The sequence below is a fragment of the Bradyrhizobium sp. Rc3b genome (assembly GCF_900114915.1).
In the GTDB taxonomy this organism is placed as follows: Bacteria; Pseudomonadota; Alphaproteobacteria; order Rhizobiales; family Xanthobacteraceae; genus Bradyrhizobium.
Genome location: NZ_FOUS01000014.1, coordinates 1 through 113372 on the forward strand (window position 1 = coordinate 1; position 113372 = coordinate 113372).

105 protein-coding genes, 1 tRNA gene and 2 pseudogenes are annotated in these 113372 nt (G+C 65.0%); 57 read left to right on the forward strand and 51 right to left on the reverse strand.

Annotation, left to right across the window (positions count from 1 at the left end; translation table 11 throughout):
* The 3 genes from BM190_RS29115 to BM190_RS29125 all read right to left on the reverse strand — a co-directional run.
* A partial coding sequence (locus BM190_RS29115) for a phosphoenolpyruvate carboxykinase (ATP) (protein ID WP_143109104.1) occupies positions 1 to 402 on the reverse strand: 402 nt, incomplete at its 3' end.
* Between the two features lie 286 nt (positions 403 to 688).
* Positions 689 to 3283, reverse strand: coding sequence for a CHAT domain-containing tetratricopeptide repeat protein (locus tag BM190_RS29120; RefSeq protein WP_092261221.1), 2595 nt, complete (start codon positions 3281 to 3283; stop codon positions 689 to 691).
* A 76-nt stretch (positions 3284 to 3359) separates the two neighbouring features.
* Positions 3360 to 4094 (reverse strand): HugZ family pyridoxamine 5'-phosphate oxidase, encoded by a 735-nt coding sequence (locus BM190_RS29125; protein WP_092261222.1) that lies wholly within the window; start codon positions 4092 to 4094, stop codon positions 3360 to 3362.
* Positions 4095 to 4335: 241 nt separating this feature from the next.
* Between BM190_RS29125 and BM190_RS29130 the strand changes: the two genes are divergently transcribed.
* The 5 genes from BM190_RS29130 to BM190_RS29150 all read left to right on the forward strand — a co-directional run bounded on the left by BM190_RS29130 (position 4336) and on the right by BM190_RS29150 (position 8350).
* Positions 4336 to 5037: a response regulator transcription factor gene (locus tag BM190_RS29130; RefSeq protein WP_008542552.1), complete on the forward strand. Its 702-nt coding sequence runs from the start codon at positions 4336 to 4338 to the stop codon at positions 5035 to 5037.
* Positions 5038 to 5153: 116 nt separating this feature from the next.
* Positions 5154 to 6950, forward strand: a complete 1797-nt coding sequence (locus BM190_RS29135) for a sensor histidine kinase (RefSeq protein WP_018316386.1) — start codon at positions 5154 to 5156, stop codon at positions 6948 to 6950.
* Between the two features lie 26 nt (positions 6951 to 6976).
* Complete coding sequence (locus BM190_RS29140) at positions 6977 to 7501, forward strand: HPr kinase/phosphorylase (protein ID WP_092261393.1); 525 nt, start codon at positions 6977 to 6979, stop codon at positions 7499 to 7501.
* Between the two features lie 133 nt (positions 7502 to 7634).
* On the forward strand, positions 7635 to 8036 hold the full coding sequence (locus tag BM190_RS29145; protein ID WP_007597752.1) for a PTS sugar transporter subunit IIA: 402 nt from the start codon (positions 7635 to 7637) through the stop codon (positions 8034 to 8036).
* Complete coding sequence (locus tag BM190_RS29150; RefSeq protein WP_018316388.1) at positions 8033 to 8350, forward strand: HPr family phosphocarrier protein; 318 nt, start codon at positions 8033 to 8035, stop codon at positions 8348 to 8350. The genes BM190_RS29145 and BM190_RS29150 overlap by 4 nt, the downstream gene beginning before the upstream one ends.
* Positions 8351 to 8462: 112 nt before the next feature.
* On the opposite strand, the gene BM190_RS29155 is transcribed toward BM190_RS29150, so the two are convergent.
* Positions 8463 to 10088 carry a glycosyltransferase family 39 protein gene (locus BM190_RS29155; RefSeq protein ID WP_092261223.1) on the reverse strand — a complete coding sequence of 542 codons (1626 nt, stop codon included), beginning with the start codon at positions 10086 to 10088 and terminating at the stop codon, positions 8463 to 8465.
* A gap of 114 nt (positions 10089 to 10202) precedes the next feature.
* On the opposite strand from BM190_RS29155, the gene lepA reads away from it, so the two are divergent.
* The 4 genes from lepA to BM190_RS29175 all read left to right on the forward strand — a co-directional run bounded on the left by lepA (position 10203) and on the right by BM190_RS29175 (position 14487).
* A complete protein-coding gene (gene lepA, locus BM190_RS29160) occupies positions 10203 to 12014 on the forward strand; it encodes a translation elongation factor 4 (protein ID WP_026201664.1) in 1812 nt (603 codons plus the stop codon).
* 311 nt (positions 12015 to 12325) lie between these two features.
* On the forward strand, positions 12326 to 12568 hold the full coding sequence (locus BM190_RS29165) for a hypothetical protein (RefSeq protein WP_092261224.1): 243 nt from the start codon (positions 12326 to 12328) through the stop codon (positions 12566 to 12568).
* Positions 12569 to 12575: 7 nt separating this feature from the next.
* A complete protein-coding gene (locus tag BM190_RS29170) occupies positions 12576 to 13046 on the forward strand; it encodes a hypothetical protein (RefSeq protein WP_092261225.1) in 471 nt (156 codons plus the stop codon).
* 220 nt (positions 13047 to 13266) lie between these two features.
* Positions 13267 to 14487, forward strand: a complete 1221-nt coding sequence (locus BM190_RS29175) for an MFS transporter (protein WP_092261226.1) — start codon at positions 13267 to 13269, stop codon at positions 14485 to 14487.
* Positions 14488 to 14524: 37 nt separating this feature from the next.
* On the opposite strand, the gene BM190_RS29180 is transcribed toward BM190_RS29175, so the two are convergent.
* Positions 14525 to 15190 (reverse strand): NAD(P)-dependent oxidoreductase, encoded by a 666-nt coding sequence (locus BM190_RS29180; protein WP_092261227.1) that lies wholly within the window; start codon positions 15188 to 15190, stop codon positions 14525 to 14527.
* Between the two features lie 41 nt (positions 15191 to 15231).
* Positions 15232 to 16101 carry an SDR family oxidoreductase gene (locus BM190_RS29185; RefSeq protein ID WP_092261228.1) on the reverse strand — a complete coding sequence of 290 codons (870 nt, stop codon included), beginning with the start codon at positions 16099 to 16101 and terminating at the stop codon, positions 15232 to 15234.
* Between the two features lie 103 nt (positions 16102 to 16204).
* On the opposite strand from BM190_RS29185, the gene BM190_RS29190 reads away from it, so the two are divergent.
* From BM190_RS29190 to BM190_RS29200, 3 genes and pseudogenes are all read left to right on the forward strand, one after another.
* The gene (locus BM190_RS29190; protein WP_092261229.1) at positions 16205 to 17098 is read left to right on the forward strand and encodes a LysR family transcriptional regulator; all 894 of its coding nucleotides are present in this window, start codon (positions 16205 to 16207) and stop codon (positions 17096 to 17098) included.
* Positions 17099 to 17227: 129 nt separating this feature from the next.
* Positions 17228 to 17404 (forward strand): annotated as a pseudogene (locus BM190_RS39825) (acyl-CoA dehydrogenase family protein); the annotation flags it as partial.
* A gap of 366 nt (positions 17405 to 17770) precedes the next feature.
* Positions 17771 to 19429, forward strand: coding sequence for an amidase family protein (locus BM190_RS29200; RefSeq protein ID WP_092261230.1), 1659 nt, complete (start codon positions 17771 to 17773; stop codon positions 19427 to 19429).
* Here the strand turns inward: BM190_RS29200 and BM190_RS29205 are convergent.
* Positions 19401 to 20147, reverse strand: coding sequence for a hypothetical protein (locus BM190_RS29205; RefSeq protein ID WP_092261231.1), 747 nt, complete (start codon positions 20145 to 20147; stop codon positions 19401 to 19403). The two genes, BM190_RS29200 and BM190_RS29205, sit on opposite strands and share 29 nt — an antisense overlap.
* 184 nt (positions 20148 to 20331) lie before the next feature.
* On the opposite strand from BM190_RS29205, the gene BM190_RS29210 reads away from it, so the two are divergent.
* On the forward strand, positions 20332 to 21489 hold the full coding sequence (locus tag BM190_RS29210) for an acyl-CoA dehydrogenase family protein (protein WP_092261232.1): 1158 nt from the start codon (positions 20332 to 20334) through the stop codon (positions 21487 to 21489).
* 172 nt (positions 21490 to 21661) lie between these two features.
* Positions 21662 to 22093, forward strand: coding sequence for a hypothetical protein (locus BM190_RS29215; protein ID WP_092261233.1), 432 nt, complete (start codon positions 21662 to 21664; stop codon positions 22091 to 22093).
* A 36-nt stretch (positions 22094 to 22129) separates the two neighbouring features.
* Here the strand turns inward: BM190_RS29215 and BM190_RS29220 are convergent, their stop codons facing one another.
* A complete protein-coding gene (locus BM190_RS29220; RefSeq protein ID WP_092261234.1) occupies positions 22130 to 24292 on the reverse strand; it encodes a putative bifunctional diguanylate cyclase/phosphodiesterase in 2163 nt (720 codons plus the stop codon).
* Between the two features lie 543 nt (positions 24293 to 24835).
* Here BM190_RS29220 and mepA point away from each other — a divergent pair.
* From mepA to modC, 5 genes are all read left to right on the forward strand, one after another.
* Positions 24836 to 25780, forward strand: coding sequence for a penicillin-insensitive murein endopeptidase (gene mepA / locus BM190_RS29225; RefSeq protein WP_177237361.1), 945 nt, complete (start codon positions 24836 to 24838; stop codon positions 25778 to 25780).
* 191 nt (positions 25781 to 25971) lie between these two features.
* Entirely contained in the window at positions 25972 to 26475 is a 504-nt protein-coding gene (locus BM190_RS29230) for a hypothetical protein (protein WP_177237362.1), read from the forward strand.
* Positions 26476 to 26670: 195 nt separating this feature from the next.
* The gene (modA, locus tag BM190_RS29235; RefSeq protein ID WP_092261237.1) at positions 26671 to 27456 is read left to right on the forward strand and encodes a molybdate ABC transporter substrate-binding protein; all 786 of its coding nucleotides are present in this window, start codon (positions 26671 to 26673) and stop codon (positions 27454 to 27456) included.
* A gap of 13 nt (positions 27457 to 27469) precedes the next feature.
* Positions 27470 to 28165 (forward strand): molybdate ABC transporter permease subunit, encoded by a 696-nt coding sequence (gene modB / locus BM190_RS29240; protein ID WP_092261238.1) that lies wholly within the window; start codon positions 27470 to 27472, stop codon positions 28163 to 28165.
* Between the two features lie 2 nt (positions 28166 to 28167).
* Positions 28168 to 28830: a molybdenum ABC transporter ATP-binding protein gene (gene modC / locus BM190_RS29245; protein ID WP_092261239.1), complete on the forward strand. Its 663-nt coding sequence runs from the start codon at positions 28168 to 28170 to the stop codon at positions 28828 to 28830.
* Between the two features lie 123 nt (positions 28831 to 28953).
* Here modC and BM190_RS29250 read toward each other — a convergent pair whose 3' ends face one another.
* Positions 28954 to 30747, reverse strand: a complete 1794-nt coding sequence (locus BM190_RS29250) for a potassium/proton antiporter (RefSeq protein WP_092261240.1) — start codon at positions 30745 to 30747, stop codon at positions 28954 to 28956.
* Positions 30748 to 31180: 433 nt separating this feature from the next.
* Here BM190_RS29250 and BM190_RS29255 point away from each other — a divergent pair, with 433 nt between their 5' ends.
* The 3 genes from BM190_RS29255 (at position 31181) to radC (ending at position 34304) form a co-directional block, all read left to right on the forward strand.
* Positions 31181 to 32497 carry a mechanosensitive ion channel family protein gene (locus BM190_RS29255; protein ID WP_177237363.1) on the forward strand — a complete coding sequence of 439 codons (1317 nt, stop codon included), beginning with the start codon at positions 31181 to 31183 and terminating at the stop codon, positions 32495 to 32497.
* Between the two features lie 185 nt (positions 32498 to 32682).
* On the forward strand, positions 32683 to 33501 hold the full coding sequence (gene map, locus BM190_RS29260; RefSeq protein WP_018316408.1) for a type I methionyl aminopeptidase: 819 nt from the start codon (positions 32683 to 32685) through the stop codon (positions 33499 to 33501).
* Positions 33502 to 33590: 89 nt separating this feature from the next.
* The gene (gene radC / locus BM190_RS29265) at positions 33591 to 34304 is read left to right on the forward strand and encodes a RadC family protein (protein ID WP_092261242.1); all 714 of its coding nucleotides are present in this window, start codon (positions 33591 to 33593) and stop codon (positions 34302 to 34304) included.
* A gap of 59 nt (positions 34305 to 34363) precedes the next feature.
* On the opposite strand, the gene BM190_RS29270 is transcribed toward radC, so the two are convergent.
* The 8 genes from BM190_RS29270 to BM190_RS29305 form a co-directional block, all read right to left on the reverse strand.
* Positions 34364 to 34669: a YMGG-like glycine zipper-containing protein gene (locus tag BM190_RS29270; protein WP_026201668.1), complete on the reverse strand. Its 306-nt coding sequence runs from the start codon at positions 34667 to 34669 to the stop codon at positions 34364 to 34366.
* Positions 34670 to 34753: 84 nt separating this feature from the next.
* Positions 34754 to 35074, reverse strand: coding sequence for a hypothetical protein (locus BM190_RS29275; RefSeq protein WP_092261243.1), 321 nt, complete (start codon positions 35072 to 35074; stop codon positions 34754 to 34756).
* Between the two features lie 129 nt (positions 35075 to 35203).
* Entirely contained in the window at positions 35204 to 35578 is a 375-nt protein-coding gene (locus BM190_RS29280; RefSeq protein ID WP_092261244.1) for a hypothetical protein, read from the reverse strand.
* Positions 35579 to 35680: 102 nt separating this feature from the next.
* The gene (locus tag BM190_RS29285) at positions 35681 to 36373 is read right to left on the reverse strand and encodes an AprI/Inh family metalloprotease inhibitor (protein ID WP_092261245.1); all 693 of its coding nucleotides are present in this window, start codon (positions 36371 to 36373) and stop codon (positions 35681 to 35683) included.
* Positions 36373 to 37362 carry a 2-hydroxyacid dehydrogenase gene (locus BM190_RS29290; protein ID WP_092261246.1) on the reverse strand — a complete coding sequence of 330 codons (990 nt, stop codon included), beginning with the start codon at positions 37360 to 37362 and terminating at the stop codon, positions 36373 to 36375. Before BM190_RS29290 ends, BM190_RS29285 begins: the two co-directional genes overlap by 1 nt.
* Entirely contained in the window at positions 37362 to 38180 is an 819-nt protein-coding gene (locus BM190_RS29295) for an ABC transporter permease (protein WP_092261247.1), read from the reverse strand. Before BM190_RS29295 ends, BM190_RS29290 begins: the two co-directional genes overlap by 1 nt.
* A complete protein-coding gene (locus BM190_RS29300; protein WP_018316417.1) occupies positions 38177 to 38992 on the reverse strand; it encodes an ABC transporter ATP-binding protein in 816 nt (271 codons plus the stop codon). The genes BM190_RS29295 and BM190_RS29300 overlap by 4 nt, the downstream gene beginning before the upstream one ends.
* Before the next feature lie 10 nt (positions 38993 to 39002).
* Entirely contained in the window at positions 39003 to 40025 is a 1023-nt protein-coding gene (locus tag BM190_RS29305) for an ABC transporter substrate-binding protein (protein ID WP_092261248.1), read from the reverse strand.
* Positions 40026 to 40189: 164 nt separating this feature from the next.
* On the opposite strand from BM190_RS29305, the gene BM190_RS29310 reads away from it, so the two are divergent.
* From BM190_RS29310 to BM190_RS29325, 4 genes are all read left to right on the forward strand, one after another.
* Positions 40190 to 40996, forward strand: a complete 807-nt coding sequence (locus BM190_RS29310) for a creatininase family protein (RefSeq protein ID WP_092261249.1) — start codon at positions 40190 to 40192, stop codon at positions 40994 to 40996.
* Between the two features lie 140 nt (positions 40997 to 41136).
* Positions 41137 to 41400 carry a hypothetical protein gene (locus tag BM190_RS29315; RefSeq protein ID WP_028143817.1) on the forward strand — a complete coding sequence of 88 codons (264 nt, stop codon included), beginning with the start codon at positions 41137 to 41139 and terminating at the stop codon, positions 41398 to 41400.
* Between the two features lie 208 nt (positions 41401 to 41608).
* On the forward strand, positions 41609 to 42559 hold the full coding sequence (locus tag BM190_RS29320) for a DUF1194 domain-containing protein (RefSeq protein ID WP_244550762.1): 951 nt from the start codon (positions 41609 to 41611) through the stop codon (positions 42557 to 42559).
* 364 nt (positions 42560 to 42923) lie between these two features.
* Entirely contained in the window at positions 42924 to 44894 is a 1971-nt protein-coding gene (locus BM190_RS29325) for a carbohydrate porin (RefSeq protein ID WP_092261251.1), read from the forward strand.
* Positions 44895 to 44998: 104 nt separating this feature from the next.
* Here the strand turns inward: BM190_RS29325 and BM190_RS29330 are convergent, their stop codons facing one another.
* A complete protein-coding gene (locus BM190_RS29330; protein WP_092261252.1) occupies positions 44999 to 47074 on the reverse strand; it encodes a methyl-accepting chemotaxis protein in 2076 nt (691 codons plus the stop codon).
* A 242-nt stretch (positions 47075 to 47316) separates the two neighbouring features.
* Here BM190_RS29330 and BM190_RS29335 point away from each other — a divergent pair, with 242 nt between their 5' ends.
* Positions 47317 to 48612, forward strand: coding sequence for a hemolysin family protein (locus BM190_RS29335; protein ID WP_092261253.1), 1296 nt, complete (start codon positions 47317 to 47319; stop codon positions 48610 to 48612).
* 30 nt (positions 48613 to 48642) lie between these two features.
* On the opposite strand, the gene BM190_RS29340 is transcribed toward BM190_RS29335, so the two are convergent.
* The 3 genes from BM190_RS29340 to BM190_RS29350 all read right to left on the reverse strand — a co-directional run bounded on the left by BM190_RS29340 (position 48643) and on the right by BM190_RS29350 (position 51854).
* Entirely contained in the window at positions 48643 to 48882 is a 240-nt protein-coding gene (locus BM190_RS29340; protein ID WP_018316424.1) for a PilZ domain-containing protein, read from the reverse strand.
* A 103-nt stretch (positions 48883 to 48985) separates the two neighbouring features.
* Positions 48986 to 50698, reverse strand: a complete 1713-nt coding sequence (locus BM190_RS29345) for an FMN-binding glutamate synthase family protein (protein WP_177237365.1) — start codon at positions 50696 to 50698, stop codon at positions 48986 to 48988.
* 382 nt (positions 50699 to 51080) lie between these two features.
* Positions 51081 to 51854 carry a ferredoxin--NADP reductase gene (locus BM190_RS29350; protein ID WP_092261254.1) on the reverse strand — a complete coding sequence of 258 codons (774 nt, stop codon included), beginning with the start codon at positions 51852 to 51854 and terminating at the stop codon, positions 51081 to 51083.
* A gap of 384 nt (positions 51855 to 52238) precedes the next feature.
* On the opposite strand from BM190_RS29350, the gene BM190_RS29355 reads away from it, so the two are divergent.
* Positions 52239 to 53042, forward strand: a complete 804-nt coding sequence (locus BM190_RS29355) for an ATP-grasp domain-containing protein (RefSeq protein ID WP_092261255.1) — start codon at positions 52239 to 52241, stop codon at positions 53040 to 53042.
* 201 nt (positions 53043 to 53243) lie between these two features.
* On the opposite strand, the gene BM190_RS29360 is transcribed toward BM190_RS29355, so the two are convergent.
* Together BM190_RS29360 and BM190_RS29365 are read right to left on the reverse strand one after the other, a co-directional pair.
* Positions 53244 to 54185, reverse strand: coding sequence for an amino acid ABC transporter substrate-binding protein (locus tag BM190_RS29360; protein WP_092261256.1), 942 nt, complete (start codon positions 54183 to 54185; stop codon positions 53244 to 53246).
* Positions 54186 to 54194: 9 nt separating this feature from the next.
* On the reverse strand, positions 54195 to 55493 hold the full coding sequence (locus tag BM190_RS29365; RefSeq protein WP_092261257.1) for a dicarboxylate/amino acid:cation symporter: 1299 nt from the start codon (positions 55491 to 55493) through the stop codon (positions 54195 to 54197).
* A gap of 213 nt (positions 55494 to 55706) precedes the next feature.
* Here BM190_RS29365 and BM190_RS29370 point away from each other — a divergent pair, with 213 nt between their 5' ends.
* The 5 genes from BM190_RS29370 to BM190_RS29390 all read left to right on the forward strand — a co-directional run bounded on the left by BM190_RS29370 (position 55707) and on the right by BM190_RS29390 (position 60974).
* Positions 55707 to 56708, forward strand: coding sequence for an NADP-dependent oxidoreductase (locus BM190_RS29370; protein ID WP_092261258.1), 1002 nt, complete (start codon positions 55707 to 55709; stop codon positions 56706 to 56708).
* Positions 56709 to 56851: 143 nt separating this feature from the next.
* Positions 56852 to 57697 carry a cysteine rich repeat-containing protein gene (locus BM190_RS29375; RefSeq protein WP_092261259.1) on the forward strand — a complete coding sequence of 282 codons (846 nt, stop codon included), beginning with the start codon at positions 56852 to 56854 and terminating at the stop codon, positions 57695 to 57697.
* Positions 57698 to 57817: 120 nt separating this feature from the next.
* Entirely contained in the window at positions 57818 to 58033 is a 216-nt protein-coding gene (locus BM190_RS29380) for a hypothetical protein (protein ID WP_018316432.1), read from the forward strand.
* Between the two features lie 191 nt (positions 58034 to 58224).
* On the forward strand, positions 58225 to 59364 hold the full coding sequence (locus BM190_RS29385; protein ID WP_177237366.1) for an FAD-dependent monooxygenase: 1140 nt from the start codon (positions 58225 to 58227) through the stop codon (positions 59362 to 59364).
* Positions 59361 to 60974: a benzoate-CoA ligase family protein gene (locus BM190_RS29390; RefSeq protein ID WP_092261260.1), complete on the forward strand. Its 1614-nt coding sequence runs from the start codon at positions 59361 to 59363 to the stop codon at positions 60972 to 60974. Before BM190_RS29385 ends, BM190_RS29390 begins: the two co-directional genes overlap by 4 nt.
* Positions 60975 to 61293: 319 nt before the next feature.
* On the opposite strand, the gene BM190_RS29395 is transcribed toward BM190_RS29390, so the two are convergent.
* Both BM190_RS29395 and maiA read right to left on the reverse strand, forming a co-directional pair.
* Positions 61294 to 61806 (reverse strand): MarR family winged helix-turn-helix transcriptional regulator, encoded by a 513-nt coding sequence (locus BM190_RS29395; protein ID WP_177237367.1) that lies wholly within the window; start codon positions 61804 to 61806, stop codon positions 61294 to 61296.
* Complete coding sequence (gene maiA / locus BM190_RS29400) at positions 61796 to 62428, reverse strand: maleylacetoacetate isomerase (RefSeq protein ID WP_092261262.1); 633 nt, start codon at positions 62426 to 62428, stop codon at positions 61796 to 61798. The genes BM190_RS29395 and maiA overlap by 11 nt, the downstream gene beginning before the upstream one ends.
* A gap of 101 nt (positions 62429 to 62529) precedes the next feature.
* On the opposite strand from maiA, the gene gtdA reads away from it, so the two are divergent.
* The gene (gene gtdA, locus BM190_RS29405; RefSeq protein WP_092261263.1) at positions 62530 to 63570 is read left to right on the forward strand and encodes a gentisate 1,2-dioxygenase; all 1041 of its coding nucleotides are present in this window, start codon (positions 62530 to 62532) and stop codon (positions 63568 to 63570) included.
* Positions 63571 to 63686: 116 nt separating this feature from the next.
* On the opposite strand, the gene BM190_RS29410 is transcribed toward gtdA, so the two are convergent.
* The 4 genes from BM190_RS29410 to BM190_RS29425 all read right to left on the reverse strand — a co-directional run bounded on the left by BM190_RS29410 (position 63687) and on the right by BM190_RS29425 (position 67866).
* The gene (locus BM190_RS29410) at positions 63687 to 64508 is read right to left on the reverse strand and encodes an ABC transporter permease (protein ID WP_177237368.1); all 822 of its coding nucleotides are present in this window, start codon (positions 64506 to 64508) and stop codon (positions 63687 to 63689) included.
* A complete protein-coding gene (locus tag BM190_RS29415) occupies positions 64501 to 65274 on the reverse strand; it encodes an ABC transporter ATP-binding protein (RefSeq protein ID WP_092261265.1) in 774 nt (257 codons plus the stop codon). Before BM190_RS29415 ends, BM190_RS29410 begins: the two co-directional genes overlap by 8 nt.
* Before the next feature lie 187 nt (positions 65275 to 65461).
* Entirely contained in the window at positions 65462 to 66466 is a 1005-nt protein-coding gene (locus BM190_RS29420) for an ABC transporter substrate-binding protein (protein WP_018316440.1), read from the reverse strand.
* A 35-nt stretch (positions 66467 to 66501) separates the two neighbouring features.
* On the reverse strand, positions 66502 to 67866 hold the full coding sequence (locus tag BM190_RS29425; protein WP_092261266.1) for an FAD-dependent oxidoreductase: 1365 nt from the start codon (positions 67864 to 67866) through the stop codon (positions 66502 to 66504).
* Positions 67867 to 67977: 111 nt separating this feature from the next.
* Between BM190_RS29425 and BM190_RS29430 the strand changes: the two genes are divergently transcribed.
* The 3 genes from BM190_RS29430 (at position 67978) to BM190_RS39830 (ending at position 69586) form a co-directional block, all read left to right on the forward strand.
* Positions 67978 to 68862: a LysR family transcriptional regulator gene (locus BM190_RS29430; RefSeq protein ID WP_092261267.1), complete on the forward strand. Its 885-nt coding sequence runs from the start codon at positions 67978 to 67980 to the stop codon at positions 68860 to 68862.
* A gap of 149 nt (positions 68863 to 69011) precedes the next feature.
* Positions 69012 to 69284 carry a hypothetical protein gene (locus BM190_RS29435; protein ID WP_092261268.1) on the forward strand — a complete coding sequence of 91 codons (273 nt, stop codon included), beginning with the start codon at positions 69012 to 69014 and terminating at the stop codon, positions 69282 to 69284.
* 44 nt (positions 69285 to 69328) lie between these two features.
* Positions 69329 to 69586: a hypothetical protein gene (locus BM190_RS39830; protein ID WP_143109105.1), complete on the forward strand. Its 258-nt coding sequence runs from the start codon at positions 69329 to 69331 to the stop codon at positions 69584 to 69586.
* Between the two features lie 27 nt (positions 69587 to 69613).
* Here the strand turns inward: BM190_RS39830 and BM190_RS29440 are convergent, their stop codons facing one another.
* Entirely contained in the window at positions 69614 to 70414 is an 801-nt protein-coding gene (locus BM190_RS29440; protein WP_092261269.1) for an enoyl-CoA hydratase-related protein, read from the reverse strand.
* Positions 70415 to 70562: 148 nt separating this feature from the next.
* Between BM190_RS29440 and BM190_RS29445 the strand changes: the two genes are divergently transcribed.
* On the forward strand, positions 70563 to 71537 hold the full coding sequence (locus tag BM190_RS29445; protein WP_092261396.1) for a ketopantoate reductase family protein: 975 nt from the start codon (positions 70563 to 70565) through the stop codon (positions 71535 to 71537).
* Between the two features lie 3 nt (positions 71538 to 71540).
* Here the strand turns inward: BM190_RS29445 and BM190_RS29450 are convergent, their stop codons facing one another.
* A complete protein-coding gene (locus BM190_RS29450) occupies positions 71541 to 72218 on the reverse strand; it encodes an alpha/beta hydrolase family protein (RefSeq protein WP_092261270.1) in 678 nt (225 codons plus the stop codon).
* A gap of 126 nt (positions 72219 to 72344) precedes the next feature.
* On the opposite strand from BM190_RS29450, the gene BM190_RS29455 reads away from it, so the two are divergent.
* Positions 72345 to 73490 carry an acyl-CoA dehydrogenase family protein gene (locus tag BM190_RS29455; protein WP_018316447.1) on the forward strand — a complete coding sequence of 382 codons (1146 nt, stop codon included), beginning with the start codon at positions 72345 to 72347 and terminating at the stop codon, positions 73488 to 73490.
* A gap of 6 nt (positions 73491 to 73496) precedes the next feature.
* Here the strand turns inward: BM190_RS29455 and BM190_RS29460 are convergent, their stop codons facing one another.
* Positions 73497 to 74477, reverse strand: coding sequence for a helix-turn-helix domain-containing protein (locus BM190_RS29460; protein WP_092261271.1), 981 nt, complete (start codon positions 74475 to 74477; stop codon positions 73497 to 73499).
* Between the two features lie 139 nt (positions 74478 to 74616).
* On the opposite strand from BM190_RS29460, the gene BM190_RS29465 reads away from it, so the two are divergent.
* Positions 74617 to 75342 (forward strand): alpha/beta hydrolase, encoded by a 726-nt coding sequence (locus tag BM190_RS29465; RefSeq protein ID WP_018316449.1) that lies wholly within the window; start codon positions 74617 to 74619, stop codon positions 75340 to 75342.
* A gap of 43 nt (positions 75343 to 75385) precedes the next feature.
* Here BM190_RS29465 and BM190_RS29470 read toward each other — a convergent pair whose 3' ends face one another.
* The 3 genes from BM190_RS29470 to BM190_RS29480 all read right to left on the reverse strand — a co-directional run bounded on the left by BM190_RS29470 (position 75386) and on the right by BM190_RS29480 (position 78123).
* Positions 75386 to 76525 (reverse strand): amidohydrolase/deacetylase family metallohydrolase, encoded by a 1140-nt coding sequence (locus tag BM190_RS29470; RefSeq protein ID WP_092261272.1) that lies wholly within the window; start codon positions 76523 to 76525, stop codon positions 75386 to 75388.
* 130 nt (positions 76526 to 76655) lie between these two features.
* Complete coding sequence (locus BM190_RS29475; RefSeq protein ID WP_092261273.1) at positions 76656 to 77783, reverse strand: DUF2252 family protein; 1128 nt, start codon at positions 77781 to 77783, stop codon at positions 76656 to 76658.
* Positions 77784 to 78046: 263 nt separating this feature from the next.
* A tRNA-Arg gene (locus BM190_RS29480) sits at positions 78047 to 78123 on the reverse strand.
* 142 nt (positions 78124 to 78265) lie between these two features.
* Here BM190_RS29480 and BM190_RS29485 point away from each other — a divergent pair.
* Both BM190_RS29485 and BM190_RS29490 read left to right on the forward strand, forming a co-directional pair.
* The gene (locus BM190_RS29485; RefSeq protein ID WP_092261274.1) at positions 78266 to 78619 is read left to right on the forward strand and encodes a VOC family protein; all 354 of its coding nucleotides are present in this window, start codon (positions 78266 to 78268) and stop codon (positions 78617 to 78619) included.
* A 106-nt stretch (positions 78620 to 78725) separates the two neighbouring features.
* Positions 78726 to 79019: a GYD domain-containing protein gene (locus BM190_RS29490; RefSeq protein ID WP_092261275.1), complete on the forward strand. Its 294-nt coding sequence runs from the start codon at positions 78726 to 78728 to the stop codon at positions 79017 to 79019.
* 57 nt (positions 79020 to 79076) lie between these two features.
* Here the strand turns inward: BM190_RS29490 and BM190_RS29495 are convergent, their stop codons facing one another.
* The 4 genes from BM190_RS29495 to BM190_RS29510 all read right to left on the reverse strand — a co-directional run bounded on the left by BM190_RS29495 (position 79077) and on the right by BM190_RS29510 (position 82733).
* Positions 79077 to 80033 carry a tripartite tricarboxylate transporter substrate-binding protein gene (locus BM190_RS29495; protein WP_018316454.1) on the reverse strand — a complete coding sequence of 319 codons (957 nt, stop codon included), beginning with the start codon at positions 80031 to 80033 and terminating at the stop codon, positions 79077 to 79079.
* A gap of 125 nt (positions 80034 to 80158) precedes the next feature.
* Entirely contained in the window at positions 80159 to 80530 is a 372-nt protein-coding gene (locus tag BM190_RS29500) for a dimethylsulfonioproprionate lyase family protein (RefSeq protein WP_092261276.1), read from the reverse strand.
* A gap of 27 nt (positions 80531 to 80557) precedes the next feature.
* Positions 80558 to 81196 carry an RraA family protein gene (locus tag BM190_RS29505; RefSeq protein WP_092261277.1) on the reverse strand — a complete coding sequence of 213 codons (639 nt, stop codon included), beginning with the start codon at positions 81194 to 81196 and terminating at the stop codon, positions 80558 to 80560.
* Between the two features lie 19 nt (positions 81197 to 81215).
* Entirely contained in the window at positions 81216 to 82733 is a 1518-nt protein-coding gene (locus tag BM190_RS29510) for an AMP-binding protein (protein WP_092261278.1), read from the reverse strand.
* A gap of 241 nt (positions 82734 to 82974) precedes the next feature.
* Between BM190_RS29510 and BM190_RS29515 the strand changes: the two genes are divergently transcribed.
* On the forward strand, positions 82975 to 83595 hold the full coding sequence (locus BM190_RS29515; RefSeq protein ID WP_092261279.1) for a hypothetical protein: 621 nt from the start codon (positions 82975 to 82977) through the stop codon (positions 83593 to 83595).
* 138 nt (positions 83596 to 83733) lie between these two features.
* On the opposite strand, the gene BM190_RS29520 is transcribed toward BM190_RS29515, so the two are convergent.
* Both BM190_RS29520 and BM190_RS29525 read right to left on the reverse strand, forming a co-directional pair.
* Positions 83734 to 83946 (reverse strand): hypothetical protein, encoded by a 213-nt coding sequence (locus BM190_RS29520; RefSeq protein ID WP_038947385.1) that lies wholly within the window; start codon positions 83944 to 83946, stop codon positions 83734 to 83736.
* A gap of 16 nt (positions 83947 to 83962) precedes the next feature.
* The gene (locus BM190_RS29525) at positions 83963 to 84970 is read right to left on the reverse strand and encodes a 2-dehydropantoate 2-reductase (RefSeq protein ID WP_092261280.1); all 1008 of its coding nucleotides are present in this window, start codon (positions 84968 to 84970) and stop codon (positions 83963 to 83965) included.
* A 161-nt stretch (positions 84971 to 85131) separates the two neighbouring features.
* Here BM190_RS29525 and BM190_RS29530 point away from each other — a divergent pair, with 161 nt between their 5' ends.
* Positions 85132 to 85713, forward strand: coding sequence for a YidB family protein (locus BM190_RS29530; RefSeq protein WP_092261281.1), 582 nt, complete (start codon positions 85132 to 85134; stop codon positions 85711 to 85713).
* Between the two features lie 42 nt (positions 85714 to 85755).
* Positions 85756 to 86028: a GlsB/YeaQ/YmgE family stress response membrane protein gene (locus tag BM190_RS29535; protein WP_177237369.1), complete on the forward strand. Its 273-nt coding sequence runs from the start codon at positions 85756 to 85758 to the stop codon at positions 86026 to 86028.
* Positions 86029 to 86249: 221 nt separating this feature from the next.
* On the opposite strand, the gene BM190_RS29540 is transcribed toward BM190_RS29535, so the two are convergent.
* Positions 86250 to 87035 (reverse strand): SDR family NAD(P)-dependent oxidoreductase, encoded by a 786-nt coding sequence (locus BM190_RS29540; RefSeq protein WP_092261282.1) that lies wholly within the window; start codon positions 87033 to 87035, stop codon positions 86250 to 86252.
* Positions 87036 to 87294: 259 nt separating this feature from the next.
* Here BM190_RS29540 and BM190_RS29545 point away from each other — a divergent pair, with 259 nt between their 5' ends.
* The 3 genes from BM190_RS29545 to BM190_RS29555 are packed head-to-tail and all read left to right on the forward strand — an operon-like array spanning position 87295 to position 90365.
* Positions 87295 to 88359 (forward strand): acyl-CoA dehydrogenase family protein, encoded by a 1065-nt coding sequence (locus tag BM190_RS29545; protein ID WP_092261283.1) that lies wholly within the window; start codon positions 87295 to 87297, stop codon positions 88357 to 88359.
* A 16-nt stretch (positions 88360 to 88375) separates the two neighbouring features.
* Positions 88376 to 89536, forward strand: a complete 1161-nt coding sequence (locus BM190_RS29550; RefSeq protein WP_092261284.1) for an acyl-CoA dehydrogenase family protein — start codon at positions 88376 to 88378, stop codon at positions 89534 to 89536.
* Between the two features lie 16 nt (positions 89537 to 89552).
* Positions 89553 to 90365, forward strand: a complete 813-nt coding sequence (locus tag BM190_RS29555; protein ID WP_092261285.1) for an enoyl-CoA hydratase/isomerase family protein — start codon at positions 89553 to 89555, stop codon at positions 90363 to 90365.
* A gap of 185 nt (positions 90366 to 90550) precedes the next feature.
* Here the strand turns inward: BM190_RS29555 and BM190_RS29560 are convergent, their stop codons facing one another.
* The 4 genes from BM190_RS29560 to BM190_RS29575 all read right to left on the reverse strand — a co-directional run bounded on the left by BM190_RS29560 (position 90551) and on the right by BM190_RS29575 (position 95718).
* On the reverse strand, positions 90551 to 92665 hold the full coding sequence (locus BM190_RS29560) for an acetate--CoA ligase family protein (RefSeq protein ID WP_092261286.1): 2115 nt from the start codon (positions 92663 to 92665) through the stop codon (positions 90551 to 90553).
* Between the two features lie 166 nt (positions 92666 to 92831).
* Positions 92832 to 93578, reverse strand: a complete 747-nt coding sequence (locus BM190_RS29565) for a VOC family protein (protein WP_177237370.1) — start codon at positions 93576 to 93578, stop codon at positions 92832 to 92834.
* A gap of 2 nt (positions 93579 to 93580) precedes the next feature.
* Entirely contained in the window at positions 93581 to 94372 is a 792-nt protein-coding gene (locus BM190_RS29570; RefSeq protein ID WP_092261288.1) for an enoyl-CoA hydratase, read from the reverse strand.
* Between the two features lie 137 nt (positions 94373 to 94509).
* Positions 94510 to 95718, reverse strand: coding sequence for an ABC transporter substrate-binding protein (locus BM190_RS29575; protein ID WP_018316471.1), 1209 nt, complete (start codon positions 95716 to 95718; stop codon positions 94510 to 94512).
* 391 nt (positions 95719 to 96109) lie between these two features.
* Here BM190_RS29575 and BM190_RS29580 point away from each other — a divergent pair, with 391 nt between their 5' ends.
* Both BM190_RS29580 and BM190_RS29585 read left to right on the forward strand, forming a co-directional pair.
* Positions 96110 to 96880 (forward strand): thermonuclease family protein, encoded by a 771-nt coding sequence (locus tag BM190_RS29580; protein WP_244550764.1) that lies wholly within the window; start codon positions 96110 to 96112, stop codon positions 96878 to 96880.
* A 32-nt stretch (positions 96881 to 96912) separates the two neighbouring features.
* Complete coding sequence (locus tag BM190_RS29585) at positions 96913 to 98403, forward strand: M48 family metalloprotease (RefSeq protein WP_018316474.1); 1491 nt, start codon at positions 96913 to 96915, stop codon at positions 98401 to 98403.
* A gap of 136 nt (positions 98404 to 98539) precedes the next feature.
* On the opposite strand, the gene BM190_RS29590 is transcribed toward BM190_RS29585, so the two are convergent.
* Positions 98540 to 99868 carry an MFS transporter gene (locus BM190_RS29590; protein WP_018316475.1) on the reverse strand — a complete coding sequence of 443 codons (1329 nt, stop codon included), beginning with the start codon at positions 99866 to 99868 and terminating at the stop codon, positions 98540 to 98542.
* A 180-nt stretch (positions 99869 to 100048) separates the two neighbouring features.
* On the opposite strand from BM190_RS29590, the gene cyoA reads away from it, so the two are divergent.
* Genes cyoA through BM190_RS29625 form a run of 7 tightly spaced genes read left to right on the forward strand, consistent with a single transcriptional unit; the run spans position 100049 to position 106972 of the window.
* Complete coding sequence (gene cyoA / locus BM190_RS29595; protein WP_092261290.1) at positions 100049 to 101209, forward strand: ubiquinol oxidase subunit II; 1161 nt, start codon at positions 100049 to 100051, stop codon at positions 101207 to 101209.
* A gap of 12 nt (positions 101210 to 101221) precedes the next feature.
* Positions 101222 to 103219 carry a cytochrome o ubiquinol oxidase subunit I gene (cyoB, locus tag BM190_RS29600; RefSeq protein WP_092261291.1) on the forward strand — a complete coding sequence of 666 codons (1998 nt, stop codon included), beginning with the start codon at positions 101222 to 101224 and terminating at the stop codon, positions 103217 to 103219.
* Positions 103220 to 103849, forward strand: a complete 630-nt coding sequence (gene cyoC, locus BM190_RS29605) for a cytochrome o ubiquinol oxidase subunit III (protein WP_018316478.1) — start codon at positions 103220 to 103222, stop codon at positions 103847 to 103849. It abuts the gene before it with no gap.
* A complete protein-coding gene (gene cyoD / locus BM190_RS29610; protein WP_092261292.1) occupies positions 103846 to 104226 on the forward strand; it encodes a cytochrome o ubiquinol oxidase subunit IV in 381 nt (126 codons plus the stop codon). The genes cyoC and cyoD overlap by 4 nt, the downstream gene beginning before the upstream one ends.
* Entirely contained in the window at positions 104223 to 105074 is an 852-nt protein-coding gene (locus BM190_RS29615; protein ID WP_092261293.1) for an SURF1 family protein, read from the forward strand. The genes cyoD and BM190_RS29615 overlap by 4 nt, the downstream gene beginning before the upstream one ends.
* On the forward strand, positions 105046 to 106449 hold the full coding sequence (locus BM190_RS29620; RefSeq protein ID WP_177237371.1) for an ATP-binding protein: 1404 nt from the start codon (positions 105046 to 105048) through the stop codon (positions 106447 to 106449). The genes BM190_RS29615 and BM190_RS29620 overlap by 29 nt, the downstream gene beginning before the upstream one ends.
* On the forward strand, positions 106439 to 106972 hold the full coding sequence (locus BM190_RS29625; RefSeq protein ID WP_018316482.1) for a response regulator transcription factor: 534 nt from the start codon (positions 106439 to 106441) through the stop codon (positions 106970 to 106972). The genes BM190_RS29620 and BM190_RS29625 overlap by 11 nt, the downstream gene beginning before the upstream one ends.
* A gap of 283 nt (positions 106973 to 107255) precedes the next feature.
* Here the strand turns inward: BM190_RS29625 and BM190_RS29630 are convergent, their stop codons facing one another.
* The 4 genes and pseudogenes from BM190_RS29630 to BM190_RS29645 all read right to left on the reverse strand — a co-directional run bounded on the left by BM190_RS29630 (position 107256) and on the right by BM190_RS29645 (position 112586).
* Positions 107256 to 108068: a CarD family transcriptional regulator gene (locus BM190_RS29630; RefSeq protein WP_084674786.1), complete on the reverse strand. Its 813-nt coding sequence runs from the start codon at positions 108066 to 108068 to the stop codon at positions 107256 to 107258.
* A gap of 344 nt (positions 108069 to 108412) precedes the next feature.
* Positions 108413 to 108751: a ferredoxin FdxA gene (fdxA, locus tag BM190_RS29635; protein WP_011082989.1), complete on the reverse strand. Its 339-nt coding sequence runs from the start codon at positions 108749 to 108751 to the stop codon at positions 108413 to 108415.
* A gap of 132 nt (positions 108752 to 108883) precedes the next feature.
* A pseudogene (locus BM190_RS29640) lies at positions 108884 to 109153 on the reverse strand (RNA-binding S4 domain-containing protein); the annotation flags it as partial.
* A gap of 13 nt (positions 109154 to 109166) precedes the next feature.
* Complete coding sequence (locus tag BM190_RS29645; RefSeq protein ID WP_092261295.1) at positions 109167 to 112586, reverse strand: helicase-related protein; 3420 nt, start codon at positions 112584 to 112586, stop codon at positions 109167 to 109169.
* Positions 112587 to 113372 lie beyond the last annotated feature (786 nt).

Below are 113372 nucleotides of genomic sequence, written 5' to 3' on the forward strand. Positions count from 1 at the left end.
CGAGTGCCAGGCGAGCTCGGTGAAGACGCGCGTCTTGATCCGGTAGGCCGGGTCGGCGCCGCCATAGAGGTCCTGCGCGAACAGCTTCTTGCCTTCGGCGTGCTTGAGGAAGTCCTGATAGAGCGTCTCGAACTGCTCTGCGGTGATCGACTGGTTGCCGGCCCACCACATCTTCTTGTCGGTGGTGGCGTCACGCACCGTGAACTTGTCCTTCGGGCTGCGCCCGGTGAACTCGCCGGTGTCGGCGCAGAGTGCGCCGTCAGCGGACAGCACCGCCTCGCCCGCAGTGAGCGAGTATTGATAGAGTTGCGGCGCACCGAGGTTCCAGTGAACCTGCTGGAGATTCTTTAAACCGAACTTGTCGGCGCCAAAGGCACCGTTGCGCACGCCCGTCTCTTGCACGAAAAAATCCTCCTAGAACCCGCGACATTCAGCGCGACCAGAACTTCAGCACCATCGCGGTCACCGTGATTTATAGGCCAACCAGCCTCGGCTGGGCGACCTAATAATGATGAACGCTGGCGTTGCCAAGCTGATCCCGCAGGATTTGGTTTATTCAAGGACCGCGCCAAACGTCGCGCATGTCAGCTCTGAGCAGCTGCATCAAAAAATCACGAATGATCGCGCAACCAAATGCGGAATTCGGCGTTGATCAAGGTTTTTGCGACGCACAATTCCGGCTGCCGGCTTATCGTACCTCGCCTTCGCCGATGAGCGCGAACGGTCCCCACATCGCCGGGTAGGCGTTGCGCGGCGACGAGGTGTCGTCGACAAACGTTAACATCGCGCGGCGCAAGGCTTCGGCGCGACCGATTTTTGGTTCGTTCTTGAGCAGCTCGAATGTCGATGTGGTGAGGCGGGTGGCGGCTTCCGAATCCACGGCCCAATGCGAGACCAGCAGCGCGCGGGCACCGGCATAGAAGAAAGAGCGCGCCAATCCCGACAGCGCCTCGGCGCCGGGCTTGTCGCCGGCGATGGTGTTGCAGGCGGACAGCACCACCCAATCGGCGTTGAGCTTGAGCTGGGCCACCTCGCTCGCGGTCAGAAGGCCGTCGTCGAGCTCAGACGGCTGATCGGGAATGGACAATGCAAGCGAGGGCTCGCCCAGTCCCTTGACGTCGCCGGCAACGAGGCCGTGGGTGGCAAAGTAGATGATGCCGTATTGAGCAAGCACTGCACGCTTCAGCGTCGTTTCGCTGGCATCGCGTCCGAGATGGATGTCGGCATCAGTGGCGCCGACGTCTCTCGCCACCGCGTTGAGCTCATCGGCGGTATCGGGCAGTTGCGGCAGCGCCTGCGCGAGCCGCGCGCGGTCGACCCCGGCGCCGCGCCAGAAATCGGTATAGGCAATCGTCGCAATGCTGCGCGCCGCGACCTTGCCGCCTGCGGCGCGACGGTCGGCGGGTCCTTCCAGCGCGGGATTGAAAACGGGATCGCCGAAGCCGGTCATCGGCTTCGCGCCCTGATCCCTGCGCGCGAAGGCACGCAACGATTTCAGGCTGATCACCGACGGCAGCACCGAGACGGCCTGACGCCGCAGCAGCCAGGCGGCGTCGCGATAACCTTCGAGCCTGTCCGGAATCGCAGCCTGCGGCTTCTCCGTCACCAGCAGATGAAACGGCAATGCGGTCAGCGCCGCCGATGGCACGACCAAGAGGCTGCGCTTGTCCTTCGTCAGCGCCTCGACCGGGCCGAGCAGCGCGACATAGAGCTCGTTCGCGAGCGCAAGATCGAACAGCCCAGATTTGCCGGAGGCATCGCGCGCCTTGCCGACATCCAGTCCCCTGCGGAACGCCGAGACCTTCCGCGCCATCGCGTCCGCGCCGAGCGAGATCTCCTTCCAGTCGGCACCATCGCGCGTGATCGCGATGACATAGCTTCGCTTGTCGACGACGGAATAGATCACCATCGCCTCATCGGCCGACAGCAGCGGCTGGAAGTCCTTCACCGCCAGCGGCAGCGGGTTCGAGAGCGAGGCGTAGTCGGGAAACTCGAGCGTGAGCGTCTTCTGCAGGCCCGCACGCTCGCTTGCGATCGCAGCGATCCGCGCGCGGCTGCGTTGCTCGGCTGCGACGTCGCGCTGCGCCAATTGCTTCGACACCGCCGTGATGATCGCCTTGTCGAGCGCCTCGGCCTCGGCCGCGATATCCTGATCCCGGCGCACCAACTCGGCCAGCCGGTCGCTGCCGGCGGCCAATCGCACCGCGAGCTTGTTCACGGCAGAGGCGGCGGAAGATTGCGTGCCGCGCTGAATCGCGCCGAGGGCGTCATCCAGCGCCTTGTCGCTCGCCAGCAGAGTTTGCTGGCGCGCAGCGAACAGAACCGGCAGCACGGTGCGCAGCTGCGCGCGGTTGGCGGCAAGCGTCTTCTGCGCAAACGGCAAGGCGTCGGCGGTACGGCCCGACACCTGAAGGAAATAAGCGAGATTGCTGGTCGAGGTAACGACATCGGGATGGTCAGGTCCGAGTGCACGCTCGCGGATGGCAAGCGCGCGGCGATAGAGCGGCTCGGCCTCGGAATAGCGCTGCTGGTGCTCGTAGAGCCCGGCGAGATTGTTGAGCGAGCGCGCCACGTCGGGATGATCCGCCCCCAGCACCTTTTCGCGGATCGCGAGCGAGCGCTTGATCGGCGCTTCGGCGTCGGCATCGCGGTTGAGGTCGCGATCGACCTGGCCGAGATTGTTCAGGACCGTGGCGACCGCGGGATGCTCGGGCCCGGCGGCCTTCTGATAGATCGCGAGGGCACGCTGAAACAGCGGTTCGGCGTCGGCAAAATGCTCCTGCTTCACGTAAAGCGTGGCGAGATTGTTGAGAGCCTGGCCGACATCGGGATGCGCGCGCGACAGCGCCTTTTCGCGAACGGCCAGCGCACGCTTGAACAGCGGTTCGGCTTCGGTGAAGCGGCTCTGCCGCTGATAGAGCGCCGCAAGATTGTTCAGGAGCGGCGCGATCTCGACGCTGCCCTGACCGGTCCCCTTCTCCATCAGCGCGATGGCGCGTTTGTAAAGCGGCTCGGCCTGATCGTCGTGGCCCTGGTCGGCGTAAATCTGCCCGAGATTGTTGAGCGCCGCGGCGAGGTCGCGGTTGTTGCTGGTCTTCTCGAGCGAGGCCACCATGGCCTGCGCCAGCGGCAGCGCCTCCGCATATTTGCCGGCGCTTCGGAGCGCATTGATGCGCCCGCTTTGCGCCGACAGATCGCTCTTCTGGGCAAGACCGGGCGTGGCAAGCGACGTGGCGATCGCGAGCGCCAGACCCGCGGCCAATGCCAAACGACGACGCGTCATGAACCCTCGCTGCGAGCCTTAAGACCTGATCGTCTTGGGTCGCAGCGATGGGGCGCGGCGTTCAAATTGTTGCGTTCTAGTCCATCTTCATGCGTGCTTCGCCAGCGAGGCGGACCAGCATCTTGCGCAGCGATGTGCCGTCGGTCACCCGCTCCGGGAAGTCCAGCCGCAGCGCGTTCTGGCCGTCCTGCATGTCGAGGCCTTCCGGATCGCAGCCGGTGCAGCGCCAGTTCCCCGCAGCAGCGCCAAGGAGTTTGGTCGCATAGAGGCCCATGGCGTCGCGATGATCGGCATTCATGTGTTCGACAGCCCCCGCCTCCGCCGCCAGGAGATCCTCGGCGCCGGTGAGGTCTGTGAGGAACTGGGCGGGCTTGAGATCGACGATCCGGCCGAAGCCGGCGACCAGATGGGTTCCCGTGGGGTGGATCCGGAAGAAAGAGAAATCCTTAAAGGAAACAAAGCCTTCCGCCGACGGATGGGCACTAAGATACCGTCGCTGGAGCAAATCCTTCTCGGCACCGGCCTGCTCCGCCCGGCCGGACAGCATGATCCGGGCGCCTTCCAGCGGATCGCCCGCCGCCCGCTCGTCCAACATCAGGGAGATCCTGCTGTCGGCGAGAAGGTTCCTTGTATGCACGGCGAGGCCCGAGATCAGCAGGATGGGCGAGCCGTCGGGATGGCTGGCCAGATTGACCAGGGAACAATAGGGGTCGCCGCTGCCGGCCATGAGAGTTGCCAGCGCCCCCTGCCGCGATCGCCGCAGCAGGGATTTGGCGAGCTTTGCGGGGTCGAAATCAGGGGTCGGTTGCATCGGCTTTCTCGGCTCAGGTGGTTGCAAGGGGGGCCTTTTTTCGGGTAAACGGGGGCCCGGTTATGGGTCGACATGCGGCGGATCTGCCGTGTTTCGGGGAACTTGGTCACACTTCAGCCCAGCTTGCATTGCTCGGTGACAAGGTTCGAACGCCGACATCGGCACCCATGTATGCGGCGCATCAGTGGATTGCTCGCCGTTTCAAGCCACGACCCAAACGGAAAGCAGAAAGCAGAGGCTCATGCCCACAATCGCTTTGGTCGACGACGACCGCAACATTCTCACATCCGTCTCGATCGCGCTGGAAGCCGAAGGCTACCGCATCATGACCTACACCGACGGCGCTTCCGCGCTTGACGGTTTCCGCACCACCCAGCCCGATCTTGCGATCCTCGACATCAAGATGCCGCGCATGGACGGCATGGAGACGCTGCGCCGGCTCAGGCAGAAGTCCGACCTGCCGGTGATCTTCCTGACCTCCAAGGACGAGGAGATCGACGAGCTGTTCGGCCTCAAGATGGGCGCCGACGATTTCATCCGCAAACCGTTCTCGCAGCGCCTGCTGGTCGAGCGCGTCAAGGCGGTGCTGCGCCGCTCGGCGCCGAAGGACCCGACCGTCGCGCCGAAGGAGAACGACGCCAAGGCGCTCGACCGCGGCCTTTTGCGCATGGATCCGGAACGGCATACCTGCACCTGGAAGAACGAGCCGGTGACGCTGACCGTCACCGAATTCCTGATCCTGCAGGCGCTCGCGACCCGGCCCGGCGTGGTGAAGAGCCGCAACGCGCTGATGGACGCCGCCTATGACGACCAGGTCTATGTCGACGACCGCACCATCGACAGCCACATCAAGCGGCTGCGCAAGAAGTTCAAGGTGGTCGACAACGAGTTCGAGATGATCGAGACGCTCTACGGCGTCGGCTACCGCTTCAAGGAAGCCTGAGGCGCGAGGCGCCTTCACGAACGACGACGAGCATCGCCGGTTCTGATTCCATCGGGACCGGGATCGCTCTAAGGTGTGGGGACCTTCTCAACGCCGTCCTAACACGGGCGTAAGCATTGCTGGACCGAACGCAGCCTGATCCCAACCAGAGCGCCGGCGACGTCGCATCCGACGGCGTTCAGGAGCAGTTTGTCGAGGACAAGCCGCAGGGCTTCCGACCGCTGAACTGGCTCAAGCGCGCCGGGCAATTCTTCTTCGCGCTGTCCTTCTCCAGCCTGACCCGCCGCATCGTCTCGCTCAACCTCGCCGGCCTCGTCGCGCTGGTGGCGAGCATCCTGTATCTGTCGCAATTCCGCGCCGGACTGATCGACGCGCGGGCGCAGAGCCTGCTGGTGCAGGCCGAGATCATCGCCGGCGCGATTGCGGCCTCGGCCACGGTGCAGACCAACGCCATCACCATCGATCCCGACCGGCTGCTCGACCTCAAGCCGGGCGAGACCTATGGCGGCTCGGACGAGTACTCGCCGCTGGACTTCCCGATCAACCCGGAGCGCGTCGCGCCGGTGCTGCGCACGCTGATCTCGCCGACCAAGACGCGCGCCCGCATCTACGATCCGAACGGCAGCCTGCTGCTCGACAGCCGCAACCTCGAAAACGTGCTGCGCCTCGACCTGCCGCCGCCGGCAGAGAAGCCCGGCTTCGTCGAGCGCGGCATGGTCGCGGTGCGCACCTGGCTCAACCGCGGCGACCTGCCGCTTTATCGTGAGCTCGGCCCCGAGAACGGCAACGGCTATGCCGAGGTGGGCGATGCGCTCCAGGGCCAGAAGCGCTCGATGGTGCGGGTCAATGCCCGCGGCGAGGTGATCGTCTCGGTCGCGGTCCCCGTGCTGCGCTCGCGCGCGATCCATGGCGCGCTGATGCTGTCGACGCAAGGCGACGACATCGACCAGATGGTCACCGCTGAACGCCTCGCCATCCTGAAAGTCGGCGGCGTCGCGGCCGCCGTCATGATCATGCTGTCGCTGCTGCTCGCGAGCACGATCGCCGGGCCCGTGCGCCGGCTCGCCGACAGCGCCGAGCGCGTCCGCCGCCGCATCAAGGCCCGCATCGAGATCCCCGATTTCACCCGCCGTCGCGACGAGATCGGCCATCTCTCCGGCGCCCTGCGCGACATGACGAGCGCGCTCTACAGCCGCATCGAGGCGATCGAGATGTTCGCCGCCGACGTCGCCCACGAATTGAAGAATCCGCTGACCTCGCTGCGCTCGGCGGTCGAAACGCTACCGCTGGCGCGCAACGAGAACAGCCGCGCGCGCCTGCTCGAGGTGATCGAGCACGACGTCAAGCGGCTCGACCGCCTGATCTCCGACATCTCCGACGCCAGCCGCCTCGATGCCGAATTGCAGCGCCAGGATGCGATCCCGGTCGATTTGCGCCGCCTGCTGACGACGCTGGTGTCCGTCGCCAACGAAACCAAGCTCGGCCACGACGTCGCGGTCGAGACGCGCTTCGAGGGCCGCAGCCCGACCGACACCTTCGCCGTGAGCGGTCACGATTCACGGCTCGGGCAAGTGGTCTCCAACCTGCTCTCCAACGCGCAGTCGTTCTCCGAACCCGGCAGCAAGGTGCGCCTCACCTGCCGCCGCGCGCGCGGGGAGATCGAGATCGTGGTCGACGATGACGGCCCCGGCATTCGCGACGACGCGCTGGAACGCATCTTCGAGCGCTTCTACACCGACCGTCCGCATCAGGGTTTTGGCCAGAACTCCGGCCTCGGCCTGTCGATCTCCAAGCAGATCATCGACGCCCATGGCGGGCGCATCTGGGCCGAGAACCGTGCAGGCCCGCCGGATGACGAGGGCGTGCCGACGATCACCGGCGCGCGCTTCGTGGTGAGGCTGCCGGCGCTATGAGCCAAGGCAGCTTGAAAGAAGGCAGCTTGAACGAAGTCGGGCCGAGCGTTCACGCCTCCGCGGTCAAGGTCGGACATCGGGCGGTGCTGATCCGCGGTCCCTCGGGCTCCGGCAAGTCGCGCCTTGCCTTTGATTTGATCATGGCCGGACGCTCGGGCGTGGTCGAAAGGGCCGTTCTGGTCGGGGATGACCGTGTCCATCTGGCGACAGTCGGCGATGAAATTGAAGTCCGCCCCGCGCCGGTATTGGCTGGCCTGATCGAGATCCGGGGCCTCGGGATCCGCCGCTGCGTCTTCGTGGAGCATGCGACCGTCGGTCTCGTCGTCGATCTGGATGCCGCGGACGCCGAGCGCTTGCCTGCGGCGGATTCGCTGAAAACCCTCATTTCCGGTGTCGAAATACCACGAATCCCGGTTGGCCGCGGATATTCACCCCTCCCACTGGTTGTCGCGGCCTTGACCACTACCAAGAGTTCATCTTCCGTTAACCCCTCAGGCGATTGTTTGAAGGGAAATGGTAACCATATGAACCCCACTATCGCGACCGAATAGACCGGCGCAGCTCCCCTCATCCATCCGTCTAGATTCAGGGAGATACGCAACATCCCCTCTTGCGCAGGGGCTCTGGATGGTCAAAGTGGCGCGTTCGTGCGGTGCACCAAAAGCGCCCGCGAGGAGTTTTCCGATGATTGGTCTAGTACTTGTGACCCACGGGCGCCTTGCCGACGAATTCAAGGCAGCGCTTGAACATGTCATGGGCCCACAAAAGCAAATCGAAGCGATCACGATCGGCGCCGAAGATGATTCCGATCTCTGCCGAAGTGACATCATCGAGGCGGTTAACCGCGTCGATTCCGGCGACGGCGTTGCGATCCTCACCGACATGTTCGGCGGCACGCCGTCGAACCTTGCAATATCCTGCATGAGCCGGCCCAAGGTCGAAGTGCTCGCGGGCATCAACCTGCCCATGCTGGTCAAGCTCGCCAAGGTGCGCGAGGAGCGTCCGCTGCCCGACGCGATCGCGATGGCCCAGGAAGCAGGCCGCAAATACGTCACCATCGCCAGCCGCGTGCTCGCCGGCAAATGAGCGACGAGGCGCCACAAGCGGGGACAGGCGTGCCCGCGGGCGCGATCTCCAAGGACCTCCTGATCATCAACAAGCGCGGCCTGCATGCGCGAGCCTCCGCGAAATTCGTCCAGGCCGTCGAGCGCTTCGATGCGCAGGTCTGGGTGACGCGCGGCGGCGAGACCGTCGGCGGCACCTCGATCATGGGCCTGATGATGCTTGCCGCAGGACCGGGCACGACGATCACCGTGGCCGCCGCCGGCACCGACGCGGAAGCTGCGCTCGCGGCGATCACCGAGCTCGTTGAAAGCAAGTTCAACGAGGAAGGGATCTGAACCACGCGCTCGGTTGCCGTAGTGCCGTAGGGTGGGCAAAGGCGCGGAAGCGCCGTGCCCACGAACTCATCAGACGTGGGCACGCTGCGCTTTGCCCACCCTACGGCACCTCTCACTTCGCCGGCGGCGCGATGTAGACGTTCCAACTCATCGCCGGGCCGGCCTTGCCGTGGGTGAAGCGGCGCGTGGTCATCATCACGCGCTCGGCGTTCGGCGCCACCTCCGAAACCCACTTCTCGAACTTGGGCAGTCGTTCGTCGGTCGGATCGACTACGCCGATGAAGCCGTATCTCTTGACGTCGTCGAGCGAGGTCAGCCCCGACGCCCACGCCTCGTTCGGCGTGAACGGGCTGGGGTGATCGGGGCTGTAGAACACCATCGGCTGGATCGTTTCCATCGTCCCCGCAACGACCGCCCAGCGCGAGGCGAAGCGCGCGTGCCAGGCCTGGGTCAGCTCGCGTGCGAGCTCCGAGCGCGCGCCATAGGTCGCCGTGTTGCCGGCATTGGCCGTCATCTCGCGCGCGGCGATCCAGGGCGAGGCGGCGAGCGTGGCAACGCTGAGCACGAGCCAGATCGCGGCGATGTTGAACAGGCTCGCGCCCTGCACCCGCAGCGCCGGAATCGCGACCAGCGCGAGCGGCACCAGGAAGAACAGCGAGATGCCCCAATCGGTCTTCAGGTAGACGCCGAAGACCAGCGCGCCGAGCGGCGGGCCGAATGCGACGATGATCTGGATCATCCACACGTTCAGCGCCTGCGAGACATTGACGCCCGGATTGGCGCCGCGCGCCCAGGCGCGCGTGACGATGCGCAGAGGTGCTCGCACGAGCAACGTCATCCACGGCGGCACCAGCGCCATCGCGAGCCCGGCCAGCGCCACCGGCAATGCCAGCAGTCCGAGATTATGCAGCATGTAGCCGGTGACGAGCTGATGCACCTGGCCGCTGTCCGCGAGGCTGTAGGTGTCGCCGGCATAGGTCAGCGGCACGAAATGCGCCTCGGCCAGCCAGACCACGTGCGGGATCATCGCCACGACCATCGTCGCGATCGCGACCCACGGCGCCGGCGAACCCAAAAATCTCATCCGCTCCGGATGGATCAGCGCGGCAAGCCCGATGGCGCCGATCATGGTCAGCACCCAATATTTGGTCATCAGCGCCAGCGCGCCGGCAAGGCCGAGCAGGACGCCGGACTGCCAGCTCCGCTTCTCGAATGCATTGAGATAGGCGAGCACCAGCAGCGGCAGGGTGACGAGCTGAAGCAGATCCGGGTTGTATTTGAAACCCTTGAAATTGAAGATCGGGTAGAGCGCGACCATCACCACGACCAGGAACGCGCGCCGCGCATCCACCACGCGCAAGGCAACCAGCCAGCAGATCACCATGCCGGCGCTGACCGTCGCCATCGCCAGCGCATAGGTCGCCCAGTCCGCCGCCGGGAACAGCTTGAACCAGAGCCCGGCGACCCAGCCCGACAGCGGCGGGTGCTTGCCATAGCCCCACAGGAATTTCTGGCCCCAGCCATAGGCTTCTGCGACGTCCATGTGAACGTCCTGCGCTGCCTTCAGATTGATCAGGATGAAGGTCCAGAGCACCGCATGCAGGATGGCGAGCTGGATCACCAGCCACAATCTCGCCTCGGGGCGGACCGCGCAGGCAACCAGCCAGGCCCGGAAGCGGGCAAAGCTCGGGCGGGCCTTCGTGCGCACTCCAGGGGTGGGAAGAGACGTGGTCGACATGGGCGCTTGCCTAGCGCGTTTTGGCCCATCGTGGAATCAGCTTGGCGTGAAGAAAGGCCCTGAAATTACAGCAATATGGTTGCCGCACGGGGATGTGAGTGGTATCCCGCGCCCATGACGACCGTCCCCATTTCCAACATCCGCAATTTCTCCATCGTCGCCCATATCGACCATGGCAAATCGACGCTGGCCGACCGCCTGATCCAGATGACCGGCGGCCTCTCCGACCGCGAGATGGCGGGCAAGGAGCAGGTGCTCGATTCCATGGACATCGAGCGCGAGCGCGGCATCACCATCAAGGCGCAGACGGTGCGCCTGCAGTACCGCGCCAAGGACGGCAAGGACTACATCTTCAACCTGATGGACACGCCCGGCCATGTCGACTTCGCCTACGAAGTCTCGCGGTCGCTGGCGGCCTGCGAAGGTTCCCTGCTCGTGGTCGACGCCAGCCAGGGCGTCGAGGCGCAGACGCTCGCCAACGTCTACCAGGCGCTCGACAACAATCACGAGATCGTCCCGGTCCTGAACAAGGTCGACCTGCCCGCGGCCGAACCCGAGAAGATCAAGCAGCAGATCGAGGACGTCATCGGCATCGACGCCTCCGACGCGGTGATGATCTCGGCCAAGACCGGCCTCGGCGTGCCCGACGTGCTGGAAGCCATCGTCACCCGCCTGCCGCCGCCGAAGGGCGACCGCAATGCGACCTTGAAGGCGCTGCTGGTCGACAGCTGGTACGACGTCTATCTCGGCGTCGTCGTTCTCATCCGCGTCGTCGACGGTGTCATGAAGAAGGGCAGCCGCGTGCGCATGATGGGTACGGGCGCCGCCTATGACGTCGAGCGCGTCGGCTTCTTCACGCCGAAGATGCAGCAGGTCGACGAGCTCGGCCCCGGCGAGATCGGCTTCATCACCGCCGCGATCAAGGAAGTCGCCGACACCCGCGTCGGCGACACCATCACCGACGACAGGAAGCCGGTGACGGAGATGCTGCCGGGCTTCAAGCCGGCCATCCCGGTGGTGTTCTGCGGCCTGTTCCCGGTCGACGCCGACGATTTCGAAACGCTGCGCGGCGCCATGGGCAAGCTGCGCCTCAACGACGCCAGCTTCTCGTTCGAGATGGAAACGTCGGCCGCACTCGGCTTCGGCTTCCGCTGCGGCTTCCTCGGCCTGCTGCACCTCGAGATCATCCAGGAGCGGCTGTCGCGCGAGTTCGATCTCAATCTGATCGCGACCGCGCCGAGCGTCATCTACAAGATGAAGCTGACCGACGGCACCGAGATCGAGATCCACAATCCCGTCGACATGCCTGACGTGGTCAAGATCGCCGAGATCCAGGAGCCCTGGATCGAGGCCACGATCATGACGCCCGACGAATATCTCGGCAGCGTGCTGAAGCTGTGCCAGGACCGCCGCGGCTCGCAGAAGGAGCTGACCTATGTCGGCTCCCGCGCCATGGTGAAATACGATTTGCCGCTCAACGAAGTCGTGTTCGACTTCTACGACCGGCTCAAATCGGTCTCCAAGGGCTACGCCTCGTTCGACTATCATCTCACCGACTACAAGCCGGCCGACCTCGTCAAGATGCAGATCCTCGTCAACAACGAGCCGGTCGACGCGCTTTCGATGCTGGTCCATCGCACCCGCGCGGAGGGACGCGGCCGCGCCATGGTCGAGAAGATGAAGGAGCTGATCCCGCCGCACATGTTCCAGATCCCGATCCAGGCGGCGATCGGCGGCAAGGTGATCGCCCGCGAGACGGTCCGCGCGCTGCGCAAGGACGTCACCGCAAAGTGCTACGGCGGCGACATCACGCGTAAGCGCAAGCTTCTGGAGAAGCAGAAGGAAGGCAAGAAGAAGATGCGGCAGTTCGGCAAGGTCGACATCCCGCAGGAAGCTTTCATTGCCGCGCTGAAGGTGGATAGCTGAGGCGGGTTCGGGCCATTCCGGCCTCGGAGAATCGGGTTCGGCCCGGACCACTCGGGGCCCGACAAACAAAAACGCGAAAACAACCCCATGCACAGTAACCGCTCCCTTGGCGGCACTGCGATTTTTCGATTTTACGAAATCGATTTGCTCCGTCGGGCAAAACGGGGGTAGAATGTCATCGTCGCGCCGCCCGTGATCGCAGGGCCCTGGCGGCCACCGTCAGCGGCGGCGGGATTGGCGGCACCTTTAATGCGGCGGCAAGGCCCGCTATATTGCCAAGTAGGTTCAGCTGCCCTCACCGGAAACCTGTCATGGCCGACATCACGGTACATCTCGACGATGAACTTTACGACAAGGCTTCGCGCGTTGCTCGGCTGAACAATGTAAGCGTGAAAGAACTCGTCGAGGAGGTCATGCGCCGCCATCTGGACTACGTCGAGGTGGTGCAGGATTTCTCGAAAATGCCGCCGCTCTCGCTCGAGAATTATGAGCTCCATCGCGACGCCGACGAAAGCGATGAGGACTACGCATTCAGGCGCTCACTTTTCCAGTGAGGCCTGAATGGCCCCGCCCTTCCGACGCGGCGACATGGTCTGGAGTTACTTTCCGTTCGCCGAGACTCCCGACATTCCCGCACGGACGCGGCACGCGGCGATCATCATCGGCGCGTTTTCTGCAATCGACGCCTCCAAGATGCTGGGACACCAGGCGCCGGCGTACGGCGCCGCGGTTGCAGTTTACACCTCGTCTCAAGTCAGGAAGTTCGGCGACAGTCTGCCGATCGGGATCATCCAGGTCCCATTGGACAGGGCGCGTCAGAACAAGAACAGCTCCGCATTCTTCATCGATACGCGCGTCCGCGCGTATCTTCCGATCCACAAGGGCTACTTTCCCGATCTGGATACGCCGGATCATGGCCTGATCGCGTCAATCGATCCGGGATTGTTCAGACGCGTCATGGAGGAGTTTGCGCGAGTGAATGAGCGGGCGCGCGAGCAAATCGTGACTGTGGGCCCGCTCCGGCCGCGCTGATCGCGAATGACTAAGGTCATATGCTGGTCGTTCTGGGACGCGCTATTTGTGCGATCCTGGAAGGACAGTCGCTAATCACCACACCAAATAGACCGCCATGCCGCCGCGGCCGGCTGCATGGCGACGGAAGCGCGCTCAACACCCAGCCTTGCCCTCCGCCCTCCGATAGGCCACCATCCCCGCGCGCATCACCAACAAAACCAACAGCGCGAGGAAACGCATGAGCAAGCCGTCACGCTTCGACTATGGCTGGGTCGTTGTCGCCGCGGGTGCGCTGATGACTTGTGTCGGGTTCGGCACGATGCTGTCGCTGGCGGTGTTTTTGCAGCCGATATCGGAAGCGATGGGCTGGTCGCGCGCCGGCGTCTCAGCGGCGGCGACGCTGGATTTCCTCTGCATGGGATTTGCCGCGTTCCTGTGGGGTACGCTGTCGGACCGTTTTGGCACGCGTATCGTGGTGCTCGCGGGAAGCGTTCTGCTGGGGCTTGGTCTCGTGACCGCAAGCCAGGCGACAAGCCTGTGGCAATTCCAGCTTTGCTTCGGCGTGCTGATCGGCATTGCGGCCGGCAGCTTCTACGCACCGATGATGGCGCTCGCGAGCGCGTGGATCGAGACCAACCGCAGCCTTGCGGTGGCGCTGGTCTCCGCCGGCATGGGCGTGTCGCCGGTGACCATCGCGCCGACCGCGAGCTGGCTGATCACCACCTATGACTGGCGCACCGCGATGCTGGTGATCGGCATCGCTGCGTGGGCGCTGCTGATCCCCGCCTGCTTCCTGGTGCGCCCGGCGCCGGTGGCGGCGGGCGCCGCCGGTGCAGACTCGGCGCCGGAGGTCGAGCTGACCGCGGCGCAGGCGCTGCGCACGCCGCAATTCATCGCGCTCGCCGCGGCACATTTCGCCTGCTGCGCAGCGCATTCCGGCCCGATCTTCCACATGGTGTCCTATGCGATGGTCTGCGGCATCGCTCCGCTCACGGCGGTGACGGTCTACAGCGTCGCCGGCGTCTCAGGCCTCGGCGGCCGCCTGCTGCTGGGCGCCCTCGCCGATCGCATCGGCGCAAAGCCCGTGCTGGTCGGCGGCCTCCTTGTGCAGGCGATGTGCATCGCGACCTATCTTGCGGTCGCTCAGCTCGGCGAATTCTACGCGCTCTCGGTGGTGTTCGGCCTCGCCTATGGCGGGGTGATGCCGCTCTATGCGGTGCTGGTCCGCGAATTCTTCGGCGCGCGCATCATGGGCACCGTGTTCGGCGCAGTGTCGGCCTTCGCCAGCCTCGGCATGGCGCTCGGGCCGTGGGCCGGCGGACTCGTGTTCGACAATTTCCAGCGCTACACATGGCTGCACGTCGGCTCCTTCGCGATCGGCCTCGCCGCCGTCGCGGTAGCGCTGAGCTTCCCGACGAAACGCAGACCATTGCTCGACCTGGGCCGCGCTGCGGCGTGAGGAGGCAACGCGCAACGGCCAACCGTTGATCACGCGCTCACCACGTGATCAACGGCGAACGATGCAGCCAGGTGTCGACCTGCATTTGGTCCAGCACGAATGCCGCAACATCTTCTCGCGAGATGGCTCCGCCATTGAAGCCGCCGAGATCCGTGAGCGCCCGGATCGCGCCGCGGCCGGACTTGTCGTTCAGGACGGCGGGGCGAACGAGAATCCAGTCGAGCCCGCTGTTTCTGACGATCGCTTCCTGCCGGTTCTTGTCGGCATAAACCTTGCGCAGAAGCAGCGGGAAAATCACGCGGTCAAAGACGAAGCCGCCATGGCCGGCACTGTCTCCCGCGCCGATCCCTGTGATGCAGACCAGCCGGAAGACTTGCTCGGCCTTCATCGCGTTCACGAGCGCGCGCGTCGCCGTCGAGAGCAGCGTCACTTCGCGGAATAGGCTCGCTGGGGTACCGAGCGCGTTGACGACGACGTCCTGGCCAGAGACGGCCTCACGCAATGCTTTCTCGTCGCGAGCGTCTCCAACGACGACTCTTGCGCCGCTCGGCTCGCCCGCCTTCCCGGGTGACCGCACGAGCGCGGTCACTTGATGTCCTCGCGCCAGAGCCTGGCTGACGATCCGACGCCCGGTAGGGCCGGTTGCTCCAAGAACCAGCACCTTCAATGGGGCCTTTGCATTATCATCCGCAGAACTGATCATGATGGAATTCCTTGTCGTCGTGGTTGGAGCGCGCTCGTGCCTCAGGCCGAGGCCACGATCCCGGACACGAAGTCGCGATAGGAGCGCAAGGGGCGGCCCAGAAGCGCCGTCAAGCGTTCGACGTCGCCCGCGTCGGGGATCATTCCATCGGTGAGGAAGCGTTCGCTCATCAGCCGCATGTCGAACGCCATCCAGCCCGGCATGAACTGCCTGAGATTCTTCTCGAAGCTGGCAGTATCGTCGCCGCCATAGGCGATCGCGCGCCCCAGCACGTCCGACCAGATGCCGGCGACATCCGCGCCGGTCAGCGTGTGGGGGCCGACGAGATTGATGCGGTCCAGCGGCAGCGGTCCTGCGGCCTGCTCGCGGTGAACCAGCTCGAGGGCTGCGATCTCGCCGATGTCGCGCACGTCGATCATGGCGAGGCCTTTGCTGCCGATCGGCATCGGGTAGACGCCGTATCCGGTCACCACGTCCTTGATCGTGAGTTCGTTCTGCATGAAGTAGGCTGGGCGCAGGATGGTGGCATTGAAGCCCATCTGCTCGATCATCCGCTCGACGCCGAACTTGCCCGCGAAGTGTGGCACGTTCACGTAGAGGTCGCTGTGGATCACCGAGAGATAGACGACCCGTTCAACGCCGGCCTCGCGGGCCAGGTTAAGCGTGATCAGCGCCTGCGTGAATTCATCCGGCACGACTGCGTTGAGCAGAAATAAGGTGGAGACACCTGCGAGAGCGTCGCGAAGCGCATCGACGTCGAGCAGATCGCCTTGCGCGACCGTGACGCCTGCTGGGAAGCTGGCTTTCGCGGGATCGCGGACGAGCGCGCGCACGTCGGCACCGCGCTTGACGAGCTGTTCGACGACCTGGCGGCCGACAGCGCCTGTGGCGCCGGTAACGAGGATGGTCATGGGGATCACTCCGGTTTGGGGTTGGAAGACACCCGGAAACTAGCGATCCAAATTCGAACCAATAGATGGTATATTTGGACAGACTGTCTTACTGGTGGAACGAATGGACCTGCTCGGACTTGCCGATTTCAACCTCGTGGCCCGGCACGGAGGGTTCGGACGGGCCGCCCGGGCTGCCGGGCGCCCAAAAGCAACGCTTTCCCGCCGGGTGGCGGAACTGGAGAGCAGCCTCGATCTGCGCCTTTTCGAGCGCGGAGCACGCTTGCTGAAGCTCACCGAGGAAGGCCGGGCGCTGTTCGAGCGGACGACGGCATTGCTCGCCGAGCTTGACGAGACGGCAACCGCGATCGCTTCAGGTGGAGACAAGCCGCGGGGCAGTTTGCGGATCAGCGCGCCATTGCTCATCTCGCAAACCGCCATGGGCAAGCTCGCCGCCGGGTTCGCGCTCAGATATCCGGAGGTCCGGCTCGAGATCACGACGGAAGACCGGGCCGTCGACATGGTGGAGGAAGGTTATGACCTCGTGATCCGGGTCAATCCGAATCCGGATGAGAACCTCGTCGGACGAGTTTTCCTGCGCGATCGGCTGGTGGTCGTCGCAAGCCCGAAACTTGCTCTACCCGCGGGCGATATCACTGTTCCCGTGGTGGTGCGCGGGGCGAGCGACCAGACCGCGATCTGGGAGATGACGGCACCGGCTGGACCACCGCGAATTAAAGTTGATCCGGTTCTTCGCTTGTCGTCGCTTGTCATGGTTCGCGATGCAGTGCGGGCAGGTGTGGGCGCCGGTCGATTGCCTGTGTCGCTCGTGAGTCACGATCTCGCGGCCGGCACGCTGGTGCATTGGGGCGACGTCGATGGACCGGAGATCGCCTTATGGGCACTCTACCCATCGCGACGACTGCTGAGCGCTCGTGTATCCGCCTTCCTCGATTATCTCAAAGATGCCTTTCCCACGGGAACGCCGGACGAACTGGCCGCCTATGTCGATGGATGAGATTTGCAGGTTCTCTGAATGCGGCGGTTGAAGCGAAGTGAACCGCCGTTCCGAACCTTGATCCTCCCCGCCAAATAGACCACCATCGCGCATCTCACCGCTCACGGCAGAATGGGCGAGGAAACGCGCATGAACGCAACTCCCGGAGTTGGTCTCGTCGAACGTGCCCGGGCGCTGGCCCCGCTGATTGCGGGCGAAGCAGATGAGATCGAGCGGACGCGGCGGCTGACGCCGGCCGTCGTCGCCGCGCTGATCGAGAACGGCCTTTATCGTGCCCTGCTGCCGCAGAGCCTCGACGGTGCGGACGACGCTTCCTTCAAGGCTTGCCGTTCCAATGATGCGGCCGCCAATGGCGGCGACGAAGACTGTACGTTTGCCTATCAGCTGCCTGACGGCATCCGGACTGAAGCTGCGCCCGACCCGTTCGATAATCTCGTCCGTGTAGTCCTTTGCGTTCGTCTCGCGCAGCGCATGCAAAATGACCTCGCTGATGCCATCGGCATCGTCTTCGCGCGCGGGCCGGATCGTGCACTCCATGGATCGCTCAACTGAAGCCGCTGGAAAGATCGAAATCTCACGCCTGCGCCGCGTGACCGGCAATCGGCTTGCCGCGCAACCGAGCTCAATGCTACCATTGGTAGCATAATCGTCGCAAGCCGCCCGAGAGGACAGATGGACCAGCCGATCCGCGGCGATGCTCGCCTCGCCCCGATTGTCGCCGGCACGGAGGGGCCGGCCGCGCTGGCGCCGGAGCACGCGCCGTTGAGCGAGATCGTCGACGCCTTGTCCGGCGGGCAGCTCACCGCCACCTCGCTGGCCGAACTTTATCTCGCGCGCATCGAGGCCTATGACCGCAACGGCCCCGCGCTCAATTCCGTCCGCGCGCTCAATCCCGATGCGCGCGCGATCGCGGCCGAGCTGGACGACATCAAGCCATCGGTCGGGCGGCCGCTGGCCGGCGTGCCGATATTGTTGAAGGACAACATCGCCACCGGCGACAAGCAGCCGACCACGGCCGGCTCGCTGGCGCTGGAAGGCGCGCGCGCCAGGGACGACGCGACCCTCGTCAAGCTGCTGCGCGACGCCGGTGCGGTGATCCTCGGCAAGGCGAACCTGACGGAGTTCGCCAACATGCTCGCGGTCGACATGCCCTCGGGCTATTCGTCGCTAGGCGGTCAGGTGAAGAACCCTTACGCGCCGGCGCTGGCGGACGAACACGGCATCCCGGTCGTGCAGCCAGGCGGATCGAGCTCGGGGTCGGCGGTCGCGGTGGCGGCCGGCCTGTGTGCGGCGTCGATCGGCACCGAGACCTCGGGCTCGCTGCTGTTCCCCGCCAGCCAAAACGGTCTCGTCACCGTGAAGCCCACCGTCGGACTGATCAGCCGCGCCGGCATCCTGCCGCTCGCACACAGCCAGGACACCGCGGGGCCGATGACGCGCACCGTGCGCGACGCGGCGCTGCTGCTGAACGTGCTGGCCGCCAGGGACCCGCTCGATCCGGCGACACGAAAGCAGCGGCGGCCCGTCGACTTCACCGCGGGCCTTACCGCCGACGCTATCAAAGGCGCGCGCATCGGCGTGCCGAGCGACCCCGCCGATCCCTTGAACGATTGCTATTACGGCAAGCTGCCGCCCGACTGGGTCAAGGTGATGACCGAGACGATCAAGGTGCTGGAGAATATCGGCGCCGTCATCGTACGCGCCAACATGCCGACGCTGGGCTGGATCGGCGGGCCGGGCACGACCATGGCCGTGCTCAACCGCAATCCACTGAGCGTACACAAGGGCACCATCGCGAGGCCGCCGGTCGTCTTCCTCTACGAGCTGAAGCACGATCTCAACCTCTATTTGAGGGATTGGGCGACCGGCACGGACATCAAGACCATCAGCGACGTCATAGCCTTCAACGAAGCGAACGCGGGGAAGGCGTTGCGCTTTGGTCAGGACCATTTCCTGGCCGCTGACTTGACCAGGGGCGATTTGAGTGAGCGCGAGTACAAGTCGGCCCGTGCCATGGACCTGCTCTCGGCCAAGACGCGCGGCATGGACGCCTACATGAACCAGCACAAGCTCGACGCGGTGCTGTTCGCCGGCGCCACGGGCGCTGCGATTGCTGCCAAGGCGGGCTATCCCAGCATCATGGTGCCGGGCGGCTTCGTCTCGGGGACAACGGAGGGCAAGGACACGCCCGATTATCCGCTCGGCGTCGCCTTCGCAGGGAGAGCCTGGAGTGAGCACAAGCTGCTGCGGCTGGCCTATGCCTTCGAGCAGGCAACGCGCGCCCGCAAGCCGCCGCCGGGGCTCAATTCACAGCTCGCAGCGCGGCCGTGAAGGCGGCGAGATCGGTTCGCGCCGTTTCGTCCGGTGCCCATCTGGGAAGGTCGGCAAGCTGCTCGAGCACACGGGCTCGATCCTGTGGCAGCAGGAAGCTCGCCCAGACCTCGCGCGTGTCGCGGATGGCGGCGGCGACCAGGCGCGCGTTGGCGGATTTGCCCGCGCCCTGGATCGCCGCGCAGACGGTGCCCAGGATGAATTCGGCGGCGCTCCGGCGGAAGCCCGTAAATCCATCCTGGCGGATACGGGTGCGCTGCTCCGGCGCGAGGCTCGCCATGAACAGCTCGCCCGCAACCGCCTCGCGCGCCATGCCGCGGATGGCAAAGTTCATCGCCGCCGCGTACTGATCGCCATACTCGGTCATGTTGCGCTGGAGCGCCGCAAGATCGGGCTGCGCCCCCGGCTTCGCGCCATACAGCGCGAACAGCTTGGAGGTCGCGTTGGCGGCGTCCATCCACTCCATCAGCCAGCTCATGTCGCTCGCCTTCGCCGGCGGCAACGCCTCCAGGGCTCCAACATCGAACACGCGGCCGAGCAGCGCAGTGGTCTCCGGCCGGGTCAGGTCGGGTCGCTCTCCTTTTTTCGCCACGCCTTCGACGTAGACCCGGAACATCCGCGCGGCCTCGCCCGCGGCGGCCGCGTCACGGGCCCCGTCCTGCGCCAACGCCGGCGAAGCGAGCGCGAGCAGGACGATGAGGATTCTGACGATCGGCATGGGCAACCTCAGCCGGCGCGACGTTCGCGGCGATGATGGTTGTTCGTCGCGAGCCGCGTTGCCGAGGTTCACGACCCCGGCCTTCTTGCGGCGCGCGCGGAGATGGCCGCACCTTGATCCTCCCCGTCAAATAGACCACCATCCTGTTCTCACCGCTCACGACAGAAGGGGCGAGGACACGCGAATGTCGGAGCTTCCCGGATCTGAACTCGTCGAACGTGCCCGCGCCATCGCGCCGCTGATCGCGCGCGAAGCGGACGAGATCGAGCGGACGCGGCGGCTGACGCCTTCCGTGGTCGCGGCGCTGATCGAGAACGGCTTTTATCGCGCGCTGCTGCCGCAGAGCCTCGGCGGAGCTGAAGCTCCCATCGAAACCTTCATGCAGATGCTGGAGGAGATCGCGAAGGCGGATGCGTCCACGGCCTGGTGTCTCGGGCAATGCAGCGTCTGCGCGATGATCGCGGCCTCGCTCGATCGCGATACCGCGCAGGAGATCTTCAACACTGCGCCCGGCATCCTGGCCTGGGGCGCGATCGCGCACGAGGCGCGCGCGGTCGGCGGCGGCTATCGCGTCACGGCGCGGTGGGATTTTGCCTCGGGCTCGCGGCAGGCAAGCTGGCTGGGCGCGCATGTGCGCATTCTCGGGACTGACGGCACGCCGCGCAAGAACGCCGATGGCTCGCCGGAAGTGCGCACCATTCTGTTTCCTGCCGCAAGCGCGACGTTGCACGATGTCTGGCAGGCGATCGGGCTCGCCGGCACCGGCACCGATTCCTACGAGGTGAGCGACCTCTTCGTCCCCGAGCGCTTCACGGCGTTCCGCGACGTGCCGTCAGGCTTGCGCGAGACCGGCCCGCTCTACAGGATCGGCACCGGCGCTGCCTTCAGCCTCGGCTTTGCCGCGGTGTCGCTCGGCGTGGCACGCGCGACGCTGGATGCAGCGATTGCACTTGCGCGCGAAAAGCGCCCGTCACTGGCGGCCGGCGCGATGCGCGGCAACGCGGCGGTCCAGGGGCTGATCGGCCGCACCGAAGGCGATTTGCGCGCCGCGCGCGCCTATCTCCATGCCTCCGCGACTGCGATGTGGCGCGAGCTGTCCGCGACGGGCGAGTTCAGCGCCGCGCACCGCAGCGCGGTGCGACTGGCCGCGACCTGGACCATCCATCAATCGGCACGTGTGGTCGACACCGCCTATCACATGGCCGGCGCGACCGCGGTGTTTCGCAGCAACCCGTTCGAACGCCGATTTCGCGACATGCACGCGATCGCGCAGCAGATCCAGGCGCGGGATAGCCATTACGAGGATGTGGGGAAGGCAATCCTGTCAACGCCCGAGCCGTGATCCGCTTGTCGGCTCAAGCTCGGTGCGCGCCGAGCGACGGCGGCCGATCGCGGACACGTTGGCTGGATCCATAGGGTTGCTCAACGCATTTTGATCACACCCTTCGGCAGCCTAAGGTAGCGTCTCACAACAGCATAATCTGCAGGACACGCCCAGACAAAAGGGAGGTGATATGCGGCGGATTCCAACCCTGATCGGTACGATCCTCTTCACGTTGGTCATGGCGGCGCCCGCCTCTGCGGAAAAGGTCTATTACCTTCACGACCCCGGCGGAAACACCGCCGCGCATATCTACACCTACACACACGTCAACGCAGAATATGATCGCGTGGTGATCGACGGTCGCTGCAAGTCGTCTTGCACAACGGTCCTGGGGGTCGTTCCCCTCGACAAGATCTGCATTGCCCCGAGCGGCTATTTCATGTTTCACGCCGCGCATCACGGCGACCGCAGCATCAACCCCGGCGAGACTCAGTTGATGATGTCGTCCTATGCGCCTGCGGTGCGGGACTGGGTGATGAAGCACCACGCGCTCGAACAGGTGGACCCGTACACGTACCTATACGCCCGGAATGTGACGTTCATCCGCCACTGTCGCCGGTAGCCCCGAACTTCAACCTGGAAGCGGACGCTCCAAGATCTACGCCACCAGCGCGGCGTCCTCGCCGTCGATGCCGCGCTGCGCGGCCAGCAGGCTGATGATCTCGGCGTTCGGCCGGGCCTTGCTGAACAGGAAGCCCTGGCCCTCGTCGCAGCCCTCGGTGCGCAGGCAGCTGAGCTCGGCTTCGGTCTCGACGCCTTCGGCGGTGATGGTGACGCCAAGACCCTTCCCGAGGCTGACGATGGAGCGGATGATCGCCTGGGCCTCGCGATTGGCCCCTAAATCGCGCACGAAGGACTGGTCGATCTTGATCTTGTCGAACGGAAAACTCCGCAAATAGCTGAGGCTGGAATAGCCGGTGCCGAAATCGTCCATCGAGATCCGCACCCCGAGCGCGCGCAACGCATGCAGCGTCGCCAGCACCTGCGCGCTCTTCTCCAGCAGCAGCGTCTCGGTGATCTCGAGCTCGAGCCGCCGCGGCGGCAGGCCGGAATGCCTCAAGGCGTCCGTCACGATCGAAAGCAGATTGCCGCTACGGAACTGCAGCGGCGACAGGTTGACCGCGACGCGGACGTCGTCCGGCCAGGTCGCGGCATCGAGGCACGCCCTGCGCAGCATCAGCCCGCCGAGCGGATTGATCAGGCCGGTATCCTCGGCGACCGGAATGAACTCGGCCGGCGAGACCATGCCGCGCTCGGCATGCGGCCAGCGCACCAGCGCCTCGAAGCCGGTGATGCGGCCGCTCTGCAGGTCGATCAATGGCTGATAGTAAGGGCGCAGCACGTCGTTCTGGATCGCGCCGCGCAGCTCGACCTCGATCTTGCGGCGGCTCTGCGCTTTCGCGTCGAGCGCGGCCTCGAAGAAGGCGAAGCTGCCGCGCGCGTCCAGCTTGGCGCGCGACAGTGCCATGTCGGCGCTCTTGAGCAGCTTTTCGGAATCATCGCCGTCGCCGGGCGCCATCGCGATGCCGATCGAGGCGCCGATCACCACGGAATGGCCGTCGAGCAGATAGGGATCGGCGATCGCCGCAAGCAGACGTTTTGCCAGCATCACCGCGTCCTCGGGGCGCGTCAGGCCGCTCTGCACGATCGCGAATTCGTCGGAGTTGAGCCGCGCCAGCGCGTCTTCCTCGCGCAGCGTCGAGCGCAACCGCTTGGCGACGCCGCGCAGCAGCTTGTCGCCGACCGCATGGCCCAGCGTGTCGTTGACCGACTTGAAACTGTCGAGCCCCAGCATCAGCAGCGCGACCTTGTCGGTGCTGCGCCGCGTGTGCAGCAGCATCTCGTCGACCTGCTGGCGCAGCAGGCTGCGGTTCGGCAGGCCGGTCAGGCCGTCGTGCTGGGCCATGAAGGCGAGCCGTGCCTCGGCGCGCTTGCGTTCGGTGATGTCCATCAGCGCGAGCAGCACCGCCGGCCGCTCGGCATAGGTCAATTCGCGGGAATAGATCGCAAGGTCGATCAGCGCGCCGTCGGCCTTGACGTGCTTCCAGGTGCGGCCGGCCTGCTCCTCGCCGGTCGAGCCGGCGGTCCAGGGCGGCTCGCTGTCGAAGGCCTGCAGCGAGCGGATCTTCAACCGCTCGAACTCGGCGCGGCTGTAACCGTAATGCGCGACCGCGGCGTCGTTGACGCCGAGGATGCGCTCGTCGTCCAGCGCGCAGACGATCATGGGAACGGGATTGCCGTCGAACAGCAGGCGGAACGAGGCCTCGCGCTGCTTCAACTCGGTGATGTCGACGCGCAGGCCGACGACGCCGCCATCGTCGGTCAGGCGTTCGTCGATCAGGATGACGCGGCCGTCCGACAGCTTCTGCTCGTGGCGCGCGCCGGGCTGATAGAGCCTTTGCAGTCGCTCGGCGATCCACTCGTCCTCGTGGCCAATCGCCTCAGGATAATCGCCGCGGGCAACGCCGATGCGCAGCGTGTCTTCGAGACGCGCGCCCTCTTCGAACAGATCGGCGGTCTTGCTGTAGATCTCGGCGTATTTCTTGTTCCAGAGGACGTAGCGGCCTTCGGCGTCGAGAAACACGATGCCTTGCGGCAGGATGTCGACGGCCTGGCGCAGGCGCTCATGGGATTTGCGCGCGTCCGCGATCGCGGCTTCCGCCTCGGCGCGGCTGCGCAGGACTTCATCGCGTTCCGAAAGGGCGCGCGGCGCGCGCGCGAAGCGCGGCTTGCGCGGCGATTGGCCGGCCCGGGCAAGCACGTTTTGCTTTCGTTTTCTTGTTTTTCGAGACCCCAAACCCAACTTCACTCGTCCCAGTCGCGCCCAACGGCGCAAGTTTTGGGGCAAGTGTCTGAAAAAAAAGTAATCTTGGGTGGTCCGGCCGGCCGCGGCCGCGCCTTGCGGCAACTGTAGACCGGATCGACTTGCCTGTTTGAGAGGCGCAGCAGCGTCACAGGGCGCGGCAAACCTGTTGCCTCGCCGCTATCGCAGAAAGACGCGACGCAAATATGCGCGCTATTCATGATTCAATTCCGAAAATGCATCGGCTTGCATGCCGCTAGAAAACGGTCCGCGCTCCGCGCATGAATTTTGGTCAATGCAGGATACGGTTATCGCACTGTTAAGAATCCGGCTGGCCCCACGAAAAAACTACGACTTTTGGACGACCTTGTTGGACGTGGGATCGACATGCCGGGCGCGCCTTCGCGCTGGGGCAACGGCCGTCAAGACGCTGTGAGATCGTCCGCCGCGGCACAGCCCGATTCTTAACCCCGACGCCGTGTTGGGTTATAAGTGCTGCGCATGAGTCCCCGCCGCCTCACCCCTCTCCTGGTTTTAGCGACGTTCCTGACCGCCGGCGGCGCGCTGGCCCAGGACAAGGGCAGCGTCACCCCGAAGCCGCTGCCGCCGCTGGCCAATCCCAACGACCCCGATCTCGCCGCCAAGGAGCTGTTCGCGCGCAAGCTGCTGCCGTCGAAGGGGGCGGCCCATGTCATCGGCTCCTACACCAAGGGCTGCATCGGCGGCGCCGAGCAGATGCCGCTCAACGGCGACAATTGGCAGGTGATGCGGCTGTCGCGCAACCGCAGCTACGGCCACCCCGAGATGATCGCGTTGATCAAGCGGCTCGCGGCCAAAGCGCGCAAGGACGCGGGATGGCCGGGCATCCTGGTCGGCGACATCGCCCAGCCGCGCGGCGGCCCGGCGCTGTCGGGCCATGCCAGCCACCAGATCGGCCTCGATGCCGACATCTGGCTGACGCCGATGCCGGACCGCCGCCTCTCGCGCGAGGAACGCGAGGACATGTCGGCGGTGATGATGGTGCGCCACGACCGGCTCGACATCGATCCAAAAGTGTTCACGTCAGGCCATGTGCTGGTGCTGCGCGACGCGGCGCGGGAGCCGGCGGTGCAGCGCATCTTCGTCAATGCCGCGATCAAGAAGGCGTTGTGCCGCGAGGCCAAGGGCGACCGCGCCTGGCTCTCGAAGATCCGCCCCTGGTGGGGCCACGATTACCATTTCCACATTCGCATGCGCTGCCCAGCGGGCGCCCGCGAATGCGAGGGCCAGCCGTCGCAGGCCGAGGACGAAGGCTGCAAGCCGGCCGATCTCGCTTATTGGTTCTCCGACGCGGTGCTGCACCCCAAGCCGCCGCCGGAGCCGCCAAAGCCGAAACCGCCGATGACGCTGGCGCAGATGCCGGCAGCATGCAAAGCGGTGCTGCATGGGGCGGATGCAAAGCCGTAGTGTGTGTGTAGGCCGCTCTGCCGCTGTCGTCCCGGAATGACGAACTCGTTGGTTGGTTCGCGTCATAATAATGCGCTAGGATGACCTCGCCGCTCAGCCGTAAGCCCGCGGCATCTCCGGGACGCGCATCCCGTCGAACAAGCCTGACCGCAAGCCTCGCACCGCTCGCGCGGCCAACGATGGGATTTCACATGCGCGTCTTTGCCTTCCTCGCTGCGCTCTCGTTCGGCGCGACCTCCGCTCTCGCCGCTGAAGAACCGAGCGGCTGCGACAAGTTCAAATGGCCGATCGAGCGCGAGCGCGCCGCGCTCACCGCGCCGGACCGCACAACGCTCGCATCGGGAAGCGAGCAGGCGAGCTTGCCCTCCTCGGCCATCACGCTGGGACTGGTTGCCCCAAGCGAGGCAAAACTGCCGACGCCGCCGGAGCGCGCGCCCAAGGACGGCAGCTTCGCCGGCTTCACGAGCGTCAAGTCCGCCACGGCCGGGCTCTACACGATCAGCCTGTCCGCCGGCGCCTGGATCGACGTGGTCCAGGATGGGCATGTTCTCAAGCCCGTGGCCTTCAGCGGTGCGACCGGTTGCGGCGGCATCCGCAAGTCCGTGAAATACGAGCTTTCGGCGCGGCCTTTCGTACTTCAGCTCAGCGGCGCCAAGGAGAATTCGGTCGGGATCGCGATCCTGCCGGCGCAATAGGCCCGCCCGGCCGGACAAGCGGCCACCCTTTGACCTCGGGCGCCAGCCTGCTATCTTCGCAATTGCGATATCCCTGCCGGCCGTAAGCCGCAGCCGGGCCCCGTGGAGCAGCGCTTCCACCCGTCGCAACCTGACCCACCAACGCCAGACCTGTGCGTGCATCTTGCGCGCGCGGCCTCGCACGGAGCGCTCCCCATGTTACGCATTTGTCGACTTTTCACCGCCCTCGTGATCCTCGCAAGCGCGAGCCTTTCGCCGGCCGCCGCCGAGGACAAGACCATCACCGTGTTCGCCGCGGCGTCGATGAAGAACGCGCTCGACGAGATCGACGCCGCCTACACCGCCAGGACCGGCGTCAAATTCTCGGTCAGCTATGCCGCGAGCTCGGTGCTGGCGCGGCAGATCGAGCAGGGTGCGCCGGCCGACGTGTTCGTCTCCGCCGACACCGACTGGATGGACTACGCGATCGCCAGGAAGACCATCAACGAGCCTTCCAGAGTCAATCTGCTCGGCAACAGCATCGTGCTGATCGCGCCAAAGGATTCCAAGATCGACAACGTCACCATCACGCAAGGTTTCGACCTCGCAAAACTCGCCGGCGACGGCAGGATCGCAACCGGCGACGTCAAGTCCGTACCCGTCGGCAAATACGCCAAGGCGGCGCTGGAGAAGCTCGGGGCATGGCACGCCGCCGAGCCGAAATTCGCGATGGCCGAGAGCGTGCGCGCCGCGCTGACGCTGGTGGCGCGCGGCGAGGCCAACCTTGGCATCGTCTATGCCACCGACGCCAAGGTCGAGCCCGGTGTCAAGATCGTCGGCACCTTCCCGGCGGAGTCGCATCCCGCGATCATCTATCCGGTCGCCGCGACCGCGACGGCGAAGGACGGGACCAGCGACTATCTCGCCTTCCTGCGCTCCTCGGCCGCCAAGACCATTCTGGAAAAATACGGCTTCAAGTTCCTGGTCAGCCCGACAATCTGATATTCACCACCTGATGTCAGACATCTCTCCCGCCGAATGGACCGCGATCCTGCTCTCGCTCAGGGTCGCGATCATCGCAACGCTGGTGGCGACGCCATTCGGCATCGCTCTGGCGTGGCTGCTGGCGCGGCGCGATTTCTGGGGCAAGTCGATGCTCGACGCATTCGTGCATCTGCCGCTGGTGCTGCCGCCTGTCGTCACCGGTTATCTCCTGCTCCTCACCTTCGGCCGCAAGGGACTCGTCGGCGGCTTCCTGGCCGACACTTTCGGCATCGTCTTCGCCTTCCGCTGGACCGGAGCGGCGCTGGCCTGCGGCCTGATGTCGTTCCCGCTGCTGGTGCGGCCGATGCGGCTGTCGATCGAGGCGATCGACCGCCGGCTCGAGCAGGCCGCCGAGACGCTCGGCGCCGCGCCATGGAAAGTGTTCTTCACGGTGACGCTGCCCTTGGCGCTACCCGGCGTGCTCGCCGGCATGGTGCTCGGCTTTGCCAAGGCGATCGGCGAGTTCGGCGCCACCATCACCTTCGTCTCCAACATTCCCGGTGAGACCCAGACGATTTCCTCGGCGATCTATTCGCTGATCCAGACGCCGGACGGTGACGCCGCGGCCGGCCGGCTCGTGATCGTCTCGATCGTGCTGGCGCTGGGCGCACTGATCGCCGCCGAATGGTTCGCTCGCCGCGCTACGCAGCGCCTGCACGGGAATTGACCATGCTGCGCGTCGACGTCGAGAAGCAACTCGGTGAATTCTCGCTTCAAGCATCCTTCACCGGCGAGGGCCGCGTCATCGGCCTGTTCGGCGCCTCGGGCGCCGGCAAGACGTCGCTGGTCAACATGATCGCGGGGCTGCTGCGGCCCGACCGCGGCACCATCGTGCTCGACGGCGAAACCGTCGACGACACCGCGGCCGGCATCCATGTCCCGGCCTGGCGCCGCCGCATCGGCTATGTATTCCAGGACGCACGGCTATTCCCGCATCTCAACGTCGCGCAGAATCTCGACTATGGACGGCAGATGAACCGCCTGGCGCCGGATCCGGCGCAGCACAAGCGCGTCATCGACCTGCTCGATATCGGTAACCTGCAGGGCCGCCGTCCCGGGAAGCTCTCCGGCGGCGAGCGCCAGCGCGTCGCGCTCGGACGCGCGCTGCTGGCAAAACCGCGCCTGCTGCTGCTCGACGAGCCGCTCGGCGCGCTCGACGAGGGCCGCAAGCTCGAGATCCTGCCTTATCTGGTGCGGCTGCGCGACGAGGCGAACGTGCCGATGGTCTATGTCAGCCACGACGCCGCCGAGCTGCGCCAGCTCGCGACGCAGATCGTGATGCTGAAGCAGGGGCGGGTGACGAGTTTTGGCGGGGTGAAGGTGCTGGCGTGAGAGCGTAGCCTGGATGGAGCGCAGCGCAATCCGGACTCTTTCGTACCGATACAGCGGCCCCGGATTACGCCGCGCTCCATCCGGGCTACGAACTGTCATTCGAAAAGCGAAGGTCGAGCCTCGCTAAACCCCCGCTACCGACGTCCACACATCCGCAAGCCTGCGCCGCAGCGCCTGCGCCCGCGTCAGCGGCGGTGGCGTCTCGTCTTCTTCCGGCAGGCGCAGGCCGACGACGTTGACACGGCCGCCGGAGATGCTGCGCGCGACCAGCACGATCTCGTCGAGCGGGAGCTCGGCGCCCTCTTTCGGGGCGCGGTCGAGATGGACGTCGAAATAATCGGCCAGCGTCAGCTTGCCCTCGTCCTCGCCGACCTTGACGCCGTAGATCCCGGCGAGCTCGGCCAGCGTGTGCTCACCGGAGACCATGAAGTCGCCGAGCAGATGCGGATCGGGCGCCGAGCTCGGCTGCATGTCGACGAAGAAGCGGTCGAGCGATTCGGCCTTTTCCGGCGGCGCCAGCAGGTAGATGTAGTCGCCGGGCGCGATGGGGTCGGCCTCCAGCGGCGTCAAAATGTTCTCGTTGCGGATCACCAGCGTCGGCTTGGACCAGGACGGGATCAGGCCGCGGCGGAAATACAGGCTCTTGGGCCGCACCGGATAGCCGACCAGCTGCTGCTCGAGCTGGCCGGGCAGATCCAGCTCGACACGGCGCGGACCGCGCTCGGCGCGCGGCAGCGCCACGTGCAGCTTGCGCGCGGCGGGGGCCAGCGTCCAGCCTTGCAAGAGCAGCGAGATGATGACGACGACGAAGGCGACGTCGAAATAGAGATAGGCCTTGGACAGGCCGACCAGCATCGGGATCGAGGCCAGGAAGATCGCGACGGCGCCGCGCAGGCCGGTCCAGGCGATGAATATCTTTTCGCGCCAGTTGAAGCGGAACGGCGCCAGGCACACGAACACGGCGATCGGCCGCGCCACCAGCATCAGCACGAAGGCGACCCCGACCGCCGGCAGCACGCTGGCCCCTAACCGGCTCGGCGAGACCAGCAGGCCGAGCAGCACGAACATCACGATCTGCGCCAGCCAGGTTGCGGCATCGAGGAAAGCCACCACCGAATTGTGCGCGCGGGTCGGCCGGTTGCCGATGATGATGCCGGCCAGATAGACCGCGAGGAAGCCGGAGGCGTGCATGATCTGCGAGCCGCCGAAGATCACGAGCGCCGCGGTCGTCACGAACGGCGCGTGCAGACCCTGCGGCAGCGCGACTTTGTTGAGCGCGATGACGACGAGCCGTCCGCCGAAGACGCCAACGACGGCGCCCAGCACCGCCTCCTGGATGAACTCCATCGCCACATGGCTTGCGGAGCTCGATCCCAGTGAGATGTATTCGACCAGCATCAAAGTGAGGAAGATCGCGAAAGGATCGTTGGTGCCGGATTCGGCCTCCAGCGTCGCGCCGACGCGCGGGCGCAGGCGCAGGCCCTGGGTGTGCACCAGCAGGAAGACGGCGGCGGCGTCGGTCGAGGCGACCACCGCGCCGACCAGCAGCGACTCCGTCCAATTGAGGTCGAGCGCGTATTTGGCGAACGGCGCCGTGATCAGCGCGGTCAAGAGCACGCCGACGGTCGCGAGCACAACGGACGGCGCGAGCACGGTGCGGATGCTGGCAAAGCGCGTTCGCAGGCCACCGTCGAACAGGATCAGGGCCAGCGCCACCGAGCCGACCAGATAGGTGGTGCGGACGTCGTCGAACTGGAGCCCGCCGGGGCCGGAATCGCCCGCGAGCATGCCGATCACAAGGAAGACGAGCAGCAAGGGCGCTCCGAAGCGCAGCGCAAGCAGGCTCGACAGGATACCGGCCATCACGAGGACGGAGCCGAGCAATATGGCGATGCTGACGGAGTCGAGAGAGGCCATGCGGTGCTGCGGGTTACTCCGGAATGGACGCAATAAAGGGCTAGGCAGGCACCGGCAGTGCGCCCCCTCGCCCCGCTTGCGGGGAGAGGGTTGGGGTGAGGGGGGCTCTCCGCGGGGGCGGTGACAGATGGACTCGCGGAGAGTCCCCCTCACCCGGATCGCATCTGACGATGCGATCCGGCCTCTCCCCGCAAGCGGGGAGAGGCGAAGAGCGCGCTTGCCGGTACCCTATTCGTCCAACAATCATTCTGCTTCAGCATCTCTATCGTCGCCGCAGCGGCACGCCAACCCATTTCTCCCGCTCGCGGCAATCTGCCCGCATTTTACGGCCTTAACGCACTTCACTTCGCGGTGTATCGATGGCCCGGCCGCGCTCTTTGTGGGATTCTGCGGCTCCCTCGAATCAATTCCTCTCCGCTTGCCGACGAGACCGATGGACATGGACCTCAAGGACTTCATGGAGTTCGTGCAGACCACCGCGCGCAGCGTCGGGGCGGAAATCTCCTCGCCCTGGTTCTACCTGCAATTCGGCCTCATCCTGGCCGCGGCCGGCATCGCTTATGCCGCGGAGACCGGCGTGCGCAATCGGGTCGACATGACCGCGCTGACGATGCGCTGGCCGCTGCCGCTCCGGCACTTCGCCCGGGTGATGGTCTCCAGCGCCTCGACGGCGGTGTTCACCTTGCTCGTGATCATCTCGCGCGTGGTGATGTATCACGCGACCTGGCCGAGCCGCTCCTATCTGCTGATGGTCGCCGCCAAGCTGGGCTTCGCCTGGCTCGTGATCCGGCTGGTGACCTCGGTGCTGCGCAACGCCTTCATCGTCCGCCTGGTGTCGATCACGGCGTGGCTTCTCGCCGCGCTCTCGATCCTCGGCCAGCTCGATACGACGGTCGACCTGCTCGATTCCTACGCGATCGTGCTCGGCGGCCTCAGGCTGACCCCGCTGCTGGTCCTCAAGGCCGGCGCGCTCCTGCTGATCGCGCTGTGGCTCACCAACATCGCGAGCAATTTCGCCGAGAGCCGGATCAACGCAACCACCGATCTGACGCCGTCCGTGCAGGTGCTGCTGGTCAAGATCATCCGCATCGGGCTTCTTGCCGTCGCAATCGTCATTGCGCTCGGCGCGGTCGGCATCGACCTGTCGGCGCTTGCGGTGTTCTCCGGCGCGGTCGGCGTCGGCATCGGTATCGGCCTGCAGAAGATCGTGGCCAACTTCATCTCGGGCATCATCCTGCTCGCCGACAAATCGGTGAAGCCCGGCGACCTCGTCACCATCGGCGACAATACCGGCCGCATCAGCGCGATGAAGACGCGTTACATTTCCGTCGCCGCCGGCGACGGCCGCGAGTTCCTGGTGCCGAACGAGGATCTGGTGACGCAGAAGGTCGTCAATTGGACCTATACCGACAAGAACACGCTGGTGAAGATCGCCTTCGGCACCAATTACGACGCCGACCCCCGCCTGGTCACCAAGCTCGCCGCCGAGACCGCCGCGGCCCATCCGCGCGCGACCAAGGGCAAGCCGCCGAACTCCATCCTGACCGAGTTCGCGGAAGCCGGGATGAAGTTCTCGCTGACCTTCTGGATCGCGGACCCCGACGGCATGGACAACGTCAAGAGCGACGTGATGCTGGCACTGTGGGACGCCTTCAAGCGCGAGGGCATCCGGGTTCCCTACCCCGTCCGCGAAATCCGCATCCGCGGCGGCGCGCTGCCGGTGGAAACCACCGTAGAAGTCCCGAATTAGGCCCGCTTTTGGGCGCAACAGGCGGCAAGATCCTTGTTTTGACGCGTTTTCTTCACACGAACCGGTAGCCACGTCGCTCGAAAACGCGCTGCCTTGGCTTGCGCGAAGGCCCGCAATCATTAAATTGGGGCCTGAAATCAAGACTTTCCGCCGATATCGAGCCCACCTCAGAAGATTGCGCCCGCATGAGCTACGTCGAAGCCTCCGATACCTCCCTGCGCAAGACCGGACAGATCAAGCTGCATGGGCCGAGCGCCTTTGCCGGCATGCGCAAGGCGGGCGCGCTGGTGGCCAAGTGCCTCGACGAGCTCACCGACATCGTCGGGCCCGGCGTGCCGACCGAGCGCATCGACGAATTCGTCCGCGACTTCGCCTTCAGCAACAATGCCTATCCGGCGACGCTGATGTATCGCGGCTATCGCTACTCGACCTGCACCTCGCTCAACCACGTGGTCTGCCACGGCATGCCCGGTGACCGTCCGCTGAAGGAAGGCGACATCGTCAACATCGACGTCACCTTCATCGTCGACGGCTGGTATGGCGATTCCAGCCGGATGTATGCGGTCGGCCCGATCGCACGCAAGGCCGAGCGGCTGATCGAGGTGACCTATGAAGCGATGATGCGCGGCATCGCCGCGGTGAAGCCCGGCGCCACCACCGGCGACATCGGTCACGCCATCCAGAGCTTCGTCGAGCCGCAGGGCATGAGCGTGGTGCGCGATTTCTGCGGCCACGGTCTGGGCCGCATGTTCCACGACGAGCCGAACATCATTCATATCGGCCGGCCCGGCGAAGGCGTGCAGCTCAAGCCCGGCATGTTCTTCACCATCGAGCCGATGATCAATCTCGGCAAGCCGCATGTGAAGATCCTCTCCGACGGCTGGACTGCCGTCACCCGCGACCGATCGCTGTCGGCACAGTTCGAGCACTCTGTCGGCGTCACCGCTGATGGCGTCGAGATTTTTACGCTGTCGGAGCGGCACGGCGAGAAGCAGATCGGGTGATCCTTCAGGGTCACCCTTAGGCATCAACCGAACTCGCCGACGCAATTGACGGTTGCAAAAGCGCTAGCCCCCGGCGATGCTGGCGGCCGATGCCCGCCAAGCCGGACCACGACAAGAGCAAACCTGAGGACGCGCCGCATTATCACGGCCATCGCGAGCGGCTGCGCGAGCGCTTCTACAATGCCGGCGCGGATGCGCTGAGCGATTACGAGCTCCTGGAGATGGCGCTGTTTCCGGCGCTGCCGCGGCGCGACACCAAGCCGCTCGCGAAGACGCTGATCAAGACCTTCGGCTCGTTCGCCGAGGTCGTGCACGCGCCGGTGGCGCGCTTGCGCGAGGTTGACGGCATCGGCGAAGCCGCGATCAACCAGCTCAAGCTGATTGCGGCCGCCGCGAGCCGCGTGACCAAGGGCGAGGTCAACAGCCGCAACGCGCTGTCGTCCTGGAACGAGGTGATCGATTATTGCCGCTCCAGCATGGCGTTTGCCGACAAGGAGCAGTTTCGCCTGCTGTTTCTCGACAAGCGCAACCAGCTCATCGCCGACGAGGTGCAGCAGACCGGCACCGTCGACCACACCCCGGTCTATCCGCGCGAAGTGATCAAGCGCGCGCTGGAATTATCAGCGACCGCCCTGATCCTCGTGCATAACCATCCCTCAGGCGATCCCTCGCCCTCGCAGGCGGATATCCAGATGACGAAGGCGATCATCGACATCGCCAAGCCGCTCGGGATTGCCGTGCACGATCACATCATCGTCGGCAAGAGCGGACATGCCAGCCTGCGCGGGATGCGGTTGATCTAGGGCGAGATACCGTCCGTCGCGATGCGCGTTGCGGCCGCTCACCTGAACTCGATGATCGCTCAGTAGCAATACCTGTGATCGACCCGGACGTAGTAGCCGTCCGGCCTCTGCATGTAGCAGCCGCGCTGATAGGCGTAGTAGCCGGAGCGGCGGCGCTCGCCTTCGGAGGCGATCGCGGCGCCCGTGCCGGCGCCGACGACGGCACCGATGGCAGCACCGCGGCCTCCGCCGAGCGCGCCACCGAGGATCGCCCCGCCGACGCCGCCGATGATCGCGCCGCCGATGGCATCCTGGGCGGCGGCCTCATGCACCGGCACCGCCATCGCAACCGTCAGACACACCGCCATTCCAACAGCTCGAAGCATCCCGAATCCTCCCGGTTGATGCCGCCAGTCATAGCGCTCGGGACGGCGCCGGACCAGACCAATTGTCGCAGCCAGCGCGGGGCCTCAGGCCGAAGGACCCTTGCCCAGGGCAAACGAGAGCACGATCGCGTCCGGTGCCTGCTTGAATTCCCTGGTCACCGTCTCGCGCACGAGGCCGGCGAGGTCGCCCAACGGCTTGGTCTGATAAAGGCCCGGAAACATGACCGTCACCGATGCGAGGCGGCCATTGCGCCAGTTGAAACCGACCTGCGGCCTGACGCCGGTCGATTGCTCGAGATCGCCCTCCACGGCCCGTGCGTGCTGCATTCCGTCTTTCAGCGCGCCAAAGGCATCGCAGCCGGACAGGGCAAAGGCGAGGACAATGACGACGACGGCTCTGAACATCGAGGGGCCCGAACGGAATTCATGCTCTACGCTGGATTGCAGCGACCGTATCATGCACCATGTCATGCAGGCCACAGAAAAGACGTGGCGGCCGCCGAGCCGGCGGCGCACTTGCCTCCAGGCCTAAGATTACGGTTCGACCCAGCGCTGCACGGCCTCGACGGTATCGGCGGGCGTGGTGTTGAAGCAGATCGCAGCGTCAGGCGCGAGGCGGTGGACGAGGTTGAGCACCTTCTCGAACAGCACGAGGCGCTCCTTCGGCTCGCGCAGGCCGGCGCCGATCACGATGCAGTCGAAAGTCTCGTCGCGGAGCGCCGCCGTGACGCTGGCTTCCGCGGTGGCGTCGAGATCGATCAGGCAGCTCGTGACCTCGAAGCCGAGATCGCGCAGGCGCAACAGCTGCGCCTCGATGTAGGTTCGCACGAGCTCCGGCGTGAGCTGCGGGAATGCGCTGTAGTCGGCACTGCCGGGTTCGATGCCGATCGCGAGGACGCGCTTGGCCATGCCGGATCTCCCAACGAAATCACCTCTTCCGTCAACGAGATGCCCGGTCTGCAGGTTCCGCCTTCGCGTGGCGTCATTCGGCGGCAACGGATGTGGGGCCGCCTATTGCCGCAGCATGATCAGGGGGTCGGCGGTATCGGGGACGCGCCGCCATTGCGCGTTGTCGTCGGCCTCGAACTGCCAGACGTTGCCCGATTTCGACATCAGGATGATCTGGCCGCGCTCCAGCCGCCATTGCGTCGGGTTGAACTGCGCGATGGCCGCCTCGCATTTCGGCTTGAGGAAGACCTGGAAATTGTCCTGGCCGGCTTCGGTGTTGGTCAGCGTCAGCCCGCAGACCGGCTGGCCGTTGCCGCGCACCATCGACCAGTCGCCGATCATCTGGTCCATCGACTTGGCCATCGAGCGGGCCGCGGCGAGATCCTGCAGGATGTAGACGCCCTCGCCCTGCCGCAGGCCCTCGAAGATGCCGGCCTCGACCTCGGTGAAGTCGATCACGGCTTCACCGCTCGCATCCTGCAGACGGACGATGTCGAGGCCCCTGACGCTCCAGGCGACGATGTCCTTGGTGAAGGGCAGCGCCGCCTTGCAGGCCGGCTCCAGCTCGAGCTTGAAACCCTGCCCCGCGGCATCGCCCTTCATCGTGACGACGCAGGTCTTGCTGCGCTCGGTGGTCGATAGCTCCCACTGCCCGAGCATCTCTTTCTTCAGGCTCGTTGCATCCTGCGCAGGCGCAGCGCCGATCGCGGCCAAGTGGGCCGCGACGGCGAATGCAACGACCCGAAGAATTTTCATCAGCGCCCCTTGAACGGCGTTTCGGCAACCGGCGTCAGCGGCGCCTTGCCTGAGAACCATGACTTGAGGTTGTCGACCACGAGCTGGTCCATCGCGTTGCGCGTCACCACCGAGGCCGAGCCGATATGCGGCAGCAGCACGACGTTCTGCATGGTCTTGAGCTCGTCCGGCACAGTCGGCTCCGCCGCGAACACGTCAAGGCCGGCGGCCAGGATGGTGCCCGACTTGAGCGCCTGCACAAGCGCCGGCTCGTCGACCACCGAGCCGCGTGCGACGTTGACCAGAACGCCGCGCGGGCCGAGCGCCTTGAGCACCTCGGCATTGATCATCTTGTTGGTCGAGGCGCCGCCGGGCACGATCACCATCAGCGTGTCCACCGCCTTCGCCATCTCGATCAGATCAGGGTAGTGCTTGTAGGAGACGTCCTTGGACGGGTTTCGCGAGTGGTAGACCACCGGCACCAGCGAGGCATCGAGCCGGCGTGCGATGGCCTGGCCGATCCGGCCCATGCCGACGATGCCGACCTTGCGGTCGCGCAGCGAGCCGACGCTGAGCGGATAGTTCTGCGTCTGCCAGAGCCCGGAGCGCACGTAGCGGTCGGCCTTGATGAATTCGCGCAAGGTGGAGATCAGCAGGCCCATCGCGACGTCGGCGACCTCCTCGGTCAGCACGTCGGGCGTGTTGGTGACGATGATGCCGTGCTCGGCCGCGTATTTGGCATCGACGTGATCGTAGCCGACGCCGAAGCTTGCCACCATCTCGATCTTGGGCAGCTGCGACAGCGAACCCTTGTCGGCACGGACGGTGTGATAGGTCACGGCGACACCGCGGATCTTTTCGCGGATCGCCGGCGTCAGCCGTTCGAGGTCGCCGTGCGTCTCGGCCTTGTGCACGACGAAATGGTCGGAAAACCCGTTCTCGAGGATCGGCCGCACCGGCCCATAGATCAGAAGGTCGATCTTTTCGGACGAAATCGAACCGGCAGCCATCAGTTTTCCTTTCCAAGCGCGCTTTCATGCCAGCGCCGTAAAACGAGGTGCGAAACTAGCGCCAGCACCCCATAGATGACAATCCCGGCAAGCGACAACAAAAGCAGCGCTGCGAACATGCGGGGTATGTTCAATCGATAGCCTGATTCCGCGATCCTGTAGGCAAGCCCGGAGCCGGCGCCCGCTGTTCCGGCCGCGATCTCGGCCACGACCGCGCCGATCAGCGACAGGCCGCCTGCGATGCGCAGGCCGCCGAGAATGTAGGGCAGTGCCGCGGGCAGCTTGAGAAAGCGCAGCGTCTGCGGCTTTGAGGCGCCATAGAGCTGGAACAGGCCGGCAAGGTTGCGATCGACCGAATTCAGCCCGAGCGTGGTGTTGGACAGCACCGGGAAGAAGGCGACAATGAAGGCGCAGACGACGACTGCGGTTTGCTGCTCCAGGTAGATCAGGAGCAGCGGCGCAATCGCGATCACCGGGGTGACCTGGAGGACGATCGCATAGGGAAATAGCGAGTATTCCACCCATTTCGACTGGTTGAACAACAGTGCCAGCGCGATGCCGCCGATGCTGGCCGCGGCAAAACCTTCGAGCGTGGTCAGAAGCGTGGTGGCAAGCGATTGTGACAGCACCGCCCAGTCCTTGATGAGCGTCAGGACGATGACGGAGGGCGCCGGCAGCACGTAAGGCGGGATGTCCTTGATGCGCACCACCAGTTCCCAGGCGAGGATGCCGGCCGCGAACACGATGACGGGAAGCCCAAAGCGCATCGCGCGTTGCGCGCCTCGCGGTTTTGCGGTGACGGGGGCTTGCGCGTTCATAACGTCGACTGCCCCGAATAGGATGGCGCCAGCGCCGCCGAGACCTTCCGGCAATAATCGGAATAGGCCGCGGAGGTGCGAAACGCCTCGCCGCGCGGCTCGACCGTCTCGATGCGGATATCGGCCTGGATGCGGCCGGGCCGCGCCGTCATCACCACCACGCGCTGCGACAGATAGACGGATTCGAACACCGAATGGGTGACGAAGATGACGGTCTTGCCGAGGCTGCGCCACAGCGCGAGCAGATCATTGTTGAGGCGGAAGCGCGTGATCTCGTCGAGCGCGGCGAACGGCTCGTCCATCAGCAGGATATCCGGATCGGTGACCAGCGCGCGCGCCAGCGACACCCGCATTTTCATGCCGCCGGAGAGCTCGCGCGGAAAGGCATCGGCGAAATCGGCGAGCCCGACGCTGGCCAGCGCCGCGTCGGCACGCCCGCGCGCCTCGGCCTTCGGCACGCCGGCGAGCCTCAGCGGCAGCCGCACATTCTCGCGCACGCTGGTCCAGGGCATCAGGGTCGGCTCCTGAAACACGAAGCCGATGCCGTGGCCCGGCAGCACCTCGCCTTCGTGACGCGCCACCCGCACGATGCCTGACGACGGCGCGCTGAGCTCCGCGATCAACCGCAGCACCGTCGACTTGCCGCAGCCGGACGGACCCAGCAGCGAGATGAACTCGCCCTTGCGGACAGTGAGGTCGAACGGGCCGAGCGCCATGACGCCATTGTCATAGGTCTTCGTCACGCTGCGCAGGCTGACGGCGAGATGCGTCAGGCCGGCGTCGGCCGCGGACGAGGTTTTGCCTGATGACATCGAGCTTGCGCTACGGCTTGCTCGGGCGCAGCTCGACGCCGACGCCCTTGTTGACGAAGCGCAGCGTGTAGGATTTGCGGAAGTCGAGTTCGGGCTTCACGACGCCGGCCTTGACCATCTTGTTGAAGAAGGAGGTGTAGCGCTCGTCGCTCATCGCGCCGATGCCGTTCTTCAGGCTGTCGCCGGAATCGACGATGCCATGCTCCTTCATCTTGGCGACGGAATAAGCAAGCAGGTCGTCGGTCATTTCCGGATTGAGCTTCTTGATCATGGCATTGCCGGCGGAATTGTCGCGGTAGATGTAATTGTACCAGCCGATCATGGAGGCATCGACGAAACGCTGCACCAAATCGGGCTTCTTCTCGACGACGTCGCGGCGCGTCTCGATCAGGGTCGAATAGGTGTTGAAGCCGTAATCGGCGAGCAGCAGCACGTTGGGCTTGAAGCCGGCGGCCTTCTCCACCGCGAAGGGCTCGGAGGTGACATAGCCCTGCATCGCGCTCTTGGGATTGGCGATGAAGGGTTGCGGATTGAAATTATAGGGCCGCACGTTCTTCTCGTTGAAGCCGTATTCGGACTTCAGCCACTGGAAATAGCTGGTCATGCCCTCCTTGGAGACGAACAGCGTCAGCGGCTTGAGGTCCTCGATCTTGCTGATCTTGGCATCCGGCTGCGTCAACATCACCTGCGGATCTTTCTGGAAGATCGCGGCGATGGTCACGACGGGGACGTTGTTGGCGACCGCGTCGAACGACATCAGCGTGTTCGCGGCCATGAAGAAATCGATCTTGCCGGCGATCAGCAGCATCCGGTTGTTCTCGTTGGGACCGCCGGGAACGATGGTGACGTCGAGCCCGTATTTCTTGTAGGTGCCGTCGGCGACCGCCTGGAAGAAGCCGCCATGCTCGGCCTCGGCGACCCAGTTGGTGCCGAAGGTGACCTTGTCCAGCGTCTCGGCACGCGCCTCGGCGCTGCAGACGAAAGCAGCCATCAAGCCCGCAATGAACGCTCTGCGCAGATGAAAGGGGGTCATAATGGCACTCCGTCGATCGCTTCTGGCCAATCGCTTCTGGCTCATGTGAACGCAACGCGATAAAACCGCATGACGTCAGGGGACGCGAGCCGGCCGGGCCCGCATCCCCTGATACCCCAAATTACGTGACAAATTCGGGCAATGAAACCTCCAAAGAAAACTCAATGATGCCATCCCGCGACTGGACCGAAATCCGCTGGGCCGAGACAACCCCTGCGGAATCGTCGCGCTGGATCGCGGTGCTGCCGCTGGCGGCGACCGAGCAGCACGGCCCGCATCTGCCGTTCGAGACCGACGTGCTGATCGCGAACGCCTATCTTGCGCGCGTGCGCGAGCTTCTGCCCGACAACGTTCCGGCCAGTTTTCTTCCCGTCGAACCGGTCGGGATTTCCACCGAGCATATCGACTATCCCGGCACGCAGACGCTGCCGACTGAAACCGCGCTGAAGCGATGGACCGGGATCGGCGAGGACGTCGCGCGTCGCGGCGTGAAGAAGCTCGTCATCATCACCAGCCATGGTGGCAACAGCGCGGCCATGATGCTGATCGCGCAGGATCTGCGCGCGCATCAGAAACTGTTCGTGGTGACGACGTCCTGGTCGCGGCTGTCAGGCGCCGACAAATTGTTCCCGGCCGACGAGGTGCGCCACGGCATCCACGGCGGCGCGGTCGAAACCTCGATCATGCTGGCGCGCTTTCCCGATCAGGTGCGCAAGGAGGCGATCGCGGATTTTCCGGCGAGCAGCATCGCGCTGGAGCAGCAATATCGCTGGCTGTCGACGCAGCGGCCGGCGCCCTTCGCCTGGCAGGCACAGGATCTCAACGCCAGCGGCGCCGTCGGCAATGCGACATTGGCCGTGGCCGCGAAGGGCGAGCAACTGATCGATCAAGGCGCTCGTGCTTTTTGCGAGCTCCTCAGCGAGGTCGATAACTTCGACGTGAACAGGCTCGCCAAAGGGCCGCTCGGCTAGCCGACATCCTATTGTAATCATTTACAAAAACTCATTTCTCCGGGAACGGATTTGCCGCATTCGAACCGGACAGTGGGAGCCTCCGTCAAACTGGGCACGCGGGCCACAACGGACCGCCTCAACCCCGGATGGAGTTTCACATGTCGATCAAGACCAAGATTGCCGCTCTCGCTCTCGCGACCCTCGCCGTCACCGGCAGCATCGTGTCCACCACCTCCTCGGCCGAAGCCAAGCAGCCCGGTTGGGTCTGGGGTGTCGGTGCCGGCATCGCCACCGCCGCCGTCGTCGGCTCCGCGATCGCCGCCAACAACGACCCCTATTACTACGGCTATCACCGCTGCGGCTGGGTCGCCCAGTACAACGCCTTCGGCCAGTACGTCGGCCGCGTTCGTAGCTGCTACTGATTTGAGTACCTGAGGCCGATCTTACGTGGATCCTGCGTCCGACACGGGCGCCTCATCCACCCCGTGTCGTGCCCCCGACCCCGCCCGGCTGTCCCCCCGGGCGGGGTCTTCTTTTTGCCGCCTGAACAACCCGGCAGCGGTCTGGCCCACCGCCCTTCCGATTGCACGTTCCGCGTGTCAGGATAGGATGGGTGGCTGGAGGGCGAGCGTGAATTGGCGGGTTTCAATTGGATCGATCCTGATTGCGATCCTGACATCGACGCAAGCATGTCCCGAGACGGCGCCGCAAGCGCGTACGACGCCCCCGGGCGACAGCCGGCCCGCCGTGGACCTCGAACTCGTCATCGCCATCGATACTTCCTACTCGATGGAAATAGATGACCTGGCAGCTCAACGCGGAGGCTTTGCCAAGGCCATCGTCTCGCGCGAATTTCTTCAAGCCTTGCGGGCCGGCCCGATCGGTAGGATCGCGCTGACCTATTTCGAATGGTCGGCCACGAACGACCAGAAGGTCATCGTCCCCTGGCGACAGATCGACGGACCGGAAGCGGCCGAGACCGTCGCAGATGAGCTCATGAAGGCACCGATCCTCCGCGGGTCGCGCACGTCGATTTCGAGCGCGATCAAATTCGCTATGCCGCTGTTCGAGCAGAATCCATACCGCGGCTCGCGCCGGATCATCGACATTTCGGGCGACGGTCCCAACAACGTCGGCGATCCTGTCGTCACAGCGCGCGACACGGCGTTGCAGAACGGCATCGTCATCACCGGCCTGCCGGTCTTGATCAATGCGACACCGAACGGGACGACGGACATCAGCCATATCGATCACATCGACTGGTACTACGAGGATTGCGTCATCGGCGGGCCAGACTCTTTTGTCGTGCCGATCACCGATCGCGAAGGTTTCAAGGAGGCGATCCGGACCAAGCTGGTGCTCGAGGTGGCGGGCCGCACGCCGAAAAAATCGGCCGCCCCCTCTGCCGACAAGGAGCCGCGCGTGTCCTGCATGATCGGCGAGAAGCTCTGGCAGGCGCGGTGGGATACGGTCAGCCCCGCGACCAAGGCGAACAGTCCAGCCGTCAACACGAGCAGTCCCCCCGACAAGGAGGACGCCTTGCTGAACAAGAAGATCAAGGGCATCTGCCGCGGCTGCTAGGTGCTTGCGTTGGCCGGCCGACAGCCGCCATTCGGCCGCATCATCCATTTCAGCATCGGTCGGTCGGCGCCCGCCCGCCGGTTTCACGAATGTTTGCCGATGTTGCAGCCGCGTCACACAGCGGTGCGAACCATCCTCTGCGGCAATGCGCATCAGTTGCTATTGCGAATTAATCGCAATAAGGTCCACCACTCAGGTTCAGGAACTGGGGAAGAACCCGCGTCGAGCCGAGATCATCTCGGCGCAGGCACTTTAAGACCTGATGACAGGACCGCTGCGAATCGGCAGGGATATCGCGGCGGGTGGGACACATTCGCGTTTGGGGGCGTGCGTTTTGACGTTGAGAGGTCACCGTTACAGGTATTTGCGGACGGCCGCGGCGATTGCCTCGGGCGTGCTTTCTTTTCCCGCCGTGGGCCGTGCGGCCGATCTGCCGCTGAAGGCGCCGGCGCTGAGAGCTGTCTATGACTGGACCGGCCTCTATATCGGCGCGCATGCCGGCTACGGCCGCGGCTCATCGCACTTTGCGCTGAACGACGGCACAGGGATCAACGACAACGGCGTCTTCAGCGGCATGATCGGCGGCGTGCAGGCCGGCTACAATTACCGGCTCAATTCCGGCTGGCTGGTCGGCGTCGAAGGCGATTTCACGTTTCCCAACTACATCACGTCGAATTCGATCGTCTCCTTCCTGGCGACGCCCGGCAACACCGTCACCCAGCAATGGGACTACGCCGCCAGCCTGCGCGGCCGCGTCGGCTATACCAGCGGTCCGTGGCTCGTCTACGCCACCGGCGGCTTTGCCTGGATGGGCGAGCGCTATTTCGACGCGCCGGCCTCCGGCGCCGAAGTCCCGAAAATCCTGAACACGCGGCCGGGCTGGATCGCCGGTGCCGGCGTCGAATACGGCTTCGCGCCGCATTGGAGCGCACGGCTCGAATATCTCTACAGCCGCTTCGACGGCGCCAACGTCGCCTTCTCCACGGGGGCCCAATACAGCTCCACCTCGCTCGACTTCCAGCAGGTCAGGCTCGGCCTCAACCGCAAGGTCGATTGGCCGGGCATGCCCAGCTACAATCCGAAGAGCTCGCTGATCGACACCGAATCGGATCGCTGGGAGATTCACGGCCAGAGCACCTATCTGCCGCAAGGCTATCCCTCGTTCCCCGCGCTCTACACCGGGCCGAACTCGCTCACGCCGTCGCGGCAAGCCAAGGCGACCTGGAGCAACAGCCTGTTCCTGAACGCACGGCTGTGGGACGGCGGCGAGGTCTATTACAATCCCGAGCTGCTCCAGGGGTTTGGACTGAGCGACACCGTGGGCGCGGCCGGCTTCCCGAACGGCGAGGCGCAGAAGTCGAACTTCCCCTATCCGCATTACAACACCTCGCGCCTGTTCGTGCGACAGACCTTCGGCTTCGGCGGCGAGCAGGAAGAACTCGCCAGCGGCCAGTTGCAGCTAGGGCAAAAGGTCGACGTGTCCCGCCTCACCGTGCAGGCCGGCAAATTCGCGGTGGTCGACGTGTTCGACGGCAATGCCTACGCCAAGGACACGCGCAAGGATTTCATGAACTGGTCGCTGTGGGCGCCTGGCGCCTTCGACTATTCCGCCGACAAGGTCGGCCTCACCTACGGCGTCACCGCCGAGTTCAATCAGAAGCAATGGGCGCTGCGCGGCGGCTATTTCCTGATGGTCGCGGAGCCCAATGCAAATCATTTCGATACCAGGGCCGGAGAGCGCGGCCAGTACGTGATCGAGCTCGAGACGCGTTTCTCGCTGTTCGGGCAGCCCGGCAAGCTCAGGACCATGGGCTGGCTCGACAGCGCCAATATGGGCAGCTTCCGCGAGACGCTGAATAATCCCGCGCTCAACCTCGACATCGCGCAGACCCGGCGCGGCCGTATCAAGGTCGGCTATGTCGTCAACCTCGAGCAGGCGATCACCGAGGATGTCGGACTGTTCAGCCGCTGGAGCTGGAACGACGGCAAGAGCGAGACGATCGCTTTCACCGACATCAACCGCAGCCTGTCGGCTGGTTTTTCGATCAAGGGCACGAAATGGGGCCGGCCTGACGACGTGATCGGCGTCGGCGGCGCGATCAACGCGATTTCGCAGGACTACCGCGACTTCCTCGCCGCCGGCGGCCTCGGCGTGTTGATCGGCGACGGCGCGCTCAACTACCGCAAGGAGCGCATTCTCGAAACCTATTACGCCTATGCGCTGAACAAGAATCTGACGCTCACCGCCGACTACCAACTCATCGTCAACCCCGCCTACAATGCCGACCGCGGACCGGTGTCGGTGTTTTCGGGGAGGCTGCACGGCGAGTTCTGAGCGGCGGCGCGAGTGCGGCGAAATCAGGTGGTGGCCGTTTCACCTCTCCCGCTTGCGGGAGCTGACCTCCGTTATTGCAACTAGCCCTGATGCCACCACGCAGTCTAAGCCGCGCGGATCGCGTCCAGGAACTTGCCGACCTCGACCTTGAGACGGCTGCTCTCGCCGGACAGCGATCGCGCAGAGGTGAGCACGTTGGCGGAGGCTGATCCGGTCTGGCTCGCGCCGCGCTGCACGTCGACGATGCTGGCGGAAACCTGCTGGGTGCCGCGCGCGGCCTGCTGCACGTTGCGGGAAATCTCCCGTGTCGCTGCGCCCTGCTCCTCGACCGCCGCGGCGATTGCGGACGCAATCTCGGACATGCGGGAGATGGTGTCACTGATCGACCTGATGGCGCCGACGGAGTCCTCCGTCGCGGTCTGGATTCCCGTGATCTGCTGGCTGATCTCGCCGGTGGCCTTGGCGGTCTGCTCGGCCAGCGCCTTGACCTCGGAGGCGACCACCGCAAAGCCGCGCCCAGCCTCGCCGGCGCGCGCCGCCTCGATGGTGGCGTTGAGAGCCAGAAGGTTGGTCTGGCCCGCGATCTGGCTGATGAGCTCGACGACGTCGCCAATCCGCCCTGCAGCCTTGGCGAGCTCGCCGACATAATCGTTGGTCCGCCCCGCCTGCTGCACCGCCTCGCCGGCGATGCGCGCGGAATCCTGCACCTGCCGGCTGATCTCGTCGACCGACGAGGCCATCTCCTCGGCCGCCGCGGCAACGGTCTGCACGTTGGTGGAGGCCTGTTCGGAAGCGGCCGCGACGGTTGCGGTGACCTTTTCCGATTGATCGGCCGTGCTCGTCAGCGTTCCCGCGGACACTTCCAGCTCCGAGGAAGCCGACGACACCGTGTTGATCACGTCGCCGATCATGGCTTCGAAATCGCGCGCGATCTGGTCCATGCGCTGGCTGCGCCGCAGCTTCGCGTCGGCCTCGACCGCGGCCGCCTCGTCGGCGGCCTTCTTGGCGAGCAGTGAATCCTTGAAATGCTGCAGCGAACCCGCCACCTGGCCGATCTCGTCATTGCGGCCCGTCGCGGGGATCTCGACCTCGTGCTGTCCGGCAGCGAGCGTTCCGATCACGTCCGCGAGCCGGCTGAGCGGCGTCACCACGCGTCTGCGCAGCATCATGGTCACGGCACCGAGCGTCCCCAGCAGCGCCAGCACGGCGACACCGCCGAGCGCGAGCATCGCCAGCGCGCCATCGCGCGACGCCGAGGCGCGTTCGGAAGCTTCGGCCAAGGCGGCATCGCGCACGCCGTAGAACATCTGGATGGCCGGCACGATGACCTTCGCCAGTTCGTCGGCGTTGCTGCTGTACCTGCCGTCACTCCGGGCTGCGGGAATCTCCTTGTCGACGGCAGCCGCAGCTTTTCCAAAATACGATTCCGTTGCCGCCTTCAGCGCGGTCGCGATGCGGGAGGGATCTCCGAGTTGGTCGATGCCGGCCTCGATGCGCTCGCGGTCGGCCTCCACGCGGCCTTGCATGCGATCCATCAGCGACAATTCGCTCGCCGTGAGCGGGCGGCTCGCGGACAGCGCCGGGGACAGCGTGGCGGCTCGGCTGCCGGCCGCAACACGTAGATCCTGGGCCGTCCGTGCCAGGCTCAACAGCGCCGCGAGCGAGGAATCGGCGTTGATGACTTTCGCTTCGAGCCGGTTCATGACCGGTTCGATGTTGCCGATGACGTCGGCAACACCGGGGAGGAAGCCCTTTGTCGCGGCACTGTCGCGCGCCGCCAGGGGAACGCCCATCGCGCGATCGGCAGCGTTGGTGACCTCCTTCAGCCGCCGCGCGGCACGGTCGAGATTCTCCGCAATCGCGCCGCCGTCATCCAGCACCATGACGGCGCGTCTTGCGGCCTCGAAGCCCGCCTCGGCGGCTTTCGCAGCCTTCGTGGCAGCTTCGAGCTGTGCCGGTGTTGCGGCGCCTTCCTGGAAGATCGGACCGATATAGGGAGCGCGAAGGCTGGCGACATGCTGGCTGGCCATCAGCGTCGCACCAAAGGCATCGACGGTCTTGATCGCGTCGGAGCGGTTCGTGAAGATGCGCGTCTGGGTTATCAGCACCTCGGCGCCGAGGATGACTGCAAACACCGTCACCGTCAGCATCGACAGCGCGAAAAGCTTCCCGATCCGCATCCCTTGGTCCCCCGCATACATTTCTGCAATGTCGAAAACCTAGCCGGGCGGCCACTAAGAGCCCGTTAAGCAACGGCAGCCCCGTAGTTCCACGGGAACTCGCGCAAAGCATGTCGAGGCCAGCGGCCGCGCGGTTCCCTCGGGGGGCAAACGCGGCAAAATTGCCGGCATTTCCTTGCCGAATACCTATATCAACGCGTGGGCCGACCTATTCGGCCACACTCTTTTACCTCGGAACGTCAATGCTCTCGGTCGAACTCGTCATCGTCGTCGTCCTGATCGTCATCAACGGCCTCTTGTCCATGTCAGAGCTGGCCGTGGTCTCGTCCCGCCCGGCCCGGCTGTCGCTGCTCGCCGCCAAGGGCGTGCGCGGCGCCGAGCGGGCGCTGACGCTGGCAGCCGATCCCGGCAAGTTCCTCTCGACGGTGCAGATCGGCATCACGCTGGTCGGCGTGCTCTCCGGCGCGTTCTCCGGCGCGACGCTCGGACAGCGGCTGACGCAATGGCTGCTCGAGCTCGGTCTGTCCACGGGAATTGCCGACATCGTCGGCGTCGGCATCGTCGTGACGCTGATCACCTACGCCACCCTGATCGTCGGTGAGCTGGTGCCGAAACAGGTGGCGCTGCGCGACCCCGAAAGCATCGCGGTCAGGGTCGCGCCCGCCATGCACGTGCTTGCGAAGGTCTCGCTGCCGCTGGTCTTTCTGCTCGATCTCTCGGGCAGGCTGATCCTCACGCTGCTCGGCCGCGGCGGCAAGGCCGAGGAGAAGGTCTCGGAGGACGAGATCCACCACCTCGTCAGCGAGGCCGAGAGCGCGGGCGTGCTCGAGCCCGGTGAGAGGGAGATGATCGCCGGCGTGATGCGGCTCGGCGACCGGCCGGTCGGCGCGGTGATGACGCCGCGCACGGAGGTCGACGAGATCGACCTCAACGACGATCCGGCGGCCATTCGGGAGATCATCGCCAAGAGCCCGCATTCGCGCTTTCCCGTCTCCGACGGGGACCGCGACAAACCGATCGGCGTGCTCCAGGCCAAGGACCTGCTGATCGCCTATATGAACGAACGCAACCCGGACCTGCGCGCGCTGGTGCGCGAGGCGCCCGGCATTCCGGCGTCGGCAGACGCGCGCGACGTGCTGACCATCCTGAAAGCCGCGCCGGTCCACGTCGGTTTCGTCTACGACGAATATGGCGGCTTCGAAGGCATGGTGACGGCCGCCGACATCCTCGAATCGATCGTCGGCGCCTTCCATTCGGAGGCCGGACCGCCGGAGCCCGCCTTTGTCAGGCGCGCCGACGATTCGCTGCTGATCTCCGGCTGGATGCCGGTCGACGAATTCGGCGAATTGCTCGGCGTCGAATTGCCGCCGCACCGCTACAACACGGTGGCGGGCCTGGTGCTGCAACAGTTCAACGTGCTGCCTGATACCGGCGATGCCTTCGATTTCGGCGGCTGGCACATCGAGGTGGTCGATCTCGACGGGCGAAGGATCGACAAGATCCTCGCGAGCCGGTTGAGTGAGGTCGAGACGGGGTGAAATTGAGCGATAGCCCGCGCCCGCTCATGGTCACCCGAACCTCACGCCGATCCGCTTCTCCTTGCGCCAGATCACGGTGCACGACAGGTGCGTTCCGTCGGCTTGGACGAACAGGGTGAAATGCTCGGGGATGCCGACCGGGCTGGTGACGTCGAGCGCGGCGCCGGTATCGGACAGGTTGCGGACGGTGCAGTCGATCGCGCCGCCGCCGAACTCGATCGTTCCGGCCTTCAGCACGCGATGTCTTGCCTTGTCGCGCCGTTCGTCCATGGGCACAATATACACCCAAAGTTGAACAAAATCCTAGATGCCAGCTGCGCTCGCGGCGAATGTGCGCGGGCCGGGCAGGTCTCGCCGCGGGCCGAACGATGCCTTACAGCGCCGGCTGGAACGTTTCCGCCTGAGCCATCCGCCAGGCGTCGCGGAAACGTGGGTCTTCGGTGCCTTCGAGCAGCTCGCCAGGGCGCAGCGCCGGATAGAGCTGCGCAAAGGATCTCACATCGGTGGTCGAGGTGCGCTGGGTGAAGTGAATCGGGCGCAGCTGCTGCGGATGCTCGAGGCCCGCCGCGGCGATCAGCTCGGTCAGCGAATGCAGGGTGGCGTGGTGATAATTGTGCACGCGGTCGATCTTGAGCGGCACGTAAAGCGCGCGCGCGCGCGTCGGGTCCTGCGTCGCCACCCCGGTCGGGCAGCGGTCGGTGTGGCAGCTCAGCGACTGGATGCAGCCGAGCGAGAACATGAAGCCGCGCGCCGAGTTGCAATAGTCGGCGCCGATCGCCATCGCACGCGCCATGTCGAAGGCGGTCGCGATCTTGCCGGACGCTCCGATCTTGATGCGGTCGCGCGCGTTGATGCCGATCAGCGCGTTGTGGACAAAATTGACGCCCTCGCGCATCGGCATGCCCAGATGATCCATGAATTCCAGCGGCGCCGCGCCGGTGCCGCCTTCATTGCCGTCAATGACGATGAAATCAGGATAGATGCCGGTCTGAAGCATCGCCTTGCAGATCGCCAGGAATTCCCAGGGATGGCCGACGCACAGCTTGAAGCCGGCCGGCTTGCCGCCGGACAGGCGGCGCATCTCGGCGATGAACTGCATCATGCCGGCCGGGGTGGAGAAGGCGCGATGCGAGGCCGGCGAGATGCAGTCCTCGCCCATCGCGACGCCGCGGATCTTGGAGATCTCCTCCGAGACCTTTGCCGCCGGCAGCACGCCGCCGTGGCCGGGCTTGGCGCCCTGGCTGACCTTGAGCTCGACCATCTTGATCTGGTCGTCACCGGCAACGCGCGCGAACGCTTCGGGATCGAAGGTGCCGTCGGGATGTCGGCAGCCGAAATAGCCGGAGCCGATCTCCCAGATGATGTCGCCGCCCATCTCGCGATGATAGGGGCTGACACCACCCTCGCCGGTGTCGTGCGCAAAACCGCCCTTCCTGGCGCCGGCATTGAGCGCACGCACTGCGTTGGGGCTGAGCGCGCCAAAGCTCATCGCGGAAATGTTGAACACCGAAGCCGAATAGGGCTTCTTGCAGTCGGGACCGCCGATGCTGATGCGGAATTTCTCCGCGGCATGCGCCTTCGGCGAAACCGAGTGATGCATCCACTCGTAGCCCTGGCGGTAGACGTCCTCCTGGGTGCCGAAAGGACGCTTGTCGAGCTCCATCTTGGCGCGCTGATAGACCACTGCGCGGGTGTCGCGCGAGAACGGCATGCCGTCCTTCTCGCTCTCGAAAAAATACTGCCGCATCTCCGGGCGGATCTCTTCGAGCAGGAAGCGGATATGCGCCGAAATCGGATAGTTGCGCAGCACCGCGTGGCTCTTTTGCAGGAGATCGCGGACGCCGAGCAGCGTCAGCGCGCCGAAGATCAGGATCGGCACCAGCAGGATGTCGAAGATCTTGCGGTCGGCGATGCCGATGCCGATCAGGAGCGCGGTGACGACCGCGCAGATCGTCAGCACGATGTAGCGCGGCGAGAATGGCAGCAGCAGGGTCTCCATGATCCCCTCCTCCGCCAGCGGCAGGCGTTTGGGGGATGAGTGTCGGGAGGAGTCCTGCGTCTTGGTGTCGTCGGCCACGATTCCCATCCTCTCGCCAGCATGAGGCGGTACGATACGCCCTCGCCTGTCATACGGATATGACGCGGCCCTTGTTTCAGGCTAGCGAATTCGGCCGAGATAAATCAATCAGCCGAGAGGATAGGCTTTTGCAGTGCAGCAGAGGGGATGGAAACGGGGACTGGTGGAGGCAACAGTCGCCACCACAACTGAGCTGTCGTCCCGGGCAAGCGTCAGCGCAGACCCGGGATCCATAACCACAGGGGTCGATGGTGAAAAAAGCCGTCACTCCGAGTCTTCGCATAACCGCGGCTGGTGGGTATGGGTCCCGGATCGGCGCGCGCTTAGGCGCGCTTGTCCGGGACGACACCGGAGTGGATCGCTAAGTGTTCGGCAAGACGGCGACCAGAGCTTACCGCTCGACGAACGCCTTCTCGATCACGAAATGGCCGGGCTTGTTGCCGCTGCCTTCGATGAAGTCGCGGCCTTCGAACATCACCTTCAGCTCTTCGAGCATCCCCGGGCTGCCGCACATCATGATGCGGTCGGTGGCGATGTCGAGGGGCGATTGCCCGATATCGTTGAAGATCTGCTCGGAGTTGATGAGGTCGGTGATGCGGCCGCGATTCCTGAACGGCTCGCGGGTCACGGTCGGGTAGTAGATCAGCTTGTCCGCGAGCAGCTCGCCGAACAGCTCGTCCTCGCGCAAGGAAGCGACCAGCCTCTCGCCATAGGCGAGCTCGGAGACCTGGCGGCAGCCGTGCACCAGCACGATGGACTCGAACTGCTCATAGACCTCGGGGTCCTTGATCAGGCTCGCGAACGGCGCGAGGCCCGTTCCGGTCGAGAGCAGCATCAGCCGCTTGCCGGGAAGGAGGTTATCGGTGATCAGCGTGCCGGTCGCCTTGCGGCCGACCAGGATGGTGTCGCCTTCCTTGATCTTCTGCAGACGCGAGGTCAGCGGGCCGTCCTGAACCTTGATCGAGAAGAACTCGAGCTCTTCCTCGTGGTTGGCGCTTGCCATGCTGTAGGCGCGCAGCAGCGGACGGCCGTCGATCTCGAGGCCGATCATCGCGAACTGGCCGTTCTGGAAGCGGAAGCCGGTATCGCGCGTGGCGCGGAAGCTGAACAACGTGTCGGTCCAGTGCTGGACGGAAAGAACCTTCTCTCGGTAAAACGCGCTCATGATTTTCGATATTCCGAATAATTGCGGTTTTAGGGCAAAAGCGTTGCCCGGCCCTGAAACGGGGCGGACACCATTGCCATGGCGGAGGATTTCGCGTGTGTGATCTACGCCATTGAGACCAATAATCAACCTCGTTCCGGATGCAATTGATGCCGGTCAAACCGGCATTTGCGGCGGAATTGGCCATATTGTTAATGAATCTGCTGCCGGGCGCGCGCCGCGGGCAATTTCTTTTCCCTGCAGCGTTCGAATGCAGCACTTAATTTCCATCGCGCTCGCGAGAATTTCATTAAGAATAGCTCTGACTTTCACCCCGGTTCGGCGCCGTTTCCCGCATTTTTGCGGCTTTTGGCGCCAGGAACGTCTGAAACGCGACAGAAACACATGGCGGCAAGCGACGAGCGAATCTTCGTCCAGGCGATCAGGCGCTATTGCGCGGACCATGGCATCGCGGTCGATGTCCGTGCCGATGGCTGGCTGGTCGCGATGCGCCGGGGCGATGAGCGGCGCTTTGCCTTCGGCTACGACATCGGCCTCAACAGCGCCATCCCCCATCGCCTCGCCAACGACAAATCGGCGACATCAGAGGCGCTGGCGTTGGCGGGCGTTCCCTGCATTCCCCATCACCTCTTCCTCAACCCAAGGCTGGGCGTGCACGTCGCCGGTGCCGATTGGCGCCAGCAGATGCTCGCGCTGCTCGGTCAGAATCCGCAAGGCGTGGTGGTGAAGCCGAACGAGGGGACATCGGGACGCTCGGTGTTCAAGGTGGCGACGGCGGCCGAACTCGACCACGCGGCTGGCGAGGTTTTCTCAATGAGCGCCGGGCTCGTGATCTCGCCCTATGTCGCGATCGAGGACGAGGTCCGTGTGGTGCTGCTCGGAGATGAACCCCTCGTCGTCTACAGCAAGCAGCGTGGCACGGATTGGCGGCACAATCTCGATGCCGGAGCAAAGCCGGTGCTGCTGGAGGATGGCGACGTTCGCACCGCCTGCGCAAAGCTGGCGAGCGATGCCGCGCGCGCCATCGGCATTGTCTTTGCGTCGATCGACGTGGTTCGCGTGAATGGCGAGTGGAGCGTGCTCGAGATCAATTCCGGCGTGATGATGGAAGCGCTCGGCAAGCTGCATCCGCAACTCGTGCAAGCGGCGTATGACGCGGCGCTGGACCGGGTGTTTGGGCAGAGATAGCAGCCGCGAGCTCGCTGCACCCTCTCCCCTTGTGGGAGAGGGTGGCTCACCGCGTAGCGGTGAGACGGGTGAGGGGTCTCTCTCCGCGAGTGAAACTTCTGCGTCTGAATTTGCGGAGCTAACCCCTCATCCGGCGCTTCGCGCCACCTTCTCCCACAAGGGGAGAAGGGAAGGCATCGAGCCTGCGGCGCGACACGAACGCTAATTATTCGCGCTCGCCGAATCGTCCATCGCCCTGAACGCCTCTTCCAACTGCAGCGAGATCGGCACGTTCAGACGTTCGCCGGTGGGAAGCCTTGCGGTGAACCATTTGTTGTAGAGCGGGACCAGATCGCGGTTGGAGCCGAGCTTGCGGAAGGCACGTTCGACCACGGCGGAGAGCTGCGGCTCGCCCTTCCTGAACATGATGCCGTAGGGGTCATAGGACAAATAGTCCCCGACCACGCGAAAATATTCCTGCGCCTTGTGGCGCGCGATCAGGCCGTAGAGCAGGATGTCGTCGGTCGCGAATGCATCAGCCTTGCCGTCGTTCACCATCTGAAACGACTGCTCGTGATCCAGCGCGGTCACGATGTTGAGGCCGAGCGAGAGCTTCTTGTCGACGGCGTGTATCGCCTGCTCGTTCGTCGTACCCTTGGTCACCACGACGGTCCTGCCCTTCAGGTCCGCGATACCGGAAATTGCCGCTCCCTTCGGCACCATCAGCTTGGTGCCGGCGACGAACATCAGGGGCGAGAAGGCGACGCGCTTGCCGCGCTCGGCATTGGCGGTGGTCGAGCCGCATTCCAGGTCGATCTTGTTCTGCAGCACGGCGTCGATGCGGTCGTCCGAGGTGACCTTGACGTAATCGATCTTCAGATTGGGATCGTCGACCTCGATGCCGATCTCCTCGACGATGGCCTCGCAGAGCTCGAGGCTGTAGCCGATCGGACGGCCCGACTGGTCGAGGAAGGAGAACGGCGGCGAGCTCTCGCGATAGCCGAGCCGCACCGTGTGCGCTTTCTTGACGGCCGCCAGCGTCGGGCTGAGCCCCTCGCCGCCGGTCTGCGCGCGAGCCGAGGTCGCGAACAAGGAGGTCGCGAGCAACGATGCCGCGAGCAACAACCCGCCTGAGGTCAGTGACCTCGCCAGTGTCTGGCGCATGGTTCGCTCCTACCCATGGCTGGCCATCGCGGGCACTTCGCCCGGCACCATATCCTCGGGCACGACGTCGCCGGGTCCGAGCTCGTGCTCGGGCCCTAGCTCGCCTTCCCATTTGGCTACGACCGAGGTCGCGAGCGTGTTGCCGATCACGTTGGTGGCGCTGCGGCCCATGTCGAGGAAGGTATCGATGCCCATGATCATCAACAGGCCCGCCTCGGGAATGTTGAACTGCGCCAGCGTCGAGGCGATCACCACGAGCGAGGCGCGCGGCACGCCGGCGACGCCTTTCGAGGTGATCATCAGCGTCGCCAGCATCGCGAGCTGGGTGCCGAGCGGCATGTCGATGTGGTAGCTCTGCGCGATGAAGACGGCCGCGAAGGTGCAGTACATCATCGTGCCGTCGAGATTGAAGGAATAGCCGAGCGGCAGCACGAAGCTCGAGATCCGCGACGAGGCGCCGAAGCGGTTGAGCGCCTCGAGCGTCTTCGGATAGGCCGCCTCCGAGCTCGCGGTCGAGAACGCGATCATCAGCGGCTCGCGGACCAGCTTCAAGAGATGGCTGTAGCGCGGGCCGATCACGATGAAGCCGACGATGACCAGGATGGTCCACAGGATCGCCAGCGAGAGATAGAAGCCTCCCATGAACACGACGAGCTTCCACAGCACCGCAAGGCCATTCTTGGCGACGGTTGCGGTGATCGCGGCCCACACCGCGAGCGGCGCGAACAGCATCACGTAGCTCGTCACCTTCAGCATGATGTGGCCGACGTCGTCGATCATCGCGAGGATCGGCTTCGAACGTTCGGGCATGGAGCCCATCGCCACCGAGAAGAACACCGCGAAGATCACGATCTGGAGGATCTCGTTCTGCGCCATCGCGTCCGCGATCGAGGTCGGGATCAGATGCGTGAGGAATTTCTCGATCGAGAAGGCCGACACCGGCAGGCCGGTCGATTGCCCCGCCTGGGGCAGCGTGCCCGGGAAGTTCGCACCGGGCTGCAGCAGATTCACCATCACGAGGCCGAGCAGCAGCGAGACGAAGGAGGCGCTGATGAACCAGCCCATGGTCTTGGCGAAGATGCGGCCGAGCTTGGAGCCCGAGCCCATATGCGCGATGCCGCCGACCAGGGTCGCGAACACCAGCGGCGCGATGATCATCTTGATCAGGCGCAGGAACATCATGGCGATCAGGTTGATCGAGGACGCCCAGTCGGCGCGCGTGTCGGGCAGGAAGTTGTAGATTGCCGATCCCATGATGATGCCGAGCACCATCGCGGCCAGAATGTATTGCGTGAACCTGTTCGACATCGCTTACCCCCCACGTACACCGGCGCTTCATGATGTCGCAGTTATCACAACGACGCAACACGCTTTGCGTGTGATCGCGTTTTCAGGATGTTCCCGTTGTGAAATGGAACGCCGCGATCTAGCCTTCATGCAGCGCACAACGCATGCGGCCTGCACGTTTTGTTTGCTGCGGCTGCATCAATAATCGTCAAGACAATCAAAGAGGGAAACGCCATGAGCGGCAACATCAATCACCAGGTTCTGCTGGTCGAAAAACCCAGCAGCAAGCTCGGCCCCGAACATTTCAAGATGGTGGAGAGCACAGTGCCGGAGCCGAAGGACGGCGAAGCCTTGCTGCGTGTGCGATACATTTCGCTCGACGCCGCCAACCGCGCCTGGATGCACGGCGCGACCTATCGCTCCGCGGTCGAGGCCAACAGCGTGATGGCTGGCGGCGCCATTGCCGAGGTCGTCAGCTCGAAGGCCGAGGGGCTTGCGGCGGGCGACATCGTGTTCGGTGACACCGGCTGGCAGGAATTTGCCGCGGTGCCGGCAAAGCATCTCACCAAGATGCCGAAGCTCGAGCCGATGACGCACCTGCTCAGCGTGTTCGGCATCGCCGGCCTCACCGCCTATTTCGGCCTGCTCGAGATCGGCAAGCCCAAAGAGGGTGAGACCGTCGTGGTCTCCGCGGCCGCGGGCTCGGTCGGCTCGATCGTCGGGCAGATCGCCAAGATCAAAGGATGCCGCGTGATCGGCATTGCCGGCGGCGCGGACAAGTGCAGCTGGCTGACCTCCGAGCTCGGCTTCGATGCCGCCGTCGACTACAAGGACGGCGCGGTCTTCAAGGCGCTACGCGCAGCTGCACCCAAGGGCATCGACGTCTATTTCGACAATGTCGGCGGCGACATTCTGGAAGCCTGCCTGCCGCAGATGAACAATTATGGCCGCATCGCCTGTTGCGGCGCGATCTCGCAATATGACGGCGCGCCCTCCGCGCACGGCCCGCGCGGCGTGCCCGGGCTGATCGTGGTGAAGCGGCTGGTCATGCAAGGTTTCATCGTGATGGATTACATGAAGGAGAGCCAGCGCGCGCTCGCCGAGCTCCAGGGCTGGGTCAAATCCGGCAAGCTGAAGGTGCAGGAGGACATCATCGATGGCCTCAAGAACACGCCAAAGGCGCTGATCGGATTGCTCGCGGGCGAGAACCGCGGCAAGCGCATGGTCAGGCTCTGACGGCGCAATTGCACCGGCATAATTGACTTGCGGGTGACGTCAAAGCGGCGAATGATGCTGCTTGCGAGGCGTCACTCGCGAAGATTGCGATTACATCACATTTTGAAAGTCGTCGGCGTGACCGACGGGCAGGAAATCACCAGATGTTCAATACGTTGAAACAGGCATCGACGCGCAAGGCGTTGCTGGCGGCCGCGCTCTTCGCAACTGCAACAGGCGCGTTCGCGCAAGCACCGACCGAGGCCCAGAAGAGCGCCATCCGCTCCGCATGCCGTTCGGATTTCATGGCGCATTGCTCGAGCGTGACGCCCGGCGGCGTGGAAGCGTATCAATGCCTGGCGAAGAACATGTCCAGCCTGTCGGCGGGATGCCAGACCGCGGTTCGCGCCGTCGAACCTGCGAAAACCGAAGCTGCCCCCGCCGCGCCGAAGACCGAGGCCGCGCCCAAGGCGGAAACGGCGCCAGCCGCACCGAAAGCAGATGCCGCCCCCGCGGCAAAGCCGGCTGCCGCACCCGCGCAGAAGGCCGCTGCCGCCAAGCAGCCGAGCAGCGCGCAGGTTGCGGCGGTCAAGAGCGCGTGCCGCGCCGACTATCCCAAGGTGTGCGCCAGCGTGCCGCCGGGCGGCGCGGCGGCACTCGAATGCCTTGAAAAGAACAAGGCCAGAGTTTCACCGGCCTGCGAGAAGGCCGTGAGCGCCGCAGCCGGCGGTGGCGCTGCCGCAACGGCGGCGCCCGCGGGTGCGGCTCCCGCAGCAGCAGCCCCCGCGGCGGGAGCCGCGCCGGCGGCAGCGCCAGCCGTGATCGTGTTGCGTCCGTTGCTGCCGCGCGAAGAGCTGTTCATCCTGAGGTCGGCCTGCGGCGCCGACATCCGCACGCTCTGCGCCGGCGTCGCGCCCGGAAGCGGCCGCATCATTCAATGCATTTCCAACAGGGCTGCCTCGCTGTCGCCGGCGTGCAAGGACGTGCTCGCCCCATTCGCGGCGAGATAACGCGGCGCACGCGTCAAGCGCGACAATGACGAACGGCGTGCGCATGAATTTTCGCACGCCTGCAACGACAAATCTTTTGCAGATATCCGATTTCGATCACGACAAGCCCGGGAGGACCACATGCGTTCATTGCTGCTCGTCGCTTCTGCACTGCTTGCCTTCGCTGCGACCATGACCTTCGAGGCCACCGACGCCAATGCGGTGGTGTGCGCCCGCGGCGTCTATCGCGCCGGCTGCGCCGGGCCGAACGCGGCCGTCGTGGTCCGCAAGCCGGTTCCAGCCGTGCGCTGTACCAGGGTGCTTGTGAACGGGGTCTACGTGAAGCGCTGCGTCTGACGGTGCGGATGGCCAAGCCGGCGCGGTTTGGCTATGATTCGGACCTGACGGTTTCGGACACGCGTAAAAATTGTGTCCGAAGATGCGCTTTGGCGCGCCTGCGCTGGCCGATAATTCCGCTGGCGCGGAACGCCGGAGCACATTAGTCTACCCCTAGATAGTAAGTATACTGTCAATTAGGGAGGCAGACGTTGCGGATCGCCGTGATTGGCGGAGGGCCCGGTGGGCTCTACTTCGCCTATCTCTGGAAGAAGCGTCACCCCGAGGATCAGGTCGACCTGTTCGAACAGAACCCGGCCGACGCGACCTGGGGCTTTGGCGTCGTGTTCTCCGACCAGGCGCTGGAGTTCCTGCGTGCCGACGACCCCGAGACGGTCGACGCGATCGCGCCGCACATGGAGAGCTGGGAGAACATCACGCTGAACCTCGGCGGCGACAGCGTCGCCATCGACGGGGTCGGCTTCTCCTCGATCGGGCGGCTCGAGCTGCTGCGGTTCCTGCAGCAGCGCGCGCTCGACGTCGGCGTCACCCCACGCTTCGACACGCAGATTCATGCCATCGACCAACTCAACGGCCATGATTTGATCGTCGCTGCCGACGGCTTGAACTCGCAGGTGCGCCGCGCCTTCGAAGGTGATTTCGGCACCTCGCTGTCCTACTCCTCCAACAAGTTCGTCTGGTACGGCACCTCGAAACGCTTCGACACGCTGTCGCAGACCTTCGTGAAAACCGACCGCGGCGCCTTCAACGCCCATCACTACCGCTACTCGCCCGCCATGAGCACGTTCCTGGTCGAATGCGACCACGCGACCTGGCAGGCCTACGGTTTCGCCTACAAGGACGTCGAGCAGTCCAAGGGCGTCTGCGAAGAGGTGTTCGCGGACACGCTTGGCGGCCATTGCCTCGTCTCCAACAAATCGGTCTGGCGCAACTTCCCCTGGGTCTGGAACGAACATTGGTCGTTCAAGAACATGGTGCTGATCGGCGATGCCCTGCATTCGGCGCACTTCTCGATCGGCTCGGGCACGCGGCTCGCGATCGAGGACGCCATCGCGCTGGTCAAGGCGCTGGAATCGGATGCGCATCTTGCGACCGCCCTGCATCGCTACCAGGCCGCGCGAAAACCGGTGGTGGAGAAGCTCGTCAACGCCGCGCGCACGAGTGCCTTCTGGTACGAGCATTTTGCCCAGCACATGCAGCAGGACCTGATGGACTTCGCCTACAGCTACATCACCCGCTCCGGCCGCATCGACGATGCACGCCTGCGCCACATGTCGCCGGGCTTCATGGCGCGTTACGAGGCTGCCAAGAACGGCGGGGGCGAGGCATGAGCAACGAGATCTTCGACCAGGTGCCTGCCGACAGCGAAGGGGCGCGCGAGATCGGCTTTGCCGTTCCGGAACTCTATAACGCCAGCCGCGTGCTGTTCGACAATCTCGCCAAGGGCCGTGGCGACAAAGTCGCGCTCATGGGTCCGGCAGGCACGCGGACCTATACCGAGCTCTGCGACGAGGCTTGCCGCTGGGGCAACGGTTTTGCATCGCTCGGCCTGAAGCGCGGCGACCGCGTGCTGCTGTTCCTCGACGACACCCCGGCCTACCCGGCCGCGTTCTTCGGCGCGGTGCGGGCCGGCTTCGTGCCGCTCCTGATCAACACCCTGACGCCGCCGGATTTGCTGCAATTCTACCTCGCCGATTCCGGCGCCAGCGTTGCGGTGGCGGACGCCGAATTCGCGCCGCGCTTCAATGCCGAGGCCTGCAAGGATACGCGCCTGCGCACGCTGATTGTCGCCAATGGCGAGGCGAGCGATCTCGCCGCGCCGAGTGCGCTCGCGGCGACGGACTGGCTCAAGCAATTCCCGGCCAAGCTGGCGGAAGCGGAGACGCATCGCAACGAGATGGCGTTCTGGATGTACTCGTCCGGCTCGACCGGCCGGCCCAAGGGCATCGTGCATCTCCAGCACGACATGGCCTATAGCGAGCTCGCCTTTGCGCAGAACGTGCTGAAGCTGACGCCTGATGACATCTGCTTCTCGGTGCCAAAGATCTTCTTCGCCTACGGCTTCGGCAACTCCGTCACCTTCCCGTTTTCGGCAGGCGCGGCAACGCTGCTGCTGCCGGGGCAACCGAAACCCGCCGCGATCTTCGCGGCGATCGAGCAGTACAGCCCGACATTGTTCTTCGGCCTGCCGACGCTCTACACGTCCCTGACCAAGGCCGAGGGCGCGCAACAGACCAACTTCTCGTCGCTGCGCATGTCGCTCTCCGCCGCCGAAGTGCTGTCGGCGGAGGTCTTCAACGGCTGGAAGACGCTCACGGGCCTGGAGATCGTCGAAGGCCTCGGCTCGACCGAGGTGCTGCACATCTACCTCTCCAACAGGCCCGAGCAGAAGAAGTTAGGGGCCGCAGGCCTGCGCGTGCCCGGCTACGAGGTTGCGCTGCGCGACAAGGACGGACGCGATGTCGCCGACAACGAGGAAGGCATCTTGTGGGTGCGTGGCGATTCCAACACGCCGCTGTACTGGAACCGGCCGGACAAATCCGCCGAAACCATCCGCGAGGCGGGGTGGATCTACACCGGCGACCGCTTCATCCGCGACGCCGACGGCTTCCACTTCTTCCGCGGCCGCGCCGATGATCTGATCAAGATCTCGGGCCAATGGGTTTACCCGCTCGAGGTCGAGCTGTGCCTCGCCGACCATCCCGATATTCGCGAATGCGCCGTGTTCGCCACCGAGCTGCCGGACCGTCGCATGACGCTGAAGGCGGTGGTGGTGATGAACAACCGCGCAGCCAACCCGGGCGAGACGACGCGGCGGCTGCAGGACTATGTGAAGGGCAAGCTGCTTCCTTACAAATATCCGCGAGAGGTGATTTTCACCGACGAGCTGCCGAAGACGGGCACGGGGAAGATCGATCGGCAGGCGCTGCTGCGGATGTGACCACCACTGTCATCGCCCGGCTTGACCGGGCGATCCAGTATTCCAGAGGCGTTTGTGATTGAACCGAGAAGCCGCGGCGTACTGGATTCCCCGCCTTCGCGGGGAATGACAGCGCAGATCAGGGCGACAGCGCCGCCACACTCTCGCTGTCGTCCCCGCAAACGCGGGGCCCATACCACAGCAATCGTAGGGTGGGCAAAGCGGAGCGTGCCCACGTCTTCTGATCGTTGGAGAGAGATCGTGGGCACGGCGCAAGAGCGCCTTTGCCCACCCTACGAGATCTGAGTGTGCGGCGCGAACATCGCCTCACACCTCCTCCTCACCCCGCCTTCCCGAGATGCTCCAGCGCATCCTCGGCCCGCAGCGGCACGCGTGAGGCCTCGTTGTTGAGATCGACGAGCTGCACCAAAAGCCCCATCAACTCCTTGCGGTCGGCGGGCTTCAGCGGCTCCAGCATCCGCGCCTGGGCGCGTTCGACGGCGGGGATGATCTCGCGCAGGATCGCGGCGCCCGATTTGGTCAGATAGAGCAGCTTGATCCGCTTGTCCTCGGGGGCCGGCTTGCGCTCGACATAGTCCTTGGCCTGGAGACGCTCGATCACGCTGCCAAGCGTGGAGCGGTCAAAGGCGATCACCGCCGATAGCCGCGTCGCGTCGATGCCGGGATGGGTGTGGATCGCGATCAGCGCCGCATACTGCACCGGGGTCAGGTCGAACGCCTTGCACTCCTCCATGAAGATCGAGACCGCGATCTGCTGCATGCGCCGGAACAGATAGCCCGGCGCGGCATAGACCGCGTCGATCGTGATCGGCGGAGGCGGCTTACTCGGCATCGGGCTGCTTCTCCGGTGCGGCATTGGCAAACGCGGCGAGCGCCTTTGCGGCCGCCTCTGCCGCGAGCAGGCGCGGATAGGCCGACACGTCGACGCCGAAACGGCGGGCATTGGCGAGCTGCGGCACCAGGCAGAGATCGGCGAGCGTCGGCACATCGCCGAAGCAGAACGGGCCGGGCTCGTCCTTGATCAGCGTCTCGCAAGCCGACAGCCCTTCGCGGTTGACCCAGGCGGCCCAGTCCTGGACCTTTTCTTCGGGCAAGCCAAGCTCGCGCAACCGCCCCAGCACTTTCAGGTTCTGCACCGGATGGGTGTCGCAGGCGATCGCCAGCGCGAACGCCCTCACCTTGGCACGCCGCAGCGGATCCTTCGGCAGCAGCGGCGGATTGGGATGGGTCTCGTCGAGCCATTCGATGATGGCGACCGATTGCGTCAGCACCGCGCCGCCGTCGTTCTCCAGCGCCGGCACGAGACCTTGCGGATTGATGGCGAGATAAGCGGGCGCGCATTGCTCGCCCTTGCGCAAATGATGCGGCAGATGCTCGGCTCCAAGGCCCTTGAGGTTCAGCGCGATCCGCACCCGATAGGCAGCGCTGGAGCGGAAATAGCCGTGCAGCTTCATCGGAACCCTCCCGTTTTCTCGTTGCTTGTACGTCGTTCGTCACGTTGACGCTAGCCAGATTGGCAGTATACTGTCAATTTAGAAACGAACAGGAGGCGCGCATGGAAGCCGTGACCAAGACGCCGGAACGCGAGGCGTTCTACAAGAAGATCGACGGCGAGAATCTCACCGCGCTGTGGACGGTGATGAGCGATCTGATCACACCGGAGCCGAAAAGCGCCTGCCGGCCGCACCTCTGGAAGTTCGACGTCATCCGCGACTACATGACGGAGGCCGGCAAGCTGATCACCGCCAAGGAAGCCGAGCGGCGCGTGCTGGTGCTGGAGAATCCCGGCCTGCGCGGCCAGTCCAAGATCACGACCTCGCTCTATGCAGGCGTGCAGATGGTGGTGCCTGGCGACGTCGCGCCGGCGCACCGGCATAGCCAGTCGGCGCTGCGCTTCGTGCTCGAAGGCAAGGGTGCGCATACCGCGGTTGACGGCGAGCGCACCGCGATGGAGCCCGGCGACTTCATCATCACGCCGTCGATGACCTGGCACGACCATTCCAACGAGACCGATCAGCCGATGTTCTGGCTGGATGGCCTCGACATTCCGCTGGTGCAGTTCTTCGACTGCTCCTTTGCCGAAGGCTCCAAGGAAGACCAGCAGAAGATTACGAGACCGGCCGGCGACAGCTTTGCCCGCTATGGCCACAACCTGCTGCCGGTCGACGTGAAGCGGAGCTCGAAGACCTCGCCGATCTTCAGCTATCCCTACGCCTACACCCGCGAGGCGCTGGAGAAAGCCAGGACGAGCCAGGAGTGGGACGCATGTCACGGGCTGAAGCTGAAATTCAGCAACCCCGAGACCGGCGATTTCGCCATGCCGACCATCGGCACCTTCATCCAGCTGCTGCCCAAAGGTTTTAATACCGCGCGCTATCGTGCGACCGATGCCACCGTGTTCTGTCCGATCGAAGGCCGTGGCCGCAGCCGCATCGGCGATGCTGTGTTCGAATGGGGCCCGCGCGATCTGTTCGTGGTGCCGAGCTGGCAATGGGTCACGCACGAAGCGGATGAGGATGCCGTGCTGTTCAGCTTCTCGGATCGTCCGGTGCAGCAGAAGCTGGATTTGTTCCGCGAAGATCGCGGGAACGCGTGACGGCAGGCCGGTCTCGTAGGGGGGGCAAAGGCGCACTTGCGCCGTGCCCACGCGCCTTATCAAGAGATCGTGGGCACGCTTACGCTTTGCCCACCCTACGGGTGCCGTGAATGTGGCTACCGCCAGTGCAACAGCCTAAGCTCCAGCCAGCCGATCACCTTCCCGACCGCCAGCCCGAACACCGACAAAATCACCACGCCCGCGAGCAGCTGATCTGTCTGCATCAGATTGCCGGCCTGGAGCACGAAGGCGCCGATGCCGTATTGGGCGCCGATCATCTCGGCGCTGACGACGAGGAGAAGCGCGACGGAGGCGGTGATGCGGAAGCCGGCGAGGATCGCGGGCAGCGCCCCCGGCCAGACCACCTTGCGCACGATGGTGGCGAAGGGAACGTTGAAACTCTGCGCCATGCGGATGAGGTTGCGCGGCACCGCATCGACGCCGCTATAGACCGAGATCGCGGTCGAGAAGAACACGCCGAGCGCGATCGTCGCGATCTTCGGCTCTTCGCCGATGCCGAGCCACAGGATCAACAGCGGCAGCAGCGCGATCTTCGGGATCGGGAACAGCGCCGAGATGAAGGTGATGCCGACGCCGCGCGCCAGCCGCGACAGGCCGATGGCAAAGCCGACGGCGACGCCGGCCGCCGTCCCCAACAGCCAGCCGACGCCGATGCGCAGCAGCGAGGCCGACAGATGCTGCCAGAGCGCGCCTGAGATCGCGAGCTGATAGATCGCCCGTGCGATCGCCGACGGCGCAGGCAGAAACAGGGGATTGACGAGGCCGGTGCTGCCCGCCGCCTGCCAGATCGCGATGACGAAAGCGAGCGCGATCCAGCCGCCGAAACGGCTCGACGCGGGCACGAAGCCTGCGCCACGAAAGCGAACGCGCCGCGTCGCGCTATCCTTCGCAGTGTCAGCCGCCGCGCGATCAAGCATGCTGGACCTCGCGCTCGGCATCGATGGCTTCGTTGCGGATCAGCGACCAGATCTGGTTCTGCAGCGCCAGCAGTTTTTCGCGCGCCGCAGCTTCGCCGCGCTCGCCGCGCGTCATCGGCACCGTCACGACCTCGCGGATGCGCCCCGGTCGTCGCGACAGCACCACGATGCGATCGGCCAGCCGCGCGGCCTCTTCGAGATTATGGGTGACATAGACCGCGCCCATGCCGCCATCGGCGAGCAGGCGGACGAAATCCTCCATCAGGAGTTCGCGGGTCTGCGAATCCAGCGCGGAGAGCGGCTCGTCCATCAGCAGAATGGCGGGCTTCACCGCCAGCGCACGCGAGATGCCGACGCGCTGGCGCATGCCGCCGGAGAGCTGCTTTGGATAGGTTTTGCGGAAATCGGTCAGGCCGGTGCGGCGCAAGGCATCGTCGACCAGCGCGCGGCGCTGCGTGGCCGAGAGCTGGGTGTGCAGCAAAGGGAATTCAACGTTCTCCTCCACGCTCGCCCAGGGCAGCAGCGCAAAATCCTGGAACACGAAGGTGAGCGGATTGAGACTGTCCGCCGGCGGCGCGCCGCGGAGCTCGGGCGCGCCTGAGGTCGGCTGCAGCAGGCCACCTAGTATGGACAGCAGCGTGCTCTTGCCGCAACCGGAGGGCCCGACGATCGCCACCACCTCGCCGGCGCTCACCGTGAAGGAGACGTCGTCGAGCACGGCGAGGTCGCCGAAGCGGTGGGAGATGTGGTTGGCGATCAGGTCCATGGGGAACCTTCAACTCTCAACCCGTCATCCTGAGGTGCGAGCATTGCGATGCGTATGCATCGCGATGAGAGCCTCGAAGGATGAACGGCCGAGGCGCATTCGGGCCGTACGCCCTTCGAGGCCCACCTTGCGGCACGCCGCAAGGTGGGCACGTCAGGGTGACGGGGATAGTTGGGAGTACGGGGCATCAATCCGCCTTCACATAGTCCTTCGCGATGATCGCATTCGCGTCAAAACCCTTGTCGGCAAAGCCCTGCTCCTGCAGCCATTTGATCTGGTTGTCGACGTTCTTCACGTCGAGCTTGCCGTCGGGATCGATATAGGCGCAATTGCCGACCACCTGCTCGACCGGCAGATTGGTGTACTTCGCGATGATCTCCAGCAGCGGCTTGGTCTTGTCGTTGATCGGGGCGACGCCGTCCTTCATCGCGGCGAGGATGACGTCGTGATATTCGCGGTCGGCCTTGGCGAGTGCGCCGAGCAGCTTTGTCACCAGCGCCTTGTTGGTCAGCGTCTTCGGCGAGGCGAACACCGCACCCAGCTGCCAGGGCGTCTCGTCGCCGACCCACCCTAAGAATTTCGCGCCGCCTTCGTCCGTGAGCTTTCGCGCGGTCGAGATCGGCAGCAGCGCCGCATCGACGGTCTCGCCTTTCAGCGCGGCCGCCGCATTCGACAGCGATTGCAGCGGCACGATCTTCACGTCCGCAAGTTTGAAACCGTATTTGTCGGCGAGCAGGCCGAGCGAATAGTGGAAGGAGGAGCCGACCTGCGTCATCGCCACGCGTTTACCCGCGAGGTCCTTCGGCGTCTTCAATCCGGCCGCGTAAGCGTTGTTGCTGGCGAAATAGCCGATCAGGGGATAGCCGGCTTTCTCGCGGCTCATGCCGCCGATGACCTTCAGCACGCCCTTGCCGGCGAGATTGTAGAGACCGGCGGTGAAGGCGGTGATGCCGAAATCGACGTCGCCCGAGGTCGTCGCGACCGCGATCGGCTGCGCCGCGTCGAAGAATTTCAGCTCCACCTCGAGGCCGGCCTCGCGGAAATAGCCCTTGTCCTGCGCGATGAAGACAGGCGCGGAGGACGACAGACGGAGCACGCCGATCCTGGCCTTCAGCGCATCCTCGGCATGGGCTGCGCCCATTGCCATGATCGCCAAAAGACTGGCTGCCGCGAGCCGCGCAATTCCGATCATCCCGTTTCCTCCGCCGTCGTTTATCTTGCAGTCCGTTACAGGCCCTCGGGCACAGGCTGGTCCCGTCCGATGAAGGCGCCCTGTTGTTTCAACGTTTCCTGCAACTTTTCAATGGGGATTTCGCGCGGGATCCGGTTTCCGGAGAGCGCCAGCGCGGCGGCGGAACCGGCCGCCTCGCCCATCACGAAACAGGCACCGGAGACCCGCGCCGCGGACTGGCCCTCATGGGTCATGGAGGCGCAGCGGCCGGCGACCAGGAGGTTGTCGACGCCTTCAGGCACCAGCATGCGGTAGGGCAGCTCGTTGTAGCCGCGCGATTCCGGGATCGGCGGGAAGGTGAAGACGACATCGCCGGGCACGTGAGCCTCGATCGGCCAGCCATTGACGCCGATGGAATCCTCGAAGGAGGCGCAGCCGAGCACGTCCTCGCCGCTGAGCTGGTAGCCGCCCTTGATGCGACGGGTCTCGCGGATGCCGAGCTGCGGCGGCAAATCGACGATGTAGGATTTTTCAAAGCCCGGCACGGTGCGCAGGAACTCGTACGCGGCGAGCGCCTGCTTGCGGCCCTCGATCTCGCCGCGGGTGAGATCGTCAGGCTCGACGCCGTTGATGGCATGGCCATCCTCGCGCGCCACCTGCGTGAAGTTCACCCGCCATTCGATGCCGGATTTCTGCGGCCGCACGATCGCGCTTTTCCGCGGGAATGTGTGCGTGCCGGCCGCGAGCGCCTTCTCCATCAATTGCGGGATGGTGCGCCAGGCATCGCCGGCCTTGTCGGGGTCGATGCCGTTGAGACGGAGCATCATCGAGGGGTACATGGGATGGCCGTGCGCGTCGCCGATCTCGAACGGTGCGCCGGCCCAGACCGCGAGGTCACCGTCGCCGGAGCAGTCGATGAAAATCTCCGATCGCACCGCCTGCCGGCCGGCCTTGGTCTCGACCATCAGCGCGTCGATGCGGCTGTTGTCGCCCATCACGACGCCGGCGCCGAGCGCGTGGAAGAGGATGTGCACCCTGTGGCTTGCGAGAAGTTGATCGGCCGCGATCTTGTAGGCCGCGGTGTCATAGGCCTGCGCAAAAACCTTGCCGAGAATCAGATGCGGGGTGTTGAGGCCGTTCAGCCGATTGATCCGCGCCAGCAGCTCGGACGCCATGCCCTGCACGAGGCGATGGGCCTGGCCGTAGACATTGCCATGCAGACCGCAAAAATTTGTGACACCGGCCGCAGTGCCCATGCCGCCGAGAAAGCCGTAGCGCTCGATCAGAAGCGTCTTTCGCCCGGCGCGCGCGGCTGAGGCCGCGGCGACGATGCCGGCGGGGCCGCCGCCGAGCACGACGACTTCATATTCGCCATAGAGCGGCACCTGGCGTGCCGGTTCTTCGATCATTGTGGCCCGCATGGCGCGTCCCTTCCCAAATTCCTTTGCTTGGGAGCGACTATGAATTAGCTCGCACCGAGGTACAATCCACCAAAATACGCGATCAGCTTTTGCAAATCGAGAAAGGTCGACATGGACATCCTCGTGAACCTGCAAGCCTTTCTCGCCACCGCGGATGCCGCCGGCTTCTCGGCCGCAGCACGCAAACTCAATGTCTCGACCTCGGTGGTGGCAAAACGCGTCACGCAGCTCGAGGCGCGGATCGGCACGGCACTGTTTCACCGCTCGACCCGGCAGTTGCGACTGACCGAGGCCGGACAGCGCTATGTGCATCGCGCACGCGGCGTGGTGACCGATGCGACCGACCTGCTCTCACGCATGGGCGAGAAGGGTCACGATCTCGTCGATCACCTGCGCATCAAGGCACCCACCTCGCTGACCGTCGTCCGGCTCGCCGACGCCTTCAGCGCGTTCCAGACCCAGAACCCGAAGCTGAAGCTCGATATCGTGCTGATCGATCGCCCGGTCGATCCCGTCACCGAAGGCTTCGACATCGCCATCGGCGCCTTCCCGCATTCGTTCGGCGGCGTCGTCGACGAGCCGCTCTGCGCGCTGAAGCGGCTGCTCTGCGCATCGCCCGCTTATTTGAAAAAGCACGGCACGCCAAAGCATCCGCGCGATCTCGTCGAGCATCGCTGCCTCAGCTTTCTGCCGACCGGCCCGGAATGGATCTTCGACGGACCGCGCGGCCGCATCAGCATCCAGGTCAGTCCGCTGCTCTCCTCCAACGAGGGACACGTGCTGGCGCGCAGCGCGATCGCCGGCAACGGCATCGCGCTGCTCTCGCATTATCTCGTGGCCGATGCCTTGCGCGACGGCACGCTGAAGCCGGTGCTGCGCGACTTTCCGATTCCGGAATTGTGGGTGAAGGCCGCAATTCCGGAACGGCGACGCAACGCCGCTGCGGTGCAGGCATTGCTGACGCTGCTGAAAACGTCACTGGCGCCGTCGCTGTGAGCCTGGTTGCGCACTCGGTGCGCCGTAGCCCGCATGGAGCGCAGCGGAATGCGGGGACACCGGCCCCGGATTACGCTTCGCTTCATCCGGGCTACACGCCCGCCAAAAGACGGTTGCCCGGGAATGACGGACCTGACAGAAGTGCCCGCATGGATTCGCTACTCTTGAAATTCGCCTTGCCCGCCCTGACCGCTCTCGCGATCTCAACCACCGCTGCCTCGGCCCTGGAGCAGAACTGCCGCTTCATCCAGGCCAAGGCCGATCGCGAGGCCTGCTACAAGCGGCAGGAGGACGAACTCGCCGCAAAGCGCAAGCCCGTTGCGCCTGCCAATGACGGCCAGACACTCGAAACGCTGCGCCAGATGCGGCAGGACGAGGACGCCGTCTATCGCAGCATCAACAACATCTGCCGCGGCTGCTGAGCGGACCGCATTTCCTTCATATTGGCGATTGCTGAGACCGCAAAATGAAGCTGGTGAAGGTGTTGGACGCGATAGAGACCGTCTCTCCCTCTACGGGGAAACCGCAGCAACGGCGTATCGCAATACTACAGCGCGACGATGGGCATTTCACCTTCGCTGAAGAATACTCGTATAGATCGGAACATGAAGATGAAGTCATTGCCGAAGGTTGGCAACAGCTTCCTCCCGAGGGTATCTTTGAGAGTGCAGAGGTAGCAGAGGTCGAAGGTCGGTCCGCGCTCCTCGATAGACATAAGCGATAGTCAAGGAAGGCCGGAGGCCTGCAGGCTTCATGAGCCGCCGCCCCAATTCCCCGCCCGCTTCTCCGCGAACGACGCCAGCCCTTCCGCAGCTTCTGCGCTCTGGCGCTTGAGCGAATGCAGCTGCACGAGCCGCGTATACGCCGCATTGTCCACCGCCATGCCGCCGAACGAGCTTTCCAGCGCAAGCTTCTTGGTCTCGGCCATCGCCTCCGGTCCGTTGGCGAGCAACTGCTCGACGACCTTCGCGCCTGCGGCTTCGAGATCGGCGAGCGGCACCACCTCGTGGACGAGGCCGATGCGGCGGGCGTCCTCAGCGCCGAAACGCTCGCCGGTCAGCGCGTAACGCCGCACTTGCCGGACGCCGATGGCGTCGCAAAGCTGCGGGATGATGATCGCGGCGGTCAGGCCCCAGCGCACCTCGGTGATCGAGAACAGGGCGTTGTCCGCCGCGATTACGACGTCGCAGGCCGCGATAACGCCGGTGCCGCCGCCGAAGCAGCCGCCTTGCACCAAGGCGACCGTCGGGATCGGCAGCGTGTTCAGCCGCTGCACGGCTTCGAAGGTCGCGCGCGAGGCCGCCTCGTTCGCCTCTGCCGATTGCGGCCGCACGCCGTTGATCCATTTCAGGTCGGCGCCGGCCTGGAAATGCTTGCCGTTGCCCCTGAGCACGACGACGCGAAGATTCGGCTTTTTGCCGAGATCGTCCATCGCCGCGAGCACGCCCGCGATCAACGCGCCGTCATAGGCGTTGTTGACCTCCGGCCGGTTCAACGTGACGGTCGCAACCCCACGCTCATCGAGGGTCCACAGCACGGGGCTGGCAGTCATCGGCGATCCTCCGGTTGTTTGCTGCGCACTATGGCCGAGGCAGCGCGTCCCGATCCATATCTTTCCAGCGTGGGGCGGCCGCGTCCCTCGCATGGCGGCTTGTGTCATGCTGCCGCCCGGTGGCACCAAGGGACAGGACGGAATCATCATGCGCATCTGCATTTTCGGCGCGGGCGCCGTCGGCAGCCACATCGCGGTCCGGCTGGCGCGCGCCGGTCATGACGTTTCGTGCGTGATGCGGGGGGCGCATCTGGAGGCGGTCCGGGCAGGTGGCCTCAAACTGCGCGTCGGTGATTCCGAGGTCTCCGCCAAGGTGAACGCCTCGGGCGATCCGGCCCAGCTCGGGCCGCAGGACGTCGTGATCTCGACCTTGAAGGCCACTGCGCTCCCGGGACTGGTCGCCAACATCAAGCCTCTGCTTCAGGACGACACCGCCATCGTCTTTGCCCAGAACGGTATTCCCTGGTGGTACGGGATCGGCCTGCCGCCGCGGCATCCGACACCGCCGGATATTTCCTTCCTCGATCCCGGCGGACGCCTGCGCGCCTGCATCCCGAAGGAGCGGATCATCGGCGGCGTCGTCTTCTCCTCCAACGAGGTGACGGCGCCAGGCGTGGTGCACAACCTCACCCCGGACCGAAACCGCCTCTTGATCGGCGAATGCGACGACCGCAATTGCGAGCGCATCACCAGGCTTCGCGGCGTCTTCAACGACGCGCGGCTGGAATCACCGCCGGTCGCCGAAATCCGCGAGGCGATCTGGTCAAAGTTGCTGACCAACATGTCGCTGTCGGTGCTGTGCCTGCTGACAGGCCAGACCGCACGCGGCGTGCGCGACGATGCCGCCTTTGCGGAGGTCATCCCACGCATGCTGAACGAGGCCAACGACATCGCTCAGCACTTCATCCCCGAGGTCAAGCGCGTGACGCGCAGCGGCCCTGCCCCCAACCACAAGCCATCGCTGCTGCAGGACTACGAGCTTGGCCGCGCCATGGAGATCGACGTGCTGGTGAGGGCGCCCGCCGCCTTCGCACGCACCGCCGGCCTGTCGACACCGACGCTCGACCTGATCGCCGCGCTGGCAATCCAGAAGGCGCGCGACAAGGGGCTTTATGCGGCGTGAAGCTCAGGCGAGTTGGTCAATCCAGGCCGCGAGCGTGTCGAGCACTTCTGTGAGCGCCTCTTCATTCGTCCGGCCGGACTTCTTCAGCACCGCGAAGGAATGATCGCCGCCTTCGACCTCGTGCAGCGTCGCCTTCGCGCCGAGCGCCGTGACGACGGGCTTGAGGTAGCCGAGATCGGCCAGCCCGTCGCGCGTTCCCTGCAGGAACAGCATGGGGATCGCGATGCCGGTGAGGTGCTCGGCACGCTCGGACGACGGCTTCTTGGCGGCATGCAGGGGGAAGCCGAGGAAGGCGAGCCCTTTGACGCCTTGCAGCGGCGCCTTCGACTGCGCCTGCGAGGTCATGCGCCCGCCGAACGATTTTCCGCCGGCGACAAGCGGCACCCCGGGACACTGCCGTGCCGCCTCCTCCACCGCCGCGCGGATGGCGGAGTGCGCGACCGCCGGCTGGTCGGGGCGCCCCTTCTTCTCTTCCATGTAGAGGAAATTGAAGCGGAGCGCCGCGATGCCGCGATCCGCGAGTCCTTCTGCGGTCTTCGCCATGAAGGCATGCCGCATGTCGGCGCCCGCACCATGTGCCAGCACGTAACAGGCCCTCGCGCCGTCAGGCTGCGTCAGGATCGCTGACACCGTGCCGATGTTTTCGATGTCGAGCTTGAGCTCTTGAGTTTTGACAGCCACAATCGATCATCCCGACAGACGCGTTTCCGGCCGCCTTGGTAGCGTCACCGGCGCAGCCTGAAAACACAATAATTGCCGCGCCCGGCTGGCCTACCAAGCCGGAACAGCGCATCAACCGAGGTAACCATGTCCTACCGCTCCTCCTGGATGACCGAAGAGCTCGACGTCTTTCGCGACCAGTTCCGGAAATACCTCGCCAAGGACCTGGCCCCGCACGCCGAGAAATGGCGTGAGCAGAAGATGGTCGACCGCTTCGCCTGGCGCGGCCTCGGCGAGATGGGCGCGCTGCTGGCGAGCGTCCCGGAGGAATATGGCGGCCTGGGCGCCACCTTCGCCTATGACGCGGCGGTGCTGGACGATCTAGAAAGCACGGTGCCGGAGATGACGACCGGCGTCTCCGTGCACAGCGCCATCGTCGCGCATTACATCCTCAATTACGGCTCGGAGGAGCAGAAGAAGCGCTGGCTGCCGAAGATGGCCTCGGGCGAGATGGTCGGCGCCATCGCCATGACCGAGCCCGGCACCGGCTCGGACCTGCAGGCCGTCAAGACCACGGCGAAGAAGCAGGGCAATTCCTACGTCATCAACGGCCAGAAGACGTTCATCACCAACGGCCAGGCCGCCGATCTCGTCATCGTGGTCGCGCGCACCGGCGACGCCGGCGCCAAGGGCATCTCGCTGATCGTGGTCGAGACCGCAGGCGCGGACGGCTATAAGCGCGGGCGCAACCTCGACAAGATCGGCCTGCATGCCTCCGACACCTCGGAACTGTTCTTCGACAACGTCACCGTGCCGCCCGAGAATTTGCTCGGCAAGGAGGAAGGCCAGGGTTTTGTCCAGCTGATGCAGCAATTGCCGCAGGAGCGCCTTGCGCTCGCGGTCGGCGCCGTCGCCTCGATGGAGCGCGCGGTCAAGCTCACCACCGACTACACCAAGGAGCGGAAAGCGTTCGGCAAGCCGTTGATGGATTTCCAGAACACCGCCTTCAAGCTCGCCGAGCGCAAGACCGAAGCAATGATAGCGCGCGTCTTCGTCGACTGGTGCATCGAGCGCCTGGTCGCCGGGGATCTCGACACCGTCACGGCGTCGATGGCGAAATACTGGTGCTCGGAGAAGCAGGTCGAGACCGCCGACGAATGCCTCCAGCTGTTCGGCGGCTACGGCTACATGCAGGAATATCCGATCTCGCGCATCTTCATCGATTCCCGCATCCAGAAGATCTATGGCGGCACCAACGAGATCATGAAGCTGCTGATCGCGAGGTCGCTGTAGCTCGATTCATTGCGCACGCCAGTCACGCGGCCGGCAGCCGAAGCGTTGCTTGAAGCGTCGCGTGAAGTGCGACAGGTCCGAGAAGCCCCAGTCGAACGCGATGGCGCCGATCGCACGATCCGCCATCGCAGCATCCCTGAGATCCCTGGCCGCGCCGTCGAGCCGATGGTCGATGACGTATTCGGTGAAGCTGGAGCCCGATCGCGCCAGCAGCTTGTGCACGTAGCGCTCGCTGATGCCCACGGCATCGGCGATATCGGCAACTGCAAGCCCGGGCTCGCGGAGCCGCCGGTGAATGGCACGTTTCAAGGCCAGCGTGGTGGTATCGGCGAGATTTTCCGACTCGGCAGCACCTGCCCGGCTGCGACGTGACAGGCTCACGGCAACCAGCTCGATCAACGCCCGGAACAGAAGCACGCCCTCATCCTCGGTCATGCGCAGCGCCCCGTTGCTGAGCGTGCGCGCCGTCTCGACGATGAGATGGCCGACGAAGGGATCGTCGGACACGCGCACCGCAGCGACATCGAACGAAGCGGGCAGCCGTTCGCGCAACGCCTCAGCCGGCACCCAGAACGAGGCGACACGCAATTGCGGACCACGATCGTGCAAAAGCGCGAACTGCTGGTCGCTGTCGAAGATGCCGACCTGTCCGGGCGACAGGCTGATCTCGCGATTTCCTTGCAGGATGCGACAGCGGCCGGCCAGCTTCAGATTGAGATAGAAGCAGCTGCGGTCGGACGCCGCAATGTCGGCTCCGGAACGGCGCACCACGTGTTCGGGAAAGCTGACGCGGTTGATTGCGGCGTCGCCGAGACGGACGTGCTCGACGCTGGCGGGAAAGCCGGCTGCCGCCGCCGGCTCCGGCGTCAGATTCATGAACGCCTGGCAGATCGCCTCGCGATAATAGGCGAATTGCTCCGCTGGCCGGACGCCCGCGGTGTCCCAGGCCGATTGGCGTGACGGAACGGCGCGCTCGATCTGCTGCATCGGTTCACTCCGAGACCAATCCGGTTCACTCCCAGCCAAGCAACGAATTCGTTACCGGTTCAGGTTTGCGGCGCGGCCACACTGCCCCGCCAAGACCATCATGCGCCGATCTAACCACACCCTCGGGAGGAGCCACAACATGTCCACCTACGTTCTCGTCCACGGCGCCTGGCACACCGGCACCGAGTTCGAGCCTGTCGCCGCCCCCATCCGCGCGGCAGGCCATCAGGTCCATACCCCCACCATCAAAGGCAACCGTCCGGGCGATGCCAAGACGACCGGGCTGAAGGAAGCGATCCAGTCGATCGCTGATTATCTTGCCGAGAACAATCTAAAGGACGTCATCCTGCTCGGCCATTCCTATGGCGGCATGGTCATCACCGGCGTTGCCGACCTGGCTCCCGAGCGCATCCGCCGCCTGGTCTATTGGAATGCCTTCGTGCCCAACGACGGCGAATGTCTCAACGACATGGTGCCGCCGCATTATATCGGGCTGTTTGACGCGATCGCGGCCGAGCGCGGCGACGGCTCGGTGGTCTTGCCTTTCCCGGTCTGGCGCGAGGCCTTTATCAATGATGCGGATATCGCGCTGGCGCAGAAGGCCTACGACGTGCTCAATCCGCATCCCCTGGCGACCTTCACCGACAAGATCGCGCTCAAGACCAATCCAGCCGAAATGCCGCTGGCCAAATCCTACATCAACTGCACCGAGGACACCGCGATGCCGCACAGCCATCCCTGGCATCCGCGGCTGTCAGAGAAGCTCGGCCTGTTCCGCCTGGTGCAAGTGCCGGGAAGCCATGAGCTGTGCTTCTCCGATCCGGCACGGCTCGCCAAAGCGATCATGGAGGCGGGACGCGACTGACAGGTGAATCCCGTGGCGACGCTCACGACCGGTGAGCGCCGCCTCAGTTCGGATGCCACCACCGGCCGCCGATGACGACGCCTTCGGACATGATCTTGCGGTCGCCGATCAAATGCTCGCCGACGACGTCCTCGTAGTCGAACTGGCCCTGCCTGACCGCAACAAGCGTGGCGTCGCCGACGCAGCCGGGCTTGAGGCTGCCGAGCTCGGGGCGGCGCAATGCCATCGCCGCATTCACCGTCGAGGCTGCGATCACGTCGGATAGCTCCATGCCCATGCACAGAAACTTCGACATCGTCGTGACCTGGTCGAAGGCGGGGCCGTCGATGCAGAGCTGGTGGATGTCGGAGGAGATGGTATCCGGATAGAAGCCGTTCGCGAGCATCGCGCGCGCGGTCTTGAACGCGAACGAGCCCTTGCCGTGGCCGATGTCGAACAGCACGCCGCGCTCGCGCGCGTCCAGCACCGCCTTCTTCACCGTGCCTTGCGCCGTTGCCGGCGTGTTCGGGAACGGGCGGAACGCATGGGTCAGCACGTCCCCGGGACGGAGGCGTGCCAGCACCTCCTCATAGCTCGGCGGCGGATGGTCGATATGCGCCATCAAGGGCATGCCGACCTCGTTGGCAACCTCGAGCGCGATGTCGAGCGGTACCGCCCCCGACGTGCCCGAGGAGTGCAGGCCGACACGCACCTTGATGCCGACGATGAGGTCGCGGTTGGCATCGGCCACCTTGGCCGCCTCGATCGGGTTCATCAGCCGCAACTCCTCGCTCTCGCCGACCATGATCCGGTGCGAGAAGCCGAAGATGCCGGCATGGGAAACGTGCAAATAAGCGAGGATGCGGACCTGGCTCGGCTCGATCACATGCTTGCGGAAGCCGGCGAAATTGCCAGGTCCGGCGCTGCCGGTGTCGACCGCGGTAGTGACGCCGGAAAGTCGGCAGAATTCCTCGGCATCGATGCCGAGCGAGGTGCCGCCCCAATAGACATGGGTGTGCAGATCAATGAGTCCGGGGGTCACGATATAGCGCGAGACGTCGCGCACCTCGGTGCCCGGATCCGCCTTGAGCCCGGTCCCGACCGCCGCCACCTTGCCGCCGGCAAAGGCGACGTCCATCACGGCATCGAGCTTCTGGGAGGGGTCGATCACTCGGCCCCCGCGCAGGATCAAGTCGAAAGTCATTTTTGTCTCCGGACGTGGCATGGCGGGCGCGGGCCAAGCCGCTTCCTGCCTCTTTCAATGGCCTATAGCAAATCTTGCACCAATCGAGCAAAGCACAGGGACAATCGAGAACGGGGCCGGCGCTCGCCGGTCAACCGTGCCTGCGCCACGCCCTGAAATCGTCCTCGACGAATGCGGCGGCGGCCTTTGCAGCGGCATGGAGCCAATCATTGTCGCGCTTGCTCAGATCTGCGGCGATCCTCTCCGATGCACCCTTGGCGGCATGAATGGCGCCGATGTCGAAGCCCATGACGTTGAGCAGATCGAGCTCCAGGCTCATGTTCGCGTGATCCCCGAGATTGATCTTGCGGGAGTCGGGCGCAAGGCGCCGGATCACGAAGCCGCTCCGACGTTCGAGCGCGAGGTGTGGATCGGGAGCTCGATACGGAGCTTTGGCGAGATCAAGGAAGCGCAGCTTGCCCTGCTGGTCATGCGCCCAATCCCAGGCCGACGGCACCAGCGCCTTGGCTTCCCTCACGATCTGGCCGCCGCACCAGTCGGCGATGACGAGAAAACGGGGCCGGCCCAGGCTGCCGACTCCTGCCACGCGCGTCGCGAAGCGACCGGATGAGGCGCCGGGCGGTAGTTTCTTGCGGAGGGCTGCGGCAACGAGGGACGGTGGCTTCGCCCGCGGGTAGTTCTTCACATCGTCCCAGAACTCCTGACGTTCGTCGTCGGTGCATGCCACATAAGCGCGCATCCAGCTCGCCTGCTCATCCAGTAGCGAGGGCAGCGGCTTCTTGAGACCCTTCTTGTAACCATCGAGAATCGCCATGGCGGCGTCGCCATTGCCGACATGGGTCATGGCTCTCGCCTTCTTTTTCCTGGCCTTTGGCGCCAGCCGCGCGCTCGTCGCCAGGCGCACGAGATCGAAGGGATAGGCGATGCTCGCGGCCTCGTCGAAATCGTTGACGCCCCAGACGAGACGTCCCTCCGCGTCGCGCCAGGTGCCGAAATTCTCGATATGAGTGTCGCCCACGGACGGCACCCGCGGCCCGTCCTTCAACTCCGGGCAGAGCGCTTCGATACACCTGGCCCAGCGGAAGAAAGTTGCACGAAGGAAGACGAACGGGTCATCTTTCATCTTCTTGTGCTTTTCGTCGAGGTCGGGCTCGACGACCGTGCATTGGGAACGCAGCCAGCGCTCGAACGCCTTGTTGTCGTCCAGAAATGAACGCGGCTCGATCCCGCCGCTTCTGTTTGACGTTTGCTTGATCACGGCCAGAGCTTCCTGAAGCGAGTGATGATGAGCGAGCCCTGTGGAAATGATTGCAGCGAGCTGCTGCGCGGGGCATCCAGATCTTCAATTACAAAGCGAGCAGGATACCCCCGCCGCTACCCTTCCGCTAGCCGGGACGACATGACCTCGCCATCGTCAGCGGCGGGATGACGGGCGAACACGAGGGCGAAGCCGAAGGATTGGGGAAGGCGCACGCAAGCCCCCGGGGGGCGGCCCGCAATCACGTCAAGTGTCTGAGATATTGGCGATCCCGGGAAGACTCGAACTTCCGACCTACGGTTTAGGAAACCGTCGCTCTATCCGGCTGAGCTACGGGACCGCGGAACCCGTGGGTACGGGTTCGATCCCGTCATAGCAGAGCAAAATGCGGTTCGCCAGCCGTCAGGCGGGCCAGACCATCGTCAACCTGAACGGGGTGGCTATACAATCGCTGCCAGGCCCCCCTCAGCGGAGCAGCTCACATGATCGAAAGCATCAGCGCCATCACGCTCGGCACGCATGACATGGAGCTCGCCGTGCACTTCTACCGATCGCTGGGGTTCGAGCTCCTGTATGGTGGCGAAGCCGCCGCATTCACGAGCTTCCCCGCCGGCAGCGGCTATCTCAATCTGACTGCGCAACCGGAAGACAAGCGCTGGTTCTGGTGGGGCCGCGTCATCTTCTACGTGGCCGATGTCGACGAGACCTACGCACAGGCGCGCGCTGCCGGGTGGCAGCCGTCGACGACGCCGCGCGATGCGGAATGGGGTGAGCGCTACTTCCATCTCACCGACCCCGACGGCCATGAGCTCAGTTTCGCACGGCCGTTGTCCTGACCGAATAAGTCGCATCTGCTGACGTTCCAACGCGCAAGTAGCGCTGTCTCAGCCGCCGTGGCAAGCTCAGCGCGGTTTCCTCAAGTTCTAACCAGGGAGGACGACCATGGTAACCTATGTTGTGCTGTCGAACTTCACGGATCAGGGAGTCCGCAACGTCAAGGACTCGCCGAAGCGGGCAGACGCCTTCAAGGAGATGGCCAAAACGTTCGGCGTGACTGTGAAAGAGATCGTCTGGACGCAGGGACGATATGACGTTGTGACCGTTATCGAGGCTCCAGATGAGGCTGCCGCGATGTCGCTCAGCCTGAGTCTCAGCGCACTCGGCAACGTCCGCACCGAAACGCTGCGCGCGTTTTCGGCAGCGGATATGACAAAGATCGTCGGCAAGATGCTCTGACGCTCAGGCCCGCGCGAGCGCACCGGACCCGGGATGGCAATCCCGGGCAGAGGCCTCTCACGCCCTGATATTGTTGTCCTTGACCACCTTGCCCCAAGTGGCGACCTGCTTGTCGAAGAAGGTCTTGAAGGCGGCGCCGTCCTGGAGCAGCAGCGTCATGTGCTGGGTGTCCTTGAGCTGGGCGGCGGTCGCGGGCTCGCTCAGTATCTCCTTGGACGCCGCCGCGAAGGCTGCGACGATATCGGGCGGCGTGCCTGCGGGCGCGAAGATGCCCCACCAGGCCAGCGTCTCGAAATCGGGAAAGCCCGCCTCGATCGCGGTCTGCGTATCCCCCAAGGCCGGCAGCCGCTCGCGGCCGAGCTGCAGGATCGGACGCAGCATGTTGGTGCCAAGCTGGGCGGCGACCAGCGCGGCCGATCCCGCGATGAGATCGACATGGCCGCCGAGCACGTCGTTCATGGCCGGCCCGCCGCCGCGATAAGGCACGTGCATGATCTCGACCCCAGCCTTGCTGCCGAGCACGGTCATGGCGAGATGGCCGAGCGTGCCGATGCCGACGGACGCATATTTCACCGCGCCCGGAGTCGCCTTGCAGGCGGCTACCACATCGGCAAAGCTCTTGTAGGGGCGGCCGGCGCCGGCGGCGATCACATAGGGCGCAGTGCCGATCAGCAGCACCGGCATCAGCTCGCGCTCGACGTCGACCGGCGGCTTGTCGAGGATCGACGGAATCACAGCATGGGAATCGAACGTCACCAGGAACGAGGTGCCGTCCGCCGGGCTCTTGGCGACTTGCGCCGCGCCGAGCGCGCCCGCGGCGCCCGACTTGTTCTCGACCACGACGATGCGACCGAGCTTGGTTTGCAGGCTGGCCTGCAGCAGCCGCGCCATCGCATCGGTCGAGCCGCCCGGCGGAAACGGCACCACCAGCGTGATCTTGCCGGCCTGCGCCATCGCCGGCGTCAATGCGAGAATGGCCGGTGCAGCCAGCAGCGTGCGTCGTGTGATCGTCATGGTCCCCTCCCTTTTTGGTTTCGGCGCCCGGCTTTTGCTCTTTGGCGCTACAGCATGATCCGGAAAAGTGTGCAGCGGTGTCCCGATAAGACCATGCTCAAGAAAATACCCTAAGCGCGAAGCGCTTAAGTCGTCCCGAAGCCCGACCCAGCTTTCTTGTATTCTGGCCGAGGCGGACTGAAGATGTCCAGCACCCGGGCCCCATTGGGGCCGGCGCGCATGGTGTGCGGCACATTGCCCGGGGTGCGCCAGAAATCGCCCTTCGTCACGGCAATTTCCTCATCGCCCTGGACGCGGATGGCGGAGCCATCGAGCAGCACGCCCCATTGCTCCTCGGGATGATGGTGCAGCGTGCCTTGCGCATGCGGCGCCAGCGTCACCACCGACAGCATCGCCTGCTCGCCGGAGAAGATGCGCGTGGTCACCCCTGAAGCGAGCTCGCGGAACAGCCCGTCGCTGGGATCATCGATATTGTGGAATTCTTCCTTCTGACTCACGTCGCCCTCTCCTTCATTCTCGTTCGATCAAGTCTTGCCATAGGAGCCCTGATAGCGGCCCTCGCGGATCGCCTTCAGGGTCTCCTCCTCGCGCGCGACCTGGGCGCGGACCGCTTCGAGCAGCGCCGCGGCGCCGGCGGCGGGAAACGACACGACACCATCCTCGTCACCAACCACGATGTCGCCGGGCGCAATCACGCTGCCGCCGATCGTGACCGGCACGTTGATCTCGCCGGGGCCGTTCTTGTAGGGACCGCGGTGGATCACCGCACGGGCGTAGCAGGGGAAGTCGTCGGCCGCGAAGGCCGCGACATCGCGGATCGCACCGTCGATCACATAGCCTTCCGCTTTGCGCCATTGCGCGATGTTCTTCATGATCTCGCCCACCAGCGCGCGCGTCTCGTCACCACCGCCATCGACCACGATGACGTCCCCGGGGCCGACCAGCTCGAGCGCGCGGTGGATGGCGAGATTGTCGCCGGGGCGCGTGCGCACCGTGAAGGCAGTGCCCACCAGCTTAGCCCCGCGATGATAGGGCTTTAGCCCGACCGCGCCGGGCAGCCGGGCGAGATTGTCTGAGATGACCGAGGTCGGCGCACCGCGAAAACCCTCGATGATCTCGGCCGGCGGTTTCGGCACGCTGTTGGCTGCGATCGTGATGGTCATGTCCAAAAATCCTTCCTTCTTAATCGGCGTGCGCCCGCGCCTTCGCCGGCATGATCCGGAAGGCGCGCCCTTCCTTCATCCACGCCGCGCGCTCGTCGCGCAACAGTGTTCTGCGAACCTTGCCTGAATCATCGCGCGGCGGGGCGCCGACGATCTCGAAGCTTTCCGGATGCTTGTAGCGGCTGAGCCTGTCCTTCAAGAACTCCGCCATGCCGTCGGCGATCGCCTGGCCGTCGGCATCGCCCTCCGGCTCGATGATGGCGTGCACGCGCTGGCCCAATTCCGGATCGGGCAATCCCACCACGACGCAGGATCGCACACCGGGAGACTCGGAGACGGCAGCCTCGACCTCGGCCGGATAGATGTTGGCGCCGCCGCGCAGCACCATGTCGGCGAGGCGGTCGCCGAGATAGAGATAGCCTTCCGCATCCAGCCTGCCGATATCACCGAGTGATTCCCAACCATCGCTGCGGCGCTTCGGCTCGGCGCCGAGATAATGATAGGTGGCGTCCCTGCCGTCATTGTTGAGGAAATAGATCTCGCCGGTCTCGCCGGGCGCGACGTCGTTGCCGTCCTCGCCGATAATGCGTAAGCGCGCCATCTCGCCGATCTTGCCGACCGAGCCCTTGTGCGTCAGCCATTCCGTGCCTGATATGATGCAGGAGCCTTGCCGCTCGGTGCCGCCATAGAGCTCCCAGATCCGCTCGGGGCCGAGCCAGGCGATCCAGTTCTCCTTCAGCCAGGGCGGCATCGGCGCCGCCATGTGGAAGACGGTCTGAAGGCTCGACAGATCGTAGGCGTTGCGCACCTGCTCCGGCAGCGCCCAGATCCGGTGCATCATGGTCGGCACGAAATTGACCCATTGCACGCGCTCGCGTTCGATCTGCCGCAATGTCTCCTCGGCGTCGAACTTGACGAGACCGGTGAGCTGGCCGCCGGTGAACAGGGCGTAGTGCGACACGATGAACGGCGCGTTGTGGTAGAGCGGACCGGGATTGAGCAGCGAGACTCCGAAGGGGATATTGAGCGGCGGCGCGGCGACCGTGTCGGTCACGGCCGGCTGATGATCGAGGATCACCTTCGGCCGGCCGGTCGAGCCGCCAGAGGTCATGGCCTTCCAGTAGCGCGCCACCGGCGGATTGAGCGGCTCATCGGAGAATCCTTCCGGCACGAAATCCGCCGGGAGGCGGTTCGGCGCGTTCCAGTCGGCCTCGCCGCCGACCACCAGCGCCGGCTTGAGAATGTCGAGCACGGCGGCGGCCTCGCCGCGCGGCAGTCGCCATGACAGCGAGGTCGGTGTCGCACCGCACTTCCAGACCGCAAAGGAGGTCTCGAAAAACGCGTTGCCGTTGGGCAATCCGATCGCGACGAAGTCGCCGGGCTTGACGCCTTTGGCCATGAACGCCCGCGCGCGCCGGTTGGCGCCGCGCTCGAGCTCGTCCCATGTCAGCGTGTCCTGCCCGTGACGGATTGCAATCGTGCCATGTGGTTTGCGTTCAGCGTACCAGCGCGGCACGTCAGACAGGGGCAGCAGCATCGGGCGTTTCCATTTCGTTTCTTGGGGTCTTTCTTGGCGCCGCCTCAGGTGAGGCGCTCGCAAGGCGAAGTGTAGCAGCCCGCCGGGGCGGTGCTGTGACTCACGCGCCACGTCAAGCACAAAATGTCAGCATCCCGGCCATGAAATTCCCGGGTTCCATGGGTGACAAGCCGGCGATAAAGAGGCAAAAATCTGGCTCGACTCAGTTCGGGTTGAGTTTTGCAAGGAATGCTCTCGTAGAATGTCGTCCGTGATAGCATTGCGTCGTGCGGCGCTGGTTCTTGTTGCCGCGGCAGGATTTTTCCTGCTGACGCTCGCGCATGCCCAGGCGCAATGGTGGAAACGCGCGCCGGTCGATTTCGAGGAATGCGCCGACGCGGCCGAGAAGGCTGCGACCAAGTCCGAGAAGACATCCGCGCTTGCCGATTGCAACGCCAAGTTCGCCGGCCGCCGCAAGGCAGGCGGGGGTTATTCCTATTACGACTTCCTGCAGGATCGCACCTTCGACATCGCCGGCCCCAATCCGACGCCGGAGGAGCAAAAGAAAATCGACGCAGCTTACACCGCCTATCTCGCCAAAGAGCGCCGCAGCAACGAAGCGGCCGAGGCCGCCGCCCGTCAACAGCGCGAGCAGCAGGAACTGCAGGCGCGGCAACTCCAGCAGGTCGCGCTGCGAACCGACGTCGCGCGCGTGCCCGTCCCGGTCGAGCGGCCAAAGGTGCAGCAGACCGTCGGTCAGCGCCCGAAGGGCGCGTGCACCAAAGGCTCATTCTCCTGCGAATGGCCGCGGCTGTCGGAGAGCTTGAACGATTTGAAAAAGCTGTTCAATCCGACCCCGAGCAAGCCGGCGAAGAAGGGTTAAGCTCCTCGCACTGACTTGTAGGATGGGCAAAGGCGCGCAAGCGCCGTGCCCACCACCCTGGCAAGACAAAGAAGCAAGACAAAGAGGTTGGTGGGCACGCTCCGCTTTGCCCACCCTACGACAGCGGGGTGTGGAACGTCAGTTCGGTTGCTTCTTCTTGCCGCGCTTCGATTTGACCGTTGGCACATCCACCGGCGCAGTCGTCGGCGAGCTGCCCAACTGCGACCTGCTCTCCTGCAACCGCCTATCATAGCCGGGCGAGTTCACGACCGTCGGCGGTCTCGCAAGAGCGAGCGTCGACGCGCCGCAAAGCGCGGCAAGCGCGAGCCCGATCATCAAGCTACGTTTCATCGGTCCCTCCTTGCACTCAAACCACCGCGCGAATCTGCTGCGGCGTCAGCCGCGGCGGACCGTTGCCGGCGGCTTCGGCCTCCTTGATCAGCGCAACAATGCGGCGCATCAGCGGCACCCCGACATGGTTTTGCTCGGCGAGCGCGATGACGGCACCCTGGAGATAGTCGATCTCGGTCTTGCGTCCCTGTTTCAAATCCTGCCACATCGAAGAGCGCGCCTCGGGATCGATCTTCATGGTCCGTCCCAGGATCGCATTGAAGATCATGTCGGGCAGCCGCAGCAAGGCCGGCGTCCAGTTCATCGGGATCGGCGTCGCCGAGACCGGCGCGATGCCGGCGGCCTTCAGCGCGGCCAGCCCTTCGGCCATCTGGTCGGCGAACAGCCTGCGCCAGTCGCGGTTTGCCAGTTGCGCGGCGAGCGGCATGTCGGACAATGCGCTGAGCGCGTTGTTCAGATTGATGATCAGCTTGCCCCATTGCACGCCGGTGATGTCGCGGCTCGCGCGCATGGCGAGGCCGGATACCGACAATGCCGCGGCCGTGTTCCCAGCGTCCTCTCCGACATGGATGTCGCCGGAGGTCGAGCGGTGGAAACGGCCCTCGCCCATCGCGATCACGTTGAACGGCACCATGCCCGCGAGCACGCGGCGGCCACCGAGACGCTCGCGCAGCACCGCGATATTGCCGATGCCGTTCTGCAGCGAAACGATGACGGCATCCTCAGGCGCATGCTGCGCGATCTGATCCGCGACATCGGCGGTGTCGGCGCTCTTCACCGTGACCAGCACGATGCCGGCGCTGTGGAAGATCGCGGGGTCCTCCGACAGCGCGAGCTGCCCTGCGCCGAGCTTCGTCTCCGAGCCGTCGAAATCCGTCAATCGCAGGCCGAACCGCTCGATCTCGGTCTTCACCCGCGGCCGCACCAGCAGCGCGACACGGCGGCCACTGGCGGCCAGCATGCCGCCGACGAAACAGCCGATGGCGCCCGCGCCGGCCACCACGATCGGTCGATCCGTCATCACCTCGCCTTGCTCCCTGAACGATCGCCCCTCGATAGCAGAGGCGAGGCCGGCTGCCCATCGCTGCGCAGCCGCCTTGTAACCGTCATGAGAGCCCCATATGTTTTCGGCCCGGGGCAGTCAGCGGCGAGCGCTCGCCGAACGACACGCCAAGGGAGAGCACCATGGGTCTACTCGACGTCCTCAACGGCATGCAGAACGGCCCGCGCGGCCCCTCTACACCCAGCTCCGAGAAATCCTCCGGCGGCATGTCGCCGATGACCATGGCGCTGCTCGGCCTGCTTGCCTGGAAGGCGTTCAAGCACATGACGGCAAACCAGTCCGGTACGGCGCCGCAGCCGTCGCCGACGCCGGCCCCTCCGCCGGTGAACGCGAACACCGCCGACAGCGGCGGTCTTGGCGGTCTCGGAGGCCTGCTCAAAGGCGGCCTCGGCGGCCTGCTTGCGGGCGGCGCGGCCGGCACCGTGCTCAGCGGCGGCCTCGGCGATCTCCTCAACCAGCTTCAGCAGGGCGGCCACGGCGACGCTGCGAATTCCTGGGTCGGCAAGGGTCAGAACAAGCCGATCGCGCCGGGCGATCTTGCGAGCGCACTCGGCGCCGACCAGATCGACAGCCTGTCCGCCCAGAGCGGCCTGTCGCGCGAGGAGCTGCTCAACGGCCTCAGCCAGTATCTGCCGCAGGTGGTCGACCATTTGACCCCGGACGGACGGCTGCCGACCGAGAACGAGATCTCGGGCAGACTTTAATCGGACGTTGATCGACGCGCTTTCGGGAAGGGGAGCACACTCATGAGCATGGGCGGCCTGTTGTGGATCATCGTCGTCGGCTTCGTCGCCGGCCTCATCGCGCGCTGGCTGGCGCCGGGACCGAACAACCCGAGCGGCTTCATCCTCACCACCATCCTCGGCATCGCCGGCGCGTTTCTCGCGACCTTCGTCGGCCAGGCGATCGGCCATTACAGCCCAGACCAGGGCGCCGGCTTTATCATGGCCACACTCGGCGCGGTGGTGGTGCTGTTCATCTGGCACCGGCTGGTCGCGAGCGGTGTGATCAAGGGGTAGTCACTGTCGCGTTGTGGCGCGACCTATCATCCAACTCGGTGTCGTCCCGGACAAGCGCGCCCTAAGCGCGCGCCGATCCGGGACCCAACCACAGGGAGGAGTTTGGCGAAGTCTCGGAGTGATCGGAGTCGCGCCAAACTTCTCCCTGTGGTTATGGATCCTCGCGCCCCGTGCGCAATTGCGCACTAGGCGGGGATGACAGCGGAGATTGGAACGCGATCTCACGTAATCAGATGCATCCCCGCATCCATGCGCACGACCTCGCCGGTCATGTTGCTGGAGGCCGGCATCGCCAGGAAGCAGACGAGTTGCGCGATGTCCTCGGCTGATGATGCGACCCTGAGCGGCACCTTCGCGACCACGCTATCGCGCACCTGCTTGGCGCCGGCTTCGCCGCGGCCCTTGGTGAACCAGGGCGTGTCGATATAGCCGGGGCAGACCGTGTTGACGCGGATCAGCGGCGCCAGCGCGCGCGACAGCGACAGCGTCATGGTGTTGAGCGCGCCCTTGCTCGCGGCGTAGGCGATCGACGAGCCGACGCCGCTGATGCCGGCGACCGAGGACACGTTGACCACGGCGGAGGGCCGCTCCGAGGCCTTAGCGCCGGCTTCGAGCAGGCTGCGCGCGGCACGCACCATCTGGAACGGGCCGATGGTGTTGACGCCATACACGCGCTGGAAATCTTCAGCCGACAATCCGTCGAGATCGGCATGGGCGACATGCTTGGTGGTGCCGGCATTGTTGACGAGGATGTCGAGCCGGCCCCAGGCGCTGGCCGCCGCAACGATCTTGCGGCAATCGTCGTCCTTTGAAACGTCGCCCTGCGCAACCAGGACTTCCGGAGAGCCTGCTTTGCGGCAAAGCTCCGCCGTGGCCTCGGCTTCTTTCTGGCTAGAGGAATAGTTGATGACGAGCCGCGCCCCGCTTCGCGCGAGGATTTCCGCGGTTGCTGCGCCAAGCCCGGAGGCGGACCCCGTCACGATTGCGCACAGACTGTCTTTGGCCATCCGGATTTCCTTCCCCTGGTTCTAATGCAAGCCTTAGGTCGCTGGCCTTGTTTAGCGAGTTTGCGGCGCCCTGCAAATCAAGCAAACTCCGCTAAGCGGAATTAGCCTCCTATGATCCTGGCCCCATGCCCGCGCCGCAGGTTGACCTGCGATCAACGCTTGTCAGGGCCATGGCTTTTTCGGATCATCGGGCGCAAGAAGACTTGCGCGGTTCGCTCCACCAGGCGGGCCGCGCCAACGGCAAAAAACGGGGAACGCTGTGGCGGAGAGTGACAACATCGTCGTCGAGACTGCGGAGAAGATCTTCGCCGATCTCGCCGATCCGCAAACCATCAACAATGACAAGAAGGATGCCTGGCAGGCGCCGCTGTGGCGGGCGCTGAGCGAAGCCGGCCTGCCATTGTCCTGGGTGCCCGACGATCTCGGCGGCTCCGGCGCGAGCCTTGCCGACGGCTTTGCGCTTCTGAACGCCGCCGGCCGTTTCGCCGTCGCGGTTCCGCTGGCCGAGACCATGCTGGCGGGCTGGCTGCTGGCGCAAGCGAAGATCGCATCGCCCGAGGGCGAGATGACGGTGCTGCCGGCATCGCCGAAGGACCGCATCACCCTCGATGCCGATGGCTCGCTTTCCGGCCGCGCCCGCGGCGTGCCCTTTGCGAAAGCGGCAAAGCATTTTGCGGTGCTGGCGCACGGCAAGGATGGCGTCTCGATCGCGCTGGTCGATGCCGGCAAGGTCCGGATCGAGTCCGGCCTCAATGTCGGCTACGACCACAGCGACACCGTGACGCTCGACAAGGTCCAGCCCGTCACGCGCAAGGCCGCGCCGAAGGGCTTTGACCAGACCACGATGATGCTGATGGGCGGCGTTGCGCGCAGCCTGCAGATCGCCGGCGCGCTGGAATCGATGCTCGACATCTCCGTGCGCTATTCCAACGAGCGCGTCGCCTTCGAGAAGAAGATCTCGAAATTCCAGGCCGTGCAGCACAATCTCGCCCGCCTCGCCGGCGAATCCGCCGCCGCTCTTGCGGCTGCGACCTCGGCCGCCGACGCCATCGCGAATGCGTCGCGTTTCGACGACGAAGTTTATCTCGAAGCCGCCTCGGCAAAGATCCGCTGCGCGGAAGCCGCGGAAAAGGGCGGCGCCATCGCACATCAGGTGCACGGCGCGATCGGCTTCACCCTCGAGCACATCCTGCACCGCTATTCGCTGCGGGCGTTGGCCTGGCGCGACGATTTCGGCTCGGAGAGCCACTGGGCCGTCGAGCTCGGCAAGCTGGTCGCAAACCGCGGCGCCGACGAATTGTGGCCGCTCGTGGCGTCGCGCTGATCAGGGAGAGAAACACATGACCGCTGCCCTCCGTTTCGATCCGATCCGCCTGCCCGAGAAGTGCGAGCAATTGCGTAAGGAAGTGCGCGCCTTCCTCGCCGAAGAAATCGCCGCCGGCACCTTCGATCCGCACACGCCCAATCGCGAAGACACCGACGCGCCGGAATTTTCCCGTCGGGTCGGCGCCAAGGGCTGGCTCGGGATGACCTGGCCGAAGAAATACGGCGGCCAGGAGCGCTCCTTCCTCGAACGTTACGTGGTGACCGAGGAGATGCGCGTCGCGAATGCGCCCACGCGGCGCTTCTTCGTGGCCGACCGCCAGAGCGGACCGGTGCTGCTGAAATACGCGCCTGAACATATCAAGATGGACATCCTGCCGCGGATCTGTCGCGGCGAGATCTGCTTTGCGATCGGCATGAGCGAGCCGAATTCCGGCTCCGACCTGTTCGCGGCAAAGACGCGCGCGACCAAGACCGACGGCGGCTATCTGATCAACGGCACCAAGATCTGGACCTCGTCGGCCCACATCGCCGACTACATGATCGCGATCTTCCGGACCTCACAGCCGACCAAGGAAAACCGCCGTCACGGCCTGACGCAATTCCTGGTCAAGATGAAGCAGCCGGGCATCAAGGTGAACCCGATCGGCCAGATCACCGGCCAGTACGAGTTCAACGAGGTCGTCTTCACCGATTTCTTCGTCCCCGACGATCACGTGCTCGGCGAGGTCGACGGCGCCTGGAAGCAGGCGACGAGCGAACTCGCCTATGAGCGTTCGGGCCCCGAGCGTTTCCTCGAAACCTATTACGTGCTGACCGAGCTGGTCCGTGCGGTCGGCCCCAACCCGGATACGCGCAGCGCCGAAGGCATCGGGCGCCTGGTGGCGCAGCTCCATACCATGCGGCGCATGTCGGTCTCGGTCGCCGGCATGCTGCAGGCCGGCAAGGAGCCTGTGGTCGAGGCGTCCATCGTCAAGGACATCGGCACGGTGTGGGAGCAGCAGCTCCCGCACCGTGTCCGCGACCTTGCTGCTTTCGTCGAGGAGACCGCGACCAACCGCGAGACCTTGGAGCGGCAGCTCGACTTCGCCATCAAGACCGCACCGAAACTCACCATCCAGGGCGGCACCACCGAGGTGCTGCGCGGCATCATCGCCCGCGGATTGGGCCTGCGCTAATCATTCGAGGATCATCATGACCACCTACAAAGACATCGGCGTCGAAAAAGTCGGACACGTCGGCACCATCGAGATCCGCCGCCCGCCGCTGAACTTCTTCGACATCTCGCTGATCAACCAGATCGCCGATGCGCTCGACGAATTCGACCGCGACATCGAGATCCGCGCCTCCGTTCTCTCGGCGCAGGGCAAGGCGTTCTGCGCCGGCGCGAACTTTGGCGACCCGGCGCGGCAGGCGCAGGAGGCGCGCGAGGCCGAGAAGAAGGGCGACCCCGCCGACAATCTCGGGCCGATCAACCATCTCTACATCCAGGCCGTGCGCATCTTCCGCGCCAAGAAGCCGATCGTCGCCGCCGTGCAGGGCGCCGCCATCGGCGGCGGATTGGGTCTCGCGGTTTCGGCGGACTTCCGCGTCACCTGCCCCGAAGCGCGCTTCTCAGCCAACTTCACCAAGCTTGGCTTCCATCCCGGCTTCGGCCTGACGACGACTCTTCCTGAGCTGATCGGCAAGAACAACGCCGAGCTGATGTTCTACACCAGCCGCCGCGTCACCGGCGAAGAAGCCGTGAAGTGGGGCCTCGCCAACGAGCTGGTGCCACAGGACCAGGTCAAGGCGGCCGCGATGAAGCTCGCCGGCGAGATCGCCGAATGCTCCCCGCTCGGCCTGCTCTCAACCCGCGCCACGATGCGCAATGGCCTCGCCGACCGCGTCATCGCCGCGACCAACCACGAACTCGCCGAGCAGACCCGGCTGCGCGCGACGGAGGATTTCAAGGAAGGCGTGAAGGCCACGGAAGAACGGCGCGCGGCGAATTTCAAGGGGCGATAGTCGACGTATCGCGCCGGCGCTTCGGCAATTTCTCCTGTCGTCCCCGCGAAAGCGGGGCCCCATAACCACAGGAAGAAGCTATAGGGCGCAGACCGTCACCACGAATCTTCGCCAAACTCCTCCCTGTAGTTATGGGTCCCGGGTTCGCTTCGCGCCCCGGGACGACAATGGTGTTTGTGGCCTCGCTACTTCCTCCCCACCACCAGCGCATCGACGATCGTCACGCCCTGCCCCTCGGTGTGCACCAGGACCGGATTGAGCTCGATCTCGGCGATCTCCTTTGCATGCCGCGCGGCGAGCACTGAAACGTCGGCGATCAACCGCGACAAAGCCGCAACGTCCGCCTTCACCGCTCCACGAAACCCATTGAGGAGCGGCGCAGCCTTCAAGCCCGCCAGCATCGCACCCGCCTCCTCCGCACTCACCGGCGCCGGGCGGTAGACGACGTCGCGGGACAGCTCGGTGGTGATGCCGCCGAGACCCACCATCACCATGGGACCGAACGTCTCGTCGGTCATCGTGCCGACGATGATCTCGACGCCCTTCTTCGCCATCGGGCCGACCAGCACGCCTTGGATATCCGCCTCCGGCCGGTGCCGGCGCGCATTGTCCAGCAGCGCCTCGAATGCCAGAAACACCTCGCCCTTGGTGGTGATGTTGACGCGCACGCCACCGACTTCGCTCTTATGGGCGATATCAGGCGACTGAATCTTCATCGCCAGGGGAAAGCCGACGCGGGTGACGGCTCCGTCGAGCTCGTTCTTGTCTCTCACCAGCACCTCATCCGGCAGTGCGATGCCGGCGGTGCGGAGCAACGCCTTGCTGTCGGCCTCGGACAGAACGGGCGATTTCAGATGCGTAGAAAGATCGCGCGCCGGCAGCCGCGCTGTGTCCGCAGGTAGCGGCAGCTTGAAACTGGCGTAGTCGACGAGCCGACGCATCGCGACGCCGACATGGGTGAGGCCCGAGAGCACGACGACGCCGGATTTGGCGAGCTCGCGGCGGGCGAAGTCGGACGGCACCGTATAGGAATAGAACACCACCGGCTTGCGTTGCGCCGACAGCACCGGCGTCAGCTCCTCCTCCTTGAAGGGCTTGCGCACCTCGCTCGACAGCGACAGCACGACCAGGATCGCATCGACCTCGTCGGAGGCAGTGAGCACATCGACGCTCTTCTGCAAGCCGCCAGAGGTGACGCCTTGCGCGGTGACGTCGATCGGGTTGCGCGCCGTGCCATAGGACGGCATCAACTGCTTGATCCCCGCCTGGACCTTTTCTGACAGCTCCGGCACCTGCAAGCCTTGCAGCGCCACCGCATCGGCGCCCCAGATGCCGGCGCCGCCGGAGACGGTGACGACGGCAACGCGATCGCCGTTCGGCAGCGGATTGCTGGCAAGCACCGCCGCGATCGTCAGCGCTTCATCCAGATCGTTGGAGACGATGAAGCCGTATTTTGCGAACACCGCGTCATAGGCCGCCGACCAGCCGGCCATGCTCGCGGTATGCGAGGCAGCCGCGCGCTGGCCTGCGCCGGAGCGGCCGACTTTTGTCACGATCACCGGCTTTTTCATCTCCGCAGCGCGCCGGGCGGCGACGAGAAATTTGTCGACGTCGCGGATGCCCTCGATGAACAGCAGGATCACGTCGGTCGAGGAATCCTGCACCATGTAATCCAGGAACTCGCCGGCGCCGAGATCGGATTCATTGCCGGTGCTGACGACATAGCTGACGGCGATTCCGAGGGCCCGCGCGCGATGATAATAGGCGAAGCCAATGCCGCCGCTCTGCGCGACGATGCCGATCCGTTTTTTGCTGGCAACAAGCGGCACCACGCCTGGCTTGACATCGACGGCCGGACTGAATGTCGCCGCCACGCGCTGCACCTGACTGAAGAAGCCCTCGGCGTTCGGCCCGGATATCCGCATGCCGGTGCGCTTCGCCAGCGCCGCGATCGCGTCCTGCATCGCCGCGCTGTCGCCGCCCTCCTCGGCAAAGCCGGAGGAGATGATCACGGCGTTCCTGACGCCGGCGGCAGCGCATTGCTCGAGCGCGGGAAGCACGGCGCGGGCGGGGATGATGATGACGGCAAGGTCGATCGGCGCGCCGATCTCGCCGATCGATTTGTAACAGGCGAGCCCGTCGATATCGGCGTAGTTCGGGTTCACCGGGTAGATCGTCCCGGGATATTCGTTCTTGCGCAGCATCGACAACAGCCGCCCCGGGATCTTCTCGTGGTCGCGCGAGGCGCCGATCAGCGCGATGCTGGCGGGCGCGAAGAAGCTGTCGAGCGGATGCGGCATAGGACGAGTCCTTCTTATTGTTGGCTGCACCGCATCTCTCACCGTCATCCTGAGGCGCCGGAGCGCAGCGGAGGCCTCGAAGGATGAACGGCCCCACCGTGGCCGTCGCCCTTCGAGGCTCGCCGAAGGGGCGAGCACCTCAGGGTGACGGATAACGGTGGAGGGATCAACTGACGCGGAACGTCACGCCGCCCAGCAGAAACTCGTTCCCCGCCACCGCAAGCCCCCTCGCCTTCGCGGCGTGCAGCACCTGCGCAACGTCGGCCACCCGAAACTCCAGCGCGCTCATGATCTCGCTGGCGCCTTTTACGAAACGGAAGGCCGCATTGGGCAGTTTCAGCTCGGCACCTTCAGGCACAATGCCGATGATCTTCCCCCAATGCTCCGCCAGCCCCTTCGGATCCGGGCTCTGCATCTCCACGCCGGTCAGCGTCTGCGTCACGTCCTTGCGGATGAATTTCTGCCAGTCCGGTCCGGCCGGCGGATATGGCCCCAAAATATCATCGCTGCCTTCGGTGTGATTGAACTCGATGAAGGCAGCACGGCAGTCGCGGGGGTGAAGCTGGACGCCGTGATAGGGCGCATGGTCGATCACGTTGGCGGTGCGCACGCCAAGCGCATTGGCGTTGCGACCGCGCTCGTCGGGATCATTGCAGCAGAAGATCGCCATATAGCCGCCGCGGCCGCCGGTCTTCTCGATGAAGCGGCCGGCCGTGGTACCGCCCTTGAAGGGTGCGACCACCTCCAGCAAAATCGTGTCGACCGGTAGCAGCGCATTCTCCAGGCCGTATTTCGCGACATTACCGTCGCGGTAGCACACGGCGAGGCCCATGATCTCCGCGATGTCGGAGATCACGGGCGCGAGCTGCGGCGCGACCAGGCAGATCTGCCGCAACCGCATATAGGGCGCCATGGTCATACGCCCCTGAAGGTCGGCTTGCGCTTCTCGACGAAGGCCTTTGCGGCCTCCTTGTGATCCTCGGTGTCGCCGCAGCGGGTGTGATGGATCGCCTCGCCGTCAAAACAGTCTTCCAGCGCCAGATGCTCGGCATTGTTGATGTTGCGCTTGATGAAGCCGAGCGCGATCGACGGCCCTTGCGCCAGCGACAGCGCGACCTCGTGCGCGGCGGCATCGATCTCGGCGTCGGGCACGACCTTGGTCACCATGCCGATCGCATGCGCTTCCTTGGCCGTGAGCACCGGCGACATCAGATAGAGCTCGCGCGCCCGCGCGCTGCCGAGCAGCTGCGTCAGGAAATAGGTCCCGCCGTAATCGCCGGAGAAGCCGACCTTGGCGAAGGCTGTCGTGATCTTGCAGGATTCCGAGGCGATGCGCAGGTCACAGGACAGCGCCATCGACAGGCCGGCGCCAGCCGCGGCGCCGTCGAGCTGCGCCACCACGGGCTTCGGCATCTGGTGCAGGATGCGCGAGACCTCCATGCCGCGGCGCAGATTCGCAAGCTTCTGCTCGAACGGCAGCGGCGCGCGGCCCGCGGCCATCGACTTGACGTCGCCGCCGACGCAGAACGATCCGCCGGCCCCCTTGAACAGCACCGCGCGCACCTCCGGATCGTCAGCGGCGCGGCGTGCCGCTTCGACCAGCCCGGCCACCATCTCAGGGTTGAGCGCGTTCTTCCGCTCCGGACGGTTCATGGTGATGGTGAGCAGCCCGCCTTCGAGCTTTTGCAGGACCATGTCGTTGCTCATAGGGCGTCTCCCTTGTTGTTTTGCTCCGTCATTCCGGGGCGCGCGAAGCCCGAACCCGGAATCCATTTGTCGATAATCACTGCGGCCCGATGGATCCCAGGTTCGCGCTTACGCGCGCCCCGGGATGACGCTTCGCGTCACTTCTTCACCAGCGGGCAGCGCGACTGCTCCAGCGACTGGAACGCTTCGCTGCCGGGCACGGTGGCGAGCAGCTTGTAGTCGTCCCAGCGGCCCTTCGACTCCGACGGCTTCTTCACCTCGAACAGGTACATGTCGTGGATCATGCGGCCGTCCTCGCGGATCTTGCCACCCTTGGCGAAGAAGTCGTTGATCGGCGTCTCCTTCATCACCTTCATGACAGTCGCTGCATCGGTCGTGCCGGCCGCCTTCACCGCCTTCAGGTAGTGCGTGACGGAGGAGTAGACGCCGGCCTGCGCCGAGGTCGGCGGCCGCTTCACGCGCTCCTGAAAGCGCTTGGAGAAGGCGCGCGTCTCGTCGTTCATGTCCCAATAGAAGGCTTCCGCCAGTAGCAACCCCTGCGCGGTCTCCAGGCCGATCGAGTCGATATCGGTGACGAAGACGAGCAGCGGCGAGACTTTCTGACCGCCCTTCATGATCCCGAACTCCGCCGCCTGCTTGATGGCGTTGACGGTGTCGCCGCCGGCGTTCGCAAGCCCGATCACCTTGGCCTTCGAAGCCTGCGCCTGAAGCAGGAACGACGAGAAATCCGACGTGTTGAGCGGATGGCGCACGCTGCCTAGCACCTTGCCGCCGGTCTTGGTGACGACGGCACTGGTGTCCTTCTCCAGATCCTGGCCGAAGGCGTAATCGGCGGTGAGGAAGTACCAGCTGTCGAGGCCGGACTTCACGGCCGCAAGGCCGGTCACATTGGCCTGGCCGTAGGTGTCGAACACGTAGTGGATGGTATAGGGACCGCAGGCCTCGTTGGTGAGACGGATCGAGCCCGGACCGTTGAAGATGATGATCTTGTTGCGCGCCTTGGCGATCTCGCCTGCCGCAAGCGCGGTCGCGGAGGCCGCGACGTCGTAAATCATCTCGACGCCCTGGTTGTCGAGCATGTCGCGGGCGATGTTGGCGGAGAGATCGGCCTTGTTTTGATGATCGGCCGCCAGCACCTGGATCTTGCGCCCCAGCACCTCGCCGCCGAAATCCTCAACGGCCATCTTGGCCGCGGTCTCGCTGCCGGGTCCGGTGATGTCGGCATAGAGGCTCGACATGTCGAGGATGCCGCCGATCTTGAGAGGTGGCTTGTCCTGGGCCTGCGCGGCGGCGCTCGCACTGAGGGCAAACGCGGCGGCAAAAATGCCCGACAAAATTGTCTTCATGGAAAACGATCTCCCTTATCGCGCCGTACTCTGATGGCGGCTTGGTTATTGCTCTTGGCAATCGCTGTTGCCGCAATCATGCCGCATGCGCAAGAGCGCAGCAAGCGCGAGGGCGCCATGCGAGTCTTGCGGTGGCGGCATGTTTTCCGCAAAACGGAATGGTGAGATGCGGAAACATGTTTCCACGTCATTGCGAGCGTGTGAGATGACATCGAAGCCCCGCACTCGCTGCCGTAGGGTGGGCAAAGGCGCGCTCTTCGCGCCGTGCCCACGAGTCGGCGCGATCGGCAAAGACGTGGGCACGCTTCGCTTTGCCCACCCTACGAGAGTCCCTTCGTCATTGGCATCGTTTGAGTTAGGATCGACGCACAACGCAACCTCTACGGGTCACGTGGCGCAACGGCTTCACCTCATCGTCGCATTCCTTCTCCTCGCGAGTCACACCGCGCTCGCGATGCCGTGCCAGTTCGAGTCGCAAAGCGAAGGCCGTGTCGCTGCGATCGTCGATGCGCGCAGCGTTCGTCTCGACGATGGCCGCGAGATCCGCCTCGCAGGCATCGAGACGACGGCGACGACGAAGCAGGCGCTGGCCTCACTGCTCGCGAGCCGCGACGTGACACTCCGCGGCAACGACGACACGCCCGACCGCTACGGCCGCCAGGGCGCGCTGGTCTTCATCGGCGAGAGCGACACCTCGGTGCAGGCCATGCTGCTCGCCCAGGGCGACGCCCTGGTGTCGGCCGAAATCACGGACAAGGACTGCGCGGCGGCCCTGATGGCGTCGGAGGCCGAGGCGCGGCGCCAAAAAAAGGGCAGTTGGGCTGACCCGTCGGCCATAAAAAACGCGGAAAGTCCGGACGATATTTTGGCGGGGATCGGGCGCTTTATGGTGGTCGAGGGCAAAGTCCTGTCGGTCCGGCAAGCTGGGGCAATGACCTACCTCAACTTCGGACGGAACTGGACACGTGGCTTTGCCGTGACTATTTCAAAGCGCACGCTACCGGCGTTCGAAAATGCCGGGATCACCCTTAAGTCATTGGAAAGTAAGCGTATTCGAGTCCGAGGCTGGGTCGAGGGAAGTACGGGGCCGCGCATCGATGTGCGTCTCTTGGGACAGGTTGAATTGCTGGGCGCAAACGAGCCTACTGGGGTAAGGCCTTAACGGCCGGGCACGGGTTAATTGAAGTGAATGGGGTGCTAGAACGGCACGGACTGGGCGATTGCCGCCGCCTGCGGGCGGCGCCGGCCGCGCTTTGCCTTGCGCTGGGCGGGCTTCTCGCCGGCTGCGGCGACATGGGCCGGTTCCAGGCTGCCGCGACCCCACCGACCGTTGCGATGCCCAAGCCGAAGCCGGCCGTCGCGCAGACCCCCGCCACCGAGAAGGAGCACGAGCGCATCCTGGCGAGCTATGGCGGCACTTACGACGATCCCAGGCTCGAATCGCTCGTCAGCAAGACCGTCGACCGGCTGGTCGCAGCGTCCGACCGTCCCGACCAGGGCTACAAGGTCACCATCCTCAATTCCGGCGCGGTGAACGCCTTCGCGCTGCCGAACGGCCAGCTCTATGTCACCCGCGGACTTCTCGCGCTCGCCAGCGACACCTCGGAATTGTCCTCCGTGCTCAGCCACGAGATGGCGCACGTGCTGTCCAAGCATGCCGCGATGCGCGAGGACCAGGCGCGCCAGGCCGCGATCGTCACCCGCGTCGTCACCGACATGAGCAACGACCCCGATCTCACCGCGCTCGCGCTGGCCAAGACCAAGCTCACCATGGCGAGTTTTTCGCGCAAGCAGGAGTTCGAGGCCGACGGCATCGGCGTCGGCATTTCCGCCAAGGCGCATTTCGATCCCTACGGTGCTGCGCGCTTCCTCTCCGCGATGGAGCGCAATGCCGAGCTGAAGGCCGGCAAGAGCTCGCTCGATCCGCGCGCGCAGGATTTCACCTCCTCGCATCCGGCAACCCCGGAGCGCGTGCAGAACGCGCAGACCATCGCGCGGCAATACACGGCGCCTGAAGGCGCCGAGCGCGACCGCGAGAGCTATCTCGCTGCGATCGACAACCTCGTCTACGGCGAAGACCCCAGCGAAGGTTTCGTCCGCGGCCGCCGCTTCCTGCATCCGAAGCTGGGCTTCACCTTCCAGGCGCCGGACAATTTCACGCTCGACAACACCGCGCAGGCGGTGATCGGCGTGCGCGAGGGCGGCGCACAGGCGATGCGTTTCGACGTGGTGCGCGTGCCGGCCGAGCAGTCGCTCGGCGACTACCTCAATTCCGGCTGGATGGAGGGCGTCGAGAAGGCGTCCACCGAAGACATCACCATCAACGGTTTCCCGGCTGCGTCGGCCACCGCCAAAGGCGACCAGTGGCAGTTCAAGGTCTACGCGCTGCGCTTCGGCAGCGACGTCTATCGCTTCATCTTCGCGGCACGGCAGAAGTCGACCGAGAGTGAGCGCAACGCGCGCGAGACCGTCAATTCATTCCGCCGCCTGACGCTCGACGAGATCCAGGCCGCGCGCCCGCTCCGCATCAAAGTCATCACCGTGCAGCCCGGCGACACCGTGGAATCGCTCTCCCACCGCATGGCCGGCGTCGACCATCCCGCCGAACGCTTCCGCGTGCTGAACGGCCTCGATCGCACCGCGCAGGTGAAGGTGCGTGATCGCGTGAAGATCGTGGCGGATTAGCGAAACGGGTGGTGCCGTAGGGTGGGCAAAGCGCAAGCGTGCCCACGCATCTTTTGCGATCGAGAGAGATGGTGGGCACGGCGCAAGGGCGCCTTTGCCCACCCTACCGCACCTGTGATGTGGCTACAGCTCGAGCTTAACGCCCCGTATCCATATCGCCCTTCTCGCGCTGGCCGCTGAGCCAGAGCGCCAGCAGGGTCCAGAACGCGCCGGACAACAGATACGCGCCCGAGGCGATGACGCCGAGATTGGTCGCGAGCAGCAAGGCGACCAGCGGCGCGAAGCCGGCACCGAACAGCCAGGCCATGTCCGAGGTCAGCGCGGACGCCGTGTATCGGTACGCCTGCTTGAAGTTCGAGGCGATCGCGCCCGAGGACTGGCCGAACGACAGGCCGAGCAGGATGAAGCCGATCACCATATAGATGGTCTCGCCGAACGCGCCGGCATCGAGCAGCTGCGGGGCAAAGCCGCTATAGATCGCGATCGCGATCGCCGATCCCATCAGCAGCGACTTGCGGCCGACGCGGTCGGCGATGATGCCGGACATCACGATCGCGCCAACGCCGAACACGGCGGCGACGATCTCGATGATCAGGAAGCGTACCGGGCTTTCGCGGGTGAACAGGAACACCCAGGACAGCGGAAACACCGTAACCATGTGAAACAGCGCGAAGCTCGCCAGCGGTGCGAACGCTCCCAGCATGATGTTCTGGCCTTCGCTCGCGACGGTGTCGGAGATGCGCGCGGGCTGCAACTCGCGGGTCTCGAACAGCGAGGCATATTCCTCCGTCGTCACCATGCGCAGGCGCGCGAACAGCGCCACGACGTTGATGGCAAAGGCGACGAAGAACGGATAGCGCCAGCCCCAGTCGAAGAAATCGTCGGCCGAGAGGTTGCCGGCGAAATAGGCGAACAGCGCGCTCGCCACGATCAGCCCGAGCGGAGCGCCGAGCTGCGGCACCATCGCGTACCAGCCGCGCTTGGAGGGCGGCGCGTTCAGCGCCAGCAGCGAAGCCATGCCGTCCCAGGCACCGCCCCAGGCCAGACCCTGCGCGATGCGCGCCAGCGCCAGCAGCCAGATCGCGGCAACGCCGATGTCGTGATAGCCGGGCAGGAACGCCAGCGCGACCGTGGCGGTGCCGAGCAGGAACAGCGCCGAGATCAGCTTGGCGGTCTTGCCGTAGGCACGGTCCACCGTCATGAAAATGACGGTGCCGATCGGCCGCGCCATGAAGGCCAGCGCGAAGATCATGAAGGAATAGAGCGTGCCGGTCAGCTCGCTCGCGAACGGGAACACCAGGCGCGGGAACACGATCACCGAGGCGATCGCGAAGACGAAGAAGTCGAAGAATTCCGAGGTGCGGCCGATGATGACGCCGATGGCGATCTCGCCGGGACTGGCCTGGTCGTGGCCGTGCTCGCCCGTGTGGAGGTCTGCCATTGCGGGGGTCTGTGCCGTCGCCATTCGTGCGCCCTTAACGTCCTGAAAACCAAAGCCGACCGCCCGGCGGGCGCCGGGCAATCTGGCCCTCTCTGACCCAACATTCCGCACTGCAACATTGGACAAATTGTCCAATGTCCGGATTGTTGCGCCGCAGCTACCCGTTGGCCCCGCAAAAGAAACTCATTCTCAAAGGCTCGGCCCGTGTCTCGTCTCAAGATCCTGGCGCTACTACCTCTGGCTGCTGCGCTCAGCGGCTGCGACTACGTCGTGCTGGCGCCAGCCGGCGATATCGCTGCCCAGCAGCGCGACCTCGTCATCATCTCCACCGTCCTGATGCTCCTGATCGTCGTCCCCGTGATGGCGCTGACGGTGCTGTTCGCCTGGCGCTATCGCCAGTCCAACACGGCCGCTCGCTATGAGCCGGAATGGGACCACTCGACCAAGCTCGAGCTGGTGATCTGGTCGGCGCCGCTGCTGATCATCGTCTGCCTGGGCGCACTGACCTGGATGGGCACGCATCTGCTCGACCCCTATCGCACTCTCGGCCGCATCCATGCCGACCGCGCCGTGGACCAGTCCAAGGCCCCGCTCGAGGTCGACGTCGTCGCGCTCGACTGGAAGTGGCTCTTTATCTATCCGGATTACGGCATCGCCACCGTCAACGAGCTCGCAGCACCGGTCGACCGTCCGATCAACTTCCGCATCACCGCATCCTCGGTGATGAACTCGTTCTACATCCCCGCGCTTGCCGGCCAGATCTACGCGATGCCGGGCATGGAGACGAAGCTCCACGCCGTCGTCAACCACGCCGGCACCTACAAGGGCTTCTCGGCGAACTACAGCGGCGCCGGCTTCTCAGGCATGCACTTCAACTTTAGAGGACTCGACGACAAGGGCTTTGACGCCTGGATCGCCAGCGCCAAATCCGCCGGCGGCTCGCTCGGCCGCGCCGAATATCTTCAGCTCGAAAAGCCCAGCCAGAACGAGCCGGAACGCCGCTACGGCACGATCGACTCCGATCTCTACCGCCTGATCCTCAACATGTGCGTCGAGACCGGCAAGATGTGCCAAAGCGAGATGATGGCGATCGACGCCAAGGGCGGCAACGGTCATCAGGGCCTGAACAACACCCTGCCGCTCACTTACGACAAGTACGCCCGCCGCGGCACCCCGCTCGGGCCGGAGCCGACTTTCGTCGCCGGCACCTGCACGCCCGATGCGCCGCAGGGCAAGACCACGGCGTCGATCACGGCTCCTGTCGACACCGCGCCGCTGCTCGGCGCCGGCCTGAAGCGGCCGAGCTTCGCGCCGCTCAAGTCCTCGTCCTTCTTCCTCGGACTGCGTCCGAAGTCAGACTCCTAAAGAGATCCCCGCATGTCTCCTGATCTTCTCAAGCTCATCTTCGGCCGGCTCGGCTTCGAATCGTTGCCGCTGCACGAGCCGATCGTCGTCGGCACCTTCGCGGTGGTCGCGCTCGGCGGCGCCGCACTGCTCGGCGGCCTCACCTATTTCCGCCTCTGGGGTTATCTCTGGCGCGAATGGTTCACCACCGTGGACCACAAGCGCATCGGCATCATGTACATGATCCTCGGCATCGTGATGCTGCTGCGCGGCTTTGCCGATGCGCTGATGATGCGCGGCCAGCAGATGCTGGCCTTTGGCGGCTCCGAAGGCTATCTCAACGCCCATCACTACGACCAGGTCTTCACCGCCCACGGCGTGATCATGATCTTCTTCGTGGCGATGCCGCTGGTGACCGGCCTGATGAACTATGTCGTGCCGCTCCAGATCGGCGCGCGCGACGTGTCGTTCCCGTTCCTGAACAATTTCAGCTTCTGGATGACGGTCGGCGGCGCAGTGCTGGTGATGGCTTCGCTGTTCATCGGCGAATTCGCCCGCACCGGCTGGCTGGCTTATCCGCCGCTGTCGAACATCGGCTACAGCCCCGATGTCGGCGTCGACTATTACATCTGGGCGCTGCAGGTCGCGGGCGTCGGCACGACATTGTCAGGCATCAACCTGATCTGCACCATCGTCAAGCTGCGGTGTCCCGGCATGACCATGATGAAGATGCCGGTCTTCACCTGGACGTCGCTCTGCACCAACGTCCTGATCGTCGCCTCCTTCCCGGTTCTGACAGTGGTGCTCGCGCTGCTCTCGCTCGACCGCTACGTCGGCACCAACTTCTTCACGAACGATTTCGGCGGCAGCCCGATGATGTACGTGAACCTGATCTGGATCTGGGGTCATCCCGAAGTCTACATCCTGGTTCTCCCGGCGTTCGGCATCTTCTCGGAAGTGACCTCGACCTTCTCCGGCAAGCGGCTGTTCGGCTACACCTCGATGGTCTACGCCACGGTCGTCATCACCATCCTGTCGTACCTGGTCTGGCTGCATCACTTCTTCACGATGGGCTCGGGCGCCAGCGTCAACTCGTTCTTCGGCATCACCACGATGATCATCTCGATCCCGACGGGCGCGAAGATGTTCAACTGGCTGTTCACGATGTATCGCGGCCGCATCCGCTACGAGCTGCCGATGATGTGGACGATCGCCTTCATGCTGACCTTCGTGATCGGCGGCATGACCGGCGTGCTGCTGGCGGTGCCGCCGGCCGACTTCGTGCTGCACAACAGCCTGTTCCTGATCGCGCACTTCCACAACGTGATCATCGGCGGCGTGGTGTTCGGCGCCTTCGCCGGCATCTCCTACTGGTTCCCGAAAGCGTTCGGCTTCAAGCTCGATCCATTCTGGGGCAAGATGTCGTTCTGGTTCTGGGTCACCGGCTTCTACCTCGCCTTCATGCCGCTCTACGTGCTCGGCCTGATGGGCGTGACCCGCCGCCTGCGCGTGTTCGACGATCCGTCCTTGCAGATCTGGTTCGTCATCGCCGCGATCGGGGCCTTCCTCGTCCTGCTCGGTATCCTCAGCATGCTGATGCAGTTCGCGGTCAGCTTCCTCAGGCGCGAGCAGCTCAAGGACGTCACCGGCGATCCCTGGGACGCGCGCACGCTGGAATGGGCGACCTCCTCGCCCCCGCCGGACTACAACTTCGCCTTCACCCCCGTCGTTCACGACAATGACGCGTGGTGGGACATGAAGAAGCACGGCTACCAGCGTCCGCTCACCGGGTTCAGGCCGATCCACATGCCCAGCAGCACCGGCACCGGCATCATCCTCGCCGGCCTCGCCACCGCGATGGGATTCGGCCTGATCTGGTACATCTGGTGGCTCGCCGCAGTGTGCTTCGCCGCGCTGCTCGTCGTCGGCATCGGCCACACCTTCAACTATCACCGCGACTTCGACATTCCGGCTGAAGACGTCATCCGGACCGAGGACGCGCGCACCAAACTGCTCGCCGGAGCCAAGTAAATGACTGTCGCTGTCAATCCCGCCCAGACCGGCGAGCCGGTCTTCTATCTCGCCGACGAACACCCGCATCCGGAAGGCTGGAGCACCTCGCTCGGCTTCTGGATCTACCTGATGAGCGACTGTCTCATCTTCGCGATCCTGTTCGCCACCTTTGGCGTGCTCGGTGGCAACTACGCCGCAGGCCCCGCACCGAAGGACCTGTTCGACCTGAACCTGGTCGCGGTGAACACTTCGATGCTGCTGCTGTCGTCGATCACGTATGGCTTTGCCATGCTGACGATGCAGCAGAACAAGGTCGCACAGACGCAAATCTGGCTGGCGATCACCGGCCTGTTCGGTCTCGCCTTCATCGGCATCGAGCTCACCGAGTTCGCTCACATGATCCATGAAGGCGCCACGCCCCAGCGCAGCGCCTTCCTGTCGGCGTTCTTCACCCTGGTCGGCACCCACGGCCTGCACGTTTCCTGCGGCCTGATCTGGCTGGTGACGCTGATGGTGCAGGTCCAGAAGTTCGGCCTGATCGAAGCCAACCGCCGCCGCCTGATGTGCCTGTCGATGTTCTGGCACTTCCTCGACGTGGTCTGGATCGGCGTCTTCACCTTCGTCTATCTCCTGGGAGTTCTGCGATGAGCACCGATACCCACGCAGCCGGCGCGCACGACCATCACCACGCCGACGGCCACGCCCACAGCACGTTCTCGGGCTACATGCTCGGCTTCGTGCTCTCGGTCGTGCTGACCGCGATCCCGTTCTGGCTGGTGATGAGCGGCGCACTGCCGAGCAAGCAGATCACCGCGCTCGTGATCATGGCCTTCGCGGTCGTGCAGATCGTCGTGCACATGATCTACTTCCTGCACATGAACACGACGTCCGAGAACGGCTGGAGCATGATGGCGCTGATCTTCACCATCGTCATGGTGGTGATCGCGCTGTCGGGTTCGCTGTGGGTGATGAGCCACCTCAACAGCAACATGATGCCGATCCACCAGATGAGCGGAATGAAGTGAGCGAAGTCAGGACCGTGACCAGCAAGACGAGCGGGGCGCGCAGCGAGGCTGCGCGGTCCCCGTCCCTGTGGCTCACGGTCCTCTCGCTGACGGCCTTTGTTGTTCTGATCGCACTCGGCATCTGGCAGATCGAGCGCCGCGCCTGGAAGCTGGCGCTGATCGACCGCGTCGAGCAGCGTGTCCATGCCCCGGCCCAGCCGATCCCCTCGCCCGATTCATGGCCTGCGGTTTCCAGGGCAAATGACGAATACAGGCATGTCAGCGTCACCGGCCGCTTCCTGCATGACCGCGAGACGCTGGTCCAGGCGGTCACCGAGGAAGGCCCGGGCTATTGGGTGCTGACACCGCTCCAGCGCGATGACGACACACAGGTCCTGGTCAACCGCGGCTTCGTGCCGTCCGAGCGGCGCGACGCATCGACGCGCCGGGACGGCAATCCGGACGGCCAGGTCGAGATCACCGGCCTGCTCCGCATGACAGAGCCGAAAGGCGGATTCCTCCGGAACAACGTGCCCCAGCACAACCGCTGGTATTCGCGGGATGTCGCCGCGATTGCGACCGCCCGCGGTCTGCACGATGTCGCGCCGTTCTTCGTCGATGCCGATGCCGGATCACAATCCGGCAGCGGTCCAATCGGCGGATTGACCGTGGTCAGCTTTCCCAATAACCACCTGATCTACGCGCTGACGTGGTTCGCCCTGGCTTTCATGCTGGCGGGTAAACTCTTCGTCACATTCGGCGGCGGGCTGTTCCGCCGCAAACGCTTCGTCCACGAAAAGGCAGGCGGCTCCGATGCCGTCGCCCGCAGGACGGGATCAGATGCTGGAACGATCGTCGAGCCGACCTGACGACGGGAAGACGCTTTCCCACACACTTGCGCATGGCGGGCTGGCCGTCACGCTGCAATCGCAGGCGGACGCGCGCAGCGAGCTGATCGGCACGACTCCGACCGACGACGAGACCAACCGCAAGAACATGGCGCTGCTGATCCAGCTGCGCTGGACCGCGGTGGTCGGCCAGATCGTGACGATCGGCGGCGTGCATCTTGGGCTCGGCATTCCCCTGCCGCTGGAGCGGATGGGCGCGGTGATCGGCGCGCTGGTGCTGCTCAACGTCTCCAGCCTGGTCTGGGTGCGCCATCGCGCCGCGATCACCAACAACGAGCTGCTGGTCGCCTTGATGCTGGACGTCGCCGCGCTAACCGCGCAGCTCTACCTCTCTGGCGGCGCCACCAATCCCTTCACCTCGCTGTTCCTGCTCCAGGTGACGCTCGGCGCGGTGCTGCTCGATGCCCGCTCGACCTGGTCGCTGGTCGCGCTGACCTGCGCGAGTTTTGTCTGGCTGACGCTGGCATACCGCCCGCTGGACCTGCCGCCGAACCCGCTGAGCGAGACCTATACGCTCACGGTCGCCGGCATGCTGCTGGGCTTCGTTCTCAACGCCGTGCTGCTGGTCGTGTTCGTCACCCGCATCAACAGGAATTTGCGCGAGCGCGACGCGAATCTGGCCGCGCTGCGCCAGCATGCCGCCGAGCAGGATCACATCGTCCGCATGGGCCTGCTCGCCTCCGGCGCGGCCCATGAGCTCGGCACACCGCTCGCCTCGCTCTCGGTGATCCTCAGCGATTGGCGCCGCATGCCGGATCTTGCCGCCGATCAGGAGCTCGCCGAGGACCTCGCGGAGATGGAAACCTCGCTGCAGCGCTGCAAGTCGATCGTGACGGGCATCCTGGTCTCGGCCGGCGAAGCGCGCGGCGAAGGCTCATCGCCGACGACGGTGACGGCCTTCGTGACCGCCCTGGTCGACGAATGGCGCGACGCGCGCTCGGCGCGGACGCTCTACTTCGTCAATACGTTCGGAGCGGACGTCGCCATCGTCTCCGACATCGCGCTGAAGCAGGTCATCTTCAACGTGCTCGACAACGCCCATGAAGTCTCGCGGGAATGGGTCGAGCTCGTCGCCGAGCGCGAGGGCGACAATCTCGTGCTGTCGATCAGCGATCGCGGCCCGGGCTTTGCGCCGGAGATGCTGGCGCAGCTCGGAAAACCCTATCACTCGAGCAAGGGCCGCGCCGGCGGCGGGCTCGGGCTGTTCCTGGTGGTGAACGTGGTGCGCAAGCTCGGAGGCACCGTGACCGCCGAGAACCACAGGAAGCGCGGCGCCACCGTCCGCCTCACGCTACCGCTCGCAACGCTGGCGATCGGAGGGAATTTTGACGCCTGACCGTTCGCTCATCGTCGTCGAGGACGATGCCGGCTTTGCGCGCACGCTGAAGCGCTCGTTCGAGCGCCGCGGCTATGATGTCGTGCTCGCCGCCTCGATCGAGGACGTGCGGAACGTGCTGGAGGAACGCTCCTTCGGCCACGCCGTCGTCGACCTCAAGCTCGGCGGCGCCTCGGGCCTTGCCTGCGTCGAGCTGCTGCACACGCACGACCCTGACATGCTGATCGTGGTGCTCACCGGCTTTGCCAGCATCTCGACCGCCGTCGAGGCGATCAAGCTGGGCGCCTGCCACTATCTCGCAAAGCCCTCGAACACCGACGACATCGAAGCCGCCTTCAACAAGGCCGAAGGCAACGCCGAGGTCGCGCTCGATGCACGGCCGACCTCGATCAAGACGCTGGAATGGGAGCGCATCCACCAGACCCTGATCGAGACCGATTTCAATATCTCGGAGGCGGCAAGAAGGCTCGGCATGCACCGGCGCACGCTGGCAAGGAAGCTCGAGAAGCGGCCGGTGAAGTGACCCGCCACGCGTCGTTTGACGAAGACTCTCTCCTCTCGTCGTCCCGGCGAACGCCGGGACCCCTACCGCGGAATCTATCGTTGCGATCGGTAGGCGTACCGAACGACTAGTCTTCGTCAAACTTCTCCCTGGGGGTATGGGTCCCGGCGTTCGCCGGGACGACACCGAGTTTGTCGAGAGAGCTCTTGCACGAAGCTTCAGTCATCGTCTTGGAAAACATTCCCCAAACAAAAAGCCCGGCCATTCGGCCGGGCTTTTGATTGCTTGCGCAGAGCGAAGCTGCTTACGCGGCCTCGTCGGCGACGGTGGTGTCGTCGCCATCGGTGTCGTCGGTATCGCCCTCGGCATCCGTATCGCCCTCGCCGTCGGCGGCTTCCGCCTTGGCGTTGGTGCGGCGCGGGCTCTTGGCGAGCTGGGCTTCGATCTCCTTGACCGCTTCGGTCTCGGTCGAGTGCTGCACCACCGCGATCTCGCGGGAGAGACGATCGAGCGCCGCTTCATAGAGCTGGCGTTCGCTGTAGGACTGCTCCGGCTGCGACTCCGAGCGGTAGAGGTCGCGCACGACTTCCGCGATCGCGACGATGTCGCCCGAATTGATCTTCGCTTCGTATTCCTGGGCGCGGCGCGACCACATGGTGCGCTTGACGCGGGCGCGGCCCTTGAGCGTCTCCAGCGCCTTCTTCACCAGCGCCGGCTCGGACAGCTTGCGCATGCCGACATTGGCGACCTTGGCGGTCGGCACGCGCAGCGTCATCTTGTCCTTGATGAAGTTGATGACGAACAGCTCGAGCTTCGCGCCGGCGATCTCCTGCTCCTCGATGGCCAGGATCTGGCCGACGCCGTGAGCGGGATAGACGACGAATTCATTGGCCTTGAAGCCCTGACGCTGGGTCACGACCTTCTTTTCCTCGACCTTCGGCGCAGCAGCCGCCGGCTTCACAGCGGGCTTGGCGGCAGCAACGGGAGCCTTGGCAGGAGCAGCAACGGGAGCCTTCGACGCGGCGGGCTTGGCAGCGGGAGCCTTGGCGGCAACGGGCTTGACAGCAGGCTTGGCAACGGTCGCTTTCGCGGCCGGTTTGGCAGTCTTGTTAGGCATTGCGCTTCTTTTGTTCTTCGAGGACTTTGCAGCCGGCGCCTTCGTCGCGGTCCGACCTTTGGATGCGCTACGGCTGGCCGCGGCGACTTTTTTGGCCTCCTTATGGGAAGCCCTCGCTGAAGTACTCTTTTTACGCGTTTTCTGTGACACAGCCTGCGCGCGGAAACTGCCACGCCCCTGTTCGACATTTGGTTTCACGGGAACCCAGCGGGGCCAACGGGGCTGACAGGGTTCGGCTTAATGTGCCCAATATAGCACATTTCCCGCAAAAATCAATGATTTAGGGGTCTTGAGGGCTGGTTTTCGGCGGAAGCGCCGCTATTAGGGTTAAGTTTGAGCCCGATTCAGTCGCCGGAGCCGGGGTTCGGAGAAAAATATTTCTCGAACTTGCCTTCCATGCCGTCGAATTCCTTGGCGTCGGCAGGTGATTCTTTCTTCTGGGTGATGTTCGGCCAGCTCTTGGCGTAGTCGGCGTTGACCGAAAGCCACTTTTCCAGGCCCGGTTCCGTGTCCGGCTTGATGGCGTCGGCGGGGCATTCCGGCTCGCACACGCCGCAATCGATGCACTCGTCCGGGTGGATGACGAGCATGTTGTCACCCTCGTAGAAGCAGTCGACCGGGCAGACCTCGACGCAGTCGGTGTACTTGCACTTGATGCAGTTTTCAGTGACGACGTAAGTCATCCAACGCTCCGAAAAGCTCTTTTAAAAGTCGCGGCTTGCGTAGCGCGTATGGCCCTGCGCTGCAAGGTCGGGAAGGCCCGATCATGACGGCTTTGTGTGTTTGATCGACCAAGAACTGAATTCGAAACGCAATTAATTGCGTTTCGCTTCGCTTAGCTCCTCAAAGAGCACCCGCGCCGCGGCAGCATCGCCACGGCGTTCGCTGAAGCCGGTGACCTTCAACACCCGCACGGTGCGATCGAGCGCGACGGTGATGACGTCGCCGATCTTGATCGCATGCCCCGGCGACTTTTCGCGCTCGCCGTTGACGCGAACGTGGCCCGACCCGACGAGCTCGGCCGCGGAGGTGCGCGCCTTCACCACCCGCGCGTGCCACAGCCATTTGTCGAGGCGCTGCCGCTCGGTCGTCGTGGGATTACTCCTTGCGGCCGGACAGCTGCTCTTTCAGAGCCGCGAGCTTGGCGAAGGGCGAGTTCGGATCGGCCGGGCGATCGCGCTCGCGCGGATTTGCGCTCGAGGCGTAGGGACGCAGCGACGGCCCGCCCTGGCGGTCGCGGCCCTTGTCGCGGTCGCGGCCACGGTTGTCACGGCCCTTGTCGCGATCTCCGCCGAACTTGCCCTTGTCGCGATCGCGCCCCTTGTTGTCGCGATCCTTGCCCTCGAAGCGGCGGTTCCTGTCGTCGCGCCCCTCGGGACGCGGCGCGCCTTCGCCACCTTCGCGCGGCTTGCGGAAGTCTCTGCCGCCGTCCCTGCGATGGCCGCCATGACGCTGGCCCGGCTTGGCGCCGTCGGCTGCTTGTGCGGCCCCGCCTTCCGCGGGCGCGGCACCTGCCTCTGCGCCTCCTTGCGGACGCTGATGGTGGTGACGCTGGTGGCGATGGCGCTCGTGGCGCGGCTTGCGGTCCTCGTGACGGCCGCCGGGGCGCCAGACCTCGATCAGCTCGGGCTCGGCGGGCGTCGCCGCAGCTTCGACAGGCGCGGCGGCGTCGGGTGACGCGGCGGCTTCGGTTGCGGCCGTCTCGGCCGGAGCGGCTTCGAGGCCAGCAGCCTCGGTGGGCGCAACGGGCTCTTCCGCCGGCGGCGCAATGCCGGGGGCGTCTTCGGGCGTGACGGGGGCCTCGGGAGAGGCTTCGAGCGCGGGCTCGGCCTCCTGAGCCGGCTCGTCCTGCAGCTCCATGCCGGGCGCATCTTCGACGGTGACCGGCTCGGCGACCGCTTCGGTGGAAGCCTCCGCCGGCAGGCCGGCAACGGCCTCTGCGGCGGTCTCGGTCGAGGTCTCTGTCGCGGATTCGGCGCTGCCTTCAGCCGGCGGCGTCTCGGCCGCGACCGTTTCCACCACGGCCGGCTTTTGCGGCAGCGGCGGACGCTTCTCCATGCGATAGCCGAGCGCGCGCAGGACCGACGCAAAATCTTCGCCGGCCGAACCAGTGAGCGAGGTCATCGCCTGCGTCACCACGAAGCCGCGGCCGTCGAAGGCGCCGGCCGGCTTTTCGCCGGACGCGTTCTCGCGCCAGGCCAGCGCCGGACGGATCAGATCGGCAAGACGCTCCAGAATGTCGACGCGCACCGCGCGTTCGCCGGCCTGCTTGTAGCCGAGCACGCGATAGGCATCGCGCGGCAGGGCCTTGTCGACCGGGAACGAGGTGCGGCCGGAGGATGCCAGATGCTGCGCGCCCGAGAGCGAGGACAGATCGACATTGTCCTGCTTCAGCGCCCAGAGCAGCGCGGCGAGCGCGCGCGCGGCGGGCTTCAAAAGACCGGGGAAATAGATGTGATAGGCGCCGAAACGGACGCCGTATTTGCGCAACACCGCGCGCGAGGGCTGGTCGAGATCCTTCAGCTCGTTGGCGATCTTGGGGCGCTCGAGCACGCCGAGGGCCTCGACGAGCTGATAGGCGATGCCGCGGGCGATGCCGGTGACGTCCTCGGCCTTGGAGAGCTCGAACATCGGCCCGAGCAGCTTCTCGACATGAGTCTTGAGCCAGAGCTCGAGCCGGGCCTGCACCTTCTCGCGGGGGCCGCCGGTGAGGCGCTCGTCGGAGATGATGCGGATGCGCGGATGCAGCGCGTCCTCTGCGGCGGACAGCCGCGCCACGGCATCGCCGGTCCAGCGGATGATGCCTTCGGAGGTCAGCACGAACTGATCGTCCGGCGCATTGCCGAGCTTTTCGGCGCGCGTGTTGATCTCGCCGGCGAGCACTGCTTGCGCTGCAGCCTGCAAGGCTTTCGCATCGGAGCCGGCTTCCGCCGCATCCGGTGCAAAGGTGAAGCCGTCGAGGCGGCCGATGACATGGCCTTCGACGATGACTTCGCCGGTCTTGCCGATTTCAGTATTCAAGCTCGTGTTCTCCCGCAGGCGGCGCATCAATACACTGGTCCGGCGATCAACGAAACGCTCAGTCAAGCGTTCATGGAGCGCATCCGATAATTTATTTTCGACCTCCCGCGCGATCCCCTGCCAGCGTTCGGGGTCTTTCAGCCAGTCCGGGCGGTTGGCGACGAAGGTCCAGGTGCGGATCTGCGCGATCCGGGCCGACAGCGTGTCGATATCGCCGTCGATGCGGTCGGCCTGGGTGATCTGGGCCTCGAACCAGGCGTCGGGGATGCATCCCTTCCGCATCAGGAAGCCGTACAGCGTCGTCACCAGCTCGGCATGGGCGGCCGGCGACAATTTTCGGTAATCGGGGACCTGGCAGGCCTCCCACAGCCGCTCCACCGCCGCCTTGCCATGCGCGATATCGCGCACCTCGACGTCGCGGGCGGCGTGATCGAGCACGCGCATGTCCTCGGCAACCGGCGCGCGCGTCAGCGCCTCATGGCCGGGGGCGAGGTTCAGGGACACCTGGAGCGCGCCGAGCGAGGAGAAATCCAGCCTGGCGTTGCGCCATTGCAGCATCTTCACGGGATCGAAAGTGTGGTTCTGCAGCGCGTTGACGAGCTCGGGCTCGAACGGCGCGCAGCGGCCGGTGGTGCCGAAGGTGCCGTTGCGCGTGGCACGGCCGGCACGCCCCGCAATCTGCGCGAATTCGGACGGCGTCAGCCTACGGAACTGGTAGCCGTCGAACTTGCGGTCGGAGGCAAACGCAACGTGGTCGACGTCGAGATTGAGGCCCATGCCAACGGCATCGGTGGCGACGAGATAATCGACATCGCCGTTCTGGAACATCGCCACCTGCGCGTTCCGCGTGCGGGGCGAGAGCGAGCCCAGCACCACGGCGGCGCCGCCATGCTGGCGGCGGATCAGCTCGGCGATGGCGTAGACCTCGTCGGCCGAGAACGCGACGATGGCAGTGCGGCGCGGCTGGCGCGTGATCTTGCGGTCGCCGGCGAATTCGAGCTGCGACAGGCGCGGCCGCGTGATCATGGAGACGCCAGGCAGCAGCCGCTCGATGATCGGGCGCATCGTGGCGGCGCCGAGCAGCAGCGTCTCGTCGCGGCCGCGGCGGTTGAGGATGCGGTCGGTGAAGACGTGGCCGCGTTCGAGATCGCTGGCGATCTGGACCTCGTCGACGGCCAGGAAGGAGAGGTCGAGGTCGCGCGGCATCGCCTCGACGGTCGAGACCCAATAGCGCGGATTCCTGGGCTTGATCTTCTCCTCGCCGGTGACGAGCGCGACCGCCTCGGCGCCGACCCTGCCAGCGATCTTGTTGTAGACCTCGCGCGCGAGCAGGCGCAGCGGCAGGCCGATCATCCCGGACGGGTGCGCCAGCATCCGCTCGATGGCGAGATGGGTCTTGCCGGTGTTGGTCGGCCCGAGCACCGCAGTGACGCCGGCGCCAGGCACCCGATCGGACGGCGCGCGCTCGGAAGCGAAGGGGGAGGAGGAAAAGGGCATCTGGGGGATTAGGTAGTGGCGATTTGGGCGAATGTCAGTGCTGTCTGGGGCGGGGGCGGGGCTTGGGGGCTGATCCGCCCACCATCAGCCCGTCATCCTGAGGCGCGAGCCATGCGGCGCATCGCGCCGCATGGGGAGCCTCGAAGGATGAACGGCCCGGGTGCCAACCCAGCGAATGTCCGCGGCGCCAGCCGGGCCCGTCGCCCTTCGAGGGCCGCTGAAGAAGCGGCCACCTCAGGGTGACGGGATGTGGCAGCGGAGAATCCGGCGCCTCCCCAAACCTCGCGCAACTGTCTCACTTTGCGACGCTTTTCCCGTTGGTCTTAAGCTTCGGAACGACTCTAGAACGAATCGCGGCCGAATCGCTGACTCCCCCTGGAGTCATGTTCCGTTCACGCAACATGTCGCGGGAGTCTTGTTGGCTGCAACTAGATGGAGTTTTGGGCCGCCGTACAAGTGACGTTTCGATGGCGCAAAGGCTTAAGTTGGGGACGACGCGGAGTCGAATCAGAATCGGGGAGGAGTCAAATGGATTCCCCGGATCGAGGCCGCCCAAACCCATTTTCGCGAAAACAACCCCATGCACAGTAGGTAAGTAATTGAAATCACGACACTTCTTCCGTCATCCTGAGGTGCGAGTGGCGCGGTGCCCAGCACCGCGCCGGGAGCCTCGAAGGATGGACGGCCCGGTTGCGGCGGCTGGCGCTGGTTTCCTCGCGGTGAGAGCCGGGCTGTCGCCCTTCGAGGGCCGCCAAAGAGGCGGCCACCTCAGGGTGACGAGTTAAC

Excerpts from the sequence above, each read along its gene's own strand:
- BM190_RS29150 (WP_018316388.1), top strand. The coding sequence starts at position 8,033 with ATGAGCGACGAGGCGCCACAAGCGGGGACAGGCGTGCCCGCGGGCGCG.
- BM190_RS29370 (WP_092261258.1), top strand. The coding sequence starts at position 55,707 with ATGAGCGGCAACATCAATCACCAGGTTCTGCTGGTCGAAAAACCCAGC.
- BM190_RS29250 (WP_092261240.1), bottom strand. The coding sequence starts at position 30,747 with ATGGCCTCTCTCGACTCCGTCAGCATCGCCATATTGCTCGGCTCCGTC.
- BM190_RS29355 (WP_092261255.1), top strand. The coding sequence starts at position 52,239 with ATGGCGGCAAGCGACGAGCGAATCTTCGTCCAGGCGATCAGGCGCTAT.
- BM190_RS29230 (WP_177237362.1), top strand. The coding sequence starts at position 25,972 with ATGCGCGTCTTTGCCTTCCTCGCTGCGCTCTCGTTCGGCGCGACCTCC.
- BM190_RS29535 (WP_177237369.1), top strand. The coding sequence starts at position 85,756 with ATGAGCATGGGCGGCCTGTTGTGGATCATCGTCGTCGGCTTCGTCGCC.
- BM190_RS29485 (WP_092261274.1), top strand. The coding sequence starts at position 78,266 with ATGATCGAAAGCATCAGCGCCATCACGCTCGGCACGCATGACATGGAG.
- BM190_RS29255 (WP_177237363.1), top strand. The coding sequence starts at position 31,181 with ATGGACATGGACCTCAAGGACTTCATGGAGTTCGTGCAGACCACCGCG.
- modA (WP_092261237.1), top strand. The coding sequence starts at position 26,671 with ATGTTACGCATTTGTCGACTTTTCACCGCCCTCGTGATCCTCGCAAGC.
- BM190_RS29200 (WP_092261230.1), top strand. The coding sequence starts at position 17,771 with ATGGACCAGCCGATCCGCGGCGATGCTCGCCTCGCCCCGATTGTCGCC.
- BM190_RS29285 (WP_092261245.1), bottom strand. The coding sequence starts at position 36,373 with ATGAAAATTCTTCGGGTCGTTGCATTCGCCGTCGCGGCCCACTTGGCC.
- modB (WP_092261238.1), top strand. The coding sequence starts at position 27,470 with ATGTCAGACATCTCTCCCGCCGAATGGACCGCGATCCTGCTCTCGCTC.
- BM190_RS29590 (WP_018316475.1), bottom strand. The coding sequence starts at position 99,868 with ATGGCGACGGCACAGACCCCCGCAATGGCAGACCTCCACACGGGCGAG.
- BM190_RS29455 (WP_018316447.1), top strand. The coding sequence starts at position 72,345 with ATGTCCTACCGCTCCTCCTGGATGACCGAAGAGCTCGACGTCTTTCGC.
- BM190_RS29550 (WP_092261284.1), top strand. The coding sequence starts at position 88,376 with ATGACCGCTGCCCTCCGTTTCGATCCGATCCGCCTGCCCGAGAAGTGC.
- BM190_RS29445 (WP_092261396.1), top strand. The coding sequence starts at position 70,563 with ATGCGCATCTGCATTTTCGGCGCGGGCGCCGTCGGCAGCCACATCGCG.
- BM190_RS29280 (WP_092261244.1), bottom strand. The coding sequence starts at position 35,578 with ATGGCCAAGCGCGTCCTCGCGATCGGCATCGAACCCGGCAGTGCCGAC.
- BM190_RS29335 (WP_092261253.1), top strand. The coding sequence starts at position 47,317 with ATGCTCTCGGTCGAACTCGTCATCGTCGTCGTCCTGATCGTCATCAAC.
- BM190_RS29205 (WP_092261231.1), bottom strand. The coding sequence starts at position 20,147 with ATGCCGATCGTCAGAATCCTCATCGTCCTGCTCGCGCTCGCTTCGCCG.
- BM190_RS29435 (WP_092261268.1), top strand. The coding sequence starts at position 69,012 with ATGGATTCGCTACTCTTGAAATTCGCCTTGCCCGCCCTGACCGCTCTC.
- BM190_RS29490 (WP_092261275.1), top strand. The coding sequence starts at position 78,726 with ATGGTAACCTATGTTGTGCTGTCGAACTTCACGGATCAGGGAGTCCGC.
- modC (WP_092261239.1), top strand. The coding sequence starts at position 28,168 with ATGCTGCGCGTCGACGTCGAGAAGCAACTCGGTGAATTCTCGCTTCAA.
- BM190_RS29365 (WP_092261257.1), bottom strand. The coding sequence starts at position 55,493 with ATGTCGAACAGGTTCACGCAATACATTCTGGCCGCGATGGTGCTCGGC.
- cyoC (WP_018316478.1), top strand. The coding sequence starts at position 103,220 with ATGACTGTCGCTGTCAATCCCGCCCAGACCGGCGAGCCGGTCTTCTAT.
- BM190_RS29210 (WP_092261232.1), top strand. The coding sequence starts at position 20,332 with ATGTCGGAGCTTCCCGGATCTGAACTCGTCGAACGTGCCCGCGCCATC.
- BM190_RS29415 (WP_092261265.1), bottom strand. The coding sequence starts at position 65,274 with ATGGACCTGATCGCCAACCACATCTCCCACCGCTTCGGCGACCTCGCC.
- BM190_RS29190 (WP_092261229.1), top strand. The coding sequence starts at position 16,205 with ATGGACCTGCTCGGACTTGCCGATTTCAACCTCGTGGCCCGGCACGGA.
- BM190_RS29215 (WP_092261233.1), top strand. The coding sequence starts at position 21,662 with ATGCGGCGGATTCCAACCCTGATCGGTACGATCCTCTTCACGTTGGTC.
- BM190_RS29565 (WP_177237370.1), bottom strand. The coding sequence starts at position 93,578 with ATGGCGCCCTATATGCGGTTGCGGCAGATCTGCCTGGTCGCGCCGCAG.
- BM190_RS29520 (WP_038947385.1), bottom strand. The coding sequence starts at position 83,946 with ATGAAACGTAGCTTGATGATCGGGCTCGCGCTTGCCGCGCTTTGCGGC.
- BM190_RS29165 (WP_092261224.1), top strand. The coding sequence starts at position 12,326 with ATGGCCGACATCACGGTACATCTCGACGATGAACTTTACGACAAGGCT.
- BM190_RS29350 (WP_092261254.1), bottom strand. The coding sequence starts at position 51,854 with ATGAGCGCGTTTTACCGAGAGAAGGTTCTTTCCGTCCAGCACTGGACC.
- BM190_RS29120 (WP_092261221.1), bottom strand. The coding sequence starts at position 3,283 with ATGACGCGTCGTCGTTTGGCATTGGCCGCGGGTCTGGCGCTCGCGATC.
- BM190_RS29390 (WP_092261260.1), top strand. The coding sequence starts at position 59,361 with ATGAGCAACGAGATCTTCGACCAGGTGCCTGCCGACAGCGAAGGGGCG.
- BM190_RS29310 (WP_092261249.1), top strand. The coding sequence starts at position 40,190 with ATGATGCCATCCCGCGACTGGACCGAAATCCGCTGGGCCGAGACAACC.
- BM190_RS29305 (WP_092261248.1), bottom strand. The coding sequence starts at position 40,025 with ATGACCCCCTTTCATCTGCGCAGAGCGTTCATTGCGGGCTTGATGGCT.
- BM190_RS29360 (WP_092261256.1), bottom strand. The coding sequence starts at position 54,185 with ATGCGCCAGACACTGGCGAGGTCACTGACCTCAGGCGGGTTGTTGCTC.
- BM190_RS29530 (WP_092261281.1), top strand. The coding sequence starts at position 85,132 with ATGGGTCTACTCGACGTCCTCAACGGCATGCAGAACGGCCCGCGCGGC.
- BM190_RS29155 (WP_092261223.1), bottom strand. The coding sequence starts at position 10,088 with ATGTCGACCACGTCTCTTCCCACCCCTGGAGTGCGCACGAAGGCCCGC.
- BM190_RS29425 (WP_092261266.1), bottom strand. The coding sequence starts at position 67,866 with ATGCGGGCCACAATGATCGAAGAACCGGCACGCCAGGTGCCGCTCTAT.
- BM190_RS29185 (WP_092261228.1), bottom strand. The coding sequence starts at position 16,101 with ATGACCATCCTCGTTACCGGCGCCACAGGCGCTGTCGGCCGCCAGGTC.
- cyoD (WP_092261292.1), top strand. The coding sequence starts at position 103,846 with ATGAGCACCGATACCCACGCAGCCGGCGCGCACGACCATCACCACGCC.
- BM190_RS29395 (WP_177237367.1), bottom strand. The coding sequence starts at position 61,806 with ATGCCGAGTAAGCCGCCTCCGCCGATCACGATCGACGCGGTCTATGCC.
- BM190_RS29560 (WP_092261286.1), bottom strand. The coding sequence starts at position 92,665 with ATGCCGCATCCGCTCGACAGCTTCTTCGCGCCCGCCAGCATCGCGCTG.
- BM190_RS29130 (WP_008542552.1), top strand. The coding sequence starts at position 4,336 with ATGCCCACAATCGCTTTGGTCGACGACGACCGCAACATTCTCACATCC.
- BM190_RS39830 (WP_143109105.1), top strand. The coding sequence starts at position 69,329 with ATGAAGCTGGTGAAGGTGTTGGACGCGATAGAGACCGTCTCTCCCTCT.
- BM190_RS29410 (WP_177237368.1), bottom strand. The coding sequence starts at position 64,508 with ATGCTTGATCGCGCGGCGGCTGACACTGCGAAGGATAGCGCGACGCGG.
- BM190_RS29315 (WP_028143817.1), top strand. The coding sequence starts at position 41,137 with ATGTCGATCAAGACCAAGATTGCCGCTCTCGCTCTCGCGACCCTCGCC.
- BM190_RS29125 (WP_092261222.1), bottom strand. The coding sequence starts at position 4,094 with ATGCAACCGACCCCTGATTTCGACCCCGCAAAGCTCGCCAAATCCCTG.
- BM190_RS29540 (WP_092261282.1), bottom strand. The coding sequence starts at position 87,035 with ATGGCCAAAGACAGTCTGTGCGCAATCGTGACGGGGTCCGCCTCCGGG.
- BM190_RS29470 (WP_092261272.1), bottom strand. The coding sequence starts at position 76,525 with ATGACTTTCGACTTGATCCTGCGCGGGGGCCGAGTGATCGACCCCTCC.
- BM190_RS29375 (WP_092261259.1), top strand. The coding sequence starts at position 56,852 with ATGTTCAATACGTTGAAACAGGCATCGACGCGCAAGGCGTTGCTGGCG.
- maiA (WP_092261262.1), bottom strand. The coding sequence starts at position 62,428 with ATGAAGCTGCACGGCTATTTCCGCTCCAGCGCTGCCTATCGGGTGCGG.
- BM190_RS29345 (WP_177237365.1), bottom strand. The coding sequence starts at position 50,698 with ATGGGAATCGTGGCCGACGACACCAAGACGCAGGACTCCTCCCGACAC.
- lepA (WP_026201664.1), top strand. The coding sequence starts at position 10,203 with ATGACGACCGTCCCCATTTCCAACATCCGCAATTTCTCCATCGTCGCC.
- BM190_RS29340 (WP_018316424.1), bottom strand. The coding sequence starts at position 48,882 with ATGGACGAACGGCGCGACAAGGCAAGACATCGCGTGCTGAAGGCCGGA.
- BM190_RS29460 (WP_092261271.1), bottom strand. The coding sequence starts at position 74,477 with ATGCAGCAGATCGAGCGCGCCGTTCCGTCACGCCAATCGGCCTGGGAC.
- BM190_RS29465 (WP_018316449.1), top strand. The coding sequence starts at position 74,617 with ATGTCCACCTACGTTCTCGTCCACGGCGCCTGGCACACCGGCACCGAG.
- BM190_RS29170 (WP_092261225.1), top strand. The coding sequence starts at position 12,576 with ATGGCCCCGCCCTTCCGACGCGGCGACATGGTCTGGAGTTACTTTCCG.
- BM190_RS29270 (WP_026201668.1), bottom strand. The coding sequence starts at position 34,669 with ATGCTTCGAGCTGTTGGAATGGCGGTGTGTCTGACGGTTGCGATGGCG.
- BM190_RS29570 (WP_092261288.1), bottom strand. The coding sequence starts at position 94,372 with ATGAGCAACGACATGGTCCTGCAAAAGCTCGAAGGCGGGCTGCTCACC.
- BM190_RS29495 (WP_018316454.1), bottom strand. The coding sequence starts at position 80,033 with ATGACGATCACACGACGCACGCTGCTGGCTGCACCGGCCATTCTCGCA.
- BM190_RS29430 (WP_092261267.1), top strand. The coding sequence starts at position 67,978 with ATGGACATCCTCGTGAACCTGCAAGCCTTTCTCGCCACCGCGGATGCC.
- BM190_RS29145 (WP_007597752.1), top strand. The coding sequence starts at position 7,635 with ATGATTGGTCTAGTACTTGTGACCCACGGGCGCCTTGCCGACGAATTC.
- BM190_RS29645 (WP_092261295.1), bottom strand. The coding sequence starts at position 112,586 with ATGCCCTTTTCCTCCTCCCCCTTCGCTTCCGAGCGCGCGCCGTCCGAT.
- BM190_RS29295 (WP_092261247.1), bottom strand. The coding sequence starts at position 38,180 with ATGAACGCGCAAGCCCCCGTCACCGCAAAACCGCGAGGCGCGCAACGC.
- cyoB (WP_092261291.1), top strand. The coding sequence starts at position 101,222 with ATGTCTCCTGATCTTCTCAAGCTCATCTTCGGCCGGCTCGGCTTCGAA.
- BM190_RS29275 (WP_092261243.1), bottom strand. The coding sequence starts at position 35,074 with ATGTTCAGAGCCGTCGTCGTCATTGTCCTCGCCTTTGCCCTGTCCGGC.
- BM190_RS29630 (WP_084674786.1), bottom strand. The coding sequence starts at position 108,068 with ATGCCTAACAAGACTGCCAAACCGGCCGCGAAAGCGACCGTTGCCAAG.
- mepA (WP_177237361.1), top strand. The coding sequence starts at position 24,836 with ATGAGTCCCCGCCGCCTCACCCCTCTCCTGGTTTTAGCGACGTTCCTG.
- BM190_RS29620 (WP_177237371.1), top strand. The coding sequence starts at position 105,046 with ATGCTGGAACGATCGTCGAGCCGACCTGACGACGGGAAGACGCTTTCC.
- BM190_RS29440 (WP_092261269.1), bottom strand. The coding sequence starts at position 70,414 with ATGACTGCCAGCCCCGTGCTGTGGACCCTCGATGAGCGTGGGGTTGCG.
- gtdA (WP_092261263.1), top strand. The coding sequence starts at position 62,530 with ATGGAAGCCGTGACCAAGACGCCGGAACGCGAGGCGTTCTACAAGAAG.
- BM190_RS29290 (WP_092261246.1), bottom strand. The coding sequence starts at position 37,362 with ATGGCTGCCGGTTCGATTTCGTCCGAAAAGATCGACCTTCTGATCTAT.
- BM190_RS29515 (WP_092261279.1), top strand. The coding sequence starts at position 82,975 with ATGTCGTCCGTGATAGCATTGCGTCGTGCGGCGCTGGTTCTTGTTGCC.
- BM190_RS29380 (WP_018316432.1), top strand. The coding sequence starts at position 57,818 with ATGCGTTCATTGCTGCTCGTCGCTTCTGCACTGCTTGCCTTCGCTGCG.
- map (WP_018316408.1), top strand. The coding sequence starts at position 32,683 with ATGAGCTACGTCGAAGCCTCCGATACCTCCCTGCGCAAGACCGGACAG.
- radC (WP_092261242.1), top strand. The coding sequence starts at position 33,591 with ATGCCCGCCAAGCCGGACCACGACAAGAGCAAACCTGAGGACGCGCCG.
- BM190_RS29420 (WP_018316440.1), bottom strand. The coding sequence starts at position 66,466 with ATGATCGGAATTGCGCGGCTCGCGGCAGCCAGTCTTTTGGCGATCATG.
- BM190_RS29555 (WP_092261285.1), top strand. The coding sequence starts at position 89,553 with ATGACCACCTACAAAGACATCGGCGTCGAAAAAGTCGGACACGTCGGC.
- BM190_RS29180 (WP_092261227.1), bottom strand. The coding sequence starts at position 15,190 with ATGATCAGTTCTGCGGATGATAATGCAAAGGCCCCATTGAAGGTGCTG.
- BM190_RS29510 (WP_092261278.1), bottom strand. The coding sequence starts at position 82,733 with ATGCTGCTGCCCCTGTCTGACGTGCCGCGCTGGTACGCTGAACGCAAA.
- BM190_RS29330 (WP_092261252.1), bottom strand. The coding sequence starts at position 47,074 with ATGCGGATCGGGAAGCTTTTCGCGCTGTCGATGCTGACGGTGACGGTG.
- fdxA (WP_011082989.1), bottom strand. The coding sequence starts at position 108,751 with ATGACTTACGTCGTCACTGAAAACTGCATCAAGTGCAAGTACACCGAC.
- BM190_RS29300 (WP_018316417.1), bottom strand. The coding sequence starts at position 38,992 with ATGTCATCAGGCAAAACCTCGTCCGCGGCCGACGCCGGCCTGACGCAT.
- BM190_RS29175 (WP_092261226.1), top strand. The coding sequence starts at position 13,267 with ATGAGCAAGCCGTCACGCTTCGACTATGGCTGGGTCGTTGTCGCCGCG.
- BM190_RS29505 (WP_092261277.1), bottom strand. The coding sequence starts at position 81,196 with ATGACCATCACGATCGCAGCCAACAGCGTGCCGAAACCGCCGGCCGAG.
- BM190_RS29575 (WP_018316471.1), bottom strand. The coding sequence starts at position 95,718 with ATGAAGACAATTTTGTCGGGCATTTTTGCCGCCGCGTTTGCCCTCAGT.